Source organism: Bacillus sp. CH_70 (assembly GCF_038007045.1).
Classification (GTDB): domain Bacteria; phylum Bacillota; class Bacilli; order Bacillales; family Bacillaceae_G; genus Bacillus_A; species Bacillus_A cereus.
This window is the reverse complement of record NZ_JBBOWL010000001.1, coordinates 1,612,572-1,727,914: the sequence shown is the minus strand read 5'-3', so window position 1 is coordinate 1,727,914 and position 115,343 is coordinate 1,612,572. Positions and strand designations below refer to the sequence as shown.

The window sequence follows — 115,343 nt, the reverse complement described above, 5'->3', positions numbered from 1 at the left end:
CGATTGACTATCACTATTAAATGCATTACTTAACGCTGTTCCTAACACAAGCATAAGCACAATCGGAAATGCTAACATAAAAACTAAAGTTCTTACGTCTCTGAAATCTCTTTTAATATGCATAATTGCAATATTGAAGATGTTCAATTGATGAACCTCCCTTTACCTTTTCTTCATTTACTTTTTATTTATCTCGTAAGTTTCTTCCCGTCAATGTAAGGAATACTGTTTCTAAGTTGGGAGCCTGCTCCTCTAATGAACGAATTTCAATATCATGATTGATACAGTGTTGAATGATTTTATTTAAATTATTTAATCCCGCATCAGAATTCACTTTAATTACGTTTTCTTCAATTTGAACTGCTTTCACACCGTTTATCTCTTTTAATTTTTCTACATCTAAATTCTCTACCGATTTCACTTCAATCCAAATATCTTTCGTGTCAGTAATAATTGCTTTTAACTGTTCTTTCGTTCCTTCTGCAATTACTTTACCGTGATCTACTATCGCTATTTTCGTACAAATCTCTTCTACCTCTTCCATGTAGTGACTCGTATAAATAATTGTACTTCCCATTTCATTTAATTTACGTACTGACTGCAAAATGTAGTTTCTTGATTGTGGATCAATTCCAACTGTCGGTTCATCCATAATAATTAACTTCGGTCTATGTGCAATTGCACAAGCAATATTCAATCTCCTTTTCATACCACCAGAAAAGTTCTTCGGATAGCTTTTCTGTTTATCACTAAGTCCTACAAATTGAAGAGCTTCCTCTACCCTAGCTTTTAATTCGGCTCCTCGTAATCCGTACAATCCAGCAAAGAATTTCACATTTTCATAGGCAGTTAGCTCTTCATAAATCGCAATATCTTGCGGAACAATACCGATATTCATTTTCGCAAATCGATTATGTTTCTTTATATTTTTTCCTAGTATGCTAATTTCACCTTCATTACTTCTTAACAAACCAGCAATCATATTTATCGTTGTACTCTTACCAGCACCATTTGATCCTAAAAAGCCAAATATTTCTCCTTCTTTAATAGATAAAGACATATTATCAACTGCGATGAAATCACCAAATTTTTTCGTTAAATTTTTAATTTCTAATGTATTCATCATTTTCACCCCTATTTTGGTTTCTCTGCTTTTAGTATAAACAAAAAGAATGAACCTGCTCAGTGCAGAAGTTCATTCTTTTCACATGAGAATATTCACTTTTTTCATATGAGATGGTTCATCCTCGTACCATTCTCTTTATATTGGCAACAACATCGTTACTGAAAAACCACTTTTCCCATCTACAATAATTTTTCCGTTTACAGACGCCGTTCGCTCCTCCATCCCCATAATACCGAGACCTTTTTTAATAAGAGCTACCCCTTTTCCGTTATCCTTCACTTGTACCTTTACCATCTTGTTAAGTACATGAATATCTATAGAAATGACTGTCGCATCAGCATATTTCATTGCATTTGTTAGTGCTTCTGTAACATTCTCACCGATAATTTTCCACTGAATGGGAGAAATCATATCTAAGTTCCCTTTGTATACAAAAGGAATATTCACATCATTCTTACCGGCAAATTCCTCTATGAATAATTTCATACGATGAATGCCAATTTGCTCAGTTGGTGGCTTCATATTTTTTAATGTAATGCGAATACTTTCAATTCCATCTTTTGAAATGTGAATTGCATTTTGTAATAACTCCGCAGATTTTTCTTTATCTATTTCCATTAACCTTTTTGCTGCTTCCATTTGAATTAATGCACCCGTCATCGAGTGGCCAATTTTATCATGAATTTCTTGTGATAACCGATTTCTCTCTTCTAGCTTAAACGTGTATTCTGATTGTCTTATGTACTCTTTATTTTCATGTAAGTTTTTCGTAAGTCGTTGCATATCTTTTCGCATCTTATCATTTTGCGATTCAAGCTTTACTACACGCGATATATATCGATCTGCAATAGTTAAAACGAGAAAAGAAAATGCAACAATTAATCCATAAGTCATTCGAATACTTTCATCTGCAATTGTAATTGGGAGCATCATAATGACAAAGCGTGGCCAATTCTTTTCTATGTAATGGAATGTAATTTCGTATAAGTTCAAAGGTAAAAACAAAATAAAAAATGGATGAACCCTCCATGTAAATAACATAATTACGCCAATTGACATACAAATTAATATTTTTTTATACGTATCTTTTTTAAATATAGAAATCATTACGTTTACAGAGAGGTAAATAAGTAAAGTAAATATAACCCACGGTAAATTTACTACATTTGCGTAAATATAACTAAACACAATATATAAAAAAACAATTAATTTACTTACAGTTAGCCAAAATTCCATATCATTAATCTACTTTCCCTGTTAAGTAATAAATCGCAATTTGTGTGCGATGTTCAAGTCCAGTTTTCCCTAAAACTGACGTAATATAATTTGCAATTGTTCCTTCAGATATAAAAAGCTGTTTCGAAATTTCTTTATTTGAGAAACCTTTTGCAATTAATGCGATAATACTAAGCTCCCTTTCTGTGAAAAGGCTCTTATCAATTTTACATTCTTCCCCTTTACTTTCCATTAAATTAGACTTAATTTTATCGAGGACAACATCTTGCATAACAGTTTGACCGTTATATACTCCTTTTATCGCATCACGAATACGCTCTGGATCGTTATTTTTTAACAAATAACCTTTCGCTCCGTTTTTTACTGCATCCAAAATATATTCATCATCATCAAACGTCGTTAAAATAAGCGGTTTTGTTTTCGTCTCTTCACAAATGAATTTCGTCGCCTCTACCCCGTTCATATTTGGCATACGAACATCTAATAGAGCGATATCAACGTCGTTCTTTTTGCAATACTCCACTGCTTCTTTCCCATCATTTACTGTATCTACTACTTCAAACTCTTCGTATGTATTTAAAATAATTTTCATGCCCTCTCTAATAAAAGAGTTATCATCTGCTATCAATATTTTAATTTTCATGTTTGTTAGTATGGACCTTCCCCTACTAACATTCACATCCTTTCTACGTGTAACATTTCCCACTTGCTCATTATATACTTCTCTTTACCATTTTTTCACACCTTTTTTCATCTAGCTCTCCTACAAAAAATATATTATTCTTTTTTTATAAAATGTGTAGGGTGACTTATCATTCTTTACGTCTATATAATAGAATGCGTCAAAAAGGAGGGAGAGACCCATTGAGGAAAAACAATTAATTGAAAAAGCACAACAAGGAAGCGAACATGCTTTTCGTATCCTTGTGCAAACATATCGTCATTATATTTTCCAAGTTATCTTTTCTATTTTAAGACATGAAGAAGATGCGAAAGATGTTACACAAGAAGTATTCGTAAAAATTCACGCCTCTCTCCCTAATTATCAATTTCGCGGATTAAAAACGTGGATGGCGCGTATTGCCACCAATCACGCTATTGATTATAAGAGGAAGAAAGCTAGAGAAAACGAAGAACTCTCCTTATGTAAAGAAACTGAGGGAAATATAAAATCCTCTCATAATATTGAGGATTTATTATTGACGAAAGAGCAAAAATTACTCATCGCTCAAAAACTGAGAGAACTTCCGGAAAATTACCGTGACGTTGTTCTCGCACATTACTTAGAAGAAAAAAGCTATCAAGAAATTGCTTTACAGGAAAACATCGAAGTGAAAACAGTTGAAATGAAACTGTATCGGGCACGAAAATGGATTAAAAAACATTGGAAGGAGGAAGAGTTTCTATGATGCATTATTCAAAAGAAGATTGGCGCAATTATACATTAGATTTTATAGAAAACAATAAACGTGAATCTATGGAAGAACATCTTTACGAATGTGATCATTGTTTAACACTTTATATGGAAAGTATTGATGAACAACATGAAAACCTTCCAATGATAAATGATGATTCATTTACGAACGAAGTTATGACGCAAATTAATTTTGAAACGCTACAACCTAATGAAAATATAAAAACAAACTCACTAAAACGCACAATTATTCACTACATAATTGCGACTGCAGCTACAATTATTTTTATGGTAAGTGGTTTATTCCAATATATTTTTACAGCGACATCAAATTTCGAGAAATCTTCAAAACATAACGAGTCTTCTATCTCACAACAAATTGTAAACAAATCGGTAGATACATCAAAAAAGGACGGAGGTTTAAAGCATGAATAAAAACCCCTTTTTAGCACTTGTATTAGGGCTAATTCCTGGGCTTGGACATTTATACTTAAAAAAGCTAGGACGGTTTATTTTATATAGCGGAGGATCTTTATTTCTATTCTCCTTTGCAGTATTTTGTACCATAGTAGTAAGAGAACGTGATATTGCTTTTCTTTCTCTATTTTTACTAGCTGTTCTATGGGTAATTAACTTACTAGATTTAGTTATCACCATTATAAAACAAACGAAAAAACAAGAAGCTGGAGAATTGATAAATCCCTCTAAAGAGAGCGAACGATTTTATATCATTCTCCTATCCATCATCCCTGGACTTGGCCATTTCCAATTAGGACTTATGCAACGCGGACTTACATTTTTAGTAGCTTGCACAGGAATCGGCAGTATGATCATTTTCGTTGCACTTTTGACATCGCAAGAAAGTTTTCTTATCTTCCTTATTACGTTACCTGTTTTATGGATTTATAATTTCTTTGACGTTGTTCAGCAACTACAGAAAAAAGAACGTGGCGAGCAATTAATTGACCGTACTATTTTCGAAGATTTTGAAGAACATCGAGAGCAAGGAAAGAAAAGTAAAACATTTGCTTCTATTTTAGCGATGTTCCCTGGAGCAGGTCATATGTATTTAGGTTTACAACGCCGTGGTCTTCAGCTTATGGCAGCCTTTTTACTATCTATTTATTTACTCGACTTATTAAGACTTTCTGCGTTTTTATTTTTAGTACCAATCATTTGGTTCTATAGCTTTTTTGATGCGTTACAGCAAACAGCAAAATACGGAAAAGAACGAGTACAAGACGAACCCATTATCGATTATTTTATAAATCATCAAAGATGGATTGGTATCGGATTAATTACACTCGGTGGTTATTATTTATTAAATCAAACAGTCCTTCCTATTTTGAATGATTATTTTGTAACTATATTTAATATTCATCTTAGTGAACTATATTATCGCTATTTCCAGACATCTATCGTTGCGCTCCTTTTAATTGGTGGGGGCTTTAAATTGTTACTTGGAAATAAAGAAAACAAAGGTGGGACAAGCGAATGAGGACTTGGCGTGTTGGAACATTCTCAATGGGGCTTTCTATTATATCGTTAGGGTGCTTTTTACTATTTTCAGTCGTAAAAGGAATTCAAGTATTAGATACACTAACTGCATGGTGGCCAGTTTTACTTATCATACTTGGAGCTGAAGTTTTACTATACCTTCTATTTTCTAAGAAGGAACAATCATTTATTAAATATGATATTTTTAGTATTTTCTTTATCGGTGTTTTAGGAAGCGTCGGAATTGCTTTTTACTGTTTATTATCAACTGGATTACTAGAAGAAGTTCGTCATTCTATTAACACAACGAGGCAAACGAGTAATATTCCAGACGGACAATTTGATATACCTGAATCTATCAAAAAAATCGTAGTAGATGCGGGACATCAACCTCTAACGATAGAGGGAAATAATACAAATCAAATTCATCTTTTGGGAACTTATGAAATGACGACGAAAGCAAATGAAAAACTCAATTTAAAACGAGATGATTTCCTTTCGGTTCAAACGGCTGGAGAAACGATGTACATCACTTTAAAATCATTACCTGTTCAGCATACGTTATTTAACTCAGCACCACAGGTGAAACCAACGCTTGTTCTTCCGCAAAATAAAAATGTGGAAATTCGCGCTTCAAATAACGAGCTATCTCTTTATCCTGGCCAATTACAAAATAATTGGTTTGTACAAAACAACTCAAGTGTATCTGTTCATTTAGCTAAAGAAAGTGATGTTTCTTTAACAGCAATAACAAATCAAAAAGAAACACACGGAAACACACCTTGGGAGCAAGTAGAAGATTTAACGAAAAAAGAAAATAATTCTTCAGAAGAACATCCAGAATTAAACGAGCAAGAACATTGGTATAAAAATTCGATTAAAACTGGAAATGGGACGTACAAGTTAAATATTGAGAAAGCTTATAATTTGAATATGAGCGTTATCGAAAAATAAGAAAAACCTTCCACAATTGTGGAAGGTTTTTCTTATATAATCGCTTTAATTCCTTCTAACACTAATCCAATCATAAATCCGCAAACCGCCCCGTTCACTCGGATCCACTGCAAATCTTTACCGACATTATTTTCAATCATTTCGATTAACGTTTTATCATCTAACTTATCAAGATTTTCTTGTACAAGCTTACCGATTTTCGAATGGTTTTTTTCCACAAGTGTAACAACTTGTTTTTGTAACCAATCTTCTATTTTTTGAACAATCATCTCGTCTTCTTTTATTTTGTTCATTTGTTTTTGTAAAAATGGAATAACATATTTATCAGCAAATTCTTCATTATTTACAAAAGCAACTGCTCTTTGTTGTACTTGCTCTAGCATCTCTTTTATTTTGTCAGTAGCATTCCAATTCGCAATCCACTTTTCTTTCCAATTTTCTAATTCCTTTAATAAGGCTTCATTTTCTTTTACATTGATAATTTCTTGACGAATCTTCGCTAATATAAGTTGTCTTGTGCTATTATCAGCCTCTTGTAAGCTGTTAATATTACTAATGATAAACTTCTGCAAAATGCCGCCAATTTTATCTTCATCTACAATATTCATAAATGATTTCAAAGTAAACTGCAAGAATCCATCTACTTTTATATTTTCCATCGCCTTCATACCTAAGCTACCGAGCTGGTAACGAGCTTCATCTTGCGCTGTCCAATCTTTTACCTTCACTAATATGTAATCAAGTGTCTTTTCATCATATTCTTGCACAACTAATTGATCAACAAGCACTTGTAAAATGTTACTTGTATTAATTGTATGCAAATATGTTTTTAATTCTTTTTCAATAATAACAGCTAACTTTTCTGTATCTATTGTAACAATTGCTTTCTCTGCAATCGTTACAATCCCCTTTTTCACAGCATCAGACTGCATTTCTCTCTCAGCAATTTGCAGTACCATTTGTGCTAACTGCATCTCTTTTACTTTATTCGTAATACTTTCTTTCGTCAGCCATTCATTTTCTAGCGTATGAATGAGTCCTTTCGTTACCCGTTTACGGTTTTTAGGTAACAAAGCTGTATGCGGAATTGGTATTCCCATCGGATGACGGAATAAAGCTGTAACCGCGAACCAATCCGCAAGTCCACCAACCAATCCAGCTTCAAATCCACCTTGTATAATCTCTCCAGCTACCGTTCCTTGAAAAGGGATAGAAGCCGCAAAGCCGACACCCATAACCCCAAGCGAAATACCCGCTATATATTTAGTCTGTAATGACATCGTATACACATCCTCTTATTATGTAAAATAAAGCTTTTTTGTTGTATTTATTCAATATTAGTTATCCTTTATATATACTATAAAGAACTATTGTGAAAATAACAAAGATTTTTATGTACATAAAAAAATGAGGCTACAACTAGCCTCATTTTTCTTATACCGTTAATTCCAAACCTTTCCTATAATACTCATTCATTACATCTTTTGGAACCATACTTCCACCCGTTCCCCACACAATATGAGTACCTTTTTTCACCTTCTCTGTTACCTGTTGCTTTTGTAAATACTCACCTTCTTTGCATACTTTCACTGGCCCTATCATACCTGCTAGTGCAGAAGGCTCTAAATAAATATTCTCAGTATCAGCTAGTTCTTTTAACAATCTATATAACTCTTCATCACTTACTGTGTAATTCCCACTCAAAAATGGTTCCATCGTTTTACCGACAAATCCAGATGGCCTTCCTACCGCAAGTCCATCCGCATCTGTTACATTATCAATTCCGATATCTTGAACGGAAATTTTGTCATGAAGGCCTGTCATTAAGCCGAGTAACATACAAGGAGAATGTGTTGGCTCTGCAAAGTAACAATGAACATTATCTTTATACAATAACTTTAAACCGAATGCTACTCCGCCAGGTCCTCCTCCTACTCCGCACGGAAGATAAACAAATAAAGGATGATTTGCATCTACTACAACCTCTAACTCTTCTAATTGCTTTTGTAATCGTGATGCGGCTACTGCGTATCCTAAAAATAAATCATGCGAGTTTTCATCGTCTACAAAATAACAGCTAGGATCCGCATCCGCTTGTCTTCTTCCTTCTTCTACTGCTTTGCTATAATCATCTTCATATTCAATAACGTTTACACCTTTACTTCTTAATAAATCTTTCTTCCATTCTTTTGCGTCTGCTGACATATGAACAGTTACATTAAAACCTAGATTCGCACTCATAATCCCTATGCTAAGTCCTAAATTCCCTGTAGAACCTACTGCAATTGAATATTTCGAGAAAAACTCTCTACATGTATCACTATCTAAAACGGAATAATTATCTTCTTCTGTTACCATTCCGTGCTGCAATGCTAGTTGCTCAGCATGTTTCAACACTTCATAAATGCCGCCCCTAGCTTTAATTGATCCTGATATTGGAAGATGACTATCACATTTTAATAATAATTCTCCTAAAATAGGTTGCTCATATTTTCTCTCTAAAGCTTCTTTCATAGAAGGTATTTTCACTAAAGGTGATTCAATTATGCCGTTCGCCCCTTTCGTTTCAGGAAAAACTTTCGCAATATATGGTGCAAAACGCTTTAATCTCTCTTCCGCATCTTTTACATTCTCTTCATTAAGTGGTGAATCTTTTATTGCTGTTTCATACTTTTCTATGTTTGGATTTATCCAAAATACTTCTTCTGTTGCAATAAGCTTATTCACTAATGGATATTCTGCTTGTAATGCCCCTATTTCTTTCATTTTGTTTCCTCCTTATATCCTTGTAGCTCACCATACAATAAATTATAATTAAATTAATTTTAATATAGTTTAACACAAATAATCCAATTAAGTTAATTTTAATTTAATTTATTTAAATATAATTTAATAATTATTAAGGAGATTTTCATTATGGAAAATATAGATATTGGTAAAAAAATTGAAAAACAAAGAAAAGAAAAAGGTTTAACTAGTAAAGAACTAGCAAAGATGGCCGATATTACACCATCAATGTTAAGTCAAATTGAGCGCGGGTCCGCTAACCCTTCTATCCAAACATTAAAAGTGCTTGCTAAAGCTCTTGATGTGCCAACATTTAGCTTTTTACTTGAAGATACAAATACAGACGATTTAATTGTACGTTCCCATAAACGAAAGAAAATGATTATTGATAATTTATCATATGAAATGCTTTCACCTGATTTCACTGGAAATTTAGCAACAGCAATTATGACCGTCCCGCCTAATACAGCTTCATCAGAAAATGTGCTAGAACATAAAGGAGAAGAATTAGCATTTGTCTTAGATGGGAAAATCACATTATATTTAAATGAGGAAGAATACGTATTAGAAACTGGCGACAGTGCAAAAATACCTGCTTATTTAAAGCATAAATGGGTGAATCATTTTGAAAAAAACGCGATTGTCTTATTTTCTGTTACTCCGCCGATTTTTTAATATATCAATAAAAACAGGATGATTCTTATAAAATGAGGATTATCCTGTTTTTGTTAAATAAGAAAGTGAAATTTTTGTTAAAAACTTAACAGTTGGACCCAATCCGAACAATCCTCCTAATAACATATTTACAAGTGAAACTATCCCTCCCATTGATGCTAACGTATCATGAGTCAGATTCATCCCACCACTACCAGAGGCACTTGTAATATTCACATAAAAATAAGAAATACGAAAAAAATTAATTAATTTTTCAGAATTTTGTTGAAAAATATGGTAAAATCACTCTTATACTTCTTCTATTTTGCTATTATAGAAATAATTAAATTAGGATACTTTTATCGAATGGGGGAATATATAATGAGTGTGTTATTAAAAGGGCATGAACAGATTGTCAACGAATTAAACATTTTATATCAAGTAATGGTAGCGGAGCAATTAATTGAAGCGAAACAATTAAAAGAAAAAATAGAGAAACAGATTAATAAAATTGAAGCTGATTAAAATCTATCGCTTTACTACTCCCTACTAAACTTTAAATATAAGGTCCTAACCGATTGGACAAACATTAAGTATGATACTTTTAGTCAAATTGTTCGTTTAGACAATCCAATAACTGAAGACTTTATTACTTATTATTATCATTTTTTTAAAGCTGAACATGCTACCATTATTGGAAATTATGATGAAGCAAAAAAAGAATACGAAAAAGCTGAATCCCTTTTAAAACATGTACCAGGCGAACTAGAAGAAGCTGAATATAAATATAAATTTGCTATATTTAATCACCATACAAACAAACCACTTACAGCAATCAATTATGCAAATCAAGCTAAAGAGATTTTCTCAAAATATCCACGTTATGAAATTAAAATAGCTCTATGCGAAAACATTTTAGGCTCATGTTCTGTTTATTTAAAACAATTCGAACAAGCCGAAGAGAACTATAATTCAGCAATCAATATTTTACAAAAGCTGAAAGACGATACACTAATCTTAAAAGTTCGAAATAACTTAGGTTGGCTCTACTCTTCTCAAAATCTATCAACCCTTGCTATTAGACATCTTACAATAGTTACAAACAAATTACCTAAACACCTAAAAGCCAATTTTCTACAAGCCAAAGAACATTTTAGTTTAAATGAAAAAGAACTTGCAAACAATTGGGTTCAAAAAGGCTTAGAAATTTGTAATGAATTAAATAATCAAGAATATAAACACCATTTCACTATCTTAAAAACACAACACACTGATATTCTAGATGACTTAGAAAACGCAATCATTGCAGGCACTACATATTTTAACAGTAAAGAATTATACGATTATGTACAAGAATATTACGAATTATTAGCAGTAGAATTTCATAAAGTGAATAAAATAGAGAAATCTCAAAAATATTTTTTCAAAACTTACGAAGCAAAACAAAAATTATTAACTAAGGAGGCACTAAGATAATGAAAAAGATTAGTTTAGCTATTTTAACCTTTACATGCATACTTGCTTTTGGATTTAATAATTTTACTGAAAGTCAACAAGCAAAACAACTTCCAAAATGGGATACAGATAAACAAGAAACACATGCAGACCTATAGAAATCTAAAAACCCCTAATAAAGGGGTTTTTAGATTTCTACAATATAATGATTTAGCATATGATGAAGAAATAGGCTTATAAAAGATAGCCATACAGATACTCTCTGTACATGGCTATCTTTTATTTTTTCGGCACCAACAAAATCCCTAAACTAATAATACAAAAGCTCATTATTTGCTCTGCTGATAGACCAAACAGAACCGAATTTTGTTCACTAACAAACGAAATAATAATATGAGCAAACCCCTCAATAATTAGAAAAACACTTATATTCTTTCCATTTCCGAGCCTTTCATTTTTCATCCATAACAAGCCCATTATACAAAGAGCAAGGCTGATCTCATATACGAAAATAGGGTGATATAAAAGTTTAGATTCATATATTTTCATTCCCCATGGTAGTGTCGTTTGTGCACCTACTTCATGATGTAATAGAAAATAAAAGATAATACTCACACACAGACCAAAAGGCAATGCATCAAGTAAAATACGAAGCGAAAATTGCTCCTTTTTACTTTTCCAAACAATGTATACACTCGCAATCACGCATCCTACTACAATATGTTGCATACTTCCAATAGCTAATATTGCTTGCACTGGTGCCCCAAAAGCCCATACAGGATTTAAAATTGCTGGTGCAAACTTCCATACAAATACGATGATAAGAAAAGCATTTGTTACGGCATCCATCATTTTTTCATATGATACATTTTGATACTTCATCTTTCGTTTCATCAACACAAATCCAAATAGACTTCCAATTATAAGAGATATGGGTTGTAACCTCACGATCCACTCCATCGTCACGAAATCTCCTTTTAATTCTCAATCAATTTCTTAAATTTCTTTTCTAATTGATCTGGTGGTAATACACCTCGTACATGATCTACTATAATTCCATCTTTATTAACAAAAAATGTCGTCGGTAAGGAGAATACTTTATAATCTAGTCCAGCTACTCCGTCCATATCTAATAGAACAGGAAACTCAAACCCATAGCGATTAGCAAATGCGCTTGCTTCTTGTACTGGGTCACTAACAGTTGCATTCACCGCAAAAATTTCAACATCCTTTTTATATTTATCATACATATGAACTAAATCAGGTGCCTCCATTTCACACGGCCCACACCATGATGCCCAAAAATTAATAATATATGGTTTTCCCTTAGCATCATTTAACGACTGCAACTTTCCGTCTAATCCTTTTAATGTGATGCTAGGTGCTTTAAAACCGACTTGTGGTAATACTTCTTTCTCCTGTAACTCTGCTTGTTTCGCTTTTCTTTCCTTCTCTTCTTTCTTTGAATTATAAAAGTTAACCCCCGCCCAAACGAGTGCCCCTACTAATATAATAGCAATTATTTTCTTCACTTTTCTTCCTCCTCATTTTTAAAAACCCGTAAATCCACCGAATAGACGAATAAAGAATGCTGTAATTTTCGTCATTTGATTTGTATACAATAAAATACCCGTTACAATCATCATTCCACCGCCAATTTTCATCATGACATTGGCATATGTAACAATCCATTTTACCTTCCCAATAAAGAACGCCATCACGAAAAATGGAACCGCAAACCCAAGAGTATACGCTGTAATATAAAGAAGTGCCCCTTCAGGATTCGTCGCGCCAAGCATGAGTACAGCTGAAAATATCGGTCCAACACATGGCGTCCAACCCGCTGCATATGTCATACCGACTAAAATCGAGCGAATAAATCCAGTCGATTTACTTCTATACTGCACCTTTTTCTCTGCCATAAGCCACTTAGGCTGAAACAAGCCCGTCATAAATAGCCCCATTAAAACAATAAAAATCCCACCAATTTGTTGAATCAATTTTTGGTTAGATGAAAATGTTATTCCAACCCAACTTACCGATAAACCTAACGCGTAAAATATAACCGAAAATCCGATCATAAAAAATACTGTATGTATAATCGCTGATTTTTGCATAATCCCACGATTTTCTTTTAAATCTTGAATAGACACACCTGTAATATAAGATAAATAAGATGGATATAGCGGTAAAGAGCACGGTGATATAAATGACAATACTCCTGCCCCAGCCACAAGCCAAATTGTTAAATCTGCTGCATTCATTTTATTCCCCCTGAAACACTACAATGAGTAGTGTTTATTCTAAAAAAAAGAGGCTATATGCACTCTCCGACAATAAGTACAACCGACATACAGAATAAACCTACTGTTACATATACCGAATTCGTATGTAACGGGATAGTAAGCTTAACAACCTTTTCATTTAACACTTGCTCGATTCGTAAATTTATTGCTGTTTTTGCAAATAAAGCTGTAACACATCGATTTTCCATTGTCTTTATTTTAATTAATTTTAATAACGCGCTACCTAACTCAAGTGAGGATTCCATTTTTTGCATCGCATATTTATCAGCAGCTAGTTCCTGATACGTATGATATCGCTGTAACAACCCTTTTAATATTGGTATGTACATCATTCCTTCTGCTAATAGCGTAAAACAAAATAATTTTAGCGGATCCCAATTCTTTTGATGATATTCTTCATGGAAAATAATTGCATCCATTTCTTCATCTGAAAATGTTTGAAGCATCCCTTCTGACATGACAACTTTCGGACGAAATAGCCCAATTGTAAATGCCGCAACTTCCGTAGTCGGCAATATATATATTTGTTTTCCTTTTCGGATGAAAGGGATAAGTACTTTTTGTAATTTTTTACTATAGAAAAATTGTCGCCAAATTCTTTTGCACACGATTAATACAGTAAGTAATAATAATCCAGCGATTATTATACGAATCAGCGATAATTCTTTCATATGTTTTTCTAACTGGAACAAGCAAAATTTTGAAAGAAGGAACATCTTATTTTGAAACAGAAATGGATATGTAACGTAATACAGTAACAAGCTGAAAAAGAGGGTACTAACAATTACTGCTAACAATACGATTTTACGCATTTGCCATTTCATTTCATTAATCCTCTTTTTTTAACTGACTCAATTTGTCTTCTAACTTTTTTATTAAAGTCGGATCAGCCTGCTCTAACTCATCTAACATATGATTTACAACTAAATCTCCAAATTCCCCCATCAATTCCTGTGTCATTTTCTTCGTTTGATTGGATAAGAATTCTTCTTTCGTTTGTACAGCACGATATATGCCACTTCTTTTCACAGTCTGTTTTTCTAAGTGTAATTTCTCTACTAACCTGTTCATAACTGTCATAACAGTGTTAAAATTCACAGGTGATTCTTCACTTAATTTCTGCTGCACTTCTTTAATCGTAATACCATCGCTAGACCAAACAATCTCCATAATTTTTGCTTCAAGCGGTCCAAAGAAATGATTTAACCCGTGCTCATTTAACTTATAGTTTTGAGTAAACATTGTACAACTCCTTTCACACTACGAATTGTAGTATAAATTAAATGAAAGGTCAAACGTAAATGATATATACGAAAATTAACTACCTATAAATACATAGGCTATTCCATTCATTTTAAACCTAATTTTTCTCCAAATGTATCAAAAAGGTACTGCTCTAATATTTGTACACTAAACTTCTCATTACGCCCAAGGGCAAATAATTCCCGATCTTTCGCTACGATAGTATCTAACGGAATAACTACATTATCCACTATTTTTACAATTTCGATTATATTACTTTTCACATTCACTTCTGTTTTAAATTCAACGTTTTCTAACACTATATGTGAACGTCTTCCTGATGCAAAAAAAGTAAAATTAGGATTTTTAACAACGCCAATTTCAGTCTCTAACGCATATAAATAGTGAAAAATTACATCTCTATGTCCATCTTTTATTATTTTTTCATCCTTCTCATCGTCTAAGTATTCTTTCAGCTTCGTTGTAAATTCAAATCGAAAATCCACTTTTTTCACGCTCCTTCTTTGTATTTCATATTAAATAAATATATTGAAATAATTTTACCATATTGTAATACAACTTCCTATTAAAAGTAAAAACTGTTTTAGAAAATCGCTATTATTTCCGATACCCTTTTAAAATATAAGTATAAATTCAATATGAACGAATGCGTCATTATATCTATTTAAACATATTTTTTCCATATTTTGAAACATTAGTATGAAATATTATATATCAATGAATGGTTTCTAATGCATTGGTATATATAGTCAGTAGTTTCTTTACTATTCCGATATACTTAAGCTATATTTTCTAATTATTGATTACATTACGGAAGGAATGTAACTCTCTTCTATCGAATTTTTATATAACAAAAATGATTAGGTGGTGCTTTACTATGAAATTAGCTGTCATTGGTGGCGGTGATTTACAAGATTCAAATCACTTGCCTATTAATGAACGCCTTATAGAATTAACAAATAAACAGTACCCAAAAATATTGTTTATTCCAACGGCTAGTCATGATGATGAAAGCTATATAAAATTATTTTTAGACACGTTTGAAAAACAATTACATTGTGAAGTACAAATTTTACGTACTACAACAGATTCACCTTCTAAGTATGAAATAGACGAGATGATTCATTCAGCCGATTTAATTTATCTAGGTGGCGGGAACTATATTCACATGCTTACGCAATGGAAAGAACATAGACTCGATGAAAAATTATTATTGGCTCTGCAACAAGGAACACTTATTGCTGGTTATAGCGCTGGTGCTATGTGTTGGTTCACGTCTAGTATCCGATCAGATTATGAAGGTTCTGGTTATATAGAAAGTAACGGATGGGGGATTGTTAATAAAAGATTTTGTCCACATTATAATCAATTAAACAGAATGAACGCCTTCCATTCCTTTTTACAAAATCATCAAGGGAATATAGAAGGAATTGCACTCGAGGATAATTGCGCTTTATATATTACAGAAGAATCCTTTGAGATTATCGGTGAACCGGAAAAAGCGTGGGAGTTTTATATGAGTGATAAAACACTCATTAGACAACATTTTGATATCACTTTAAAAAGCTATTTGTAAACCTGCACTTACGAAAAAATGTCCCTAAGTCTAATAACTTAGGGACATTTTTTCTATTTAACTAACTAATCGTGTAATTCGTTTCTTTTGCCATGAAAGCTTATAATATGCATACTGTAATATTAAGCTGACAATAAATGCTGCTGGATACCCGATCCAGATGCCTTCTATTCCAAGACTTGTATGGTAAGAAAGATAATATGCTACGGGTACTTCTACAAGCCAAATTGAAACAACTCCAATAACAGTTGGCCAAAGTACTGTACCGCTCGCTCGCATTGTCGCACTAATAATTTGTGCATGACCGAAAATTAAATAACTCCATAAAGTAATCATAACTAAGCTATGAGCAATTTCAATTGTAGTTTGACTCGTTAAAAATAGTGATAAGATGTCTCTTGAGAATAAGTAAATAAGAGATATTAACACACCACCGATGACGTAGTTCATAATAATTCCAGCCTTCACAACTTTCTGCAATCGATCAAATTGATTCGCACCAATCGATTGTGCCGCAAAAATGGAAACTGTAATACCAAGGCTAACTGCTGGCATTTGTACATAACTTGCAACTTGATTCACAACGCCGTAAGCAGCTGTTGCATCCGAACCGTAACGATTTACAAATGCGATTACGGCAATCTCAGATAATGATACTAATATCATATTTATACTTGCTGGTATACCGAGCCTTAGCAATAGCTTTAATAACTCCCCATCCATTCGAAGGTATTTTCTAACCGTGCCATCTAGTTGTAATGGGTGATTTTTCTTCTTTAAATACACAAGCATGACAATAAACGTAATAACTGTAGATATAACAGATGCATAGGCCGCTCCATACACATCTAATTTCGGAGCTCCTAACCATCCAAAAATAAGAACTGGTAATAAAATCATATTTAGCGCTGTACTTACAATTAAAAAGTAAAATGGCGTTTTAGAATCTCCTGTACCTCTCATAAATGTTGTATATGCGAAATATAAAAATAATACTGGCATCGATATAAATAAAATCCGTGCATAATGTACACTTATTTCAATAATATTTTCTGGCGTTCCCATTAGACGCATAATATCCATCGCAAAAATACTGCCTATTATCGCCAACACAACTCCAATAATAAAGGTAAACGTCAACGTCGTACCAACGATAGCTTTTAAACGATCTTCGTTTTTAGCACCAAACGCCTGACCAATTAAAATAGAGCTTCCTGAACCGATACCAATTACAAATGAAACGAGCAAGAAAAATAATGGGAAGAATGCTGATATAGCCGCTAAATCATTAACTCCAAGCCATCTTCCTACTACTACCATACCAAATAATTGTCCAACTGATTGTAGTACATTACTTAATAATAACGGTACTAAAAACATCGACATCGATTTCCAAATCGGTTTACTCTCACTTTCCAACTTATGTGACTCCGCACCTTCTTTATTGTTATCTGCAGGTGGTTTCAAATTTCATTTCTCCTTTTATTAAACATCTATTTTCAATCTCTATCTCTTTTTATAGTTGTTATAATACTGTGCTTCTATTCATTTTCTTTTCGTATAATTATAACTTCACCCAATATTGACTTCCATCGGCTGTTCGATCTAAAAATCCATATTCGATTAAATATCTTCTTAATGTTACAAAATCAGGGTATACATTTTCTATCACTGTATTTACTTCTTTTTCAGTATACTTTTTATTACTATCAAACTTCTTCACTAAATGGCGCAATATAATTAATTTACGCTTTTGTTTCTTCGGAAATTTAGAGAGAGGTCCATCTAATCCTTCTGTAAAATGAGCTTTTAATACTTCATCATTTTCTTCTTCCGTAATATTGTATCGATCATCCACCATCGTTGCTGTTCTATGAATTGGCACAAATTTCGTTTGTACTTTTGATTTTTCTTCTGATAATTCCATTAGCGCTAAAAATACTTTTGCTTGCTTCATTTTCTCTCGCAGTGTAAATCGATGATTACGAATTGTTGATGTACTTCCGCCATCCATTTCTTTTACAATTTCTTTATCATTCAGTCCCATATGGAAAAACTGAACCATTTTCTTTTGTAAATCCGTTAAACCAGTAAATTTCTTATCCATATTTAACAAATAATCAAACATAGACGTATGCTCATTTTGAATATGCAATTGGACGAACTTCTCTGCTTCATACAAAATTTGGTTATCTTGATAAATAACACCTTTAATAAATGTTTCACCACAAGCTAAGCAAATGTACTCCTCTTTTTCTTCATCAAACACATACCCTTTCTTTAATTCCTCTATTGACGCATCCCAAAACTTCTCTGAAATATCACTCATACTAAACACTCCTTTAAAATGTTTACTTAAAACCAAACAAATCAACATAACGTTTATTAACACTTCACCATCTTATCACAACGCAAACAAACATTTCAATGTTTCGTTTACCCATTTTATAAACTTTTATAAAAACATCTAACAAAAGGGTTTAATACAAAGAAAAGCGAATATGTTTATACAAATTCATTTTATAGGATGTGAAATAGAACATAAATATTCTTCAAGACCCTTAGTTTACCGTTAAACAAATTGCACAGAATACATATGCGATTAGTGAATATGGAACTGGTATTCACTAATTCCAAAACTTCAGTATTCAATTTTAACTACAAAAAAGATGTTTTCGTATAAGAAAACATCCTTTACTTTTTATATATTCTATTTACAGTCTCTACTAAAACCTTACTTGCTTGTACAAATGTATGCTTTCGATTTCTATCTTCAACAAATTTATTAGCACAACTACTCATAATCATCATACAACTAATTATGACTAACGCTATCTTTCTATTCTTGTAAGTCACTTCATGCCACTCCACTATTACAAAACTTCTTTTGAATTTATCCCATCAAGAAATTTTACATGAATAATAAAACGTGTGAATATGCAATTCTGCATATTCACACGTTTTATCACAATGTTATGATTTAATTTAGTTAAAGAACAAGTATACCGAGGTGACTAACTTGAAGTTTAAAGCGAAAAAAAATCCATTCCACGTCATTTTCATTACATTATTTATAATTATTTTTTTCGTTTCGTTATTCTTCCAAAATGAAAATTCTATTTTTTTCACTCTCATGATGCTATTAAATATCGTGAACCTTTCTTCATTCTATTTCTCTCACTACAACGTAACGGAATCATCTCTTGTTGTAAAACACGGTTTCATACTTCGTACTGAAATCCCATTTAAAGACATTCGCCATATTAAGTACTCTGGCAAAAAACTTCGTTCAAAAAAATGGACTAGGCAACAATTAGAAATTAATTATAATTTATTTGACTCAGTGACCACTTTCGTACCACAAGAAGAAGAAAAATTCATTTCACTCTTAAAAGAGAACTGCCCACAGATGAAAGTAATGAATACGCCTGCTAACAAATAATATATTTTGAAGCTTGCATTATTGCAAGTAGATGAAACTTAAAAATGAACATCAAAAAAGCCAAGATTCTATACTAAAAATCTTGGCTTTTTCTATTACTCTTTTGGAGCAATCATTTTCTTTGGATCTACAATTTCATTAAATTGCTCTTCTGTTAGTAGTCCAGATTGCAACGCTGCTTCTTTTAAAGTTAATCCTTCTTTATGAGCATGCTTCGCAATTTTCGCTGCATTTTCATATCCGATATGTGGGTTTAGCGCTGTTACAAGCATTAGTGAACGATTCACATTTTCATTAATTACTTCTTCATCTGCTTCAATACCAACTGCACAATTGTCATTAAACGAAACAATTGCATCCGCTAATAAGTGAGCTGATTGTAAGAAGTTATAAGCAATAACAGGTTTAAATACATTTAACTCAAAGTTACCTTGGCTCGCAGCAAATCCGATTGTTGCATCATTCCCCATCACTTGCGCTACAACCATCGTTAATGCTTCACTTTGCGTTGGATTTACTTTACCAGGCATAATAGAGCTCCCTGGTTCATTTGCTGGAATAATAATCTCTCCAAGACCACTACGTGGACCACTTGCAAGCCAACGTACATCGTTAGCAATCTTCATTAGATCCGCAGCTAATGCTTTTAATGCACCGTGAGTATATACAACTTCATCATGGCTCGTTAATGCATGGAACTTATTTGGTGCAGAAACAAATTGTTTACCTGTAAATTGACTAATTTCCTCTGATACCATCTCACCAAATTTAGGATGAGCATTAATACCTGTTCCAACCGCAGTTCCACCAATTGCTAACTCTTTCATATATGTATTGCTCTCTGCAATCATACGCTCTGTTTTTTCAAGCATACGGTGCCATCCGCTAATTTCTTGCCCTAAAGTTAACGGCGTTGCATCTTGTAAATGTGTACGACCAATTTTTATAATATGTTCAAATGCAGTTACTTTTTCTGCTAAAGTTTCTTTTAATTTCGTAATTGCTGGTAATACGTGATTTTCTACTGCGATTACACAAGCTACATGAAGCGCCGTTGGAAATGTATCATTTGAACTTTGTGACATGTTCACATCATCATTCGGATGAATATGTACGTCAGATCCCTTCTCTTTCAAAATTTGATTCCCACGATTTGCAATTACTTCATTCACATTCATGTTTGACTGTGTACCACTACCTGTTTGCCATACGACAAGCGGAAAATGTTCATTCCATTTCCCTGCAATCACTTCATCCGCAGCTTCTACAATTGCTTCTGCTTTTTCTTCTGATAGCTTTCCTAATTTTTGATTGCTAAGCGCTGCACTCTTCTTTAAAATTGCAAATGCTTTTACAATTTCAAGCGGCATTTGCTCTGTTCCAATTGGAAAGTTTTCTTTACTACGTTGTGTTTGTGCTGCCCATAATTTATCAGCTGGAACTTTTATTTCTCCTAATGTATCTCTTTCAATTCTGTACTCCATGTTTTCATCCCCTTGAAAATATAATACCTACATCTCTTATAATAACAGACTTTCTCTTAAATGATAAGAATTCTCACTCTTATATATAGATATTCTATATTTATTTAAAAAAATTCCTCTTGACCTAAACTTAAGTTTAGGCTGTATCCTTTCCATTGTAACCTACTATAACACTACTGGAGGAATTCAATATGAAAAAATATGCTTTTATAACAGGTGCGAATAAAGGAATTGGATATGAACTTGTTCGTCAATTAGCAGAAAAAGATTACCACGTATTTTTAGGTGCTCGTAATGAACAACTTGGACAACAAGCCGTAGAATCTTTAAATGTTTCAAACGTTTCCTATATTCAAGTAGATATTTCAAATTCACAATCCATTCAAGAAGCAACAAAGAAAATTTACGAAACGACTGACCACTTACATTTATTAATTAATAACGCAGGCATAGCGCTAGACTTCAATACGCTACCTAGTGAATTAAATATTGAAAATTTACGCCAAGGATTTGAAGTTAACTTTTTTGGAACTTTCCAAATGATGCAAGCCTTTTTACCATTATTAAAGAAATCAAGCAACAGTAAAATCATAAATGTAACAACTGACATGGCCTCACTAACAATGTTTGCTAATGGTGAAACACATCCAATTAATACACTAGGATATAATTCTTCCAAAACAGCTATTAATGCTTTAACATTAGCTTTTAGTAAAGAATTTGCCACTAACGGTCCAGAAGTATTTGGAGTAACTCCTGGTTTTACAACTACGGATCTTAATGGAAATTCCCCCGGTGGCCATACAACCACTGAAAGTGCTAAAATTATTATTAAATATGCATTAAGTGAAACAAACCATAATGGTAAAATATTTAACAAAGATGGCATTATACCTTGGTAATAAAAGGATGAATGATATGTATTATACAATTGGGCAAGTCGCCAAAATGCAACACTTAACTATTTCTCAAATACGTTATTACGATAAACAAGGACTGTTTCCTTTTCTGCAAAGAAACGAAAAAGGAGATCGAGTTTTTGATGAAGAAGCACTGAAATATTTAGAGATGATTTTGTGTTTAAAAAACACTGGTATGCCAATTCAAAAAATAAAACAATTTATCGACTGGTCTATGGAAGGAGAATCTACCATCCTTCAAAGGTTAGAATTAATGAAACAACAGGAGACCAATGTCTTACAGCTCATTCAAGACACTGAAAAAAACTTAAAAAAGATACAACAAAAAATTGCTAAATATGAGAATGAAATAACTTCAGAAAATGCTATTAAAAAATAAAAAAATCACCTTCTACATATTGTAGAAGGTGATTTTTATTTTATGATGCTTGCTTTCCTTTATCTGCACCATCTACATACCAGATGAATTTGCCTGTATATCCGTAAATAACTGCTAAAATTAACGATACGAAGCTTAACCACATAAACGGAACGTATGAGAACGTTGCTACACCTAAAATACCAGCCATAAAAATACCATTATCAGACCATGGAACCATACCTGAAGTTAACGTTCCACCTACTTCTGAGTTACGTGCTAATACACGACGGTCTATTTTTAATTTATCATAGCTATCTTCCATAATTTTTGGTGTTAAAATTAGTGATACATACATCGCACAACCAAATATATTAGCTAAGAATGCCACGATTAATGTAGACAATGTTACATTACCTGCAGAATTTAATTTCTTCTCAAATTTTGATACGATTACTTTTAAAACACCTAGTTTTTCAAGTAATCCACCAAATCCTAAACCGAAAATAATAACGGCTACTGAGCCAAGCATGCCGTTAATTCCACCACGGTTTAATAACTTGTCAACAAACTCAACACCAGATTGAATTGAGAATCCGTTATAAGCTGTTCCAATCGCCTCTCCAAAGTTCATCCCTTGGAAAAGAGTTGCCCAAATTGCACCAATTAAAGCTCCCATTGCAATTGTTGGCATAGACGGTTTCTTCATCGCTAATAGAACGATAACAATGACCGCTGGAATAAGCATCCATATTTTAATATCAAATTGCTTTAATAAAGCTTCTTTTAAAAATTCTACTCGATTCAAATCTACATTATCGCCGCCATACATCCAACCAGCTACAGTAAACATAATACTAGTAATAATATAAGCCGGAACATCTAATACGAGCATAGCTCGAACGTGAGCAATAACATCTACTTTCGCCATAGAAGCTGCAAGAACTGTGCTATCAGAAAGTGGTGATAATTTGTCGCCGAAATAAGCTCCTGAAAGAACTGCACCAGCAACAAGCGGAAGTGGTAAACCAAGTCCTTCACCAATCGCCATCATAGCAATACCTGCTGTTCCCACTGTTCCCCAAGACGTTCCTGTTGCGATAGAAGTTATAGAACAAATAATTAATGTTGCTAATAGGAATATGCTAGGGTGAATAAATTCTAATCCATAATAGATTAATGTTGGTACTACCCCACCAGCAATCCATGTTCCAATTAAAGCACCTACTGCAACTAAAATCAGTATTGCTTCTAATCCGTTAGAAATCCCTTTCGTAATTGCATCTTGCAATTCTTGATAACGAAATCCTAATCTTAATCCAAGCGCAATTACTAAAAACCATGAAATAAATAGCGCTAATTGAATTGGGAGATCAAAAATCGTTTGGAAGGAAAAGACAACAGCAAGAAATAGTAATAAAAGAACTATGATTTCTAGCATCGATGGTAATCTTACACTTTTCATTTTTTTCTCTCCTTACAAGTCGATAACATGACGTATGTCGTCTTACATGTATGTAATATACAATTAGCGAAGACAAAACAAAATTTTCATATTATTTCGATTTATTTTTCCAGTATAATATATTCACAACCCTTTCTATTGTAAAAGTAGATTACGTTTTTCGCAATGAAAAATATAAAAAATGTTGTATTTTTATTTATCCCGATATTTTCGGTCAATAAGACCCTTGTATCAAAATTTAGTAAGTGCAAAGTACCTAGTTAAGAAATTAACTACTGTAAAATCCCGGATTGATATGAACGTATTAAAGCTTTATTTTATTTACAAGGAACAATCCCATACTAACTTTTTTAATATTTGCTGCAACAAAACTTTTTACAACTATCTTAACTTTTTAATTCACACCATTATTTTCTACATAAAAAATAGGGCACACATCATAAAAATGATGCATGCCCTACCTTTATTTATACATATTTTGTATTTCTTCTTTATTTTTAAGTATTTCTTCAAACTTATCACTACAACCCTTCGGAAATAACACTCCCAGTCCATATGAATGCGCAAATTGAAAATGAGGGTACTTCGCTTTTACCTCATCCCAAAACTTATATACGCCGAAATCACCACTTCTAACTTCAATATCATGAAATAATACAATACCGTTTTTCGCGACTTTCGGTAGCCATGTATTATAATCGTGAGAAACAGCTTCATACGTATGATAGCCATCAATATGCAAAAGATTTATCGTTTCATCTTGAAACCGGTCTACAGCATCATCAAAAGTAGATCGAATTAAATTTCCTATATTAAGGTAGTTATCACTCACTACTTTTTCTACTATTTGAAAAACTCCTTCTCCATATGGACCTGTATGCCCATCTCCAGCCCAAGTATCTACTGCAAAGCATTTAGTCGATAACCCTCCATCTTTTACTCCTTGACAAAAACTGAAGAAAGAAGCACCTAGATGTGTACCTAACTCAACTAAAGTTTCTGGTTTTTCAAATCGTACTAAGTCATATGCAAAATCTAAATGTCCACTCCACGCAGATTGTGACCGAATAATAGGACTAAATGTTTCAAATTCAAATGATGGTTTATGAGTAACCCAGTTCATCGCATAACTCCTTCTGCACATATTTTTAACAAACCAAATTACTCTTATCTTTATTTTTTTATCGCCTTGATTATGATTCTATTTCATGAAAATATGAAGAATTTATTCTTTTCTATTAAGGTAAAGCATCATATACATATGGGTCAGTTGGCTTATTAATTTTCTCGATTTTGTTTACTTTTACAAGTGGAAAGACTGTTCCTTTATATGTCGTTTCATCTAATAATCCTGTTATTTTCACCCATGTTTCTTCTGGAGTTTTTTCAATATTTTTCCCGGTAACAATCATCCCCCAGACTGATGCATCCGCAATACAACAAGTTATACCATATCGAGCCACTACTGCTTTATTACCCGTCACATCTTTATCCTTATATATAAACCCTAAAAATGTAATTTCTTTTCCTTTAAACCAATTAACATTTTGACCAATTACATTCATTGTTTGAACATAGTCCTTATCCTTTACTTGTAGTTTACGCTGTCCTAACATACTTTTTACTACTTGCTCTTCCGTTTTATAAGTCGTTGATAAATTTGATGTTTCTTCTGGATCAACGGATACTTCTCGCCCATCAAAATTAACCTGTTCCCCCTCTTTTTCATTCCTTTCCAGACTTCTCGCCTGTACACTTTGATTCATACCCCTTTTTCCTGCTAAACTTCCATCAATTGTTACACTTCCAAAGAGAAAAGCACTAACTATCGGAACAACAAATAAAACATATACAAAGAAACTTTTTATCCCTGATTTTGATGTTGTATGATGTTTACAACAATTACAATCATGCTGTTTCTCTCTTCCATCTCCCCAAACTTGTACAGTACCAAAAATTAAAATTACTACAAAAGCTATATACGTAAATTTGATCATTTTTGGAGCGATAAAATTATAAATATTACCTGTTACAAGTAGTTTAAATAAGAGCATTGCTAAACCAATTAAAATAATGCCACGAATATAGCGATGATATGCCTTCTGCTCCTCTTTCTCCATTCTTTCTCACCTCCTATAACATTATGATTTGCAGGATGGTATACACAGATACAATCACAATTCCCATCAAAAAGAATACAAATCTCTTTTGAAAATATGCAAATAGCATTAACGTATTTTTCATATCAAGCATAGGCCCAAACACAAGAAATGCGAGAAGTGCCTTTACCGAGAAAACATGTCCAAAAGACGCCGCTATAAAAGCATCGGCTGCAGAGCAAATTGATAAAACATAACCAAACCCCATCATAATAACGGGAGCAATTACTTCGTTATGTGCTACTGCATCCAGTACATTCCGATCAAAAAACGTTTGAAATACACTTGCTAAAAAAGCACCAATCAATAAATACTTACCAGTATCAAAAAACTCATCTACAATATGATTCATAACATCTTTCCAACTTTTTTTATTGCTTGTTTGAACTGAAACCTCTACGTCTTTTAAAACATTTCTTTCGCGATAGCAATAATACACAATTAGACCTATGAATAGAGCAACTAAAATTGTTATCCCAAAGCGTGCATATACTACGTAATCATTTTTTGGAAACGCATATACAGTAGATAAAAGAACAACTGGATTCATAATGGGTGCACTCAGTAAAATAACAATGCCTACATGAAGTGGTAACCCCTTTTGAATGAGCCTTCTTACAATTGGTATAATGACACATTCACACATTGGAAAAAGAACTCCCACAAATATTGCTGGAATCATTGCAACAATCGGAGATTTCGGCAGTACTTTTTGAATCATATCTTCCGTCACAAACACTTGAATACATGAAGAAACAACTACCCCTAATAGAATAAAGGGTATTGCTTCAAAAATGATACTTAAAAATACTGTATTCACATTCAACCATTCCTGTGGCATATTTTTGTGCAAATTTGCTAGACTTGTAAAATCTACAAAAAATAATAAAAAGAGAAACATAGCGATAAGAGCTATGCCTACTAATTCTTTTGAAACTCTATTAAAGACCAAGCTTCTCGCCTCCATTTTATTTATATGTAAACATGCGCTTGTCCAAATGCTCCATACTACAGCACAAATTTTATAGTCTATTTCTATTCTTAAATCGTAATCATTATGATTTATTCTTGCTTTTTCTTTTCCCATCGTTTAACATAAAACGTAATCATTACGATTTAAAGGAGAGATCATTTCATGAAAAAAGTACCTATCACTGTATTGAGTGGTTTTTTAGGATCCGGAAAAACTACCTTACTACATCACATTTTGACTAATAAGAATAACTTAAAAGTAGCTGTCATCGTTAATGACATGAGCGAAGTAAACATTGATGCATCTCTTATAAAAAAGGGTGGTTTTTCACGTACGGAGGAAAAACTAGTAGAAATTCAAAATGGCTGTATTTGTTGTACACTACGAGAAGATTTAATGATAGAAGTGAATCGTCTTGTTGAAAATGGTGATATTGACTATATTATTATTGAATCTTCTGGTATAAGTGAGCCTATTCCAGTTGCTCAAACATTTACTTATACAGACGAAGTTCTTAACATTGATTTAACGAAAAATTGTCGCCTCGATACGATGGTTACAGTTGTAGATGCAAATAGGTTTTGGGATGATTTTGCAGACGGAGAAAGTTTATTAGACCGAAAACAAGCAATCGATGAGAATGATACCCGGGAAGTTATTGATTTATTAATAGATCAAATTGAGTTTGCAAACGTAATTATTCTTAATAAAATAGATTTGCTAGAAAAAGAAGATGTGATAGAGCTTCATCATTTACTAAAAAAATTAAATCCTAATGCAAAAATTCTTGAAGCTTCGTTTAGCAAAGTACCATTACAAGAAATTTTAAACACAAATCTATTTAATTATGAAGAAGCTAGTCAATCGGCCGGCTGGATACAAGAATTAAATAGTGAACATCATACACCGGAAACGGAAGAATACAGTATCAATTCCTTTGTTTACCGTCGCAAATATCCTTTCCATCCCGAGCGCCTTATGAATTGGCTAGAAAAATGGCCTTTAGATGTTGTAAGAGCGAAAGGATTCTTCTGGCTCGCATCTCGTAATAATATGATAGGGCTTCTATCTCAAGCAGGTTCCTCTATTACAATTCAAGGAGCCGGTGAATGGATAGCCGCATTACCTGAAACTGAAAGAAATCAAATGATTGCAGAAGAACCAGAAGTATTAAAAAACTGGGACGAGCGATATGGAGATCGAATAACTGAGCTCGTATTTATCGGTATTGATATGAATCGTTCTGTGATTGAACAATCATTAGATGATTGTCTATTAACAGAAAAGGAAAATGGGACAAAAGTGGAATACATTTATTGATCCTATTCCGGCTTTTACTTATACTTCATAATAATTAATAAAAGGCTTCAGTAGAATGAAGCCTTTTTATTTTATAGCACTCTTATTTAATAGGTTTGCTTTAATTATAAATACAACTGTACCTAAAACAATTAATATAGCATATATGATACTAACTACATCACCTATTTTTTCTAAGCTAAGCGGTAATATTATAGTAGCAACTCCGACTATATAAGAAAATGCTCCTGAAAGCTTCGCTAATTTATTTTTATCTCCAACAAACGTTTCTTCTTGATATCCTGCTAACAAAAACAACCTCTTTTTCACATGTATTTGATACACTAAAAAAATGATAAGTAACCCAACAAATAAACAAACTAAAAATCCAGCTAACATATACTCCCCCTCCTCTACAATATTTTACTATACACAAAAAACAAATTAGAAATTTCAGTTTATTAACGAGTCATTCTGTGATATATTGCATATTGTATTCAATTTATATTTTTAGAAAGGAGAATTTTAGATCATATGGATTCAAATCGATTAAAAGGAATTATAATGGTCATAATCGGTGCTTGTTTATGGGGCTTGTCTGGTACAGCTGCACAACAACTTTTTCAATATGACAATGTTTCAACCGAATGGTTAGTTACGATCCGTTTACTTATATCTGGAATTATTTTGCTCATGATTTCCTCATTCGGAACGAGAAAAAAAGAGATATTTGGCATTTGGAAACAAAAATCTGATGCTATTAAAATGATTTTGTTTGGTCTATTCGGTATGCTTGCTGTACAGTATACGTATTTCGCTTCAATTAAAGAAGGAAATGCTGCCGTGGCAACATTATTACAATATTTAGCTCCTATATTCATCACTGTATACTTACTTTTCAAATGGAACGTTCGTCCATCAAAAATTGATTTCATTTCAATTACCCTTTCATTAGTAGGCACTTTTCTCTTACTAACAAACGGGTCTGTTCATAACTTGGCTGTTTCTACACCAGCTATTATTTGGGGTATTTTATCTGGATTATCTCTCGCTTTTTATAGTTTATATTCAAAGGAATTGTTAGAAAAATGGTCTTCCTCCGTTATCGTTGGATGGGGCATGATTATTGGGGGTATTGGTGTAACGATTGTACACTTTATTTCTACAAACGAATTCATTTTATTATCAACTATGAAATATGTAAAACTAAGTACCCTACCGCTCATCACATTTGTCGTCATTTTCGGAACACTTATTGCCTTTTATTTATACTTAGACAGCATAAGATACCTGACTCCGAAAGAAACAACATTATTTGGTTGCACAGAACCACTCGCAGCTATTATTTCTTCTGTACTTATATTGCACGTGCCATTTCAATCTTTTCAGTTATTAGGCGCTTTTTGTGTCATTGTAATGGTGCTCATCTTAAGCCAAAAGCCGGATGAAGGGAAAGAAAAATTAAAGCTTGTTCATGCAAAAAAGGAAAATATACAATGAAAGGATTGAATTCACTATGCCTGTCCCTCAAAATTATAAAAAACCAGGAAGAATTTCAGCAAAATCACTCGTTTTAAATCAACTACAGAATTGGATTATTGAAGGTGTACTGAAGCCCAATGAAAAAATTAATGATGGGGAATTGGCTGAGGCACTAGGAGTAAGCAGAACACCTGTAAGGGAAGCACTTCAAATATTAGAGCTTTCTGGATTAGTGGAAATGGTACCAGGGCAAAAAACGAAAATTGCTCCTATTAAGTTAGACGACGTATCTATCATTTATGAAACGATGGCTGGTCTTCACTCTATTATAGGAAAACAAGCTCTTCAAAACATTACAGACGCTGATATTCAACTACTTTCTGAAATAAATGATCATTTTCAGCATTCTATAGAGAAAAAAAACGCAAAACAAGCTTTAGAATTAGATATACAATTCCACAATACAATTTCTTCTATTGCTAAAAATCAATATATTGAACCCTTTCTAGAAAATATGCAACTTCACGTTTTACGTCTTGAATATTTGTTTTTCCAAAACTTTGTTCCAGCAAGTCAATCTATTGAAGAACATCACTCTATCATTCAAGCATTGCAGAAGCAGGACGAAAAACAAATGGAACAAATAATGACTCAAAACTGGCTCCGTCCCATGAAAGAAATACAAAAAATAATTTCTACGAAATAAAAAGAGAGCTGGTTACACAAAATCGTAACCAGCTCTCCTTTTACTAATCTATATAGCTACGCCTGAATATTCGCATAATCTTCCATATCTTCGTACTCTTTTTCCAATTCCTCTAAAGACAGCTCGTATAATTGTCGGTCGCGAATCTTAAACACACCTGCTCCAATTAACTCATCAATTAAATGCCTCTTACGATTTTCAACAGCAAAACGGAGTTGACTACTCATCTTTTAAAAAACTCCTTTCTACGATCATTGAAAATGATAATCTTTATCAATTACCACTTTTGATTATAAAAGATGACTCTTTATAAGTAAAGTAATTTCATGAAATATTTACCTTGCAAAGTATTTGTGGCCACATTATATATATGTATGCCGTGCGAAAAATGTTATGACACTTTTTCTTATCCTTTTTCTTTCATACTTTGCAAGTTGTCTCATCATGATTAAATTCACCATCTATTTCTACTTGAATGGTGACATGTTCTACATGAAATTTCTCCTTTAATACATACGTAGCCTCTTTTAATACACTTTGCGTTTCATTCCCTTTAATAATAAGATGACATGTTAATACTTGAAAATCTGATGTGACAGACCATATGTGCAAATCATGAACTTCTTTGACAATCGGAATATTTAATAACGTACTTTTTACCTCTTCAACATTTATGTGCTGTGGTGCACCTTCCATTAATATATGAACCGTATCACGTGTTACACGCCATCCACTAATAATGACTAAAATAGACACAAGAATACTAGCAATCGCATCTGCAGCAGTCCATCCGAAAAATTTAATAAGTAACGCAGCAATAATCGCTCCGACGGAACCCAATAGATCGCCTAGTACGTGCAGGAAAGCACTTCTTAAATTCAAATTACCTTTCACATCTCCGCCTCTCATTAATATCCAAGCTGATAAAATATTAATAAGCAGACCAAGTACAGCAATAATGAGCATCCCATTACTAGCAATCTCAACTGGCTCTTTAAAACGGCGAATTGCTTCAATAAAAATGTATACTGAAATGACAATAAGAACGACACCGTTACATAATGCCGCTAACATTTCGACTCGCTTATATCCATATGTTTTTGCAGTTGTTGCTGTTTTTTCTCCAAGCTTAAACGCAAGTAAACTTAGCGCTAACGATACCGCATCACTTAGCATATGCCCCGCGTCAGATAGTAGTGCTAAGCTATTTGTTACAAATCCACCAATAACTTCTGCAATCATAAAACTTGTTGTTAGTAGGAAGGCAATTAGTAACGCCTTTTTATTTTTTGAATGACCATGATCATGCGAATGTCCCATACTTATACTCCTTTAAGTACAATATCTGTATGTTAGTATGAAACAAACTCCCCATCTTTATCCCGAATCGACTGATTGTAAACGCCCGCTTCCTCTGTATACACACTTCGCTATTTTTTAGACAATCCCTTTTTCTCAAATAAAACAAGACTACTTCTTTTTTATTTTCATATTGTTTACTAATGAAAGAATTTTAAGGAGGTTACTTAAATGAAACGTTTATTTCTCTGTATGGAACGTGAACTTGTTGTAGTGAAAGAACAATATGATAACTATGAAACGACTTACCACTTACAAAATATGCAACCTACCTGTATCGCTGTTGATCCGTTCCACCCAAACCGTGTATATTGCGGAACATTTGGACGAGGTCTATGGTTAAGTGACGATAGCGGGGATTCATGGAGACCAATTGGAGATTCTTATCGTTACTTTGATTTCCCTAAAGAAGATGGTATTTTACACTCCTCTATCACTTCCATAACAATAAGCTCAAATGAACAAGTGAACGGATATGGGGTCGTTTATGTCGGCACAGAACCGAGCGCTTTATTTCGCTCTGAAAATGGTGGTGAAACGTGGACTGAACTTAAAAATATGAAATCATTATTATCTTCTTATACGTGGGCTTTCCCGCCTAGACCTTTTACCCATCACGTACGCTGGATTACAGTTGATCCAAACAACCCTAATACAATACACGTTTCAATCGAAGCTGGTGCTGTTATTCAAAGTAATGATAAAGGGCATACATGGATTGATAAAAAATTCGGTGCTCCTATCGATGCTCATCAATTACTTATGCACCCTGAAGCACCAAATCGTCTTTATGCATCATGTGGTGACGGATTTATGGGCGGACCTGATCGTGCTTATCTTGAAAGTTATAACAATGGAAACAGCTGGATCCCATGTAGTGAAGGACTTGAACATCATTATTTATACAGCATGGCAATTGATCCAGCTGATTGTAATACGATTCTAGTTTCTGCCGCGCCAAGTGCTGATCTGGCTCATCACCGTATCCCTTATGAATCTTATATTTATCGAAAAACGAAAGATACTCCGTTCCAGCAAGTACAACAAGGACTACCATCTGCAATCGGTACAGTCATTTCGATGTTTGCGACAAACAAGGCTGAACCACATACGTTTTACACGTTAAATAACAATGGCGTCTTTCAATCCAATGATAGCGGCGAATCGTGGGAACAACTAAATATTCCGTGGAAAGATGAATATAAAACGCAGCATCCGCATGCATTGCTCGTTACTAGTTCTTAACGAAAAAAAGACTGCCTAAATGGTTTTAGGCAGTCTCTTTTTTATTTCTTTAAATCAATGACAATATCATCTAACACAATATCTTTACTCTTCGCTTCTTTTTTCGGCACTTCTATTTTCTTCTCTTTCCCATTCACATACTCTACTCCACCATGATTTTCAGGTGTATGTACTCGCAAGTGCACGCGAGGTGTAACGATAAGCTTTGTTGCATTTTCGTTTAGTTTTTGGAAGGTGGCACTCCAATGGATATTGTAAGGATCGTTGCCACTTCCCCCATTTCCTTCACCCGAATAAATATTCCCTAAATCATCCTTAACCGTCAATTCAACATCTACACTATCCCATTCTTTCCTCGCGCCCTTAGAAACCTCTTGATTGTAATAAAGAATAAATGAAACTGGCGATATTGCGACCTTTTCCATATTTGCTTTTATACCTTCTTTTTCCGAACTCCCACCAATTGTTCTCTCTTTACTATCCACTGATTTTACAGTTAAGGCGAAATTCCAATTACCTTGTATTGATTTTTTCCTATCTGGCATCTCTATTCTCTCTATATTCCATCTAAAGTTTACTTTGTCCTTTTTATTGCTATCATGATGCGTCGTTGTTACCATACCTACATACTTTTTTTCATTAACTTTAGTCATTTTACCACTGCCTGAACTACCATGAGCGTCCATTATATCCAATCCACCTAATATGATAGGATCCTCCCCTAAGTCCTGCTCACTTTCCAGTGAATACGTTATAGATAATGTTCTGCCATCAGAAATTACATCATTAATGGTAACCTTAACTCCATTACTCTCTCTCGTCATATTCAACTCAGTCGAAAATTCTTTATAATTTTCATATAACCCTGTTCTACCATTATCTAAAAATCGGAATATATCACCTACAATTGGCAATCCCCCCGCATATGTAGGAAATCCGATACCGAGTGTTGCAACTGATAATCCTACTAAAATAGATGCAGCAGCGACACCTTTTTCCCAACTTTTCATCTTTTTCTTCGTACGTATCGATTGTTTTACATTTCGTTTTACTTTTTCCTTTTCAATTTCAGAAGCCTCAATTTCTTCTAGTTCTTTTTCATCTATATCAATATCATTTAATAGTTCATAAATGTCTTTCATATCGCACTACCTCCAAAACTAATATTCGTAGCATTTTGTTGTAGTTTCTTTTTCCCCCGGTACACTCGATTATCAATTGCTGCCCGAGTTAATCCTAACTTGTCACCTATTTCCTCTGTCTTCATACCAAGTAAATATTTCATAATGAACACCTTTTGATCTAGCGGTTCTAATTGATTAATGAGCTTCAATAATTCTTCCCTATCTTCCATAACGATTAATTCGTCTTCTGCTGATTTTTCTGTACTGATATGAAACTCATCTGAAATGATTTCTACTGTTTTAGTCGATTTCCGGTAATAATCAATTGCTTTAAACTTCGCAATCGCTGCAATCCACTTTTTAAAATCGCTCGGCTCTCCATGAAATTTATTTGCGTTATTCCAAATGGAAAGAAATATATCGTTTATACATTCCTCTATGAGTCCATCATTTTGAATTGGAAGTAGAACTTTATGCGTGATTCCCTTTATGAGTGGTAAGTATGTATCGACAACAAATTCTAACGCGTCTTCTTTTTGCCGTTGTAATCTTTTTATAAAATTTTTCTCATTTGATTTCATGTAGCGATTCCCCTTATTGTTTTGTAAAAGCTTTTACACCCTATATAACGTCTGAGAAAATTTTTTCTCTCATCTTTTTTATTTTTTGTATGTAATGGAATACTTTTCCTTAGCCATTGTCTCACATAACTATGCGTTCAAAGAAAATTTTCTCAAGTCTACAATTTGGTTCATGTAGTACACTATTTATATAGTCATTCTTTAACTTTGTGTATATTTTATTTCGTTAATTTACTATTTTAAATTAGGAGATGAGATATGTATGTGTGGAATTACAGGTTGGGTAGATTGGAAAGAAGACCTTTCAAATCAACATATTATTTTAAAAAAGATGGCAAATAGTATTCAGCATCGTGGTCCGGATGCTGAAGGATTTTGGTTTTCACCTCGCGCAGCTTTTGCACACCGCCGATTAATCGTAATAGATCCTAAAGGAGGAACGCAGCCAAAAACATTTCGTGCTGGTGATTATACGTATGCTCTTACTTATAATGGAGAAATTTATAATTTCCGTGAACTTAGAGAGCAGCTTCAAAAATGTGGGCATGCATTTGAAACCCATTCAGATACAGAAGTATTACTACATGCTTATTTAGAATGGAAAGAAGACTGCGTACGACATTTAAACGGAATTTTCGCTTTTGCCTTATGGGATGATCAGAAGCAACAATTGTTTTTAGCACGAGATCATTTAGGTGTAAAACCACTCTTTTTTACAGAAAGAAATGGCAGTATTATTTTCGGCTCTGAAATTAAAGCATTATTAGCGCATCCATCTGTCCCTGCTGAAATTGATGCGGATGGAATAAATGAAGTATTTGGATTAGGCTTATTTCGCACTCCAGGATGTGGCGTCTTTAAAAATATTCAAGAAGTACGTGCTGGACATTCTATAACATTTACACGTCATAAAAAAGTAGTTACGAAGTATTGGAATTTAGAAAGTAAGTTCCATACAGACTCTATAGAAGATACATCTTCGCATATTTTATCTATTTTACAAGATACAGTAAAAAGACAATTAATTGCCGATGTTCCTCTCGTTTGTATGTTATCAGGCGGATTAGACTCTAGCGGTATTACTGCACTTGCGGGTAAAGAATTTGCTGCTGAAAATAAAACACTTCATACGTATTCTGTTGACTTTGTAAATAGCGCAAAAGACTTCGAACTGACATTTGCTCGCACTGGTTTAGATGCCCCTTGGGTAAAACGCGTTTCTGAACATGTCGGGACAGCGCATCATGATATTATTGTGAATGCTGAAGAATTAGCAAATCAATTATTCGTTCCCCTTCATGCAAAAGATTTACCGAGTGCTGGTGAAATGGAAACTTCACTATATTTACTATTTTGCGAAATGAAAAAAGATGCGACCGTAGCTTTATCCGGCGAATCGGCTGATGAAGTATTCGGTGGATATCCTTGGTTTCATCAAGAAGAACTACTATATGTAGATAAGTTTCCTTGGCTAACAAATTGGAAAAATACATCTCCTCTTCTACTAAATGAGGTAAGTAACCAATGTAATCTAGAAGACTATATTGATACACGATTCCAAGAGGCGATACTTGAAGTACCTACTCTTGAAGGTGAAAGTAAAAAATCCGCGAAACAACGCCAAATGTTTTATTTATTTTTAACAAGATTCCTTCCTTTCTTACTTGACCGTAAGGATCGCATGAGTATGGCTGTTGGATTTGAAGTTCGTGTACCGTTTTGTGATTATAGATTAGTTGAATATTTATGGAATGTTCCTTTCAACATAAAAAGTATTGATAATATTGAAAAAGGCATTTTACGTAGAGCACTACAACCAGCTTTACCTGACGATGTACGCAATAGAAGAAAAAGCGCTTATCCAACTTCACAAGATCCACTCTACTTACAAACAATCCGTAATTTAACACTTGATATGTGTAACAATAAAAACAATCCTATTTTCTCACTTATTAACCATTCCATCTTACTTTCAATTGCTGATCAAAGTAATAAAGAGATTAACAATTTTGAGGCAAGAAGTGCCATGGAGTATATGCTACAAGTAAATGAATGGTTGAAAACATATCACATCCATATTGCTTAACAAAAAGGAGTTCAAGGATAAAAACCTTGAACTCCTTTTATATTAATTAGCACATTGTTTATTATCAGTATCAATAGACCATCCAATAATCGTGGCACAGTCTCTACCTTTCCACTGCAGTACATTTGTTAATACGGGCTCAATCTGCAAGCTATTTCCGTCGTGTAATATTTCTACTAAAGATTGATCATCATCAAACCTTCGTTTGTCACACTCTAAAATACCGTCCGTTGCCATTACAATGTGATTCATTCCTTTTTCTAATCCTCTTACACCTGACGTAAAGCAAGGTGTATTTGCTGCAAAAATATTTTTCCTACCAATATATTCGTAATTCTTCCGTTTATTTAATCGTCCTTTTCCATTTTTCGTTTTCTCAGAATGGAATAAATACGCGAAACAATCACCAACTGATAACCAATATAAAAATTCGCCTTTTCGTAAACAAATTAAGCAAGCGAGTTCCTCATCATCTTGATCACACTTTTTAATAAATAACTCATCTGTAAATAACGCTAATAGGTACATATGTGTATGATGGAAAGCTAAATGTATTGGATATGAGAATAACTCTTTTAGTTTTTCTTTTCTTTCCGAAATCGCTTCTATTATATAATCTATATTTTTTGTTTTGTGATGTGTATCAAAAATCATAACAAATTCAAATTGTAATTCAGGATCCCACCAAGCCAGCACCGCATCTCCTCGTTCATATGCATCACTCTCTTGATTTCCCCCATATACGCCGACTGAAAGAGGACCACATTTTTCAACATGTATTTCATCTACATACATCTGTTCATGACTAATCCATTTGAATGTATTCACAGCTATCATCCTCTCTCTTGCTAAATGTATACCTTTACACATAGATTACCTTATATTTCAATAAAAATAAACTTTTTCAACATTTTTTATCCAAATAAAAGGATTTTATTTCTAAAACAACGAATATATCTTACTATACGATATAAAAAAGGGGATTTATTATTATGAACAACATTAATCAACATTGGGAGAGCATTTATTATCACTTACGATACGAATACGAGGACAACCTTTCCCACCAAGCAATTCGTATTTTACAAATCGTTTCTCGTGAGAAAGATATAACAATTGGAAAAGTCGCTACTGAGCTTAGTCTTTCTCATAACACAGCGTCTGAACATATAAAACGCCTTATTCAAAAGGGTTTCATCGTTAAAGAGAGAAATAAAAAAGATGAAAGAGTGGTAAACCTTACTTTAACAATTGAAGGAATTGAAGGATTAGAAAAACATACTTTACTAGATAAAGAAAAGATAAAAATATTAGAATCACAGTTATCAAAAGAAGAACAACAATTAATTGAAAAAGCATTTTCGTTATTAGCGAAGGAGGCAAAATATGCATTTCCTCGTTAAAGTAATCGTTTCGGCACTTATTATTGGCATTATCACTGAAGTCGCTAAACATTACAGTACGATAGGTGGCTTTATTGCTGCCCTTCCTCTCGTGAGTTTACTTAGTCTATTTTGGATTTCATTCGAAGGCGGAAATAAACAAGAATTGAGTCAATTTGCTTTAGGGGTATTATATGGATTCCCCGCATCAGCACTACTATTATTTATCGTCTATATTGGTTTAAAAAATTCATTTACACTTAGTACATCTGTCCTACTTGGTATAGGTGTTTGGTGTATCGTTTTTGCTTGTCAAAAATTATTTCAAGCTTAGGAGGAATTAACATTCATAAATTTGTAGAAATAATGGGGCAAAATATAGAAGTACATATAAAAGGAATTGGTAAACAAACTGTAGTCATTCAAACCGGAATGACTTGCTCATTTTATGATTGGTTTCCTATTATAGAAAAGCTTTCAGAGCACTTTACAGTTGTTTCATACCATCGCCCAGGTTACGGAAAAAGTGATTTAGGCAATCAGCCGCGTACAATAAGGCAAGTTACAAAAGAGCTACATATGTTACTAAACAAACTAGCTATTCAAGAGCCATTTATTCTAATCGGTCATTCCTATGGAGGATTATGTGCACAACATTTTGCAATGTTACATGAAGATAAGCTGCAAGCACTTATTTTAGTTGATTCTACTTCGATGAACTTACACCGTTTAGATGAACTTCATTTACCAATTTCTGATCAAACTGATTCTGATGATGTTTGGTTTCAAAAATATAATATATATTCCAAAATGGATGTAGACACACTTTATAATGAACTAAAACCTATGCTCATCGATCAATCAAAACAGCAAATTGAATTCTCTACCTCGTCTTCATTATATAAAGCGACAGCTTCTGAACTATCGGAGTGGAAAAACTGTGCTCTCTCACTAAAAGAGCTATGTAAAACATTAGAAATACCATTAATCGTTATCGGTAGAGATCCTCAATATTCTATTACTCAATTGACTAATGGCGGCATGCCAAAAGAGGAAGCAACACAACTTGAAGCAATGTGGCAAGAACTAATTCACGAACAATTACACCTCTCAACTAACAACCAATATATTCTTGCCGAACATGCGAGTCACGGTATAGAAAATGATCGACCAGATATTATTATTGAGGCGATTCATTTCTTACAAATAAAAAAAGGAAGCAACTAAAGCTGCTTCCTTACTTATCTATTCATAATCTTCTTCATCATCGATTTCTTCGTAATATGAACTTCCATTACTTACATATATAGGGCCATTCGCAACATCAATACGTAGTACCCACGCCCATGGCACAGCTAAACGTTTATGTATCGCTCGCCAAAAGCTCATTGATTTTCTTTCGTACTCCTGGAACTCCTGAAGTAACTCTTTGTAGGAGGAACCGTCTAACTGAATATTTGCTTCTAACAAACGAGAATGGGCATAGTACTGTAACTCTAGTTCAGCAGCAATTTCCATTTCTTCTTCCGTTGCCATACCAATAATTGTTCCATCTTCTGGTGCAATTTCATATACGTTTTGAACTTCAATAAGCCCTTCTTTCTCTTTCTCAAACATGTAAACAGCCTCCTTTAACATATATTTTTTATGTTACAAAGTCATACTTCTACAATAACTTCTCTCTTTCCTCTTTTTTTGATAAACTTTTACAAAATATTTAACCGATGACCTGTTTTCTCTATTCTTTCAGCAGAAATGAAACGATTTTTATCAAAATTTAATTTATACACATCAGGCATATGAAGTGTTTTCCAAAACTCAAAATCATATTTCGAATTAAAATAATTCATGAGTAATACCATAATATTTCCATGCGTACCTATTACAATATTCTTACCTTCATATTGTTTTAATATATTTTGCATACATATTACAGCGCGCCTTTGTGCGACATCATTCGATTCTCCGCCTTCGTATGCAAAACTCCAATCTTCCCACACATTCTGCATAGCATCATTAAAATTTGATACCGGCTCTGTGCTCAATAATCTTTCACGCAAATCTTCTTCTGTTTGTATTGATAATTTATATGTATTCGCAATTCCTTGTACAGTTTGGATTGCTCTTTTATACGGGCTAGAAATCACAACCTCAATATGTTTATCTTTTAATAAGCGTGTTACATTCTCTGCATCTAAGTACCCTTTTTCAGATAAAGGTCGCTCCCGTTCTTCTTTTGTATAGGTAGAATGGGCATGGCGAACGAAATATATTGTTGTCATTTTTCAACCTCCTTTCTTATTTTCAATTTATATTCAATAACAAGATTGGAAAATCCTGTATTAAAAAAGAGCGCTTTGCATAAGCGCTCTTTTGTTTACATAATAAAATTATTTCATTATAATTTATTTCTGAATTCCTCACTTATGGCAATGTCTCGAATAAAGTAATCCATATTACTTAGAAGTTTTTCAAATGCTTTTTCACTCAAATTGTTCATCATAAAGACAATCTCAATCTTATTCCCTTTTTTATCAGTACCATAGAAACTATTTGTTAATACAAATGCAGTAGAACCACCTTTCTGTCCAGCAAATTCGAACATACCCTCTCCTACGGTTCCTTTAAATATATTCTCAATCTCACCTTGTATTTGTGGTGTAAAATAATTTCTGCTATTTATCTTTTCCAGTAAACTCATGTAATCCTTCGCATTTGCACCTATAAACCGATCTGACCAAATACGTTGAAAGTCCATATCGGCTTTTAACGATATCTCGCGTTTTGTCCATTCTTTCTCGTCTTTCATCCATTCATGTATTTGCCATACATGCTTAACATATTCATCATTAGACATATTACGTAGCTTGTCCAATGCTTTATTTTGAGGAATATGCAGTTCTTTTTCAACATAGCCCCTCATATATAATGCCCCTGTATAAGTTGGATAAAATTCATCGTGACTATTTAAGCCTAACTCTTTCAAACTTTCATTTATCCGCGCTGCTCCAAGCTTGTCCAATAAATATGATGTATTCGCATTCGAACTATAATGGATCATTCCTTTCACTACTTCTTCTAAAGAAGTTTGACCACCCTTCACTAACTCTTTAACTTTTACATCATCTAGCCATGCAGGGTGTGCACCACCATCAGTATTTTTCACATAGTATTTTTCTAATTCTTTCAATGAAATTTGCTCGTCTTTTCTTATTTTCCCTTCAGCTACTTGCTTAGCATATTCAATTGCTATAACGATTTTCGACATACTTGCTAGCGGTAGTTTTTCTTTTTCATTTATTGATGTCAATGTTTCACCATTTCTTTTAACAATTAAAGAAGTTGTTTTATCATCCTTATGTTCTTTTATGTAATTTAGCACATAATTAGAGTCTTCTTTGGAATTGACATATTCCTTCACTGAAAAGAAAGCTATACAGCCTACTATAGTAATTCCAGCTATAATTCCAACAACTTTTAATCCCCTCATGATACTCCCCCTAAAATAAACATATTATATATTATACTAAATAAATTTCCCTTTTTAAGTAATAATTAGATTATTTATACAAAAATACTTCTTTTCTTAAACAACAAAAAAACATGCCTTCATTAGAAAAGCATGTTTTGTGATATTCTTCACATTGTTTCGTTAAAAAATTATCTTTTTATTTACCATGATGTAACATTAAATCACTAAGTTCTTCTTCAATGTGATTTAATTTCGCAACGCCTTCTTTCCATTTATGAATATAACGTGAAACCCCAACGAAAAACAAAACAATAATTGTGGAAAGAATAATACCATATACGATTGCTACAGTACTCATAGTTACACTTCCTTATAATTAGTAATGTGGTTATTAGTTATATTTTTATTATAAACCTTTTTCTTTTAAAATACTTCAATTTCAACTTTTTGTAACAAAATTGATTTTTCTAATATTTCGTTCGTAAAAATGGCATATTTTTCACAAATTATACAAAACTTCACCATATGTACTATTACCATATGAGTTATATTATTAAATAGAATAAAGGGGATGATTACTATGACGACTTGGTTTATTGTAATGTTAGTTGTATTTGGAGCATTTAAAATTATCGTTTCTAGCCTTCCTAACACTGTTATTGAATCCATTATTAGCAAGTACGAAACACATCCAAAACTTGAAGAAGAGAATGTGACTATTACAATTCACGGAAATAACGTAGAAGGCGAACAGAAATCAAAAATTATTCATGATTTTAACGAAGGTTTATTTTTAGATCGCTATTATGCACCACCCCATAATGAAGGCACTCCTTTAATTATCCATGCAAAACGTGGTAAAAAAGATTTCACATTTTATATTTACAGTCATGAAGAGCATGTTGATGTTGTAAAACAATATAAAAAGAAGGTAGTTGCTTATAGTTTACGCTCTAAAAATCTTCAAAATAGTGATATGTTCGTGTCAGCTGATTTGTATAGTGATAATAAAGTTATTGAATTTTGACTAAAAAAGATAAGAGGCTTACTACATTCTATATGCAGCAAGCCTCTTTAAAGTTGTTTCAAATTATATCCATCTGCTTATGTAATGCTTAAAAAATGAATAATAAAGTTGTTTACTTCTTATTGAACTAACGCCCCCGTTAGTTTAAGTGTAACTCTTCACAATTATTTCATATTATATAGGTAAATAGAAAGATAAATTAGAATTTAGTTTATAGTTATAAAAATAAGTTATTTATATCCTTATAATTCTTCAAAAAGGAGAGTGTATGAAAAAGACTATTGTTTTTGTATTAACGATATTTATATTATTCCCAGGATTCGCAACACAAAGTTATGCGTTGTCAGATTCGAAATCTGAGGCAATACAAGCATTGCTAGATGATGCCTGTCGTACATCAGGTGTGCCTGGAATGTCAATCTCAATACTTGCTGATGGTGAAGTGTTCTACTTTTCTTCTGGGTATGCAGATCTTGAAAAGGGCCTGTCTGCAAGTGAAAATACACTCTATGAGTTGGCCTCGGTGAGTAAAGCTTTTACTGGTATGGGGATTTTGCTATTGGAAGAGCAAGGGCTGCTATCAATGACTGACCCTATCCAAAAATATTTACCTTGGTTTACGTTAAAGTATCAAGGTAAACCTGTTGATATGCAAAACCTTACACTAAATAACTTTCTTCACCATACCAGCGGCCTAACAAATATTAAACATCTTCAAAATATTCCACAAGGTAATACGCCTGATATGTTGCAAAAGACTGTGGAAACGCTGGTAGATGCAGAATTGGCGTTCTCTCCCGGTGAACAATATAACTATGGAACCGTTAATTATGACGTATTGGGTTTGGTTATTGAGATTGTATCACGACAAAGCTATGAAGACTTTATGAAGGAACAGGTATTTCTACCCTTAGGTCTTCACCAGACGTATGTTTATAAAGAAGATGCTCAAGCCACTGGACAGTTAGCACAGGGCTACCGTTCTTCCTTTTTTATAACAACTCCATTTAACGCTCCGGATTATGCTGGGAATAAACCTGCCGGCTATATCATTTCTAATACAAAAGATATGGCGCGTTGGATGGGCATACAGATGGGTATCGTGCAGGACATACCCGAAATATTTCACAGGGCCATCAAAAAATCACATAGAGGTGATATGTCTGTTTCGGCTGTCAATGATATGTATTATGCGGCAGGTTGGTCGGTAACCTCCGAACAAACGTTTATAGAACACACTGGGCGTAATCCAAATTTTAGTACCAAAGTAGCCATACTGCCAAATGAAAGAACAGCCATCTGCTTACTGAGCAACGGCGCAAATACCAATATAAACCTGGTACTACAAGTTAAAAATATATTAAACGGCAATCTAACTCAGTCATATGAGATAAGTGGCACACAGCTTTTGGACATCATTTTGTCGTCTACCACAATTATTCTTTGCCTATTAGCCGTTCTGTTATTTTTCTTAGGATTAAGAAAAAGGAAAACGAATGAGCAGCAGCCAATGACAAAATAGAGAACAATCGTAACAATTATTTTCCTAATCGCTACGATTGCCCAGTGTATAATGGTTTTTGCCTTCGATTGGTCAACGATACTTATTTGGCAAACATATAGTGTTCTTACAGCTTTAATTTCGTCAACATTATTAACAGCAAGCATTACTTGGTTTGTATATACTCACCGATTAGATGCCTCGGTCCGAAAATAAGTATAATGTTAAGTAAATAAATCCTGATTTATCGATATTCTTAATTTAAAAAACAGAAGACACCTCGGTGTCTTCTTTAATGTCATCGACACTTCTCCTAGTTAAACGCACTTGCTATTTCTTCCACTAACCTGCCTCGTTAGTAGAAGAAGGATTTTTAAACAACTATATTATTTTTTAAATGACTTTATTGTAAATTAAACAACTTTATTATCTCTGTACATAATTTAGCTTAATACTCATATATAAAAAGGAATCCATGGCATATGGATTCCTTTTTACTATTTACTGAAAAATAAGCTCTGTCTTCAAACTATCTTTCGGTAACAACCAGCCTTTTTTCTCTAAACTCGCCATTAATAATTCCCTTTGTTTTGTCGCAATACTTTCTTCATTTGTTTTAAATGACACTTCTATTACGAAGTCATCTTCTAATTTCCCAGTATTACTTAATGGCCAAATTTCAATATTTGCTTTTATGTTTTCAAACTCTCCTGTATATCGCTTCATTAATACAGGACCATAAATACGGGAATTCTTTAACATCTCTTCTCCCCAATTTGTATACAACCATTTGTTCATTTTCCCTGGTAATTTTTCTATTAACATGTTTTGAGCGGCTTGTTCATTTGGTAAATCAAGTATCCCATATCCTTTAGCACTGTAACTTTTCTTATTTGAAATGCTTAATGTTTTCTTCTCAAATCCCCAATCTATTTCCGCCTCATAACTATCCGTATTACTATCGAATCCTTCTTTTTTAGCTACTTCTAGTGCATCTTGAATTACACCATTTTGAATAGGATATCTTTTTTTATATGTTAGTTCAAAATCTTTACTAAATTCTTTCTTTCGAATTCTAGCAAACCAACCTTCATCACTTAAACTTTTATTTGCAGTATCTAAAAATTGCACTTGTATTCTTTCATATTTTGTACCAGCCTGGAAATGTTCTAGCACCTCTTGCTTCATCTCTTTGTTATAACCTAATACTTGTTCTGGCTTTAATAATAACTTCACTTCAAAACTAGGTTTCATTGGACTAGCAGTAAACCCTTCCTTAACGTTATAAAGGAAACAACAAAAGAAAATGCTTACGAATACAAATACTTTTTTCATATACCTATCCCCTTTGTATTTTAAATGACTTCTATACGTTCCATTGCAAGTGAATATACATTTTCATATCCTGCTGTACTTAGCTTTTGTTGTAATCGATCTGTATCCTCTTTCAAAGCGTGTACTAGCACCGTATGTTCTGGTAATAATGTATTTAACATCTCTTTAACGTCTCTTATACTTTGGTGAACTTTATACGGAACTCGCTTCACCCTACATGTACTCCTTACAGGTTCTTTCATAACTCTTTCTGCAAAACTCCCTTTCGCAATGTGCCCAGTAAAAATAACGGCATTCCGCTTTTCATTCCGAAGCTGTTCATAGCATAACTGTGCTCGTTTCGTTTGCATATTCGCATCACTCATTACAACTATTCCGTAACTATTTTGCATACTAATGTCATTATCCATCACTATTATGTTTCTTTTTAAACTCTCCATAATCCATTTAAATTCTTCATTATTTTTTATCCACTCTTTATATACGAACATCTCTTCAAATCCAGCCAAGATTTCTTTATCTACTATAAGCGGAAATTCTTTATATCGTTCATATAAATACAATACTATATCTTGCGCCCTACCAAGTTGTGGCAGCGGTAATAATGCTATTCCTTTATTTTGCATAACTCGTTCAATTTCTGCACATAGATCGTCTAATCTTTCATTTTGCGAAACATCATCTGTGTGATAAGCGGCATCCACAATTGCGACTTTTATATTGTGGCCCAATTTCTCAGGTAAATTAGCTCGTAGTATATTAGACTCTGCTGAATAGTCGCCTGAATAAAATACGTATGTATTACACATATCAACTAAAAACCAAACAGCTCCCAATACATGCCCACTATATCCCCATTGAAACCGCAATGTAGGAGTAATTTGTACCCATTCATTTGGATTGCTAATCTCATCAATACATACATAATTTAAATCTTTTATGTGTTGGTCGCTATAAGGTAAATCCCACCCTTGCATCACATTATAGTTTCTCCATTTTTCATAATATAACGGCAGTTGCTCCTTCGTATAACGAGTCGTCCAAATTTTTTTCTTATAGCCATACTTCGCTAATAAAGGTAAACCCATCGTATGATCTTCATGAATATGTGATAAAAATACCGCATCTAGAAATGGAACAGCTTCTCTCTCTATTTTTGGATAACTATCCTCATAAGATCGATTAATACCACAATCAAATACTATTTTCGTCTCTTTATTTTTTACAAAATAGCAGGAGCGACCGTACTCTCCTGCTCCTCCCCATACTTCTACTCTCATCATGCTACCCCTTTTCGTTTTTGCTCCATATGTTGCAGCAGTAATAAGCACATTGTTGTAAGTCCAACAGAAACAACGGCCATCGCCATGCCTATAGATACTTCACCCTGTTCAAATTGAGCAAAAATAAACGTTGCTGACGTTTCTACTGATGGAGGTAATACGAGAAGCGATGCTACTAACTCTCTTATCGAAATTGTAAATGTCATCGCCCATCCAGCAAGAATACCCGGGATAATAAGAGGCAATATTATTTTTCTAAAAATATAAATATAATTTCCAGAAAAAATACTTCCGGCCTGTATGAGAGAATCATCAATTTGTCCGAGTGATGATTTTACATATTGCACCGTGTAAGGTAAAAACAGAACAACATACGTTACGATAACCATGATTGGTGTATTGTAAATTGACAGGGGCATATATGGTGAATTCCAAAATAGAATAAGACCTACAACCATAACGATTCCTGGTACCATATTCGGTAACATACCGCACATATCAAGCCATTTTTCAGAGGTTTTTTTCCCCTTTCGAATCATAAGTGCCAAAAAGACTCCAATCATTACCGCGATAATCGCTGTTACGAGTGAAAAAAGAAAACTATTCCATAAAGCCTCTAATCCCGGAGATCCTATTGTAAACAATGCCTCATAATGGCTTGTTGTAAAGTTATTTACATGTAAACCTCCGCCTCTTAATTTTGACAAAGAAGCAATAAGTATAGAAAAGTATGGAATTCCAATTGATACTATTAATAAACCAATTACATACATCCATGCTACAACGCGCGTAAATATAGACAAAGTATATCTTTTAGATTTCACACCTTTTCCACTAACCATTGCATATGAATACTTTCGATTCAATACATTTTGCATATACCAAATAAGCATACAAGCACTAAGTAATAAAGAAGATAATGCTGTTGCACTACTAAAATCAATTGGCCAACTCGAAATAAATTTATGGATTTCTGATGTTAACACGTGGAATCCTATTCTACGTCCGAATGTAGCCGGTGTTCCAAATTCAGCAATCGTCTTTACGAAAATGAGTAAAGCACCCATTACATAACTTGATACTAATAACGGCAATATTATTTTTCTTAAACGATAGAAAAAACTTCCGCCATGAACTGCTGCAGCTTCTTCTTTACTACTCCCAATCTGAAGTAACGTGTTTTTCAACATGAAATAAAGGAATGGGAATAAATGCAGACTCATAATTAAGACCATACCTCCTAAACTAAAAAATGATGATGAAACTGTCTTTAGCATCGGAAAAAATTGTTCAAAATAGCCGTTAGGTTGCATGAACAAAATCCAGCCCATTGATCCAATATACGGCGGTGTCATAAATGGAATCATAAAAACAATATCTAACTTACTATACTTTCCTACATCTGTTTTGCTCATAATAAACGCCAATGGAAATGCAAATATTGTAGCTCCTATTACAACGAGTACACCTAGAAGCAGCGAATTCAGAAAAATCCCAGCTAATCCACCACTCTGCATCACTTCAAAAGGCTTTAAAAAGTTCCAACTGCTATTTTCATATATACTAGAAAATAAAATAAGAAAAAGGGGAATGACGATTAACATCGCCACAAGCAATAACGCTACCGTCATTCCAACTTGTCTTACTGATACGAATCGATTTACCATGGAATCACCATCTTATTGAAATACTTTCTTAAATTGTTTTCCTATTTCATCTTGCTCTTTCTCAACTGTTTTCCAATCAATATTTAATACTGGAATCTCTTCTACATTTGGTCTATTTTCAGCTTTTATATCTGTTCTACCAGGCAATAAATACGCTTTAGAAACTTGTTTTTGTACATCATCGGATAATAAATAATCAATAAACTCTTTTGCGCCTTCTACATTTTTACTATCCTTCATAATCCCCGCTGCGCGTGGACTAATAACTGTTCCGCTTTTTGGATATACGATATCAACAGGTTCACCCTTTGCTTTTGCGCTGTACGTCATATAATCAACACCCGCAATTACCATATCTTTCGCACCTGTTACAACTGGGTCTAACGCTTCCTGATTTGCTCCTGCTACTGTAACTTCATTTTTCTTAAGTTGTTCAAATAAATTCCATCCATCTTTTCCATTCTTTTTCACATATCCAGTTACAAAGTCTAGAGCTGAACCTGAAAGTGCTGGATCTGGAAGATTCACTTTTCCTTTCCATTCCCCTTTCGTTATATCGCTCCAATCTTCAGGCGCTGTCTTCACATTTTTTGTATTGTACACAATCCCTAATGCTGAAGCACTATACCCGAAATAATGTCCTTTATCATCTGACCATTCAGAACGCAGCTTATCAGCTTGTTTCGCTTCTTTATAAGCTAACGTTTGACCCTCTTTCTTTAATCCTTCCATCGCTGGTAATGATGCAAGTACGACTACATCAACGACTGGATTTTTCTTTTCAGCTTCCATTCTCGCTAAAATTTTACCAGTTGTCCCTTGAAACATTTCCACCTTTATACCAGTTTTCTTTTCAAAGTCTTTTTGAATTTTTTCTGCTAACCCTTTTGGCCCTGCACTATATACAACAATTTTCTTTTCAGTCGTATTTTTACTTTTTGCATCTGCATTGCCTGTCTTTGAACTACACCCTGTTACTACAGCCGAAAATAATAAAGTACATACAAATAAAGACTTAAGCGAACTGAATTTCTTCATATGACTCTCCCCCTATATGATGAATACATTTTTTTGGCACATATAACGATACTGGTTTACCGATGCTTAATTTACTATTGTGATAAGCTGTCCATATTCCGAGTGCCCCCATGTTTACTTTTATTTCATACCGTTCTCCTACATATGTAACGTGCTTAATTTCACCTGTATACATTTCGCACACTTCATTTTTCGTCCAGCTCACATGCTCTGGACGAACCATTTTTTTACCCTCTACAAGCCAATTCGCCTTACCAACAAATTTGGCAACAAATTCATGCGACGGTTTCACATAAATATCTTCCGGTGTTCCTTTTTGTAATACTTCTCCTTGTTTCATGACAATAATTTGGTCTGACATTGACATTGCTTCTGTTTGGTCGTGAGTGACATACAGTGCAGTTAAACCAATGGAATGAACGATATCCATAAGCTCTATTCTCATTTCTTCTCGCAAAATTGCATCGAGTGCACTTAGCGGTTCATCAAACAAAATAAAATGAGGTTTTGTTACAATTGCTCTAGCGAATGCGACACGTTGTTGCTGTCCACCAGAAAGTTCGTGTGGATACCTTTTCTCCATACCTTGCAGGCGAACTCGCTTTATCGCATCTTCTACTTTTTCTCGCAATTGATTCGTTTGCTTTGTAGCTCTTAAACCAAATGCAACATTTTCAAAAACAGTCATGTGCGGCCATAAAGCAAAATCTTGAAATACCATACCGATATTCCGTTCATGAGGAGATGTCTTTATCTTTTTTGCAGCAGAATACATGCACTGGTCTCCAAAATATATTTCTCCCTTATCCGGTTCTTCAAGCCCTGCTATCATTCTAAGTAAAGTCGTTTTTCCACACCCCGAAGGTCCTAAAAGTGTAGTGAATTCCCCTTGTTTCATTACAATCTGCAACGTCTTTAACGCCTGTATTTTTCCAAATGCCTTTTCTAATCCACTAATTGTAATATCCATTGCTTCACCTCTCTCCCCTCATTCTTAACCTGCTTTCATTCTATATGGAAGATTTATACTGAATGTTAATGTACTGTAAAGATTAAATTAAAAAACTTCTAATAAACTATTTATTTCTATAGATTTTTTCTATAGTTAAAATAAAAAAGGCGGCAATTCATAATGAATCTCTTAAAATTAGAAATTGTAGTACTTATTAAGAAATACAAAAAGCTTACAATCGTTGCAGAAAAACTTGGCGTTAAACAACCAACTATTACATTTCATATAAAAAGCTTAGAAGAAGAACTCGGTGTATCTCTATTCGAATTACGTTCTGGAAGGTATTTCTTAACAGAGGCTGGTGAGGCTTTGCATCATTATGCTTCTAAAATAGATGCACTTATGAAAGAAGCTAGACGTGTCACGCAAGAGTTTAAAGATTTTCATAAAGGTGCTATAACAATCGGCGCTAGTTATGTACCAGCGACTTATCTTTTGCCAGAAGTCGTTCATCAATTTCAATGTGAATTTCCCAATATAAAAATAACGCTACTAGTGAAAACAGCCCCTGAAATTCGAATGATGCTACAAAATCACGAAATCGATCTTGGGATAATTTCCGCTGCTCCATTTGATGAACCACTTTTAAAACAAACGAATATAATGCCCGATACACTTGTTCTTGCCTTTTCCAAAGAACATCATTTTTCAAAGAAAGACAATGTATCGTTACAAAATATCGAAAAGGAACGCATACTATTGCATCGTAATCCATCTACAACGAGAGATTTACTTACACAATGGACGTTGGCGCACAACATTACATTCCAATCTGAAATTGAATTAGACTCATTAGAAACGATGAAACAAATTTTAAAATATGGTAATGGAATTGCCTTTATTTCTAAACTTGCTATCGAGCAAGAAATACAACGAAATGAGCTATGCTATATACCAATCCCTGAATTTGAATTTCAGCGTAACATTTATACGATTCATCATGAGGACAGATGGAATTCTAAAATCATTTCTTTTTTACTACAGAGCATCACTTCATTTGCAACAAAAAATTAAAAGGCTGTCGTTATGCACGACAGCCTTTCAAACTATAAATCTATTTATTTTTCTTTGCCTCAATTTTTGCTTGCGCCTCTTCAGCCTTATCTAATGCTTCTGATACTTTCTTCTCTTTTTCTTTCACTTCATCTATACTATCGACAGCTTTAATAATTTTATCGATTCCTTCTTCTTCTACCTTTCTACGCTTTGCCACTCTTTCATTTACTTTCTCTTCCACATCTTTTGCTTTTTGAAGCATATTCTCTGCATTTGATGTTACAGCTTTTTCAAGTTCAGCATCTTTTTTCTTTTGTAACACTTCATTTGCAATGTCTTTCGCTTCTAAATACTTACCATCTTTTAATGCTGTTGCTCCGTGATCCATTTTCTCAGCAACTTCTTTATATGATTTCGCTTCATTTCCTGATTTCTCTTTTTCTGCTTTTTCGAACCACATTGTTGCATCACTATACTTTTCATCTTTCAATGATTGCATACCTGTTTCAATATATGTGTCATAATTGCTACATCCAGCCATTACGACTAATAGAAAAAGCATAACAAAACTTAATTTTTTCATGCTGTTGTCTCCTTTTCTTTGCAAGCTCACTTTACTTTAACATACATGAAAAAGAGTTTCAAAAACTAAAATACTAATTTAGTCATTTTTATAATAATAAGTCAAATTTTTATTATTTTCTTATTTTTAAGCGGACACATCTACTTGTTTTTTCGCCATATGTTGCTTTACTCCAACTAATACAACTAACAATAACCCTCCGCCTATTGTCATCATAACAATGCTAGTTGGCAACATATCTAATAGTAGTCCATATACAATCATACCAAGTGGTGCGATTGCAGTCGCAATTGTTTCAAGTAGGCCAAACACACGCCCTAGGTAGCTCGGATCTGTCGTTTTTTGCATATGTACTTGCATTGGAATGTTTACAATCATAATTGCTATACCAGTTAACATCATAAAAGCAATATAGTAAATAAAACTTGCTACTTTTGGAATGATAACTAACAACGGAAAGACTGTACATAAACTTAAACCTGCAAACAAAAACAGTCCAGTATAAATAGAACGAAACGGATTATTCACTTCTTTACGCACTGATAAAGCAATCGCTCCCATTAGCATCCCGACTGCTAACATTCCCTCTACAGTACCGAGTTGCTTTGAAGATAAATGCAATGTATGGACGATAATGTACGGAAGTGCAACTGTTAGACCACACGCAAAAAAGTTTACCCACAATGCTATTTTCATTAAACCATATATTTCACGTTGTCTTTTTACATATAAAAAACCTTCTTTTATACTCGTCAAGAAATGCTCTGTACTTTCAGCCGCTTCTTTTTTATATAAATCAAATACGATAAATAATTGCAAAATAACCGCTAAAAAGAACGTAATGCTATTTAATAGGAAAAACGATTTAATTGAAAAGAAACCATATACAACTCCGCCAATAATCGGTCCTAAAATATTTGATAAAGAAGCCGCCGTTTGATTTAAAGCACTCGCTTTTTGAATACGTCCTTCATCTACTAAACTCGGAATAGACGAAGTTAATGCAACAGAATAAAAACTTGCACAAATTGATAATAATGCTGCTGAAATATAAATAAAAAGAAGTGATGGCCCAAATATAGTAGCAAGAATAAACATACTAAGCATCGTTAAACTACTTAATAAATCAGTACCAATGACAAGCCATTTTCGATTCACACGGTCTGCTACAGCACCAGCAATTGGGCCACAGATCATCCTTGGAAGTGATCCGCAAACGAGCGTAATTGCAAAACCCATCCCTGAACCAGTAGTCTTTAATACATATAACCCCATTGCGAACGTATAAATACCTGCGCCTAATAAAGACGTCATTTTTCCAATCATCATTAAAATGATATTTCTAGTTGCAATCTTCATTCTTGAATCATGTTTTCCTATACTTATATCTCCCATTTTTGACTCTCTCCCCTTAAAAGTTAAATTGTGTTAAACTTATTATATAATCAACTTTCCAATTTTCACAACAAAAAGTTAAATACAATTAAACTTTTTAAATATAAAGGAGCAATAATATGGCAACTCTCGGTGAAAAAATTAAAGCATTACGAAAAGATAAAAAGCTTACGCAAACAGCACTGGCAGGTTCGGAACTGACAAAAAGTATGCTTAGTCAAATTGAAAATGGAAAAGCTACACCTTCTATGAAAACATTACAATATATTGCGGAAAAACTTGAATGTGAAACGAGCTTTTTATTAGAAGAAGATGAAGAAGAAATTGTGGAACTCATTCAAAAAATGGAGCCATTAATAAAATCAAATAAATGCGATGAAGTATACAAGACTTTACTACCTATCGTTCAAAAAGAACTACCCCTTACTTTAAACACAGCACGTTTATATAAACAGTTCATAACTGGAGCGGCCATTATGAACGATTATAATATTGAATATTACGTTGAAACAGCTGTTTCTATATTTGAAAAATATACTTTGTATCGTGAAAGTACTGAAACGAAACTACTGTTTTACTATATGCTCTACAAACGGAAAAAATATAAAGAATGTTTACAGTTGATTAGCAGAATTCGCGATGAATATAAAACGAAAAATTTAGAAATGGATCTTATTACACATATACAATTATACTTAAAAGAAGCAATTATTTTACTCGCATATGGTAATTATGAAAAATGTGAAAAAACCATTTTAGATGCACTTGCATTTTCAAAAAAACATCAAGTGTACTATAAAACAGATGAATTTTACCGTATTTTATCTTATCAAAAAATCATTACAACCGATAAAGAACGATATTTATATTACATAAAAAAATCGGAGCAATTTGCCATTTTTACAGAAGATACTTTATCCGCTGCAAATATAGATATATTAAAAGCTTATTACTACAATACCGTTACAAACGAATATACAATTGCATTAGAACATTTAGAACAATTCCGAGAAAAACTAAAAGATGTACCGATTTTTCAAGAAGATGGATTGTATTATCTTGAAAAAGGAAAATCTCTGTATGGTTTAAAACGTTACGAGGAAGCTTTGGAAACATTAAAACGTGCTAATATTCCAGATTATATGAGTCATCCACTTGATCAGTCATGGTTATTAACAGCTGGCTCATATCGTGCCCTGTGTCATATAGAACTTCAAGATAAACCAGCTGCTCTGAAAGAAGCAAAAGAAGCAGTTCAAACGATAGATGGTTATCCTGATTCCATCTTTTCTTCATTTATTAAAGAAACATTACAAATAATACAAAAACTTTAAGAATGTCTCTAAATGGTATATTATTCCTCTTTTTTAGCAAAGATAATAATGATGGGAGGAATATAAATGAATATACAACGTGCAATAGAGCTTTCTGTGTCAGCGGAACAAGCCAATGTCAGTTTTCAAGGCATGCCTGTTATGATTCAACACGTCGATGAAAGCAATGAAACCGCCCGCATATATGAAGTAAAAAACCCAGGACGCGAATTAACTGTTCCAGTTAATAGCTTAGAGGAAATATAAGAAATGCCACTTCTCTTTTGAAGTGGCATTTTTCTTCTTTCAGATTACTTATTATAAATTTCTTCAATCTTTTATTTTACATGAGCTGAAAAAATAAGAATTTTCTACTTCTTTTCTTTTTATGACCTGCTAAAATACAAACTATGGATTAATTATTCGTACTATACATTAAGGAGGAATAATAATGGCATCTAATTTAGAAAAAAACAAGCCTTATTATGCAGTTATATTCACTTCTAATTTATCAAATGATACAACAGACTATAATACCGTTGCCGAAGAAATGGAGAAACTTGCAAAGCAACAACCTGGATTTTTAAGTGTAGAAAGTGCACGAGGTAATTCTGGACTCGGAATAACAATTTCCTATTGGGAATCACTTGATGCGATTGAAAATTGGAAAAAGAACGCCTTACATAAAGAAGCGAAAAAAAGAGGTCGTGAGCAATGGTATGAAAACTTCCACCTGCGTATCTGCCTTGTTGAGAAAGAATTTAAGTTTCAAAGAGGCACAATATAACTATGAAGAAAAAAGTAGCTCTCGTTATTGTTCATGAAATATATGGTGTGAACGACCATATGCATCACGTTACCAACCACTTTACTTCATCTCATATAGACGTATTCTGTCCTAACCTTCTACAATCGCAACATGCATTTCATTATAGTGATGAAGAAAAAGCATATGAACATTTTGTAAATCATATTGGATTTGATTATGGAAAAAAGCAAATTGAAGAATTCATTTCTCATCTTTCTAGTAGTTATACACATATTGGACTTATCGGCTTTAGTGTTGGAGCTACCATCTCATGGCTATGTAGTAACAATCCGAAAATAGATTTTATTATCGGATGTTACGGTTCTCGTATACGCGACTATGTTCACATAAAGCCTACATGCGCTACACTACTTATATTCCCTGAAAAAGAAGCTAGTTTTTCAGTATCCTCTTTAATTCAAACATTGCAGCAACAAAAAAATCCTTTATTAGAAATAAAACAACTACACGGTGAACATGGATTTCTAAATCCGTACACTGAAAAATATAACAGGCACTCTACAAAACAAGCATACAATTTAATAGATTCATTTCTTGTAAAGTAAAACTTCAATCAATGGGGGATGTTCATCCCCCACCTAATCTCTTTTCTTACGTTGAGTTTTAAGGTGTGGGTCTTACTGCCCATGCGTGATAAAAACAATCTTATAAAGGAGACTCAAAATGACGCTGACATTACTCTTACTTATTTTCATACTCATTGCCTTTATCTCAGCGCTAACTATCATTTTTAAAACCGTAAAAAAAGGGAGATTTTTCAACCGCCCCTACTTACAATCTATTATCATTTGCATTTTATTTTTTACAAATTGGATTTTATATGTAACAACTTTTTATTCGTTACTCCCCGAGAAAGTTAGCGAGTTCATATTCCTGCCCATTTGGTTTTTCCTTTGTATTTTAGGATTTATCGCTTTTTGGCACGAATGGAGAAATAATCGTGTGTTCTCGATATGTATTGGTTTTCTTTCCTTTATTAGTTTTCTATTTGGGCTGTTGTTGTTAGTTCTTTCGGGGATGTAATAGAAGAAGGAAGAAAAGCCAACTTTCAACTTTTCTTCCTTCTATGTTTACCTTTAGCTTTCACTGTCACTGATTCACAAGGTGTATAATATATTTGAGGCGTCGCCTTATCAACAAACATCATAAATGTAATAAAACCGAGAATAAAGAAAATAAACAACGTTAACAAAATTGCTCCTATCGTTAAAAGTATCATAACACCACCCCTATATTTTTCATGTTATTACACTTTTCGCTATTATATGAGCGTAATCCTTTTTAGAAAAAGAAACGTAACAAAATAATCACAACCACTCCCGTTAATACTGTACCTAATAAACTACGAGTATATATTGCAACAAGAAATGTTGGAATTGCTGTAATAAGATAATCCCACTGCATCGTCTCATGCATAAATAAAACTTGTGCTAAAAGCGCTGCTAATATCGCAATTGGTATGTAATTTAACCATTTTAAACCCCAGTCAGGAATTTGTAGTTTGCTAAATACGAGTAGAGGTAAAATACGTGGCACGAGTGTAACAGCTCCTGCTGCTAGTAAAAGTAATAATACATCTAATCTCATTTCCATTTTTCAATCACCACTCCAATCGTCGCAGCTAGTAATGTTGCGATAATAACCGCTATACTATCTGGCATAAATAGGTGTGAAACGTATGCGATAATAATCGCTACAATTGCAACACTTAAATGAATTGCTAGCTTTGGCTTACTACTTATGAGCTGAAGTACAAATAACCCGATAAACATCGCTGGTAATGCATAATCCATCCCATATGTATGCGGGTCTGGTATCCACTCACCAAATAGCCCGCCAATAATAGTAGCAAGTATCCAATTTAAATACGCTGTTACGTTAAGCCCAATCATCCATCTTTCACCCAAATATCCTTTTTGCGCTGCATGCTGCACTGCAACGCCGAAAGTTTCATCTGTAATTTGAGAACCGATAATGACGTTTTTTAATAGAGGTAGTTTCGTAAAGTACGGTGCGAGGGCAGCACTCATTAATAAATGGCGTAAATTAACAAAAAATACAGTAAAAATAATTGCGGAAGCAGGAGCACCGGCTGCATACATACCAGCTAATATAAATTGGGCAGAACCTGCATAAATTAAAGTGGACATAAATGCAATTTCAATGATAGAAAAACCTGCTGTTTTTGCAATTACACCAGCTGCTATACCGATGCTCAAATAACCAAATACAGTTGGTAAACAATCTTTTACTCCTTGCTGAAATGTATCATCGCTCTGCAAAGCTACATGTGCCTGAGCTTTACTCATCTCTATCATCCTCCATTCCTTCTAAAGTTCGTTTTCCTGTTACGACATGAACTAAATCTATATTTTCACGCCATAACGTATCTAACTTATCAGCTCCAAATTCCTTTGTGATTTCTTCAACCATAATATCGTGCCGTACATACTCTGTCGCAACGAGAACTAGCGCTGGGTCATACGTTGTAACGGCCCATGAAGTGCTATCATTTGAGAAGTTCGCAATTAATACTTCCTCTCCATCACGAGCAATAACAGTTAAATGACCACCCATTCTCTTTTCAACAACGTGGGGCGTCATATAATTATGATGAAACGTCGCTCCTATTTTTGTTTCTGGAGCTCCAAATAAGATTGAAAATATATGTACGCCTTCCTCTTCCTTTTGATGAATGTATGGCTCAATTTCATGCACTTGATCTTCCCATACAGAAATCCATAATTCTTCCTTTGCCCTATTAATTATATTGCATATTTCTTTTAAAACACGATCATTTGAGCGAATATGCGAAATTACATCTATTTGTCGCTCTTGTTCTAAACAATTTAGTTTCTCATCTAAAAATTCAAAGGACTTTTCAAAGTCTTTTCGCATTCGATTCATTAATTCGGTAGCTGGTACTGGTACATATTTAACTGGTTCAGAAGGTACAATATGCACCGCTCCTTTATCCATTAACTTACCGAGTACCTCGTAAATCATAGAACGAGGTACTCCTGTTTGTTTACTCACTTCATAGCCTGTTACTGGGGAGTGTTTTAATAATCCAATATACGCTTTACATTCATACTGGGAAAATCCTAACTTTTGTAATTCCTTTATAATTTCATCCATCGGTAACCCCTCACAATCTAAATCGCCCTTACTTCAAAACGACGATTTTGCTTCCCTTTACTTTTTACTTTATCAATAACAAGTGTTCCTATTTCACTCGTATTTTTCACATGTGTGCCTCCACAAGCTTGTTCGTCTAAATTTTCAATTGTAACAATGCGGATTTCTTGGATAGTAGTTGGCAGGAGATTTATTGCTGTTTTAATCATTCCTACAGCATTTTCTGCTTCTTCGCGGCTCATATAGCGAGTGGAAATTTCTTTATTTTGCTCAATAAGTTTATTCACTTCCTCAACAATTTCTTCTACTTCCACGCTCGATAACTCTTGTAACTCATTAAAATCGATACGGGCTTTATCAGGATAAATTTGGTTTCCGGTGCATAGTGCTCCATACTTTTCATAAACAACAGCTCCGATAAGATGCAGTAAAGAGTGATGACGCATTAAATTATGACGTCTTTCCCAATTAATCTCTAATTTAACTGGACCTAATTTTACTTGAGCTTCATCTTTTATATAGTGAACTATTTCTCCCTGCTCCCTCTTTACTTTTTCAACTTCAAATACAGACCCATCTTGTACAATGACACCCGTATCACATTCCTGCCCTCCACCAGTTGGATAAAAAACTGTTTCTTTTAGAAATACTTTATTCCCTTCTACTTTTATCACTTCTGTTTCGCAACTCGTTTTGTATGCATCTTCTAAATATAATGCCGTTGTCATACTCTCACCTCTTTAGTAGTTATAGTTATACCTACTAATATAAAAAATAACATTCATACAGTCAACTTATATTTCAGAATTTTTAATTTTAAACAAAAAAAGCCTTTTACAATAAGGCTTTTTTCTACATACTATTATTTATTTTAACTGTAAAGTATTTAATATGTTCCCCGCCAAATGCTCCCGTAAAGTACAACCTGTATACTCTTCCCTAAATACACCCGCCTTCACAAATAAAGGAATGACTTCACTAAAGAATAGATCTAGTGACTTTGGAGGTCCTCCTGGAATAGCAATAAATCCATCTAACGCCCCTGCCTCAAACCTATCCATAATTTGCTTCGCAACGTCTTTTGGTGTACCAACCGCAACCCAATGAGCCGATCCAACAACTTCTGGTCGTTCTAGTATTTGTTCAACTGTTGGTTCATTTTTAATAATGAAGTTCCGTAATAACTCGGCATGAGTTTTACTACGTACAGTTTGATCCCGACTTGGCAGCATCTCTTCCGTAATTTTACTTTCTAGCGGAATCCCTCTCGCATCTAATCCGAGAACCATTTCAAGTAACGTATATCTCTTCTCTTTTGTGAGATGTTGATGAGCTTGCCTATGCATTTCTAACGCTTCTTCATATGTATCACCTATAAAGAAATATAATCCAGGTAATACACGTATAGCATCTTGCTTGCGGCCATGCTGTTCTGCTCTTCTTCTTAAATCTTGACGAAGTTCAATTCCTGACTCTATATCAGGCGTTGCGGCAAAAATTGCATCAGCAACAGAAGCAGCAAAATTCCGACCAGACTCTGAAGCACCGGCTTGAAATAATGGCATTTCTCCTGATATATGCTGCGGAATATTAAGTGGACCTTTTACCTTAAAGTACTCACCATTATGCTCAATAGGCTTTACCATCTCTCTAATAACATCAGGATTATCTACTTTCAATACTTCATTAGGGTGACTCCTCCAAAGTTTTCTTACTAACTCTGTACATTCTGCCGCTTTCGCGTATCGTTCCTCAGATGATGGCATCCCTTCCTCACCAAAGTTTTCAGCACCGTCAATGGATGTAACAATATTCCACCCTACTCGGCCGTTACTAATCCAGTGTAACGATTGTAATTGCCTTGCTAATATATATGGTGGATAAAACGAAGTTGAAGCAGTTGTAACGACTCCAATTTTTTCTGTCGCATAAGCAATAGCAGTAAACAGTAACGTCGGGTCTAAAATGACACTCCCTTTATTACGAGCAATTAAATCTGGGTGCGCCACTAAATAATCGGCTTTAAAAACAAAATCTAACTTAGCCTTTTCTGCCTGTAGTGCCAACTCTACTTGTTCATCAATTCCGGAATTAAACTCATTCCCATCTTCTTTCTTTCTAGAAATTAAACATAATCCAATGCAAAGTTGATTCTTTGTAGACATATATACACCATCCCCTTGTTTTTAATTCACTTAGTTAAACAAATATTGCTGTCATTATGAAAATAGATAAAATGATATTGATAATCATTATCATTTTATGATGTAACTGTAATAAAAGCAATAACAAAAAAGACTCCCACTTTTGGAAGTCCTTTATCTCAATATTTCATTCGCTTCTTTTTCATAAATTTTATCAAATGACGTCATAACGCGCTGTGATGCTTGAATCATCTTTTGATCCGTCATAAGATCGGCCATCTCTTTCGTCATATCTACATTTGAATTTTCTAGCATATGATTTTTTACTATTCCTGTTCCGTTCGGTAAATTAGCAATGTTTCCTTCTGCTAGTGTAAAGCTTTTATTTTCACGTTGTACGAGACGAGCATTCGTTTCTGCATCTACTGTTTTTGTTTGCAAACGAGCAATATTATTTTGTGTTACTTCATCATATAATGTACCGTCTGCTTGTACAGCAACCTTTGCTCCTTCCGGAATACGAATACGCTCATTATTGACATCCATAACATAAGCACCTGAAGATGTTTGTAAATAACGATCACTATTTAATGTGAAACTACCATCTCTCGTTAAAAACGTTTCATCATTTTTAGAAGTAACAAAAAATGATGCTGTGCCGGCCGCGCCGTCATCTAAAAAGAAATCTGTAGCACTATTTGTCATTTGTATGTTTCCTTGTACTAAATTCACGTGTGTTGCGGCTGGTACTACAGCGTAATCGACCGAACCTATATTTGTTACTGCCCCATCTCCGCGGCGATATGTGTCTTGTACATCAAATACTTTAGACGTCATATTTTCTGCTTTAAATCCTGTCGTTTGAGCATTTGCAACGTTATTCGAATGAACATTAATTCGCTGCATGTAGTTCATCATACCCATAGAACCTATATAAAGACCGTTCATATTCGTTTGAATAAGGCAAGCGCCTTATTCTTCACCTCTTTTCTACGATGTTTGTAACATTTGTTTCGCTAAATGTTCAGCTGTAGCGATATGTATATTTTTCCTTATGTCTTGGCCGTCTGTCATTAATACAATAGGAGCTGATGATACTGCTGGAATTTTCAACAATTCACCACTACTTGCTGTTTCATCAAATTTTGTAAACACAATACCATCTATATGAATATCTTTAAAGTTTGTAATGATTTCAATCATATCTTTACTTTTCATCGAAGCTGATAACGTTAAACAAATATAATCTGGTTCTACTTGTCCCATCGTTTCAATCATTTCTTCTACTGTTTCTGACGTACGATAATTTTTTCCGGCTGTATCAATTAAAATATAATCGACGCGCGCTTCTTCTTTAAAATACGTAAGCGCTCTTGTCATTGCAGCTTCATCACGCACAGCAATTACTTCCGATCCAATTGTCTTTACGTTATCTTGCAATTGCTGCACTGTCCCTATGCGCGAATGATCTGTCGTTATAAAACCAACTGTTTTTTTCTTACCGTGAAATTGCCATGCCATTTTCGCAAGCGTCGTCGTTTTACCAACACCAGTTGGACCGATTAATGCAATTGTTTGTACTTCTTTTTCAAAGACGTTTTCCGTATTGAAATGAGATTTCATATCTTCCAATATGTACCTAATAACTTCTTCTTCCGTAATCATCGTTGCATTTTCAAACTTTATTTTTAACTTTTCAGCATATGCATAAATGAAATATTGTTCCACATCGTTTTGTTCTAGCATCCGAATTACCTTTTGAATAATAAACGGTACAGATTCTTGACTTTCTTTCTTTGGAACTACTTCTTCTTTCTTTACCGGAACGACTTGTTTCACAACTTTTTTCTTTTTCGGTACTTCCGTTTCTTTCGTCTGTTTCACCACGACAATTCCTTTTTCAAACAGCTTTAATAGTTTTTCTTTTTTTCTTGCCCATTCTTCACTATTTCCTGTTTGCATTGCCGCGTATGACATAGAAGTCGTTACGTTTTCTAAATTGTGCAGTACTGATTGAATTCCATTCGCCTTCACAATTTGTTCTGAAGGATCATTCACAACATCCATTAACTGTTCATGAAATTGAGCTGTACCTTCATTCACTTCTTCCTGTTTTTCTTCTGGAAAAGCGACTAACATTTCATAATCCTTTTTCCAAAAAAACGGTATATTTCGTTTTACACTTTCATCGACAACGTAATAATAATCTGTACCATATTGGTCAAATAACTTTCGATACAATTCATTTTTCGAAGCTGCTTTTATTCGCATTAACGCTTCTTTCTTTTCTGTACTTTCCATTACTTCACCCCCTACTATTCAATATAGGCAATTTGATCCACAACAATTTCTGGTGCTAATTCGCTAATACAAAGTACTTGTGCTTCTACTTGATAACGTTCTAGCAGTCTTACAATTGCAAATCTAAAATCTTTTCTACGTGTTAATAACACTGGTTCTCTTCCCATTAAACGTGCTTGCTTAAAGACGCGCTGCACTTGCTCAACGACACGTGTTTCTAAATCTAAATCCCAGTTTAACAAGTAACCTTGATATGAATTATTCACAACATCCGCATCTAACTCAATTGAATCAGAGAAGAGCGCTGCATAAATTTTTCCGTCCGGATTTTTCGCATTTTCACAAATAACTTTTGAAATACATTCACGAACAAATGATGTCACACCATCAACGTGATTTTGATACACTTCTTTTCCGTCAATAATACCTTCAATAATTGTTGGTAAATCACGAATAGAAATACCTTCTTTTAGAAGTTGTTTAATAACATTTTGAACGAGTGATAAATCAATTTCTTTCTTCTTAATCTCTTCTAATAGAACGCCATTATCATTTTCAAGCGAGTTAATTAAGTCTTTTACATGTTGGCGCTGAATTAATTCATGCAGATTACGCCTTACGACAACATCTAAATGTGTAATTAATATGCTAAGTGGCTCTAACACTTGATAGCCTTTCATTTGTGCATCTTGCACCATATGCTCTAAAATCCAATATCCATCTTCGCCGAAAATTGGATCTTTCGCTGGTTCTGCATCTAAGTCAGCCATTACGTTCGGTGTTTTTAGTGCTAATAAATAACCTGATTTTAAAACACCTTCAGCCGCCTTCGCACCTTTAATACGAATAATGTAACGACCACGTGGTCTAAAGCTCGTATTATCTTTAAAGTTAATTCCAGGAACGTTAATACCAAGGTCAGTAATAATCGACTTCCGCATAAGAACAACTTTATCACGAGCTGTTTCCCCGTTAATTTTCTGCTTTACAAGTGCTGCTAAATCTAAACCGAGTTCTACAATAATCGGATATTTATCCGTAAATACTCCGAATGAATCTTCCACTTGTTGCAGTTGCTCATCTTCGCCTTGAATCATTTCTAATTCTTTTTGAAGCTCGTCTTCTTTTTCTTTCTTTATTCGATTTTTATTACGAATGCCTAAGAAGATAATCGTTCCACCAACGAGTGCGAATGGTAAAAACGGTAGCGGAGTAAAAATACCCATTGCAATAAATAAACCACCAAGTGCATATACAACGACTTCATGTGCTAATAACTCTTTAAAGATACCTTCTGTTACTGTATCCGGTGAGCCGTCAAATACACGCGTTACGATAATACCTGTTGAAATTGCAAGCATTAACGAACCGATTTGGTTTACGATTCCGTCACCGACAGTTAACTGTGTATAATGAAGAGCTGCATCTGCAAAGCTCATTCCTTGCTGCATCATTCCGACAATTAAACCGAAAATAATGTTTACGAATAAAATGACAATCCCGAAAATAACGTCCCCTTTAATGAACTTCCCGGCACCATCCATCGCTCCGTAAAACTCTGTTTCCATATTTAATTTTTTACGTTTTGTCTGTGCATCTTTTTCTGAAATAATACGCTGGTTTAAATCAGCATCGATAGACATTTGTTTCCCTGGTAAAGAATCAAGTGTAAAACGAGCTGCTACTTCAGCTGTACGAGATGCACCGTTTGCAACGATAAACTGGAATATGATTAATACTGTAAAAATAACGATACCAATTAATAAGTTTCCGCCAATTACGAACTGGCCGAACTCTTCAATAACATGACCGGCATTTCCGTCTGTCAAAATCGCTCGCGTCGTCGAAACGTTAATCGATACGCGGAAAATCCCGATTAATAACAACATCGTCGGAAATGACTTTAATTCATCCCACTCGTTAATACTTGTCGCTCGCATATAAATAAGTACTGACATACTTAGTAGAAAAACGATAATGATATCAAGTATAAATGGTGGAAGTGGAATTAAGAGCGCCACTACGAATGACGCTGCTAAAAAGATAGAAAAATAGGTTCTTGCAGAATCTATCTTAAACAAAGAGATCTCCTCCAAACGCGCTATTATACTTCAAGTTCATTCGTCTGAATTAAATAGCGCATAACTTCAATTACAGCTACGTATAAATCTTCAGGAATCGTCTCATCTTCCTCGACTTGATAATATAAAGAACGAGCAAGCGGACGGTTTTCCACCATTGGTATTTCTTGTTCACGGGCAAGTGTTCGTATATATAATGCGAGCTCATCTTCCCCTTTTGCAACGACAATAGGCGCCGCATCAACTTGTTTATTGTACCGAAGCACCACTGAAATATGCGTCGGGTTGTTCACAATAAACGTTGCACCATCCATCTTCTTCGCGATTGTCCCTTGCAAGATCGCATGCATAAAGTTTTTTCGTTTCCCCTTTACTTGCGGGTCCCCTTCATTATCTTTATGCTCTTGTTTCACTTCTTCTTTTTTCATCTTAATATCTTGTTCGTACTCCCATTTTTGATAAATGAAATCAATAATAGAAAGAACGATTAAAATAATTAAAATGGCTAAAAAGATAAATTTAATTTGGCTAATAATTTCAGTAAGTGACGCTGTCCAGTTAAATCCAATCATACTGACGATTTTCTCTAAATTCTTTTTAAAGAGAACGTACGAAACGTAACCGATTAATCCCATATAAAACAGTGATTTCAAAATATCTACTAAACTTTTACGACTAAACAATCTCGTAAAATAGTTTTTCGGATTAATACGTGACGCTTTCGGTTTAATGACTTTAGAAGAAAATAGGAAGCCGACTTGAATCATATAATTGAATAAATGAAAAGCATATACGAGTATTAATATCGGAGCCGATACTTTCAGTAATAAAATCCCCATTAAATAAAAATACTCGGTTGAATCTGTATTTTTTCCAATTTGATCAAACAGCACCGCTACGGAATTCGCAATCTCAAACCCTAGCCAATCTCCGAAAAAGTAAACGACAACTGCTAATACGAGAATGGAAAATAAATTATTTAAATCTTTACTTCGGGCAATATTCCCTTCTTCACGCGATTTTTTACGCTTCTGCGGGGTGGCCTTTTCTGTTTTATTATCCTTTGCCATGCGCGTCCCCCTACTTCGTTAAGAAAAAGTTAAATAGTTTCGTATACTCTTCAAGTAATACATCCGTCATATTTTTAAACACATAACCGAGCATCGGTACACTCATCGCAATAAACAAAATACCACATGTAATTTTAATTACGTATGCATTCATAAAAACGTTTAATTGTGGAGCATTTTTTGCAATTAAAATAAGAACAAAGTTAATGATGAATAAACTTCCCATAAGCGGCAGAGCAATTTCAACCGCTGATGTGATCGCAAATAATAACGTTGCGAGTAGACTATCTAAAAAACTAGTCGTCAACAATTTTGAAATCGCCTCTGTATATTGAAACGACTTTAAAATCGTGGCAACGAAATAGTTAATGCCGCCAAGTGAAATAAAAATAATGAGAAAAAATATATCAAAAATGGTTGATAGTAAAGTAGACTGTGAGCCCGCATTTACATCAAACAAACTTGCTTGTGATAAACCGATATCAAAGTCTAAAATATGCCCTGCCATTTTCGGAATGTTCCACAGCATCTCTACAATTTTTGAAAGTGATAAACCAATTACAATTTGCGTTGCTGCATAAGCTGCAACGTCCCAAACTGTCTTGATGTGAGAGACATCCACTTGATCGGCCACTGTAATTGAAAGAGCAAGTCCAAATGTAACCTTTGCCATCGGTGGAATGGATCGGCCTGAGAAAAACGGTAAAAAATATAAAAATGAAGTAATGCGACAAAACGCAAAAAACGTCGCCGCCCATAATTCCATATTCATTTCAGTTCACCTATCTTAGTACGAACGCAATAGCGATGGGATTTTATCAAATAAATCTAAAATAAGCATCGTTAACTCTTGGAACATCCACGGACCTAAAATGATAATAACGAGCACAATACTCGCCATTTTCGGTAAAAACGTCAGCGTTTGCTCTTGAATTTGCATCATCGCCATAATAACCGCGATAATAATAACGACAATCAGACTTACAACGGCAATCGGCATTAAAATCATAACCCCTTTATAAAAAAAGGTTTGGAAAATATCTATAATTGGTGACGTATTCATTTATATGACTCCTATCACATAGCATCAAGCGCTTCAGGCGACCGTCTTAAACATAATATCGACAATTTTTGTATATCCACCTAAATATACGAAAACGAGTATTTTAAACGGTAAACTTAAAATCATCGGCGGTACCATCATCATCCCGAGGTACATTAAAAGTGTACTAATAATCAAATCTATAAATACAAACGCTAAATAAATGAACATCCCTGTTAGTAAACCTTTTTGAATTTGCGTTAACGTAAAGGATGGTACGAGTGTAAATAAGGAAAGATCTTTCAAATCTTTCGGCAACTCTTCTCCGCGTACTTTCAGCATCATTTTCAAATCATGCTTATACGTATGCTTTGACATATATTCTTTCATAATAGGAGCTGTCGTTTCCGCAGCTTGACTTACTGTTATTTTCTCTTTCGTCATCGGATCCCACACATCGCTCTTCAGTTGCCCGAGTACAGGCTGCATCGTAAAGAGTGATAAAAATAATGCAAGTCCAACAAGCACTTGGTTTGGTGGTAAATTCATTACCCCAAGTCCTTGACGTGTAATCCCAAGAACGATCATAAAATAAGTAAAATGTGTAAATAATAGAACGATAGAAGAAGATAATGATAAAAGGGTAACGAGCGCAAATAGTTGTACACTTGAATTACTCGTAAACTCTTTTCCATTTTCGAAATTAATAAAACCGTTCGGGGCCGCATACGCTGGATTTACAAAAATAATTGAAAAAACGATAGAAAATACGAAAATAACGGCTAATAATAATAACTGTTTCTTTATTCTCATGATGGATCCTCTACTTTTTTCGTTTCAGTCTTCACCGCGTCTTCTAGTGCTTGTTGAAACTGATTTCCTGTTCCGGTTAATTGCACAGACTGTACACCGTTATTACTAATAACAGTGAACACTTGCTTTCCGTCCACTTCAAATAAAAAGGCACTCGTTTGATGATTTAAATACACGCCGTCTTTTACTTGAATATGGCCATTTTCACCCTGCTTAAAAAACTGCTGTTTGCGCGTCTTTTTTGTCATATAATATGCACCATAACCGAGCGCACCAAACAGTAAAACGACTTGAAATAAGGTCGTCATATACGACATATGACTCCTCCTCTACTCTTTATCTTGCATTTGACTTTGCGCTTTCATAAGCGCCGCCTGTTTCTTGTCAGCTTCAATTTCAGAAATGATAATACCGAATTTCTCGTCCATTACGATTGCTTCACCGATGCCGACTTTCATATTACTTAAATACACATCTACTTTATGTCCTAAGTTTTTCTCTACTTCCAGAACATCGCCAACTTTTAACTGCTTTACATCACCAAGTGTAATAGATGACTTTCCAAGCTTTACACCAAGTTCAATCGAAATATCTGAAACAGTATCAATATGTGCTTTACCTGCTTCATTCCGCTTTCCTGCAAAATCTTCTAATCCCATTAATGACACGGGAGATACTTCATGCTTCATATGGATCCTCCTACTCTACAAAACTTTTAAATAGGAGCGCCTTACGCGTTCCATCTTTTCCAATAAAACAATTAAATTTATGCTTTCCATCTACATAACCAAGTAATTCATCCGAAACTTTCGTATGAAGCGGAATAATATCGCCTTCTTCAATTTGTTCAATCTCACTCATTGTCATTTTCTGCTCACCAATTGCAACGTGAACAGGTTTGTACACTTGATTTACTTTCACTTCCACTTCAGACGTATACTTCCTACGTTTGTCCGAAGAATGTTCGACAATATTTTCAGACGTTAACTTATCCATAATTTCTTCAACAGATAAGAACGGAATCCCGATACGCACCGTCGTATTCCAGAAATCTGTTTTCATATTTACGTTAAGTAATGAAATTATATCGCTCGCTGTCGTAATCTTTAATGCATTCGGATCTGTTTCCGTCGTTACAAATTTTGGTTCAATCGCAACAACACTTTCAAATGATTGCTCTAAATTTTTACAAAGAAGCAAGAATATATTATCAAGCGTTAAAAACTCAAACGCTGTTAACGGTCTGCGCATCGTAAAGTTACGCTTACTATCTCCGCCAAGCCAACATTCATGAATATAAATAACGAATGCTAAATCAATCTCAATAACAATTTCTCCAAGCTCTGGTAAACCGAGATCAATCACGCAATATAAATAATAATCTTTCGGCATTTTCTCCACATACTCACTCGTAAATGGAACTTGCTCAACTGTTGAAGGCTCTAGTTCAATTGGAATACGCATGCGCGCTGATAACGTCTGTGACGTCTGTTTTCCAAACGTAGAAGCAATCGCTTGCAAACTACGTAAATGCTCAACACCGAACTTCTCTGGTCTATTAAAATCATACTCTTGAAATTTCTCTTGCTTTCCTGCTTCTTGTGCGAAAGCTGGCATTTCCTCGCCTTCATTTACCGCCTTCAGCAGGGCATCAATTTGCTCTTGGCTTAATTTTTCGCCACTCATGACAATCCCCTTCCCTACCTTTTCAATTCAACGATTTCAACGTACATCTTCCCATTCTTCGTCAAAATCTTTCCGGTTCCAATCTCTTCATTCTCAAGCATAAGACGCACCGTATTTTTCGTTGAATTTTCAAGACGATACAATGTACCTTTCGTAATATGAAGCAGATCTTCAATTTTCTTTTTCGTATTTCCGATTTCAAAATAAATTGTTAACGGAATATCATCTTGTAATTTCAAATCTAGCCAACTCCCATATCATGTTCACGAAAATTTCATGTTCTCTCTATATGAAACTTCTTATTTTGAAACGTCGATATTTAATATTTTTTTAATATATCCTTGCGTTTCTTTAAATGGCGGTACGCCTCCGTACTTTCTCACATTGCCAGGACCAGCATTATAAGAAGCAAGTGCCAATACTAAGTCGCCGTTATTTTTCTTTAAATAACCGCTTAACTCTTTCACGCCACCTTCAATACTTTCAGCTGGTGAAAAGGGATTCTTCACACCCATCTCCTTCACATTCGCTGGCATAAGCTGCATAAGTCCCATCGCACCTGCGTGTGACACCGTTTTCGGATTAAAATTAGACTCTACTTCAATCATTTTTTGAATTAACGTTTTTGGAATTCCATATGTACGACTTACACGATCAATAATATCCTCATACTTCCCTTCATTAGAAGAACGTATTTTTTGAATATTATACTTCTTCGTTAATTCCCACGTATCAGCAGCCTCATTTTTCGTTTCTGGGAAACGTCGTTCAAACTCTTTTTGCGCAACTTGCACTTCATCTGCTTTCTTCGTTTCAGCCTTTTCTTCAGGCTTACTCGCTTCCTCTACTTTATTAATAGTTTCTACCGGCTTATTAACAACCGCTTCTATTTTCGTAGATTGTACCGGCTGACTCATATCTTCTATGTTTGCCGGCTGCGTAGTAGCCTTCGTCTCCTTCGCAGGCTCACTCTGCAACTTCTCTTGAAAACGACTACTAACGAATGCTTGTGGACTACTTAGCTTTTGCTGAATTTGCCCTTTCTTATATGCAAGCACTTCTTTTACTATATTTCCAACTATCATAATATCACCTTTTCGGTAAACAAAGATAATCTAATATTAGAGTTTTTTTTTAAAGTTTGCAATAATCCTTTTAATAATTATGTAATAAAAAAATGAATATATTGTTAAACTGTTATTTTTTTATATTTATTAATTCGAATTTTTAGTTGACACCCGTTGTGGCAAGGATTACAATAAATCTCGAAATTGATTTTTTCGCATATTACCGTTTTTCAATTTGCAGAAAAGTCAATATAAAAAAATGGGGGTTTCTTAACATGAGAATTAATACAAACATTAACAGCATGCGTACTCAAGAGTACATGCGCCAAAACCAAGCAAAAATGAGCAACGCTATGGACCGTTTATCAAGCGGTAAACGTATCAACAACGCTTCTGACGATGCAGCAGGTCTTGCAATCGCAACTCGTATGCGTGCTCGTGAAAGCGGATTAGGTGTTGCAGCTAACAACACACAAGACGGTATGTCTTTAATCCGTACAGCTGACTCAGCAATGAACTCAGTATCTAACATCTTACTTCGTATGCGTGACCTTGCTAACCAATCTGCGAATGGTACGAATACTGATGGAAACCAAGCAGCACTAGACAAAGAATTTACTGCATTAAAAGATCAAATTGACTACATTTCTAAAAATACTGAATTCAACGATCAAAAATTACTAGATGGTTCTAAAGAATCTATCGCAATTCAAACATTAGATGATGCTGATACTGGAAAACAAATTAATATCAAATTATCAGATGTTTCTACTAACGAATTAAAACTTAATAATTTACAAATTAACGGAAAAACTGAAAAAACACTTGCTGATTTAGACCGTACAGGTGCAAATACTGCTAAAGGAAACCTAACTGGATTGGCAGACGATGCAACAGATGCCGAAACTAAAGTAGGAGAATTTAAAAAAGCATTTGAAAAAGTAAAAGATTTCATGTCAAGTGATGACGTTAAGGCTATTAACGAAAAAATTACAACTTTTGAAAACGACAAAACTGTAGACAATGCTAAAGCAATTGGAGCTGCATTCACAGCACCTGCTGCTGGTGCAAAACTTGAAACTTCAAATGCATCTAGTGCAATTGCAGCAATTGACGCTGCCCTTACAAAAGTTGCTGACAACCGTGCAACTCTAGGTGCTACATTAAACCGTCTAGACTTTAACGTAAACAACCTTAAGAGCCAATCTTCTTCTATGGCTTCAGCTGCTTCTCAAATCGAAGACGCTGACATGGCGAAAGAAATGTCTGAAATGACTAAGTTCAAAATCTTGAACGAAGCTGGTATCAGCATGCTTTCTCAAGCAAACCAAACTCCACAAATGGTTTCTAAATTATTACAATAAGCCATTTGAGTTAGTTTCTTGAATAAACCTCTCTGCTTGCGGAGAGGTTTATTTTTTCTATATAGATAGATGATTTATAAAACCTTCTTTTTTATGTGAAAGAAAGCATCTGCGGTGCATAGAAGCGGTCAGTGCTTATCTTGATCCCCTCTTATGTTAAAACACAAACAGTAAATAAGCATAAGCCCCTCTATCCTTCCATAACTGTTTATTAGATTAAAAGATACTAACTATATCAATCTATAAGGGGTGTCTATTATGCGTATTGGTACGTATGTTTTGAGTATGAATGCTAGGCAGTCATTGTATGCGAATGAGAAGCGTATGAATGTTGCGATGGAGTATTTGGCGACTGGTAAGAAGTTGAATAACTCTTCGGATAATCCCGCTAATATTGCAATTGTGACTCGTATGCGTGTGGCGATTCGTAATAATGAGGATGCGATATCAATGCTTCGTACAGCGGAATCTGCACTTCAAACTGTGACGAATATTTTGCAGCACATGCGTGATTTAGCCATTCAATCTGCGAACGGTACAAATTCAAATGAAAACCGTGATTCACTGAATACAGAGTTTCAATCTTTAACAGAAAAAATTGGCTATATTGGCGAGACGACTGAGTTTAATGATTTATCCGTATTTGACGTTCAAAACCGCCCTATTACATTAGACGATATCGGTCATACAATAAATATGACGAAACATATTCCCCCTTCCCCTACACAACATGACATCAAGATTTCAACAGAACAAGAAGCAAGAGCGGCGATTCTTAAAATTGAAGAGGCTTTACAAAATGTATTACTTCATCGTGCCGACCTTGGTACTATGATAAATCGTTTACAGTTCAATATTGAAAATTTAAATAGCCAAAGTATGGCGTTAACAGATACTGCATCTCAAGTTGAAGATGCAGATATGGCACAGGAGATGAGTGATTTTTTAAAGTTCAAATTGTTAACTGAAGTTTCCCTTAGTATGGTTTCACAAGCGAACCAAATTCCGCAAATGGTTTCTAAACTACTACAATCGTAAAAATTCATCTTCCTTCTTTGGAACGATTCCATACAAAATAAAAGGGAAATACATATAAACTATGTATCTCCCTTTTATTTTGTACCCAAATTTTATTACTGTGTTACGGTCATAACTTGTCCGCTACGATCAACCATAATTTTCATTTTACCGTCTTGTGCATTATATAGCCCTAGTTTATGTAATTCCATTTTACAATCTTGTACGAAAGTTGGTAATTTACGAATTTGATCGATATCAGAACTTGTAATGAAATGAATTAAAAGCTGCGTCATGCCTTTAATATCTTGTACAAGCTCTTCTTTCTCTCGTTTTAGCCTTTCATTTTCTAGTTGTAACGACTGCAATTCACCTTCTAGACTACGTGTATTCTTCGCTTCTCTAGAACGCCCTGCTGCCATGCTAGAAAGCTTATAAATACCTTCCATAAACTGATGTAGTTCGTCTTCTTTTCTTTCACTACACTGATTAATTGTTTCAAAGTTATCAACGATACCAGATATAACTGTTACAAGATTTTTGTCATCCTCTTTATGCTGGATTTCTTCTTTTAATTCGTACTCGTTTTCTTGTTTTCCTGCAACAATTGTCTCTTTTACTGGTATATATTTTCGCTTTCGTCCTGGTTTTTGTTTTTCGATATTTTCAAACGGTATTTCACGTTTTTTCAATTTATAATACGTATTTTGCAATTGACTTTCTGTTTTTTGAAAAAGATTTAGTTCATTTTTACTTACGTATTTTGAAATATTTAAAATGTTTAAACCGTGACGCTGACAAAATTGATACACTTCATACAGTAGCTCTAGTTCAGATTTCAGCCATGTAATTGCTGATTTTTCGTACGCTCGCATCCCGCCATTTTTTTCTATATCTATTTGAAATAATACCATTCTATTATGTAAATCAAGTAATTCTTCATACTTTACTTGGAATTCTTTTTCTATTTTTTTAAATTCCACCTCTAGTTGCACATCGTTCATTTTATTATTTGACATGTTTTGTAAAAGACCTAATACATTAATTGCTGTGTGGTGATACATAATCTGTGCCACTCCCCCTCATCCTTTCACAATTCTCATCTGACTCCCATGTCTTTTAAGAAAATAGCAATTTTTACATATCCATATTATAACAGTTCGAAATTATCTGTCAAATAATAAACATACAAAAATGTATAGAAAGTATAAAAATTTGGAAAATGTTTTTTTATTAATATGTAAAATTGCATATTAATTACATTTAATTATATTATATGGTATTTTGAATATTTTTTCACCGAAAAAATTTGCGTTACCACGAAATGTTACTAAAATAACCCTCGAAAATACGTTTGCTTATATTTTCAAATTAAAAATCTTCATTTGAAGATTTTTTCATACATACAGCGCCAAACATCTTAGAAACCTTTCATTTTTCTGCCAGGTTAGAGTATAGAATACCAAAAAGGAATTAGCCAATGCTACATATGGCTAATTCCTTCCTCTCTTTAACAGAATAGAGTTATAAACCCAGTCTTCAAATCCTCAACCGAAGTCTCGCTTCTTCTAAAACTATCTCGGCGGCTCTCTCGTCCCATTTACCTAAAAAACACTCCATATCTCTAGTCTTACATCGTATGAGTCTCTATTAGGCACTGACCGCTGCCACACATAGCTAGTTCCTCTATTCCAGCTAAAAAAGCTTTTTTCTTACAACACTAACTTATCAACTAAACCAATTAACTCTTGAATATCTGGCTTACTTACTTGAGCATTTGCTCCTACAGCTTCACCTTTATGGAATAATTCATTTGTAATTAATGAAGAGAAAATAATGACTGGTAAACGATTCATTACTTCACTATCCTTAACTACTTTTGTTAAATGATGTCCATCCATTTTTGGCATTTCAATATCCGTAATTAGCAGGTGAATATGTTCAAACATTTTTTCGCCTTGCTCTTTCGCTAATTTTTCAATTTGCGCTAACGCTTCTGCACCATTGCTGAAGAAGTTCATTTTCGTATATCCAGCTGATGATAATGTTTCTTCTAATATTTGACGAAGCATCGCTGAATCTTCTGCAATATAAATTACTTTTTCAGCCCGATCTGTTTTTTGTTCTAACCCTGCAATTGATTTATTGTCATAACCAGTGCCGCTAATTTCACATACAATTTTTTCATAATCTAATAGTAAGATGATTTTGCCATCTAGTTTTACAATACCAGATGTCGTTTCTTCTAGTCCCATAGATAATGAAGCTGGTTCATCAATTTGTTCCCACGAAATACGTTGAATACGATGCACTTCATCAACGCGGAAAATAACTTTCATTTGGTTTAATTCTGAGATGATAAATTTCGTTTGATCAAGTGGCTTTGTTGACTTTAAATTAAGAGCCATTGCCAAGTTAATAACAGGTAAAATTTCACCACGTACTTGAACAACACCTTCAACTGCATGATGAGATTCTGGCACAGTTGTAACAGGGAATGGATTAATGATTTCACGTACTTTCATTACATTAATACTAAATAGGTTTTCACCAACAGTGTACGTAACAATCTCTAATTCATTTGTTCCGCTTTCTAATAAAATACTTTGTGCTTGTGACATAAAGGTGTCGCTCCCCTTCCATTAATTCCGTATATCTAATTATTAAGCTTTATAAAAGCGAAAAAGTCAACTACCTATATAAAAAATATAGATAGTCGAACGATTCATTTTATAAAAAAACAATTAATCTTGTATAAACGAAGCAAGTGCCTCTAATAACACTTCTTGTGCTCCTACAACTTCCGTCGGCATTGCTTCCCATTTTTTCGAAAGCTCGGTCTCTACTCTTATTCTCAACTCAGAATTCATTTCTGCTAGCACATATTCTTTCGTTGCTATATCAACATCAAGTAGCGCAAGTGCATATAATTCCGGGTCATTTATTTTTTCGAATAATCGTTTTAATACCACCGGTGCTATATGTTTTAATTTTTCAATATGAATTTCCTTATCCGAAAATAGTAACTCATATTGAATAAACGTAACATTTTCTTTAATCACTTTAAAATAACAATTATTTTTTTTATCATTTACAAAATAACCGTTTGGATCTGCAATAATACTTTCTACTTTACGAATTAAATCTGGCAAACTATTCGCCGCCATTACAGTCCGCTGCTCAATCTCACTCGGCGAAATGAATGTAACGCGATACTTATTTTGCGCCATCCTCCTCACCTCTCCTTTTATAGAAATTCAGTCTAATTGTATACTACAACTATCTTAAATTAACTTAAAACTATTTTATATTACCACTTCTTACACTACCACACTACTCTAGTAACGCTACATATCTCTGGTCTTACACATCGGTCGGGACTCTATTAGGCACTAACCGCTCCAAAACATCGCCAGGTCCTCTCTCAAAACCTAAAAAGTGCTTTTAAGAACCTTTCAATAACTCTATGTTATTAAACCAAAACGCTATCTGCTGATCCGTAATATTTGGCAACATAACAAAAAACTCACGACACTTCATCTCATCCTTAAACAGTTGATACTTCCAAACGCTATCGCTACCAACACTTATGAAATAAAACTCATGGATACGGCCAATGATTGCTTGTTTTTCGCCAAATGAATACGGAGGCACTTGCTTAATTTCAAATTGATCTGGTAAATATACATGCTCTTCTCGTTCTATTTTTAATACTTGCTCGGCAAGTTCACGTTTATTTTCGAAAAAAGGCAATTGTAAAATTCGCTCTTGTCTTGTCATACGAATAAAAAACCCTTTCTACTCCATTACATTTTTTCTTTACGATATATTATCGAATTAAGTTTACAACTTCATTTAATACTTCATCTGAAACTTTAATCACTTTCGCATTTCCTTGGAATCCGCGTTGGTATAACATTAAGTCAACGAATTCTACAGATAAATCTACATTGGCACCTTCTTGTGCACCACCGCGTACTTTACCCGCACCGTTTTGACCAGATGCACCAAGAGCTAAAATACCTGTTGTATTCGTCGCTGTATAGTTACCATTACCTGTTTTCATTAGTCCGCCTTCGTTCGGGAACATCGCAACAGCTAATTGACCAGCTGATTTCATACTTCCATCAGAATATTTTACCATCACATATCCACCGTCAGCAATGAAGCAATCTTTAACCGTCGCTGCTGCTCTACCATCTACGTCTGTTACTGATAATGTTTTATCTGTTGGATGGTTTGTTAAATGACTTAAGTCTAATTTTATAGAGCCGCCATCAAATGGAATATTGGCTCCTTGCTCTTTCGGATTTGGATTTCCAACAGCATCAAATGTCATATTACCACCTGCACCTGGAACATCCTTAAACTCTGTTTCTTTTTTCGAGTCATTACGCATTTGTACTTTATATGTATAATTATGTTCGCTCGTTTGTTTAAACTCGACACGCATTGTCCATGTATTCCCCGCATTATCATATACAGGTAAATCTTGTGTAATTTGTTTTTCACCAGTTGGAATATTACCTTTAATTGTCCCTTTCGATGTTCGAATACCACCAATTGCTGTTCCCATTGGAATTTGCAACGGTCCTGGAATTCCAGATAAATCAACTTCACCAGTTGCCTCATTCGCAGGGTATGCAAATACATATTGACCTTCAGTATTCGTAATATAGTAATCTGAAGATATCCCAAACGTACCTTTACGAGTAAATTCCATATTTCCGCCTTTTGAATCACCTACAACGAAGAAACCATTACCTTCCATTGCGGCTTGTGTTTTGCCGCCTGTTAACGTAATTGTACCATCACTATAATCCGTAACTGTACCACTCATTTTCACACCATTACCAATACTTTTCGGATTTGTTCCTGCGTATTTACCGTCACCTTTTGCACCAATCGAATTGTTATATAGTAAATCATCAAACATTGCTTTTTGTTTTTTATAACCTACTGTTTGTGCATTGGCAATATTATTTGAAGTTACACTTAATGCATTTTGTGTTGCATTCATCCCTGTAATACTTGTATATAACGCTTTAATCATAACGTATGGACACTCCTTATGAATTTGTAGTTTTTACTTCTTCAGTTACTTTTTGATCGTCTTTCTTTGCGTCTTCTGGGTTCGTTTCCCCAATCGGTTTATCAGACACTCTCTCAACGAAACGAAGAGATACAACCTTATTATTAATAACGAGCTGTACATCGTTATTTTCCGCAAGGCGAACTGTTTCTACTTGACCGGTTACTTTGTTTCCGTCACCGTCAACACCTCTTACGTATTTACCTAAAAACTTCATTCCACCATCAAGTGCTGTTGAATACATCGTTGATTGCAGCTTATCTACTGCTTTCGTCATATTCTGTACTTGTTCCATAAGAGATAACTGCGCTGTCTGATTCATCATTTGATTCATATCCATCGCATTAAATGGATCTTGATGTTGGAAACTTGATAAAAACAATTTTAAGAAATCATCTTTCCCCATTACCCCAGGAGTCTTTTGCGCTCCTGCCGAAACTCCATTACTTTGTTGCACTGGCGATTGTACACCATTAACAGTTGCGTTTTTTGCTTGCGCTCCTGCTTGTAACGGAATATGATTTGTACTGGTTGTATTTAATCCAACTGTTGGCACGCTTTATTCCTCCAATAATCCCGCAAATTCTGTTGATTGTTGTTTTTCATGATTTGTATTTGCTAATTTCTGTTTTTGCCTTTGCTCTTGTTCTCGCTGTTCTTTTCGATTTTCATCTTTATCTGAATAGCTAATTTGAATATTGATTTCTTTTTCTTTTAACTTTAATCTCAATTCATCAAAAATGATTTCAACACGTTTTTTCGCATCGTGTTTCTCCATTTCTACGTGAACGTCAATTTGATCTCCATGTTTTTTCATAAACACTGTTAATGTACCAAGTTTTTCTGGATTTAACTGGAATAAAACACGTTCTTGTTTCACTACAAATTTTTGCAGCGCTTCTACTTGCGCTTCCATTTTCTTTCCTAAGTCAGGTAATGAAACTTTCTCAGCACCACTATTTGATTTCCCTATTTGTTCGGTACTCGTCGTTTTATTTAATAATTCTGCACCTGCAGAGCTCGAATCGTTTAATGCATCAACTTCTGGCAACTCTACCTTTGCATCATCGCTCTCAAGTTTCGGAAGATCTACCTCTTTAGACTCTTCTTGTTTCTTTGCAATATTACAAGTTTCTGTTTCTACAACTTTCAATGCTTGCATCGTTTGCTCTGGCATCTTCATTTTGTCTAATACCATTTGCATTGTATCTTCTAAACATATAGCATTTTTGATATTCATATTTGAAAGAAGTTCTTGTAATTGTTGTAATTCAGCTGCAGGTAATTCATTAAGTTTAATATTGCCATATTCTTTATATAGCTCTTGTATTTTTTGTATGTATTGATATAACAATTCCGGCTGCACATGTAATTGCTCAATTGCAACCATTTGCTCAGATACAGCTAATAACAACTGTTCTGTCTCTTTTTTTTCTTCTTTCTTTACATTTGGTTCTTCTTTCGTTACCGATTTTTTAGAAAGAATATAATCTTTTTTCTCTTCTGTTGGTGCTTCTTCTCGTTTCGTTTTCTCCGTTTTCGGCTGTTTTTTATTTTCCATTCTCATCGTACGATCGAATGAAGAATCTTCATTTTTCGATTGTACTTCTAGCCCTTTTTCTTTTTGCGGAGGTAAACTTTGTTGCACCGGTAATACAGACTGTATCACTACATTCACCTCATCCATTCATACACATTTTCAAATCCAGAAGCATTTTTTCTTCCAGCTTTTCTTGTGCTTTCGCAAGCTTTTTACGATTTTCTTGATACATCTCATCAATGACACGTTCTTTTTCTTTTACTTGCTCTAAAAGGCTTTCATTTTTTTGAATAAAACCTTCCGTTTTTTTAATTTTTCGATTCCATTCTTCTATTCTTTCAGGTGAAAACGTATGTGAAGAAAGCATGCCCGCCATAATACGTTGCCCAGTTTGTACGACTTTACTACGCGATTTCACAACATATAAATCATATTCTTTTTTTTGTTCTATTTTTCTTTTTTCAGCTGTTAATTCATACACTTCTTTTAAAATATGTTCTTTTTCTTGATTTATTTGCAATTTTATTGTGTCGTACTGCTGTTTATCCACCTGTTTTCATAGCCCCTTCCTATTATAACGTTCTCTTTTTCTATTATATAGTTTTTTTCCAAAAAAATCTGTGAAATATTAAAAAACAAAAAAATAAGACCTCTTAGGCAGAGGCCTTATACTATATGGTGTATCGCTTCAACGATATCATCAAATTGGAAACTATCCGATCGACCTTGCTTTAAAAATGTATTTATACCTTCTACTTTATTTTTACATTCAAAAATATAAGCATTTTCTTCATTTTCTTGAATCGTTCCTAACTTAAAATACAATTCATTTTCTTTATAAATTGATAAAATTTTCCTCATTTCATTTGCAAGTTGCCAATGATGTGGCGAAACGATTTCTTCCATAATCCTACTTACTGAATCTAATACTGAAATTGCAGGATAATGACTAAGCGTTGCAAGCTCACGCTTTAATACAATATGTCCATCTAAAATACCACGTGCTAAATCTGGTACAGGGCCATTTAAATCGTCCCCATCAACAAGCACCGTATAAATACCTGTTATAGATCCCTTTTGTGTTTTCCCGGACCGCTCTAACAGCTTCTTCATATAACTTTCCATTAACAGTGTTTTACCACCAATCGGTAACTCTTTAACAGCAATATCAACACTTCTACGGGCATCGGCGAAACGAGTAACAGAGTCCATCATAAGTAATACGTTATTGCCTTGATCACGGAAGTATTCAGCAATAGACGTTGCGAGTTTCGCGGCACGAAGTTGCATAAGGTGACTTTCATCTGACGTCGCTACAACAACGACGCTTTTTCGCATCCCTTCCTCGCCTAACTCTTTTCGAATAAAGTCTTTTACTTCCCGGCCACGTTCTCCTACTAAACTAATAACGTTTATATCAGCTTTTGCATTTTTTGCTATCATTCCAAGTAAAGTAGATTTACCAACACCTGACCCAGCAAAAATACCAATCTTTTGACCGATACCAATTGTTAGCATAGAATCAATTGATTTTATTCCTGTTTCAAATACATCGGTAATCTCTTCACGTTCAAATGCATGTATAGGCGGTGCATCTAGTTTAATTTTCTGTAATGGAATGTTTTCAGCTTCCTCATTTAACACTTCACCATTTGCACTTAACACTTTTCCGAGCAAGTGATTACCACGTGGTACAGCAACATCTTCTGAAACTAATGTCACTGAATCTCCATAACATACTTTTTCTGTCTGTTCAAATGGAAGTAGCATATTATTTTCTTTTTCAATAGCAATCACTTCACATAAGACGTTATGTTCTCCAACGAAGCAAACATCTCCAATCTTTGCTTTCGGCCCTTTTGCTACGAAAAACTGTTCTTGTACACTATGAACTTTGCCTACTTTCGTATACAGCGGTGTTTCAATGAACTTATTCCATTTTTCGTTCTCATTCATTAACAGGCGGCTCATACATTTTGCTCCTCAAATAACTTCTCTTCTTCCCATTTCTGACGAAGTTTCGCAAATATAGGTGCAAATTTAAATTCAAAGAACTCTTTCTCTTCTTCCAGAACAAATTCACCAAACTGCAGGGAGAAATCATATTTCCATTCTACTAATTGTAGTAACCAATATTCTTTCGTATTCTCCTTCTCTTCTTGAATACGTTCAAACGTTTCTGGATGTACTGTAATGATTAATTTTTCAAACGAAGTTGGCAATGTTTGCACGATGCCAGTTAAAATAGGTAACACATCAAGCGATCGTGAATCTACCGCTTGATTCACGATTTTTTCTGCTAGATGAAAAGATTGATCCCATAATAACTCTGTCCATTCATATGCTGTTTCTTGTTGTTCTTTTTGAAACTGCACACGCGCTGCTTCCATCTGTTCCATTTGTTCATGAATATGCATTTGAAATTGTTCTTTATCTTGTAATAACTGCTGCTGCTCTCGTTCTAGCATTTGCTTCTCTTGCCTTAGCTGATTCATTTCCATATGTAATGATTCTTGCTGGGCGCGAAGTTCTGCATGATCAGCTTGTAATTCTTCCTCTTCTATTTGAACTGAAGCTGGTTTTGGAAATTGTAATTCATACGTTTCTTCAGAAAAAGAAACAGAATTCTTCGGAATTCTGTTTTTAAATAAGGACATCCTCTTCACCTCTTTGAACGATAATTCTTCCTTCTTTCTCTAGCTTTTTCACTGTACCAGTGATCGTTTGCTGCGCTTTTTCAGCATCCGTCATCTTAAGCGGTCCTAAGCCATCTAATTCTTCTAGAATCATCTCTTTACGGTTTGAAGACATACATGTAAATAATTTCTCTTTAATTTCTTCTTTTGCAATTTTAAGTGCTTTCGCAAGAACACCGTTATCTGTAATTTCTTCTAATACACGGCGAAGCGCAAGATCTTCAAGACCAAGTAAGTCTTCAAAGACAAACATATTTTCTTTAATTTTCTCAGATAACTCATAATCGACTTCATCCAGCTTTTGAAAGACTGTTTTTTCAACACCACGTGAAACATTATTTAAAATGTTTACGATTGTTTTCAAGCCATCAGTTTTATTAATTGCACTGAATGCCATATTATTTAATTTCGATTTTAACAACTCGCCAATTTGATTAATTAATTCACCATCAACTTGTTCTAACTTCGCAATACCCATTACCGTCTCTACTCGTTTATGATCTGGCAATCTCTCAATTAATTGAGACGCAAGTTGCGGTTTAATATAAGAAGCGATAATTGCAATTGTTTGTGGTGACTCATCATTAAGCACTGTAAGAAGTGGTTCTAAATCTGTAAGTGAATTTAAGAATTCAAATGGATTATCTTTGTTATACCAAAGATCTTCCAATAATTTTTCCAGTTCGTCTTCTGGCATGTTTTTAAATATGCGACGAATGTATTCTTTATCTGGAGTGACTAAGTTCAATTCTTTTACATTTAGTTCATATAAGAACTCTCCTAGTACATTTTCTAACGTTTCTGGTTTGTATACACGAAACTTTGCGATTTCACGAAGTAATACTTCTTTTTCCTCAGCTGTCATATATTCAATGACTTTTGCTGCCACCCCTTCTTCTAATGTACGAATAAGGATGGCAGCTTTTTCTTTGGAGGAGATTTCATCTAACATCGTTGTTCCTCCCTTACTGTCCGTTTAACCATTTTTTAATTACTTTTGCAGTTCCTTCTACATGTTCTTTCGTAGCATCCTGCACTTGTTCATCTAACGTTGGTTCTTTCGGTTCTTCTGGTTCAGGTTTTGGCTCTGGCACTATTTTTTCTTCAGGAATTTCCAAGATACTTTCATTACTTGCAGCCACTTCCTCTTCTGCTAAGTATTCTTCATATTCCTCTTCTTCTTTCTTTCTCTTACGTCTTGCTAATAAGAACCATACTAGACCACCGATTGCTAATAAGCCAGCTGTAATTCCACCGAATAACCACCAGTTCATACCACTTTTTTCTGGCTCTTTCTCTTTTTCGGCTTTCGGCTGATCGAACTGAACAGTTACAACGTTAACTTGACCATTTATAAAGTTACCGTTCGGATCAGCTTGAAGTCCTGCCGCTGTTCCGATTGCTTCTTTAAAAGTTGTCATATCAATTCTACGTTTTACTAACGTATCATTATCTACCCATACAACAACATTTGTTTTCGTTAATTCTGGGTGTTTCTTAATTGTTTCAACTGTTTTATCTATTTCATAGTTTTCGATTTTATTACCATTTTTATTATCATAGACAACTTTACCATTTTGATTATTGTTCGTACCGTAGTTTGGCACTTCACCGTTCGCTGTAATACCAGCACCTTGCTTCGTATCTGCCCCTTCTTGCGCAGTAGAGCTTTCCTCTTGCTCTTGTTTACTACGAAGTACACCTTTATCACCATACTTTTCTGACTGACGTGTAACTTCATCGTAGTTTACAGATACTTTCGTATTCACTTTATATTCATTCGGTTTAAACATCGTCATTAATGTTGCATCAATATCTTGCTTTAATTTACCTTCAAGTTGGTGCTGCATCTCTACTTCTTTCTCGTAAGAAGAGGAACTACTAGAATGTGCTTCATCTGCTCCTTTTGAGATAACACCTTTTTTACTATCAATAACACTTACTTCTTCTGCCTTCACACCAGGAACCGCTGCACTAATCATTTGCTGTATACCTGCAACTTGATCAGCTGTTAACAATTGTCCACGTTTCACTCCAACCGTAATCGCCGCTGTTCCTTTCGCTTTTTCTTCATCAAAAATTGTCTCTTTTTCAGGCAATGTAATTTGAACATTTGCCGTTTCAACTGTCGCAAAGTTTCTTACAATATCTTGCTCCAATTGCTTCTTCGTACCGACAATTTGCTTCATTTTTTTATCTTGTTCACTTGAACCGAGAGAGCTTTCTAATAAAATTTCCTCACCGCTTTTCGAATTAAACGGTAAGCCCATCCCATTCATTTCTTTTCGAACCCATGGAGCATCATTCTTTTGCACACGAATTGAACCATCGGCCGCTAATTGGTAATCGACACCTAACTTCGATAATTCTGCTGTAATCTCTTGTTTATCTGCATCATTTAAATTTTGATATACAACAACATATTTATCTGGCAAGGTGAAGTATAAAAGTGCTCCTGTTACAATCGCTAAAAGCGCAGCACCGATTACTAACTTATGCCACGTTTTTAACGATTGGATAACATTTTTCATCTTTTCCATTTAAACACACCCGTCCACTTTCCTAAATTTGCATATTAATTAGTGACTTATAATTTTCAATAAGATTATCACGTACGAGAGCAGCCGTTTTCATTTGAGACTCAGCTTTCTTTTGCTGAATTAAAACGTCATGTGTTTCTCCTACCCCTTTAGTTAGTAAATCATATACCGCTGTTTGTGCATTGTTTTGCGTTTGATTCATATCTTCCAATAAATCAATAAACTTTTTCCCCTCAACTACAGATGTTTGAGAAGTTTTCGGTGCACCAATTGACTGAATTGCTCCAAATGGTTGTGTATGTAACATTGGTTGGATTTTCATATTACTATCTTCCCCCTTATCCTCGGCCGATTTCTAAATCTTTATCAAGCATTTTTTTATTTGCATTTAATACACTCGTATTCGCTTCATACATTTTTTGAGCAACCATTACATTCGTCATTTCAGCAGTTACATCAATATTTGGATAACGTACATATCCTTCTTCATTTGCGTGCGGATGCGTCGGATCATACACTAAATTTTCCGTTTTGTCTGCTTCAATACTTTTTATTTTCACTCCGTTAGTAGGAGACCCATCTAACATACTTGCAAAACTATTATTTGATTCTAGCACCACACTACGACGCTCATATAAATCTGCCCCCGGAGCCGCCGTCGTATTCGCATTTACAATATTGTTAGAAGTAACTTCCATCCACTTTCTCGCTGTCGTTAGCCCTGAGCCACTTGCATTAATTGCCTGAAACATCCGTTGTCTCTCCTTCTACTTTTAACGTCCGCGTGCCGCTTGGTTAATTGCATATTGTGTATTAATTGCGTTAATTGAAATACCGTATAACTGATTTGTTTTCATTAAATCTAGCATTTCTGTCGTTACATCCACACTATTCCCGTCTTTATTCGTTTGCATTGATTTTGTTTGAATCTTTGCATATGTATTTTTCGTATTTACTGTCGGCAAGTGCATTTCATTCGTTTGATATAAATCTGGATTGTTCTTTAAATCAGCCGCATTATTTTTATATAACGCACTACTTTTATTCATCTGCTCAGCAAATGTTACATCTTGTGCTTTATAGCCAGGTGTATTCGCATTTGCAATATTACTAGAAACAGTATTTCGTTTCGTCACTAAATAATTCATATAATGGCTTACATCACTCACTAAATCTGGCATATTCCACACCCTTCCTTTTCTAACGTAATGATCCACTGATAGAAGTTTCACTTCATTATTTATTTTCTTATATGCGTTTATTAAAATATTTACTATTATGTACCCTTACATATTTTATTCCATTTTTTCATTGTTGTCTTTAGAAAAATACAAAAATATAAAAAAGAATGCAAAAAAACTGTATACACATAGTAATCTATAGAAAATTTCAATATATAAACTACAAACTAAAGTCCATTTTTCTATTATTTAGATTACTATTATTTTTTCATCACAGTCATAAAATGAAACCTCAATCAGCGGATTTCTTTATGTAAACGAAGGAATAGATCCCCTTTTAAAAGGGGAATCTGCTTCCAGACGTTATTATTAATATTTACCGTAAAATGAATTAGCCTTCATTCGCCCATCATTTGTCATAATCATTTCTTCCAAAATCTTTTGCTTATCTCGAATATGCTGAGCTGCCTTAATAATGAATGGGCTTACTTCTGCTGCAACTTGCGCACGCGTTTCTTCATCCAATGTCATCATCCAGCGATTTAACATCTCACTCTTCTCAGCAAACTCTCTGTCTGACACTTGCAATTCACCGATTTCATTAAAACAGCTGACAAACGTCCGATAAATATCATTGTTCATTTTCAAGTGCTCCGCGGTAACCGTCTATTAAATCTTGTAACACTTTCACAATTGCATCAATATCTTTCGCTTCACGCGTTACTTTCATCGTTTGAATTTGAATGCTAATCCAGTCATATAAACCATATAGACTATCATATAAATCTTTCGTAATCTCAGGATTTAATTGAAGCTTTAGTTCTTCAAAAATACGTTCTAATTTTTCAAGAAGTGCGTCCCCTTCTTGTAGTTTAAAAGTATGTAAAAGTTCTTCTAAATTACGAAACTCTACAATACATCTTTCATAAATAAAAATTGTATTTTTAATCGGATTACTCGTCATAATATCATTTTGCATATAACGTTGCCATGCTTGCATACGATCACTTCCTCAACTTTCATTAATCATCACTTTTTTGTTTTGTCATTGCTTTAATTGTTTTTAGTTGGCTATCAAGCGCCGCCAATGTACTTTCTAGCTTTTGATACTTCTTCACAATTTCATCTTGCTTTTGCAAGTTTTGCGTTTCAATATCTTTAATCTTTTTATCTAAATCACTTACACGTGAATCAATGTTTTTTACTCTCTCGCCGACTACACCTTTATCACCGAATAGTTTATCAAGCGGTTCTTCCATCATTTTTCCTAAACCATTAGAACTAAAGAAAAATTGCTTCGCTGCATCTGGCTTCTCTTTTAATGCTTTCGTTAACTTTTCATCATCAACTTCCATCGTTCCATCTTGCTTTAATTGAATACCAAATGTGAATAAATAATTACCATCTTGAGAAAATGTTACGACATTGTTCATCGCTTGACGTACACTTTGCATAATAGCTTGACCTTGGAAAGCTCCACCTTTTCCAGCAAAGATATCTACTGTAGAAACAGCTTTGTTATAATCAGCTACCATTTTTTTAATAACATTCGATGCATCTGTTACGTTTGAGTCATTTACTGTAAATTTCAGATCTATACCTTTTGTTTTTGGATCTGTTGTTGTACCAGCATCTGGCGCTCCTTCTACTTTCGGCTCAGTTACCTTTAATAATTCAATTTTCACACCTGGAAGAGCTTCAATTGTATTCGTAGAACTTTCATCTGTAATACCATTAATACTATATTTAGCATTTTGTGCTTTATTGATTGTATTGAGCGCTTTGCCCTCCGCGTTAGCTAAACCAATATCTTGAAATAGCGTAGATGTGTTCGCCTCAAACTTAATCTGTCCATCTGTTCCCTCTTTTTTTGAGGTCATGAAAATTTTATTTCCAAGTGTATAAGCTGATACGCCATAATCTCCATCATTAATCTTATTAATTAAATCTTTATATGTCATATCTGTTGTTACTTTTAATTCTTTACCCCCTAATTTTAATGTTTCATCTTTAGGAAGCTTTGCATTTATATCTTTAATTTCGTTAGAAGCTATTTGATGACGTTGCGCGAGCTGTGTAATTGTCATATTAAAAGTTCCTGCAATTGCACCACCATCAGCTTTTACATTAATATAACCATCTTGTGATGTTGTTACTTTTTTCTCATTCCCTTTAAAAGCCGCTAAGTTTTTAAAAGTTTGTGTGAAAGAGCCAAATTCTGATTTCAAACTTGTATATAATAATTTATCATTTGTAAGGTCGTTCTTTTCTTTCGTATACGGTGTCTTTTTCATATCTAACGCATTCATTTCTAATTCAACGAAGTGAGAAGTATCGATCATATTATTTCCAAGATTCCAAATCTGTTGTCTACCACCAATGCCTGTCATCGTTCCTGCCATATTTATCACTCCTTATTGTTTACATATAATCTAAAATACTCGTTTTACTCATCGTACTAACCGCTTTAAGCGTCGCTTCATACGTTGCATTTATATATGCCAAGTCAGAAATTGCGACCGCTAAATCAACATCCTCAATTTCTTTACGGTTTTCTTGAAGCGCTAAATTTTGCTCACTTAAAATTGTTTTAAATGTCTCCATCGTGTTCATTGTTGAACCAACTTCAGTTGTACGGTTAATGATGCCATCTAAGTTTTTCTTATTTTCTCCTAATAACGGTTGTAACGCTTTTTGGTCACCTTTTTGCATCGCTTCGCTCATCTGTTTTAACGTTTTTATAACCGGTGATAATAATGCTTCTCCGTTACGAAATGCCTTTAATTCATAACCATCATTTAATTGCCAGTTCACATCATTTTTTCCGCCCTGGTACGTACCATCTTCTGTAAATGGTGACTTTTCTGCACTATCACCACCGAAAATATAACGACCTTGCTCTTTCGTATTCGCTAAATATACAACTTGTTTTAAAATTTGATCAATCTCTGCACCAATGGCTTTCAATTCTTTTTCACCATTTGGCTCATTTAATGCCTGTACCGTTAATTGATCTGCTCTCGTTAAAGATTTAAAAATACCTTGTAAAGTATTTTCAGTTTGTGTTAATACATTTTTTGAGTCAGCTAAATCTTTCTGCATTTGTTCAATATTCGCCAATGAATGTTGAATCGCAAATGATTTACTCGCTGCTAGTGGATCTTCACTCATAAGAAGATTTTTCTTCCCTGAAGTTACTTGGTTTCTATGGTATTGTTGTTGCACATTCAAATCCATTAACTGATTCTTTGCCCAGTTTGCATTTTGAAATGTAGATACTCTCATTTCTATCTCCTCCTTATATATTTCCAATCAATTATTATCACTTATCGAATAATCGAAAATAGACTATCAAACACTTCATTCATTGTAGTAATAGCTTTAGAGTTTGCGACGAAATATTTTTGGAAGGCCATTAAATTTACCATTTCCTCTTCCATATTTACACCTTCAACGCTCATTTTTTCTTGTTGAATACCTTCTAGTAAGTCGCCATGAATTTTTTGATAACCATTTACTGCACTTTTATCAGATGCAACACGAACTATAAATTGATCTAATGCTTGTTTATAAGAAAGACCTTCTTTATAATCGTCCTCTGTAACTGCTGCTAGTTTATTTGCTGTTTCAGCAGATATTTTCATTTTCGAAATATCTTTTTGGAATTCTGGATTTAACTTCATATCTTTCGCATGATCTCCAACGAAGAAATCTTTTCCCATCACTGTATTCACTTGATTTTTCATCGAACTCATTAAGTCTTCAAGATTTTTTTTATAATCAACTATCTTCGCTTTCGTGTCAATCGCTGATTTTATCGCTCCGCTAGTTACATTGATTTCTGAACCGTAAATCTCAACTGACATTGGGTCTTTTTCTTTATTTAATTGAAGTGGATATGTATCTTGTCCATTTACTGTTAAAATACCATTCATTCTAACACTCGCGATATTAGGATTCATAGATTCATAAGATACTTCGATGTTTGCATACTTAGACATCTCTGTAACGATGCGATCTCGTTCGTCTAAAAGTTGATTCGGCACTTGTGTACCCGCTTGTCCAATTTTATGATTCGCTTCTGCTAAACTAGCAGCAAGACGATTAAATTCATTAACATGCGCTTCAATATCTTCTGCTGTCTGTGCTTCCACTGTATCTAAGTTTTTCGCAAGACGATTCACTTGACTTGTGAACTTCCCAGTTTCAGAAATTAATGTATCGTAGTAGTTTGGTTGCTCTGGATTTTTTGCTACTTCACGAAAGGCATTAAAGAAACCGTCCATTAAACTAGATAATGAATTCTTTCCTGTCGTTCCAACCATAGACTCTACACGTGATAAAGTCGAATTCATGTAGTTATAGTAAGAGAGCTGAGATAATTGATCATTAAACTGCTTCGTTTTTACCTCATCAGTAATACGGTCAACACCTAGCGTTTGTACACCGTAACCAATTCTCTGTTCTGGCGTATGACCATTACTTGCTCCAACAGATCCGTAATTCACCATTTGACGAACATACCCCGGTGTATGAATGTTAGACAAGTTTTGTTTCGTTGTTTGTAACCCCATTTGAGCCGCTAACATACCCGATAGCGGTGTATTATAATCAGATAATCTCATAAAGCTTCACTTCTCCTTTACAATAGTTCGTTCATAAAGATTTGCGAATTATTGTTTCGCTCTAAGTTATATTCAGAAACAGAATCCACAATACTTTCTGTAGTTTTTAATAGTACGTTTAAGTAATATTGATTTTTCAAAAGAATCATTTTTACATTCTCTTCTAATTCAGTTACGTTTTTTTGTAATTCTTCCATTTTTTCAATTTCTTCTTGAGAAAAATACGAAAATAACGCACTTACACGAAACGATTCAACTCCTTGTTCTTTACAGAACTGAACAACCATTTCTTCAAATGAGCTTGATAACCCTTTTAAACCATCAATGTACTGCAATTGCTCTACTTGCAACTTTTGAACTGCATTTACATTTTTATTTTTTAAATTCTCATATATTTGCTCTCCAAGCGCTTGAATATTTTCATACGCTTTTTGAATAATAACGAGTTTTTCATATAATTGTATGTACATATAGCTTCCTTCCTTTTACAAGACTAAATTCACAATTAAACCATGGATTTCTCCAATTTGATTTAACATTTCTAAATGTCCTGTTTTCGTATTAATTAAATTCATCACATCTTCTAATTCATTCAATCCCATTTCTGCCTGTTTCACAATCGTCATTTTCTGTGAATATCCGTAACGTGGGTGACGAGACATGACATCTTTATACTGCAATACATTATCAACGTAAAAATTCAAAAATGATTTTACTGTATTTTTGTATTCCATTACATTATCAAGCGTTAATTCCATTTCAATTTTCTCTTTAATTTCTCCAATATTATCGACAAACGCTTCCATTTGTTCTAGTAATTTATCTTTTTTCGGATCTGCATGCAAATTATCCAAAAATGCAAGTCCTGTCCTGACATTTGCTTCTTTCGGCATTTGAGTAGCAGGCGGTATATGCGATAAAATTGGATTATGCGAGATAGAACGTAGCATATATATCACCTATTTATTTTTTTATTTCTTCCTAAACTTAATCGTAAAATCCAGTTATTTATAATTATACTCTGAACAGTAATATTTTGCAGTTATTTTTTATAAAAGATATGTTACAATTTAGCATGAGGTGGCACAATTCTATGAATATTTTCCTTTGTGGTTCAAATCAATTAACAGCATTAGATCAAGAAGAAATTAAAAAATTTTTAACTGACTATGCTCACAAACATAAAATTTACATATTATGTTATAAATCTATTGAAAATGAGGTTCTTCGTTTTTTCGTTGAGAATGAAAGACTCGCTCAAAATTTATGCCTTTACACGCTGCAACCATTGCAAGCAATTACAGATGAATTCCAAGAAGTCGTTGATTACTTAAAAAAACACGGAGCCGAATATGTTGCTTTTGATCATCCTTCTGACTCCATTTACCGATCAGATTATATGTTTTTTGTTAAACAAATTATTGAAGACACTGATTTAGTTCTCTGTTTTTATAATGGGGACAAACATACATCTGTCATCCCTGTCGATGTTGCAAAAGAAGCAGGTATTGATGCTGTCATTTATGATTTACCAGGATTACATGAAAAGCAAATGAAAAAAAGCTTTGAACAAAAAATTCGTATGATGTAAAGGGGGAGGCACAATATCATTATTGTGCCCATTGTAAATATGATAATTGAACAAGATTATGATCATTTTATCGCGAGTTTTAAACAACAATTCAATATGGACATCGCTTCATATAAACAAGATAGAATGCGCCGTAGAATCGATGCTTTCATTTCGAGAAAAGGCTTCGAAAACTACACTAATTTTTTAAACAAATTACGCGCTGATCAAAATTTATTTTTAAATTTTATTGACTATATTACAATTAACGTTTCAGAGTTTTTTAGAAATAAAGAACGATGGCAAACTTTAGAGTCGAAAGCACTACCAAAATTACTCGAACAAAATAGCGGAAAATTAAAGGTATGGAGTGCCGCTTGCGCTGCTGGTGAAGAACCGTACACACTCTCTTTAATTTTATCAAAGCATCTAGCTCCATTTCGTTTTGAAATTCAAGCAACAGATCTTGATTTTCATATTTTAGAAACCGCAAAACGCGGTCAATATACAGAACGTTCTCTGAAGGAATTACCTAATGATTTGAAAGAACGTCATTTCACAAAAGAGAATGATATATATTTATTGCATCAAAACATTAAACAAAACGTTACGTTCAAACAGCACGACCTTTTAATGCAGTCGTTCGATACAAATTATGATTTGATTATTTGTCGTAACGTAATGATTTATTTTACAGAAGAAGCAAGAGTAAAACTTTATGAAAAATTTAGTCGTTCTTTACGAAAAGGCGGTGTACTATTTGTTGGTAGTACGGAACAAATTTTAACACCCGAACGTTACAATCTTCAGCGATTTGATACATTCTTCTACGAAAAAATATAAAAGAGGTCGTCACAATGGAGTGACGACCTTTTTACATAACTCGAATTAAAATAATACCGACAATCCATATAAAGAGAAAAAGAAACGTCATAGACCATTTATGTTCTTGCATCGTATGTTTCAACGCCTGTGACAATTGTGTCATGTTCATTTCCGCAAGCGCTCTCCATACACTTACATCCCGATCTTTAGCAATACGGTCTGTAACGCTAATTAAAATTGTTTCGTTAGACAGTTTCGTTATATAAGCAGTAATAACCGTTACCATCAAATTTATATTTCCTTCTGAAGAATCACTTTCCACTCTAGAGATAAGTGCACTCACATCTAGTAACGGAATATGTACTTTTCTACCAAATGATAGTTGTACTTCAGCGAAATCATATGTTCCATCTAACAAAGGAAGTTCTTTTATATGCGCCTGCTTAACAAGCCCTTGTAGGCTTCTAATTACTTGTTCAAATATTTTTTCTGTTTGCTTACCTTCTCCAGATAACGTGTGTAACTTTTTAAAAAGTTGTAACACTGTATCCATCTCTTTAGAAAGCATTTCCTTCATAATCTTTCCATCACTTAAACTTGCAAGTAAAATACCTATTTCATTATTTTTCGAAATAATTTTAGACTGTCCAGTAAACACTAAATTGCTACGCTTTCGTTCTTTCTGGATTTCATGCTCCGAAATAGCTGCAGGCTGTTTTAATGGTTGTAACGCCTTATCTTCAATTGTCGTACGTTTAATCTCCATTTAAGCGCCTCCACTACTATGAAATAATTAGCCCCATTCTTTATTACTCTTTAAAACTAAAAACAGTACGAATAAACCTGACATGATAGTAAACACATCAGAAGCTTGCACTCCCTGTTCACCTTTTTCTTCTTTCTTGACTTTCGGTTCTTCTTTTTGTTCTTTCTTTTTAGAGGCAACTTGTTTGTTATTTTTCTCTTTTTGGTTCTTCCCGTTATGTACTTCCTTGTTGTCTTCGAACGGCTCTTTTATAACGTAAGTAAATTCCTCTTTCTCTTTCAACGGTTCTTTTATAAACTTATTTACTATCTCATCTTGCTTCGGAATTTGAACAACTGGCAAATTTTCTTCTGGAAGCGGGTTTTTGACTTTCGAATCTTCTTGTTTCTCATTTTCTTTCTTATCTTCTAATTCATTTTCTAGTTTATTATCTAATTTATCTTCTTTCTCTTTCTCTTCTATCTTTTTATCATCTTCGTTTTTTGGTGCCAAAACAGAAATGATATATTCACTTTTCTCAACAAGTTTATTACCTGCTGCATCTATTATCTCTACAAGTAATTCATATGGACCAGCCGGCAATGCTTCTGTTATTTCAAATACTTTTTGCCAATCCATATCATGCTTGTTGTAGTCTAATAAAAACGAAAGCTCTTTATTTTCTTTCCCTTTTAATGTAACGCGCACTTCTTTTACAACCGATTCTATATCTGACGCTTTTACTCGTAGATGTATAGAATCTCCCTGTTTTCGTTCAACTAAGTTCTCTTTTACTTCATCAATAGTAACTTTCTGTAACTTTGGCAATTCTTTATCTATAGTTGGCGTTTCATTTTTAATCCGAATGAGCGGGACTTTCACTTCATTTTTTACGAGCTCTTCTTTCTCATTCTCTTTGTAACTTTGAACGAGCTGAAGATTCCAATCACCTTGCAAATCAAAATCCCCTGCTTTATAGTTAGCAACCCAGCTCTTCGTTTCTTCATCATACTCAAAAGATAACATTCTTTCTTGCGCATATTGCTCGCCATTTTTTTGTAACTGCAATATACCTTTCATACTTTGAATGTTTTTCCCATTTGGTTCTACAGCAATCCGCACTTCTTCGCCAACTTTAAGCTCCGGCTTATTTATCGTAATAATTCCCTGTTCCGTTTCTATCTTTCTTTCACTCAATTGTTTATTTGCTACTTCTTGTTGTTCTGCTTCTTTTTGTTTCTCTTCTTTTTGTTTCTCTTCATCTTGTTTCGTTTCCACTTGCTCTGGCGGTTCTTGAGATTCCTTATTTTCTTCTTGTACATTCACTTCATTTATTTTTTGATCTGGCTCAATTTGTTCCTCAGCCTGACTTTGCAAGGGGAAGAACAAGCACACATGTATGCATAGCCAACTCATTAGAAAAAACTTTACGTTTTTCATCTACTAGTTCAAACTCCTATTTCAATGCCTTATAGTGATTTCGTCACTTTTACTCCGAAAAATCCATCTACATTTACAAGTTCACCATACGCCACTAATACATCATTTACATAAATACGAATCGGTTCATCAATATCCTCATCTAGTACAACTGCTTCATTTTCTTGTAAACTTAATATATCTTGAATTGTTTTCACTGTACTTCCAAATACAAATTTCACGTTCATTTCTACATTTTGTAGAATGGACGTGTCCATATATACTGGTTCCATTTGTTTTACTTCTTTAAATTCAATTGGTTGCACAACTGGTTCTACAATTTTTTCTTCTTCAATTTCTTCTGTTGCAATCTCTTCTTCTTCCACCATCGGATACAGAAGTCGCCTTACCATTTCTTTCGCTTCAGAAATCGGCAAAATTTGATACATTTTCGATTGAAGCAGATCGCCAATTTCAAGATTGAACGTAATTTGAACGAGTTCGTCCACTTCCATTGACTCTCCCAAATACTCCATTTCTTCTTTTAACGTTACAAATTTAACATTTGGCGGCGTCATGTCCATTTTTTCTTGGAACATTTCTGACATCGCCGTAGCAGCGTGACCCATCATTTGGTTCATAATTTCTTTAATACCGCTCAGTTCTAATTCAGTAAGCTCTTTTTCCGGATCAACTTCCCCTGTTCCCATCATCATTAAATCTACCATTGTTAAGGCGACATCTTTCGTAAATACGAATACATTCTCATTCTTTAGCCCTTCAACAAAGTCAACATTTAAAATAACAAATGGCACTGGTACTCCATCATAATGACGAACATTGATTGCTTCCACATTTGGTGTACTAATTGTAACTGGCTGATTTAAAAGCGTTGACAATACTGTTGAAGCGGAACCAATTGAAATATTTGCAATTTCACCAAGCACATCTTTCTCTTCTTGTGTTAAATGCTCTTTTTCAACTTCTTCTACAATCTCAGTTTCCACTACTTCTGCTGGCTCGTCTTTTTCTTCTACTCCACCAGATAATTGCATTAATTTATTTACCATTTGTTTCGCATGCTCAACTGAAACAATTTGTACAAGTTTAGAGTTTACAAGATTATCTATCTTTAAATCAAACGACACTTTAACAATCGTATGATTCCCATCGATTTCAGAGATTTTCTCCATTTCTTCTGATAACTTTACAACATTAATCGTCGGCGGAGACATATCTACTGTATCTTGGAAGAATTCCGACATAGATGTAGCTGCGAATCCCATCATTTGATTCATCGCTTCTTGTACAGCACTTAGTTCTAATTCACCAAGTTCTTTTCCATCCTCCACTTCACCTGTTCCCATCATCATTAAATCAGCAATGGACAATGCAACATCTTGTTTAAGAACAAGAAGGTTTTCCATATCTAATCCTTTTGTAAAATGAATGTTTAATACAACATGTGGAACTTCGACATCTCTTGAATCATATAAATCTACCAACTCTATGCGAGGAGCAGTAATGCTTACTTGCCTATTTAAAATCGTTGATAATACAGTCGAAGCTGAACCAAATGATATATTTGCAATTTCGCCAAGAATATCGCATTCTTGAGGCGTTAAATGCTCATTTTCTTTTTCTAGCACAATCGTGCTCGTATCCCCTTTTGTGTGTTGCTCAGGCATTTTCCCTGCCTCCTCATTTCTGTTTTTCTATCAAATAATATAAACTCTCATTTGATTTTAGCAAACTTATTATATAAAACGTTAATATGTATGTATTCCCATTATTAGATTGGTAACGATTAGCCAAAAAGCTCCCCAATTGTATACAAGTGGGGAGCTTTCCTTCATTCCTATTATAAACCTTCTGGGTTTAAAATGAGGACCACTCGTCCATCACCGAGAATCGTCGCACCAGAGAAATAGTTAGAACTCTCTGCAAAGAAGTCACCTAATGACTTTAAGACTATTTCTCTTTGACCGATAATTGTGTTTACAATAAGTCCATAGCTGCGATGTGTATTACGAACAATTAACACAGGAACCATTTGACCATCATATGACGCAAACGCCTCATCTACTGTTTTTTCACCAAATACAGTACTTAAATGTTTCACTTCAATAATTTGATTACGATAATTTAACACATCTTTCCCTTGTAAGGATTGGATGTCTTCTCTCTTAATTCGAATTGCTTCAACGATATTTCCAAGAGGTAAAGCATAGCGCTTATCATTCGTTTGAACAAGCATAGATTGAATAATAGACAACGTTAACGGAAGTTCAATTCTAAATGTACTTCCCTTTCCTTCCTCAGAATCAATGATTAAATGTCCACCTAAACTATGAATCGTATGTTTTACAACATCTAATCCGACACCGCGTCCAGAAAGATCTGATACAACTTCAGCTGTACTAAATCCTGGTTGGAAAATAAGATCAAACACTTCACGATCTGTTAATCTATTTGCATCTGCTTCAGTTACAACGCCATTTTTTATCGCTTTTTCTAATACTTTCCCTTTATTAATACCGTTTCCATCATCCGTAATTTGAATAACGACATGATTTCCACTATGAAAGGCTTCTAATTTAATAGTGCCTGTCTCATTTTTACCTGCATCACGTCGTTTTTCAACAGTTTCAACACCATGATCGATTGCATTTCGAATTAAATGAACGAGCGGATCACCGATTTCATCAATAACAATTTTATCTACTTCAGTATCTTCACCTGTAATTTGTAAATCGATTTTTTTCCCTAAATCTTTCGCTAACATACGTACCATACGTGGGAAACGATTGAACACAGTTTCAATCGGCACCATACGCATATTTAATAGTACGTTTTGAATATCTTTTGAAATATCGCCTAATCGATTTAAATGTTCAATTAACTCCTTGTTTTGAATCGTTTGAGCCAATTCATCAATGCGCCCACGTTCAATTACACTTTCTTCAAACATATTCATTAATCTTTCGATTTTCTCTAATTGAACACGAATTGAACGATTCTCCACTTTAGCATTTTTCGTTTTTGTAGTACTTTTAGCTGGCATAGCACTTGTAGGTTGATTCGTTGCCACTATCGGTGATTCTACCTGCGTAGCCACAGCTGGTTGTAGCATTTCTTCTACTTGCACAACTTCTTGTGTAACAACTTTTTTAGAAGCTACTTCCCTCGATATAGGTTCTCCTTGCTTTACTTCCACTTTCTCAATTTCAGAAACATGAAGTACTACTTGTTTCAATTCTTCTATACTACAATCAGTATCCATAAATACTGTAAATTCAAATCCGAAAGCATCTGCTTCAATTTCTTCAATACTCGGAGCTGTTTTTTGTATATTCCCTACATTCTGCAATGCTTCAATACACATAATGGCACGTACTGCTTTTAAAATTGCTTGCTGTTCAACTGTTATATGCACTTCATGTGAAACTGCATCATCGTTGTCTATATGATTTTGCTCTACATGTTCCGTAGGAGTTTCTACATTTCCGTTCAATAATGCTTCTAATTTCTGTTTAGTTGAGACTACATCAATATTGCCCATTCCACCTTGTTGCACATCTGCAACCATCTTCTCCAAATTATCAATGCACTCAAAAATCACATCAATAATATCCGCATTTACAACTATATTTCCATGACGAATTTCATCTAACACATTTTCCATCTTATGCGTTAAATCAGCCATCTCTGTAAATTCCATACTCGCAGACATACCTTTGAATGTATGAGCGGAGCGGAATATTTCTCCTACAACATCCATATCAGCAGGATTTTGCTCTAACACTAGCACATTTTCATTTAGCGACTGTAAATGTTCTTCTGACTCTTCGAAAAATATATTTAATAGATCTGTTTGCATTTTTATCCCCTACCTGTCTAACAAACATTTCATTTATGTATAACAATTTAGTGTTTTATAATGAGAAAAAAGGGGGCCACACGTCGATCCGCTATCACTGTTTTGATTCCTTGTGGCACCCCTTCTATATTAACTATTTGCTACTTTTGTTAAAGCTTCAATTACACGATCCGCTTGGAATGGCTTTACAATAAAGTCTTTTGCCCCGCCCTTAATTGCATCTAATACCATACCTTGTTGTCCCATTGCAGAACAAATAACAACCTTTGCACTTGAATCAATTTTAATAATTTCTTTTAATGCTTCAAGCCCGTCCATTTCTGGCATAGTAATATCTAATGTTACAATATCAGGTTGAAGTTCTTTATATTTTTGAATTGCTTCTACCCCATTCTCTGCTTCGCCGATAACTTCAAATTCAGCATTACTTTTTAATAAGTTTTTAATCATCGTTCGCATAAACATCGCATCGTCTACTACTAAAATTTTATGTGCCATTCTTTTTAATTCTCTCCTTCTATGTATAAATATATCTTAATATTTCACCTTATCATTCTCACTCATTATACAAAATAAAATGATAAAATTTAATATTTTTTTAAAAGAATTTTCGTATTTTTATTATTTTATTATTAAAATAATAATATACTACTCTTTTATATAAATAACAACGCGACGGTTTTTTTCCCAGTTTTGCGGTGAATCATTTGGTACAATTGGCTTTGTGTCTGCATATCCTACCGCAGCTAGCCTTTTATCATCCACATTATACACTTCAATTAAATGGTGAATCATATTTGCCGCTCGTGCTGAAGATAACTCCCAATTAGAAGGGAATTTCTCGTTATGAATAGGTCTACTATCTGTATGCCCCTCTACAACAATTGGGTTAGGTACGGATTGGAAAAATCCAACTAATTGACTTATTATCCCTTTCGCTTCGGGCTTAACGTTCGCATCGCCTGTATCAAATATTAAATTATCTACTATAACGACGCTTACCCCTGTATCCTCTCGATATACATTCACTTGACTAATACCGTTATTATCTACATACGCTTTCAACTTCTTATATAATTCATCCATTCTCTTTTTTGAGATCATTTTTTCATCATTTTTTTCATGTGAAATATCTGGTATTGTATTTTCCATTACTTTTGCATCTACTTGCCCCGTATCACTAAACTTTTCAAGCATCTTTGACAATTTTACTGCATCTTGCTTTGATGTAGCAACTAGTAATACGAAGAAAGTTAATAATAACATCGTTAAATCTGTAAAAGTCGTCATCCAACGAGGCGATCCCTTTTGCGGTCTTTTACTCATCATACCACTCCTTGAAATATTAGGCTGCTCCTTTTACCTTTTTTACCTTTGTTTCGTATACGTATGTATCCAGTTTCAACTTTAATTTAGAAGGGATTTGTCCGCGATACAATTCTGAAATTGCTTCTATTACAAACTTCTTCTCTGTATATAAATCTTCAATACCACGGTATACTTTTTCCGACAGAGGGATTGCAATCATATTCGCAAGTACAGACCCATATAATGTCGTTAACATCGCAACTGCCATCCCTGTACCAATTTGCGATGTATCTTGTAAGTTTTGGAGCATAATGATAAGACCGATTAACGTACCAATCATTCCCCAAGCTGGAGCAAAATCACCAATTTTATCTAATAATGCCGCTCCTTTTCTTAACTCATACACTTCCGTTTCAATATCTTTCAATAACACTTCTTTTAATTCATCTTCATCGTAACCGCTTAACATTAATCGAATTCCTTTTTGAATAAAAGGATTGTCTACTTGCTCTCCATCAACCTCTAAAGAAAGCAAACCGTTCTTTTTAGACTTTTTTGAAAAATCAACAAACAAATCCGTTAACTGTTCTAAATCTTCTTCTCTTCTATGTAAAACAGTGAAAATACTTTTCGTATATTTTTTTATTTCTCCAAATCGATATGCCACAACAATTGTCGCTGTTGTTCCCCCTATGACAATTAAAATAGATGAAATATCTAAAAAGTTTTTGAAAGCTTTTATTCCACCGCCGCCAAGCATAATCGCCGCTATCACTATGATGAAACCTACTATAATGCCCACTGGGCTAGAAATATCAAACTTCCTTTTTCTTCTTTGTGGTCTAGCTAATACTTGATTTTTTTCTCCCATATTTCTGCCCTTTCCTTTCCATTTTCATATAACATTTTTTTATTTTAATAATACGTTTTCACATATAACATGTATTATACGCTTATCATCTGTTTATCGCAATATACTCATGAAATTGACACATTTCATTTCTATATTAGAATTATGGTATAAAAACATAAGGAGGCTCACGATGGAACACAACATTTTACAAGTCATTGCATTAGCAGAAAAACTAAAATATGAAATGCGACATAGCTGGCTTTCCAACGGACGTCAAGAAAGTGTTGCCGAACATACATGGCGTATGTCTCTAATGGCCATTTTAGTTGAACCTTATTTGGATCAAAAAGTAAATATTGAGAAATTACTTAAAATGGTTATTATTCACGACCTAGTCGAAGCCGAAGCTGGTGATATCCCTGCATTTGATACGATGAATAGTCACGAATTACAGCTACAAAAACAAAAAAATGAACTAGAAGCTATTTTAAATATTAAACAAACGTTAAAAGGTTCTCTCGGTGAGGAATTATATGACTTATGGATGGAGTTTGAAGCAAAAGAAACGTACGAAGCAAAAGTTGCTAATGCACTCGATAAACTTGAGGTGAAAATCCAGCATAACGAAGCTGATATTGATACGTGGCTACCAATTGAACATAAAATGACATTCCAAGTAGCAAAGCATACAAACTTTGATTCTTTCCTATCTAAATTACAAAAAATTATTGAACAAGATGGAGAAAAGAAGTTAATTGCTGCCGGCATTGATGTTGAGGCATGCAAGCAATAATGAAATAAGACACTCAACAAGAGTGTCTTATTTCATTATTGTTGATATAGCCTGCTTATAAATAAGCTGTTGTTTTCCATCCACTAAAATTAAAACTGTAAATTTATCTACTCCAACAACTTCTCCTACTATTCTAACGCCACTCTTTAAGAAAATTGTAACTGTACCTTTTTCTTCTTTTATTTGTTTATACAATTCTTCCTGTAAATGTTCCAATTACTGTCCTCTCCTTTCTGTGAAACATCTTAATATAAAAAACTATAAATTTTTTATTTATGCACTTTGTCTTTTATATTCATAAACTTATTAATTAGTATATCTAAATCACGACTAAATAACAAAACTTTATCATGATCCAATCCGTGTCTCGCAACAAGTTGAATTAATTCTTTCTTTTTGTTTTCTATTTTATTTTGTAATTGTCCCATCTCCATCTCTATACTAAAACTCCCTTTTCCCATAATATTACTTGTAAAATTATAGTACATATTCTCTCATAAAAAAATAAAAAAATGGTTTTTTTTACAATTTTTTATTTTTCTATGCCTAAATTACGAATCATGTAAAGGTTTATTTACAAATCACTAACATACAATCCTAATGAATCTACAGGCATTTGTCTAATTATAAATGAGACTGGCTCGTTTTCTATACAAAAAACATACTGTATATAGTAGTCCATGAACCATATAGATTAACTTACTAAAAAGGAGGAAAACATATGAGTTATGGTGGAAGTTGCGCTGGTTTCGGCGGTGGATTTGCTTTGCTTATCGTACTATTCATCCTTCTAATCATCATCGGATGTAGCTGTTGGGGTGGCGGCGGATACGGATATTAATATATCCTATCCTTGACAAATGAACTAAAAACTATAGAAAAACAGCTCATATTTGAGCTGTTTTTTTCATACTTTCGTATGAATTTATATCCCTCTTATTTGCGATTTCAACTAGCAACATATTGTTTACTATGGAATAAGAAACATTTTTACTAAGGGGGATTACAATGATTAGAGGTCTTTACGAAGCACATTTACCTGTCCGCAACTTAAAAGTATCAATACCTTTTTATGAATCACTAGGGCTAAAATTATATAAACGAGGAGATAATATTGCTTTCTTTTGGATTAAAGAAAATGAGAGTTGGCTCGGCCTTTGGGAAGGCACAGAATACAAAGTGAATTATCACCCCTCTTTACGACATATCGCCTTTCAAGTAAGTTTACATGATTTAGAAAATGCGATTCATTGGCTAAATCAAAAAGGAATTTCAGCACGAAAAGACTTTGGAATGGAACCAATTGAACCGATTGTTTTTCCGGAATTAGCACATGCAGCCGTATACTTTAACGACCCTGATGGAAATAGTTTAGAATTGATTGCACAATTACCTGTTGGACTTCCTACAGCGGAAAAAGTGTATTTAAGTAAGTGGAAAGAACAAATTCAAACATCGTCATTACATAAGGAGTAATCTATTTATGTCGGTTTCTTATTCCACACTTCTTAAAACAAATAAAAACTTCAATAAACTATTTTATGGGCAAACATTAAGTGTACTTGGAGATTGGTTCCATACGGTAGCTTTATTAACATTTGTCTACAGCATAACGGAATCGCCGATTATGATCGCACTTACTTTTATAAGTAAAAGTTTACCACAGCTTCTTCTTAGTCCATTCATAGGCGGAATTGTAGATCGTTTCTCTAAAAAGAATATTTTGATTTTTACCGATATTACACGGGGAATTCTAGTCCTTACATACTTACTCGCAGGCTATAAAATTGAGATTATTTTCATTGCTAATATATGTTTATCTGTACTTGCTTGTTTATTTGAACCGGCTAAACAAGCAACCTTAAAAAATATCGTACACCAAAATCATTTCGTAACTGCTAACTCTCTTTCTAGTACAATTAATGGTTTTATGTCTATTATGGGGGCTTCTTTGGGCGGAGTAATTGCACAATCTTTACATATTGAGTTCGCTTTTTTAGTAAATAGCCTATCATACTTTCTTTCAGCCTATTTTATTTATAATATGAGTATTCCTGCTCATGATACTTGTAACAAGAACAAAGCATTTTTCACTGATATAAAAGGTGGTTATACATACATATTACAAACAAAAATCATTTTAACATTAATTCTTGTCGGCATTTCATGGGGGATTATTGGAGGCGCTTATCAACTACTTCTAACGATCTATGCCGAAAAAATTTTCCATACGAACATTGGGATTTTATATACGGTTCAAGGGGCTGGGCTTATGATAGGAAGCCTTCTCGTTAATCTTTATATATCCCATAATAAAGAAAAAATGAAAAAAGTATTCGGTTGGGCCTACTTATTACAAGGAATTTTCTTTCTCGGATTCATTCTATCCGATCAACTTATTATCGGTATCATTACTTTATTCTGTATGCGTATAGCAGGAGGAATCATCGTTCCACTTGATACGACATTACTTCAAACTTACACACACGAAAATATGATAGGTAAAGTTTTTTCATTCCATTATTCTATTTACGGATCTCTTATTCAGTTATCGATGTTTTTTACAGGAGGGCTGTTAGAAATTCTTTCTCCTCAAATGATTGGCAGTTTATTAGCTACATGCTGTATTTTGGTAAGTTTTATATGGCTGTTCTTGTTTTATCGCGGGGATCTCAGTGAATAATTTAATGATAATCAATAAATTTTGATCCTATTCATTATTTGTTTCCCAATAATAAAATTGTTTAAAAATGTAAGTCGGATTTTTTAGTTAAAGAGCCTTATATGGCAACACTATTTGAGAAAAAACTAGATATTTATGTTAAAATATAAACAAGTTTGTGAAATATTGCACTTAAATAATAGACTTTAACTAGTTAAACTGAATTAAATAGGAGGGCTGTTTTGGGTATCACATTCATTTTCGTATGTATTATATTAGTGGCTTCTATTCTGCAAGCAAGTACAGGTTTTGGCTTTTCCATAATGGCAACCCCTTTCTTACTTATGTTATTTCTACCACAAGAAGCTATACAAATAAACATTATTTTATCTTTAATTATCTCCATTTCACTCATTTGGAAAATAAGAATGGACGTTGATTTTGTTCTACTGAAAAGGTTTATTTTTGGGAGTATAGTTGGTGTTCCTTTTGGCATTTTAATCTTCATTTCCGTTAACATAAACATTTTTAAATTAGCAGTTAGCATCCTACTCTTACTATTAACATTATTGCTAATATGCAACGTTAAGGTTAGATCAACACAATCTAGAGATTTCATAGTTGGCGGATTATCTGGCCTTTTAACGACCAGTATCGGTATGCCAGGTCCTCCCCTATTACTTTATTTTACAGGAACTAATACTGAAAAAAAGAAGTTAAGAGCAACTACATTAGCTTTTTATCTGTTTATATATTTCATTAGTCTAGTAACCCAAATACTCTTTACTGGCACAAACAAAACCATTTGGGAATCAAGTTTTTATGCCATTCCAATTGTCTTTTTAGGTTTGTTTATAGGACAAATTATTTTTAAATGGATTAATCAACGGATTTTCAAAATATTTACGTACATTCTTTTAAGTTGTACAGGGGGGTATCTTCTTATTGAAAGTTTGAACTTGTTATAGAAGGTGCTTTAAATCGTACAATAACAGATATGTTCAAACGAAATTATTGCTCTATTTTCCGGCGGGGTATTCCATATCAAAACTTAAATGACCTTATTGGCAGTTTACAATTAGCAATCATCGTTCTTTCATAAGACCAATATTTCAAATCAAAATACTAAATAAAGTGTAACTTTAATCAGTGGGGGTTTTGTTCATCCCCACCTAACTTCTTTACTTCCCCTGAATTTTGAGATGGGGTTCTTACTGCCCGGAAAATAGCGTGATAAAACGATAAAAAGCGGCTATTATGCCGCTTTTTACATTAAATATTTTATAAAACAAAGACCTGCACTTACTATCACAAATATATTAAAAAATAAGAAAAACCCTTTTTCAAAATCTGTATACTTTTCTACTTTTACTCCGCGCTTTTTTAACTCCATAACTATCATTGCAACTTCACGTGCATACTTAATACTTCCAAATTGTATATGAGTGTTATTATATTTAATCTCAAAGACATTTTTCATTTTTTTATGTTGCGAAATGGATTGTATATCCTCTATTGGCATGCTATGTTCATGTGTCTTTTTAAAATAGCAATCTAATCCTTTCATAATCACTCTTTTATTTGTTAAAACGAGATAATAATAGAAAGTAGCTCCTACGTAATATATATTTGGTATGACTTTATTATTTGTCATATACCCTTCGTCTACTAACAGTTCCTTCTTAATTTCTTCATCAACTTGTAATTCACTTCGAATTGACTCTTCTAACATTTGTAAAGTTAATTTTTTTAGTAACTCTCCATTTCTTACATAATACTTATCTATATTGATAGACTCATTTGCTTCTTTCTCTAAACGTGTAATTTCTTCCTCTGAATATTGGAGCTCATTTAACATCGATAATAATCTTTTATCCATATTACACACTCCCTTTCCACAGTTTTTGAAGTTTTTTCTTCCCACGAGAAATTCGATTGTATATATAATCTGCCGTTACTTTTAATTCTTTTGCAATATCGTCAATGGAATATCCATCAATATACCTCTTTAAAAAGATATATCGATCTTTCTTATTTAAATCTTGAACAATTTCCATAATCTCTTCTTCTTGTTCTATTTCATACCTATCATGGACACTTGTATCTATTTCTACGTCCTTATCGATTTTATTCTCTTTATATACTTTCTTTTTATATTCCAATGCCTTCAATTTAGTAATACCAATCATCCAAGATTTTAAGTTTCCCTTTTCTGTATCAAATTGGTCGATATTAAACCAAATAACAGTAAATACATCGTTATAACAATCATCCACATATTGTTTTTCAGTAGGGGTACTTAATGATTTATGAATAATGTACAAAATTAATTTTCCATATTGATCAATCACTTCTTTCAAAGCATCTTGATCATGTTTTTTCATAGCTATAATTAAATCCTCTTCAGAATCGAAAATCATATGCATCTTCCTTCCTCAGTTCCCCTTTAGCAGCTGCCTTTACTTACTATTGGTATTTCATTCTCATTTTCTATCACTTTTGTAAAAATTTATTAACTTTTATTTCTATATATATGATAACAAACGAAATACCTAAGATCAGAAAGAATAGACAACTTTCTGATCTTAGGTATTTCTCCTTTCAAAAAAGGCAAACCCGCATCACAGGTTTGCCTCTTTACTCACTTCTTATTTAATCCTTTTTCACTTAAAAACTCTTTCATATGCATTCTTTTTTCTTTAGACATAAACGAACTCATGGATTCCGTCCATGTTACTTTTTTTTGATTTGATGATCTTTCTTTGTAATACGCGCTCATCGTTTCATCATATTCGTTTAATAATTCATCATATTTTTGTTCATCATATCCATTTTCATGAAGAACCGCTGCTACCGGTAAGCGTGGTTTAACTCCATGTTCTTCATCTGGTACACCGACTGTCATTCCGAATACAGGATATACTTTATCTGGTAAATGAAGCAATTCGCTCACTTCTCTCGGATTATTACGAATACCACCAATATAACAAATACCGTATCCTAATGACTCTGCTGCTAACGCTAAGTTTTGCGCAAAAAGTGAAGCATCTACCGTCGCAACGATAAAGTCTTCCACCCCTTCATGCTTTATCTCTGTACCATGTTTTTCACATGCAATTTCAAGTCGTTTTAAATCTGCACAACAAACAAAGAATGCTGCGCAGTCTTTCACATGGCGATTTCCGGATAGCTCTGCTAATTTAGCCTTTAATTCCTGATTTGTTACATATATGACAGAATACGCCTGTACAAAATGTGATGAAGCCGCATGCTGTGCAGCGTGCACCATTTTTTCTACTACATCTTTCGGAATTGATTCTTCTTTATATTTACGAACTGAAACGTGTTGCTCTATCTTATGTATTATCTCATTCATGAAAATCACTCCTTTTTCTCTTCATAATGAAAAATTAACACATCTTTTTCAATATTCACAACTTATAAGCACAAAAAGAGCAATTCTTTTTTGAATTGCTCTTTTTTTAAAACGTCTATGAATACGGTAAATGAAATTACAATTGTCTTATTACGCCGTTTTCAACACTTTAATACCTTTTACGATATTCCAAATGAAGTAGTAAATTCCTACAAGAATGAACACTGCATATGTGATAATCATTCCAATTCCAGCACCGTCAGATTGATTAAAACCTAAACTGTACATGCCTGATACTGCTAGTCCTCCAAATAAGATTGCGTATGGGAAAACATGTGACCAAAATGCTTTTTTCGCGTGATACTTCACTTCATCTTCTGCAACAAAGTACACGATAATCGGTAGTAAAAATGGTGCAAAAAAGATACTAAAGTAACATAACGAAGATAAAATATTATTTCCTTTCATCCGATTCACCTCTAAATAGTTTTTGTTACTTTCATTATGTCAGGAAATCATTCTAGAAACTATCGCTTTACCTTTCACTAACGTGACATATTTGTAAGATTTTTCTCAAATTAAATCCCGTCTGAAGTTTCAGACGGGATCACTTTCACTATATTCGATTCATAAACCAATACTGTGTAATGGCTAAATATTCTCGTACATTCGATGGAATGATGATTGGTTTCGGTGTTTTTGCCGGAAGACCTTCTAATTGTAAACCTTGTTTGGCAGCTATTTTTTTCGCTCTAAACATATGAAAATCGTTTGTTACGATCATACCTTTTTTCATATCGGCTGGAATTAACGGTTTTGAGAATGTAATATTCTCATCTGTACTCGTAGATTTGTCCTCCATTATAATACGGTCTTCTGTGATGTTTTGTTTTATTAGTCCTTGTTTCATTGCTAATGCTTCTGAAATGTCTTCACCTTTTCCTTGTCCTCCAGATACGATAGCGATTGTTTTCTCATGTGATTTTAAATATTCAGCTGCTTTATCAATACGATATTGCAATGAATAAGATGGTTTCGTTCCATTTACTTTCGATCCTAGTACAATTATGTACTCAGCATCGTCACTTGCATTCATATGTCCATGCTTATAAATGTGATATTGTAAAAACCCCGCATATACGGCGCAAATCATTATAACAACTAAAATGCACTTTATTATTTTCTTCTTTCTCATACTCATATACTCCTATTTTCTTTTACTTCCTTCATGATAATATCCATTTATTTGTTTGTATACAGACAAATTCCAATAAACCCTAAATTATCCTCTGAAAGGTAATATTTATATTACTTTCGGGAATAGTAAGTACAACTTTACACGAAGGAGTGTCTCTATTGCTTCTCTTTTTATGTAACGTGTCGTTCTTTTTCATCTTATTTTTACTATCGCTTAAGTTACTCGGTAAATCCGCGTTAGCACAACTAACTCCTCATGATTTTGGGGCTATAATCTTTTTATCTTATTTAGCTTTCCAGGCCATACCCGTCTCTGGTGCTTTACAAGCATTTCTCGGTATGGTTGTTATTACATGTTTACATTTACTCCTTACAAAATTAAGCCTATTCAACAAACTAAATCGTTTTATTCTCGGACACCCTATCATTTTAATTAAACATGGTGATATTATTTTTGAGAACTTACAAAAAAGTAGATATCCCATTGCCGAACTACTTTCTAATCTTCGCGTTGCAGGATATCCGAGTGTTCATGAAATTGAATACGCCATTTTAGAAGCGAACGGAGCTATTAGTATTTTACCAAAAAGAGAACTTGTACCATTAACTCCAAAAGATTTAAACATAGATGTTAAGTATGCTGGATTACCAATTGCACTTATCGTCGATTCACAAATTCAATACGATAACTTAAAGTTAATCCATAAAGATGAAAAATGGTTATATAAAGAATTAAAAGAAAAAGGAATTACAAATATTAAAAACGTTGCTTTCGCTTCTGTTCAAGAAACGGATGGATCTTTTGCGATTAGTTTAAAGGAATAAAAAAATCCCCTTAATTGCTTAAGGGGATTTTCTTCATCATATCGCTTCTTTCTCTCCTGCCATATTTAATGGAACAGGATGTTTCATACGATTCATCGTAAATACGATAATTGCTGTCATTACTTCAGCAACTGGCATAACGAGCCAAATTCCGTTTATCCCAAATAATTTCGGCATAATCCATAACAATGGAATGATAAATAGTAATCCTCGGCTCATTATAATAAGTACTGATTTCTTCGTTTGTCGCACTGATTGGAAGTACTCTCCATACACAATGTTATAGCCTAAAAATACGTATTGAATAAAGAATAAGCTAATACCCGTTAATGTTAACTCCAATAATTCTGGAGATTGAACATCAAATAAACCAATGATATATTTCCCGAAGAATAATCCGACAATTATCGCAACGCCTCCGAGGACAACTGCAATTTTCACAGCAAACTTCAATCCTTCACGAAGTCTCTCTGATAAATTTGCCCCGTAATGGAAACTAGCAATTGGTTGCAATGCTGCTCCAACACCGAAGAATAATAGTAATGTCATTGCATGAATACTATTCACCATCGCATAGGAAGCTACTCCTACTTCTCCTGCATATTGAACAAATGCGATATTAAAACCAATCGTTACGATTGCAACTGTGCTTTCTGCTGTAAAACTTGGGAAACCAATCACCATAATTTGTTTGACAGTATCCCATTCAAAATGGAATTTCGTCCATTTTAAAATGCTACTTTTTCTAAAGAAATGAGTTAATAATACAAGGAAACCAATCGCTGCTGAAAGAATAGTCGCTGAAGCAGCACCTGTTACGCCCCATCCAAAGATAAAAATAAAGATATAGTCAAACAGTATATTTAATACAGCTGTTACAACAAGACCAGCCATTGCTAAATTAGGATTTCCATCATTTCGTATAAATGTACTTAAAATATTTTCTAAAACGTATATCATTCCAAATGTTAGTAATACGTGTAAATAGTCTAACGCATATGGTAAAATCACTTCATTTGCACCAAATAAGTACGCTAAATCTTCTATTCTCCATAAACAAATAGCCGCTAAAACACCTACGATAACAACTGCTACCGTCATGGATTGAGTAAAAATAGACCTTGCTCTTTCTCGTTTATTTTCACCTAATGCAATGGAATATAACGTTGCCCCGCCCATCCCGATCCATAATGAAATAGAGAAGAAAATCGAAAACGCTGGAATAGCCACGTTTACTCCTGCTAAACCGTTCGCCCCAACTCCTCTACTAATCATAATCGCGTCAATTACAATATTCACTGACATTAATACCATTCCTAGAACGGCTGGTATTAAATAAGAAATAAATAAACTTTTAACTGGTTTTTCTCTTAATTTTTCTGTTGCTTCCATACTATTATGCTCCTTTTTCAACGCTCTGTTCACAGTTTAAACCTTCAAGTAACTTGAAGGTCAAGAGAGAATTAAAAAAATAGGAAATTTAATTATCGGAATTGATGCAGGTTTGTAATTAATAGAAGTCCTACACTCTATTTTTTCATTACTGGAATTTGAATTTCTGTTACTTGCTCCTCTGGATTTTCTGTTACAGACCAATCAATTAATCCAATCTCAATCGAATCTCCACTTATTTCGTATCCTTCTTGATCAATGTATTCCATTAATTTCTTATATGTTTCACCTGTTTCTTCATATGATCCATGATGATAAGCGCACGCAAACATACCAGCTTTAATTGAATCTGAACTATATACTTGATAAGGCATATAATCCAAAAGAATAAATACGCTGCTATATGCTTGAAACTCCTTTTGCATGAATGCTTTTTTGGAAATTGTCACACCTATATCTCCTGAAAATAGACTATCATCCATTTGCTTCATATTTTTTTGAAGCGAATGGATATAATAATCAAACATATCATCTGTCGTATTCGGCGCCACTGCAATCGCTGTTATTTTTCTTTTTGGTATTTTTTTAATAAGTATTCGATCGGTTTCCGCTTTCGTCGCCTTCTTTATTAAATGAATTCTATGTTCCATTTTTGCTAAGGCATATTCAATTTCTCTTTGTTTCTTCAGCATCATTTCTTGTTGTTTTTCCAGTAAATTGAGTGCGTATGTTGGATTTCTTTCATCAATATATTTCTTAATTTCCTTTAACGGAATATTTAACTGGCGTAAAAATTTAATCGTATCTAACAGTGAAAATTGATCGATTGTATAATAACGATAATTCGTTTGAGGATCAACAATGGACGGATGAAAAATTCCTTTTTCATCATAATACCTCAATGTAGATTCTGCGATATTATGCATTTTTGCCATTTCTCCAATTGTAAAGCGTTTATTTAATAACATGTTTCCTTCTCCAATTCATTAAAAATATTGCCTTATTTCTTCTTATTATATAGACATTCCCTTCATACCTAAATCAAATTCCATCATGAAAATCTGCTATTTTTTCATTGATTTTTAATAAATTTTATTATATATTAATTACAGGTTCAAATTACAAGTTCAAAAGAACTTGTAATCAGACCCTTTTGTTTAATGGGTTTTACATATTTTCATTAGGCAAATTCCGAGAAATCGTATGATAAAATTAAAAATGACGAGGAGAGGATCAGATGGAATTCGAATTTTTCTTTCAAATTGCACTTATTTTATTAAGTACAAAGCTTGCTGGTGATCTTAGTGTTAGATTAGGTCAACCTTCTGTACTAGGTAAATTAATTGTCGGTATCGTTATCGGTCCAGCTGTATTAGGTTGGATTGAAAATTCAGAGCTTCTAACTCAATTAAGTAATGTCGGGGTTATTCTTTTAATGTTTATGGCTGGACTTGAAACAGACTTAGAAGAATTAAACGCAAATCGTAATTCTTCTTTAGCAGTTGCACTCGGAGGTATCATTCTTCCATTCGTAGGTGGTTACGTTTCCGGTCTTGTGATGGGAATGGAACAAGGAAACGCCGTATTCTTAGGATTACTTCTATGTGCGACAAGTGTTAGTATTTCCGTACAAACACTTCGTGATTTAGGTAAAATGAAAACACGTGAAAGTACGACGATGCTTGGAGCCGCTGTGTTTGATGACATTCTTGTTGTTATTTTATTAGCATTTGCAATGAGCTTCTTAGGTACTGATGATGTTAACTTAACAATGGTTATCTTGAAGAAAGTAGTATTCTTCGCTTCTATTATTTTAATCGGATGGAAAGGTGTTCCTGCGATTATGCGCTGGTTATCACCACTGCGCGTATCTGAGTCTATCGTGAGCGCGGCTCTTATCATCTGTTTCTCATTCGCATATTTCGGCGAATTATTAGGAATTGCTGGTATTATCGGTGCTTTCGCTGCTGGTATTGCAATTTCTCAAACAAACTACAAACATGAAGTAGAAAAGAAAGTAGAACCAATTGCTTACGCTATGTTCGTTCCCGTATTCTTCGTTAGTATCGGTATGAATATTACATTTGACGGTATCGGCAATCAAATTTGGTTCATCTTAGCATTAACTGTTATCGCTGTATTAACGAAATTAATCGGCTGTGGATTCGGTGCTCGAATGACTGGATTTGACGCTAAGTCTTCTGCAATTATCGGTGCTGGAATGGTTTCTCGTGGTGAAGTTGCACTTATCATCGCAGGAACAGGACTTTCTTCAGGTCTATTGGCACAAGATTACTTTACAGCAATCGTTATTGTCGTTATTTTAACTACAATGATTACACCACCAATGTTAAAATACACTTTTGGTGCAAAAGATAAAGCAATGAAAGCAAGTAAATAAATTTACTATAATAAAAGGAGATTGCTATTTTATAAGATAGCAATCTCCTTTTTGTTTTATCTTTAAACAATCCCGTTCTTTTTTAACCATTTTTCAAAAATAATTCGTGCTTCATCATCATCAATATCATTCCCAAATGAATACACCATAATGCCATAATCATCTATATATTTACCTAGCTTCATTCCCTCCACTTTCTTATAAAAATCGTCTGCCTCATAGTGCGGAATATAAGCATCCCAAACTGGTTCATTTATTCTTTTGTACGCCGTCACTTCTAAATCATATCCGTCTTCATAATATCCGATGTGATAATGTTTGTTAGGATCATATTTCTCCATTAAAAGTCCCCTCCTACTAAACAAGAGCGAGCCTTATATTACAGCTCGCTCCTCTCTCTATTTATTAAATACGCTCCATCGCTGTCTTCAACGTTCCAACAACGAAAGCAATCTCTTCACTTGAAATAACAAGAGGCGGCGCTAATGTTAAAACGTTATTATATCCTGCTGTTGTCATACCGTTTCGTCCTATAATTAAGCCCTTTTCTTTACAAGCATTTACAACACTTGCTATTTTATCATTATCAATTGGCTCTTTCGTCTCTTTATCATTTACTAATTCAATCCCAACTAATAGACCTTTTCCTCTAATATTCCCAACAAGTGGATGTTCCCCAATTTCATCTTTTAGTTGCTCTAATAAAAGGGAACCCATTTGTGCAGATCGCTCAATTAAATTTTCATTTTCCATAATCTCTAAATTTTTAAGTGCTAATGCACAAGCTGCTGGATTCCCACCAAATGTATTAATATGGCGGAAAAATTCATATTCTCCTTTACCTTTAAAAGCCTCATATATTTCTTTTTTCACAGCTGTTGCAGATAATGGTAAATATGCGCTCGTAATACCTTTT

General features: G+C 34.0%; 131 protein-coding genes and 4 pseudogenes (2 of these 135 cut by a window edge). 38 read left to right on the top strand and 97 right to left on the bottom strand.

Features of this window, described 5'->3' with window-relative positions; genetic code table 11:
* The 4 genes from N2V79_RS08975 to N2V79_RS08960 all read right to left on the bottom strand — a co-directional run.
* Positions 1-147: the beginning of an ABC transporter permease gene (locus tag N2V79_RS08975; RefSeq protein WP_061660329.1), read on the bottom strand. It extends 963 nt beyond the left edge of the window; 147 of the gene's 1,110 nt are visible here — the first part of the coding sequence; it begins with the start codon at positions 145-147; its stop codon lies beyond the left edge, outside the window.
* A gap of 37 nt (positions 148-184) precedes the next feature.
* Positions 185-1,123 carry an ABC transporter ATP-binding protein gene (locus N2V79_RS08970; protein ID WP_001093818.1) on the bottom strand — a complete coding sequence of 313 codons (939 nt, stop codon included), beginning with the start codon at positions 1,121-1,123 and terminating at the stop codon, positions 185-187.
* A gap of 138 nt (positions 1,124-1,261) precedes the next feature.
* Positions 1,262-2,362, bottom strand: coding sequence for a sensor histidine kinase (locus tag N2V79_RS08965; RefSeq protein ID WP_340719785.1), 1,101 nt, complete (start codon positions 2,360-2,362; stop codon positions 1,262-1,264).
* 4 nt (positions 2,363-2,366) lie between these two features.
* On the bottom strand, positions 2,367-3,005 hold the full coding sequence (locus N2V79_RS08960) for a response regulator transcription factor (protein WP_029441951.1): 639 nt from the start codon (positions 3,003-3,005) through the stop codon (positions 2,367-2,369).
* A 283-nt stretch (positions 3,006-3,288) separates the two neighbouring features.
* Here N2V79_RS08960 and N2V79_RS08955 point away from each other — a divergent pair, with 283 nt between their 5' ends.
* The 4 genes from N2V79_RS08955 to exsE are packed head-to-tail and all read left to right on the top strand — an operon-like array spanning position 3,289 to position 6,227.
* A complete protein-coding gene (locus tag N2V79_RS08955) occupies positions 3,289-3,771 on the top strand; it encodes an RNA polymerase sigma factor (RefSeq protein WP_232339738.1) in 483 nt (160 codons plus the stop codon).
* Complete coding sequence (locus N2V79_RS08950) at positions 3,768-4,211, top strand: hypothetical protein (RefSeq protein ID WP_000972341.1); 444 nt, start codon at positions 3,768-3,770, stop codon at positions 4,209-4,211. The genes N2V79_RS08955 and N2V79_RS08950 overlap by 4 nt, the downstream gene beginning before the upstream one ends.
* A complete protein-coding gene (locus tag N2V79_RS08945) occupies positions 4,204-5,274 on the top strand; it encodes a hypothetical protein (protein ID WP_069355377.1) in 1,071 nt (356 codons plus the stop codon). The genes N2V79_RS08950 and N2V79_RS08945 overlap by 8 nt, the downstream gene beginning before the upstream one ends.
* Positions 5,271-6,227, top strand: a complete 957-nt coding sequence (gene exsE, locus N2V79_RS08940) for an exosporium protein ExsE (RefSeq protein WP_016082118.1) — start codon at positions 5,271-5,273, stop codon at positions 6,225-6,227. Before N2V79_RS08945 ends, exsE begins: the two co-directional genes overlap by 4 nt.
* Before the next feature lie 32 nt (positions 6,228-6,259).
* On the opposite strand, the gene N2V79_RS08935 is transcribed toward exsE, so the two are convergent.
* On the bottom strand, positions 6,260-7,507 hold the full coding sequence (locus N2V79_RS08935; protein WP_340719784.1) for a DUF445 domain-containing protein: 1,248 nt from the start codon (positions 7,505-7,507) through the stop codon (positions 6,260-6,262).
* A 154-nt stretch (positions 7,508-7,661) separates the two neighbouring features.
* On the bottom strand, positions 7,662-8,993 hold the full coding sequence (locus N2V79_RS08930) for a D-serine ammonia-lyase (protein WP_106822459.1): 1,332 nt from the start codon (positions 8,991-8,993) through the stop codon (positions 7,662-7,664).
* A 150-nt stretch (positions 8,994-9,143) separates the two neighbouring features.
* Between N2V79_RS08930 and N2V79_RS08925 the strand changes: the two genes are divergently transcribed.
* Positions 9,144-9,689 carry a helix-turn-helix domain-containing protein gene (locus N2V79_RS08925; protein ID WP_098975786.1) on the top strand — a complete coding sequence of 182 codons (546 nt, stop codon included), beginning with the start codon at positions 9,144-9,146 and terminating at the stop codon, positions 9,687-9,689.
* A 39-nt stretch (positions 9,690-9,728) separates the two neighbouring features.
* On the opposite strand, the gene N2V79_RS08920 is transcribed toward N2V79_RS08925, so the two are convergent.
* A complete protein-coding gene (locus tag N2V79_RS08920; protein ID WP_061660324.1) occupies positions 9,729-9,905 on the bottom strand; it encodes a hypothetical protein in 177 nt (58 codons plus the stop codon).
* 144 nt (positions 9,906-10,049) lie between these two features.
* Here N2V79_RS08920 and N2V79_RS08915 point away from each other — a divergent pair.
* Together N2V79_RS08915 and N2V79_RS08910 are read left to right on the top strand one after the other, a co-directional pair.
* Positions 10,050-11,144: pseudogene (locus tag N2V79_RS08915) on the top strand (response regulator aspartate phosphatase).
* Positions 11,144-11,281, top strand: a complete 138-nt coding sequence (locus N2V79_RS08910; protein WP_000724012.1) for a hypothetical protein — start codon at positions 11,144-11,146, stop codon at positions 11,279-11,281. The pseudogene N2V79_RS08915 and the gene N2V79_RS08910 overlap by 1 nt, the downstream one beginning before the upstream one ends.
* Before the next feature lie 121 nt (positions 11,282-11,402).
* Here N2V79_RS08910 and N2V79_RS08905 read toward each other — a convergent pair whose 3' ends face one another.
* The 6 genes from N2V79_RS08905 to N2V79_RS08880 all read right to left on the bottom strand — a co-directional run bounded on the left by N2V79_RS08905 (position 11,403) and on the right by N2V79_RS08880 (position 15,177).
* Positions 11,403-12,083: a prolipoprotein diacylglyceryl transferase family protein gene (locus N2V79_RS08905; RefSeq protein ID WP_340719783.1), complete on the bottom strand. Its 681-nt coding sequence runs from the start codon at positions 12,081-12,083 to the stop codon at positions 11,403-11,405.
* A gap of 17 nt (positions 12,084-12,100) precedes the next feature.
* The gene (locus N2V79_RS08900) at positions 12,101-12,655 is read right to left on the bottom strand and encodes a TlpA family protein disulfide reductase (RefSeq protein WP_000719879.1); all 555 of its coding nucleotides are present in this window, start codon (positions 12,653-12,655) and stop codon (positions 12,101-12,103) included.
* Between the two features lie 18 nt (positions 12,656-12,673).
* Entirely contained in the window at positions 12,674-13,387 is a 714-nt protein-coding gene (gene ccdA, locus N2V79_RS08895; protein WP_340719782.1) for a cytochrome c-type biogenesis protein CcdA, read from the bottom strand.
* Between the two features lie 53 nt (positions 13,388-13,440).
* Positions 13,441-14,253, bottom strand: a complete 813-nt coding sequence (locus N2V79_RS08890) for a M56 family metallopeptidase (protein ID WP_065228601.1) — start codon at positions 14,251-14,253, stop codon at positions 13,441-13,443.
* A 4-nt stretch (positions 14,254-14,257) separates the two neighbouring features.
* On the bottom strand, positions 14,258-14,671 hold the full coding sequence (locus N2V79_RS08885) for a BlaI/MecI/CopY family transcriptional regulator (protein ID WP_000495052.1): 414 nt from the start codon (positions 14,669-14,671) through the stop codon (positions 14,258-14,260).
* Positions 14,672-14,778: 107 nt separating this feature from the next.
* Positions 14,779-15,177 carry a DUF3942 family protein gene (locus N2V79_RS08880; protein ID WP_000347529.1) on the bottom strand — a complete coding sequence of 133 codons (399 nt, stop codon included), beginning with the start codon at positions 15,175-15,177 and terminating at the stop codon, positions 14,779-14,781.
* Positions 15,178-15,569: 392 nt separating this feature from the next.
* Between N2V79_RS08880 and N2V79_RS08875 the strand changes: the two genes are divergently transcribed.
* Entirely contained in the window at positions 15,570-16,268 is a 699-nt protein-coding gene (locus tag N2V79_RS08875) for a peptidase E (RefSeq protein WP_000762116.1), read from the top strand.
* Between the two features lie 57 nt (positions 16,269-16,325).
* Here the strand turns inward: N2V79_RS08875 and N2V79_RS08870 are convergent, their stop codons facing one another.
* The 3 genes from N2V79_RS08870 to N2V79_RS08860 form a co-directional block, all read right to left on the bottom strand.
* On the bottom strand, positions 16,326-17,735 hold the full coding sequence (locus N2V79_RS08870; RefSeq protein ID WP_000804127.1) for an MATE family efflux transporter: 1,410 nt from the start codon (positions 17,733-17,735) through the stop codon (positions 16,326-16,328).
* Between the two features lie 97 nt (positions 17,736-17,832).
* Entirely contained in the window at positions 17,833-18,597 is a 765-nt protein-coding gene (locus tag N2V79_RS08865; RefSeq protein WP_001280271.1) for a DUF2087 domain-containing protein, read from the bottom strand.
* A 365-nt stretch (positions 18,598-18,962) separates the two neighbouring features.
* Positions 18,963-19,124, bottom strand: coding sequence for a hypothetical protein (locus N2V79_RS08860; protein ID WP_000221432.1), 162 nt, complete (start codon positions 19,122-19,124; stop codon positions 18,963-18,965).
* Between the two features lie 163 nt (positions 19,125-19,287).
* Here N2V79_RS08860 and N2V79_RS08855 point away from each other — a divergent pair, with 163 nt between their 5' ends.
* Positions 19,288-19,710, top strand: coding sequence for a PH domain-containing protein (locus N2V79_RS08855; protein WP_000669072.1), 423 nt, complete (start codon positions 19,288-19,290; stop codon positions 19,708-19,710).
* 95 nt (positions 19,711-19,805) lie between these two features.
* Here the strand turns inward: N2V79_RS08855 and fumC are convergent, their stop codons facing one another.
* On the bottom strand, positions 19,806-21,194 hold the full coding sequence (fumC, locus tag N2V79_RS08850; RefSeq protein ID WP_053564799.1) for a class II fumarate hydratase: 1,389 nt from the start codon (positions 21,192-21,194) through the stop codon (positions 19,806-19,808).
* A gap of 191 nt (positions 21,195-21,385) precedes the next feature.
* Here fumC and N2V79_RS08845 point away from each other — a divergent pair, with 191 nt between their 5' ends.
* Positions 21,386-22,096: an SDR family NAD(P)-dependent oxidoreductase gene (locus N2V79_RS08845; RefSeq protein WP_340719781.1), complete on the top strand. Its 711-nt coding sequence runs from the start codon at positions 21,386-21,388 to the stop codon at positions 22,094-22,096.
* 16 nt (positions 22,097-22,112) lie between these two features.
* The gene (locus tag N2V79_RS08840; protein WP_002153132.1) at positions 22,113-22,493 is read left to right on the top strand and encodes a MerR family transcriptional regulator; all 381 of its coding nucleotides are present in this window, start codon (positions 22,113-22,115) and stop codon (positions 22,491-22,493) included.
* 40 nt (positions 22,494-22,533) lie between these two features.
* Here N2V79_RS08840 and nhaC read toward each other — a convergent pair whose 3' ends face one another.
* The 4 genes from nhaC to N2V79_RS08820 form a co-directional block, all read right to left on the bottom strand.
* The gene (gene nhaC / locus N2V79_RS08835) at positions 22,534-23,937 is read right to left on the bottom strand and encodes a Na+/H+ antiporter NhaC (RefSeq protein WP_069355368.1); all 1,404 of its coding nucleotides are present in this window, start codon (positions 23,935-23,937) and stop codon (positions 22,534-22,536) included.
* Between the two features lie 463 nt (positions 23,938-24,400).
* A complete protein-coding gene (locus tag N2V79_RS08830; protein WP_001104670.1) occupies positions 24,401-25,060 on the bottom strand; it encodes a class I SAM-dependent methyltransferase in 660 nt (219 codons plus the stop codon).
* Positions 25,061-25,175: 115 nt separating this feature from the next.
* Positions 25,176-26,057, bottom strand: coding sequence for a TIGR03943 family putative permease subunit (locus N2V79_RS08825; protein WP_053564801.1), 882 nt, complete (start codon positions 26,055-26,057; stop codon positions 25,176-25,178).
* Positions 26,058-26,070: 13 nt separating this feature from the next.
* Positions 26,071-27,063 carry a permease gene (locus tag N2V79_RS08820; protein WP_180233376.1) on the bottom strand — a complete coding sequence of 331 codons (993 nt, stop codon included), beginning with the start codon at positions 27,061-27,063 and terminating at the stop codon, positions 26,071-26,073.
* A gap of 168 nt (positions 27,064-27,231) precedes the next feature.
* On the opposite strand from N2V79_RS08820, the pseudogene N2V79_RS08815 reads away from it, so the two are divergent.
* A pseudogene (locus N2V79_RS08815) lies at positions 27,232-28,420 on the top strand (GTP-binding protein).
* A 35-nt stretch (positions 28,421-28,455) separates the two neighbouring features.
* On the opposite strand, the gene N2V79_RS08810 reads toward N2V79_RS08815, so the two are convergent.
* Positions 28,456-28,767 carry a DUF3784 domain-containing protein gene (locus N2V79_RS08810; protein WP_053564804.1) on the bottom strand — a complete coding sequence of 104 codons (312 nt, stop codon included), beginning with the start codon at positions 28,765-28,767 and terminating at the stop codon, positions 28,456-28,458.
* Between the two features lie 135 nt (positions 28,768-28,902).
* Here N2V79_RS08810 and N2V79_RS08805 point away from each other — a divergent pair, with 135 nt between their 5' ends.
* Both N2V79_RS08805 and N2V79_RS08800 read left to right on the top strand, forming a co-directional pair.
* The gene (locus N2V79_RS08805; protein ID WP_053564805.1) at positions 28,903-29,868 is read left to right on the top strand and encodes a DMT family transporter; all 966 of its coding nucleotides are present in this window, start codon (positions 28,903-28,905) and stop codon (positions 29,866-29,868) included.
* A gap of 16 nt (positions 29,869-29,884) precedes the next feature.
* Positions 29,885-30,556 (top strand): GntR family transcriptional regulator, encoded by a 672-nt coding sequence (locus tag N2V79_RS08800; RefSeq protein ID WP_002023787.1) that lies wholly within the window; start codon positions 29,885-29,887, stop codon positions 30,554-30,556.
* Between the two features lie 56 nt (positions 30,557-30,612).
* On the opposite strand, the gene fbpA is transcribed toward N2V79_RS08800, so the two are convergent.
* Together fbpA and N2V79_RS08790 are read right to left on the bottom strand one after the other, a co-directional pair.
* Positions 30,613-30,783 carry a Fur-regulated basic protein FbpA gene (fbpA, locus tag N2V79_RS08795; RefSeq protein WP_000098302.1) on the bottom strand — a complete coding sequence of 57 codons (171 nt, stop codon included), beginning with the start codon at positions 30,781-30,783 and terminating at the stop codon, positions 30,613-30,615.
* Positions 30,784-30,976: 193 nt separating this feature from the next.
* Positions 30,977-31,876, bottom strand: coding sequence for a cation diffusion facilitator family transporter (locus tag N2V79_RS08790; RefSeq protein ID WP_069355366.1), 900 nt, complete (start codon positions 31,874-31,876; stop codon positions 30,977-30,979).
* A gap of 210 nt (positions 31,877-32,086) precedes the next feature.
* On the opposite strand from N2V79_RS08790, the gene N2V79_RS08785 reads away from it, so the two are divergent.
* Positions 32,087-33,160, top strand: a complete 1,074-nt coding sequence (locus N2V79_RS08785; protein WP_078401033.1) for a WD40/YVTN/BNR-like repeat-containing protein — start codon at positions 32,087-32,089, stop codon at positions 33,158-33,160.
* A gap of 41 nt (positions 33,161-33,201) precedes the next feature.
* Here N2V79_RS08785 and N2V79_RS08780 read toward each other — a convergent pair whose 3' ends face one another.
* Complete coding sequence (locus N2V79_RS08780; RefSeq protein WP_078401034.1) at positions 33,202-34,302, bottom strand: DUF4179 domain-containing protein; 1,101 nt, start codon at positions 34,300-34,302, stop codon at positions 33,202-33,204.
* Entirely contained in the window at positions 34,299-34,865 is a 567-nt protein-coding gene (locus N2V79_RS08775; RefSeq protein ID WP_000840007.1) for a sigma-70 family RNA polymerase sigma factor, read from the bottom strand. The genes N2V79_RS08780 and N2V79_RS08775 overlap by 4 nt, the downstream gene beginning before the upstream one ends.
* A 262-nt stretch (positions 34,866-35,127) precedes the next feature.
* On the opposite strand from N2V79_RS08775, the gene asnB reads away from it, so the two are divergent.
* The gene (gene asnB / locus N2V79_RS08770; RefSeq protein WP_078401035.1) at positions 35,128-36,951 is read left to right on the top strand and encodes an asparagine synthase (glutamine-hydrolyzing); all 1,824 of its coding nucleotides are present in this window, start codon (positions 35,128-35,130) and stop codon (positions 36,949-36,951) included.
* 42 nt (positions 36,952-36,993) lie between these two features.
* On the opposite strand, the gene N2V79_RS08765 is transcribed toward asnB, so the two are convergent.
* The gene (locus N2V79_RS08765) at positions 36,994-37,821 is read right to left on the bottom strand and encodes a protein phosphatase 2C domain-containing protein (protein WP_002040904.1); all 828 of its coding nucleotides are present in this window, start codon (positions 37,819-37,821) and stop codon (positions 36,994-36,996) included.
* 122 nt (positions 37,822-37,943) lie between these two features.
* On the opposite strand from N2V79_RS08765, the gene N2V79_RS08760 reads away from it, so the two are divergent.
* Genes N2V79_RS08760 through N2V79_RS08750 form a run of 3 tightly spaced genes read left to right on the top strand, consistent with a single transcriptional unit; the run spans position 37,944 to position 39,560 of the window.
* A complete protein-coding gene (locus N2V79_RS08760; protein WP_001059782.1) occupies positions 37,944-38,354 on the top strand; it encodes a MarR family winged helix-turn-helix transcriptional regulator in 411 nt (136 codons plus the stop codon).
* Positions 38,338-38,667 carry a DUF3147 family protein gene (locus N2V79_RS08755; protein WP_000545616.1) on the top strand — a complete coding sequence of 110 codons (330 nt, stop codon included), beginning with the start codon at positions 38,338-38,340 and terminating at the stop codon, positions 38,665-38,667. Before N2V79_RS08760 ends, N2V79_RS08755 begins: the two co-directional genes overlap by 17 nt.
* Positions 38,628-39,560 carry an alpha/beta fold hydrolase gene (locus N2V79_RS08750; RefSeq protein WP_069355362.1) on the top strand — a complete coding sequence of 311 codons (933 nt, stop codon included), beginning with the start codon at positions 38,628-38,630 and terminating at the stop codon, positions 39,558-39,560. The genes N2V79_RS08755 and N2V79_RS08750 overlap by 40 nt, the downstream gene beginning before the upstream one ends.
* Before the next feature lie 18 nt (positions 39,561-39,578).
* Here N2V79_RS08750 and N2V79_RS08745 read toward each other — a convergent pair whose 3' ends face one another.
* The 5 genes from N2V79_RS08745 to N2V79_RS08725 form a co-directional block, all read right to left on the bottom strand.
* Positions 39,579-39,950: a hypothetical protein gene (locus N2V79_RS08745; RefSeq protein WP_000461779.1), complete on the bottom strand. Its 372-nt coding sequence runs from the start codon at positions 39,948-39,950 to the stop codon at positions 39,579-39,581.
* 89 nt (positions 39,951-40,039) lie between these two features.
* Positions 40,040-40,615 (bottom strand): histidine phosphatase family protein, encoded by a 576-nt coding sequence (locus N2V79_RS08740; protein WP_095691113.1) that lies wholly within the window; start codon positions 40,613-40,615, stop codon positions 40,040-40,042.
* A 116-nt stretch (positions 40,616-40,731) separates the two neighbouring features.
* Positions 40,732-41,823, bottom strand: a complete 1,092-nt coding sequence (locus N2V79_RS08735) for a serine hydrolase (RefSeq protein WP_340719780.1) — start codon at positions 41,821-41,823, stop codon at positions 40,732-40,734.
* Positions 41,824-42,001: 178 nt separating this feature from the next.
* On the bottom strand, positions 42,002-42,163 hold the full coding sequence (locus N2V79_RS08730; protein WP_000108701.1) for a hypothetical protein: 162 nt from the start codon (positions 42,161-42,163) through the stop codon (positions 42,002-42,004).
* Positions 42,164-42,228: 65 nt separating this feature from the next.
* Complete coding sequence (locus N2V79_RS08725; protein WP_002011946.1) at positions 42,229-42,345, bottom strand: hypothetical protein; 117 nt, start codon at positions 42,343-42,345, stop codon at positions 42,229-42,231.
* Between the two features lie 40 nt (positions 42,346-42,385).
* On the opposite strand from N2V79_RS08725, the gene N2V79_RS08720 reads away from it, so the two are divergent.
* Both N2V79_RS08720 and N2V79_RS08715 read left to right on the top strand, forming a co-directional pair.
* Positions 42,386-42,832, top strand: a complete 447-nt coding sequence (locus tag N2V79_RS08720; protein WP_000214587.1) for a YfmQ family protein — start codon at positions 42,386-42,388, stop codon at positions 42,830-42,832.
* Between the two features lie 268 nt (positions 42,833-43,100).
* Positions 43,101-44,549: pseudogene (locus N2V79_RS08715) on the top strand (serine hydrolase domain-containing protein).
* Positions 44,550-44,834: 285 nt separating this feature from the next.
* Here N2V79_RS08715 and N2V79_RS08710 read toward each other — a convergent pair.
* From N2V79_RS08710 to N2V79_RS08690, 5 genes are read right to left on the bottom strand one after another with little or no spacing between them, the layout of a single operon-like run.
* A complete protein-coding gene (locus N2V79_RS08710) occupies positions 44,835-45,668 on the bottom strand; it encodes a hypothetical protein (protein WP_000755327.1) in 834 nt (277 codons plus the stop codon).
* Between the two features lie 20 nt (positions 45,669-45,688).
* The gene (locus N2V79_RS08705) at positions 45,689-46,951 is read right to left on the bottom strand and encodes an MBL fold metallo-hydrolase (protein ID WP_167316514.1); all 1,263 of its coding nucleotides are present in this window, start codon (positions 46,949-46,951) and stop codon (positions 45,689-45,691) included.
* Positions 46,948-48,618: an ABC transporter permease gene (locus N2V79_RS08700; RefSeq protein WP_340719779.1), complete on the bottom strand. Its 1,671-nt coding sequence runs from the start codon at positions 48,616-48,618 to the stop codon at positions 46,948-46,950. The genes N2V79_RS08705 and N2V79_RS08700 overlap by 4 nt, the downstream gene beginning before the upstream one ends.
* 12 nt (positions 48,619-48,630) lie before the next feature.
* Positions 48,631-49,656 (bottom strand): ABC transporter substrate-binding protein, encoded by a 1,026-nt coding sequence (locus N2V79_RS08695; protein ID WP_000714686.1) that lies wholly within the window; start codon positions 49,654-49,656, stop codon positions 48,631-48,633.
* Entirely contained in the window at positions 49,634-50,626 is a 993-nt protein-coding gene (locus N2V79_RS08690; protein WP_078994771.1) for an ABC transporter ATP-binding protein, read from the bottom strand. The genes N2V79_RS08695 and N2V79_RS08690 overlap by 23 nt, the downstream gene beginning before the upstream one ends.
* Positions 50,627-50,788: 162 nt before the next feature.
* On the opposite strand from N2V79_RS08690, the gene N2V79_RS08685 reads away from it, so the two are divergent.
* The gene (locus N2V79_RS08685) at positions 50,789-51,682 is read left to right on the top strand and encodes a LysR family transcriptional regulator (protein WP_043936912.1); all 894 of its coding nucleotides are present in this window, start codon (positions 50,789-50,791) and stop codon (positions 51,680-51,682) included.
* A gap of 40 nt (positions 51,683-51,722) precedes the next feature.
* Here the strand turns inward: N2V79_RS08685 and N2V79_RS08680 are convergent, their stop codons facing one another.
* On the bottom strand, positions 51,723-52,247 hold the full coding sequence (locus tag N2V79_RS08680) for a DUF4398 domain-containing protein (RefSeq protein ID WP_000736436.1): 525 nt from the start codon (positions 52,245-52,247) through the stop codon (positions 51,723-51,725).
* 126 nt (positions 52,248-52,373) lie between these two features.
* Positions 52,374-53,642, bottom strand: a complete 1,269-nt coding sequence (locus N2V79_RS08675; RefSeq protein ID WP_071714478.1) for an MFS transporter — start codon at positions 53,640-53,642, stop codon at positions 52,374-52,376.
* Positions 53,643-53,761: 119 nt separating this feature from the next.
* Between N2V79_RS08675 and N2V79_RS08670 the strand changes: the two genes are divergently transcribed.
* From N2V79_RS08670 to N2V79_RS08650, 5 genes are all read left to right on the top strand, one after another.
* On the top strand, positions 53,762-54,976 hold the full coding sequence (locus N2V79_RS08670) for a helix-turn-helix domain-containing protein (protein ID WP_071714479.1): 1,215 nt from the start codon (positions 53,762-53,764) through the stop codon (positions 54,974-54,976).
* Positions 54,977-55,042: 66 nt separating this feature from the next.
* Positions 55,043-55,222 carry an H-type small acid-soluble spore protein gene (locus N2V79_RS08665; RefSeq protein ID WP_001025734.1) on the top strand — a complete coding sequence of 60 codons (180 nt, stop codon included), beginning with the start codon at positions 55,043-55,045 and terminating at the stop codon, positions 55,220-55,222.
* A 184-nt stretch (positions 55,223-55,406) separates the two neighbouring features.
* On the top strand, positions 55,407-55,742 hold the full coding sequence (locus tag N2V79_RS08660; RefSeq protein WP_097924283.1) for an antibiotic biosynthesis monooxygenase family protein: 336 nt from the start codon (positions 55,407-55,409) through the stop codon (positions 55,740-55,742).
* Positions 55,743-55,744: 2 nt separating this feature from the next.
* Complete coding sequence (locus N2V79_RS08655; RefSeq protein ID WP_340719778.1) at positions 55,745-56,329, top strand: dienelactone hydrolase family protein; 585 nt, start codon at positions 55,745-55,747, stop codon at positions 56,327-56,329.
* A gap of 118 nt (positions 56,330-56,447) precedes the next feature.
* On the top strand, positions 56,448-56,807 hold the full coding sequence (locus N2V79_RS08650) for a hypothetical protein (RefSeq protein WP_080681727.1): 360 nt from the start codon (positions 56,448-56,450) through the stop codon (positions 56,805-56,807).
* Between the two features lie 25 nt (positions 56,808-56,832).
* On the opposite strand, the gene N2V79_RS08645 is transcribed toward N2V79_RS08650, so the two are convergent.
* The 18 genes and pseudogenes from N2V79_RS08645 to N2V79_RS08560 all read right to left on the bottom strand — a co-directional run.
* The gene (locus N2V79_RS08645) at positions 56,833-57,003 is read right to left on the bottom strand and encodes a DUF3951 domain-containing protein (protein WP_000602245.1); all 171 of its coding nucleotides are present in this window, start codon (positions 57,001-57,003) and stop codon (positions 56,833-56,835) included.
* Positions 57,004-57,065: 62 nt separating this feature from the next.
* Entirely contained in the window at positions 57,066-57,377 is a 312-nt protein-coding gene (locus tag N2V79_RS08640) for an AzlD domain-containing protein (protein ID WP_023521614.1), read from the bottom strand.
* Positions 57,368-58,093, bottom strand: coding sequence for an AzlC family ABC transporter permease (locus tag N2V79_RS08635; RefSeq protein ID WP_000030489.1), 726 nt, complete (start codon positions 58,091-58,093; stop codon positions 57,368-57,370). The genes N2V79_RS08640 and N2V79_RS08635 overlap by 10 nt, the downstream gene beginning before the upstream one ends.
* Positions 58,086-58,922, bottom strand: coding sequence for a TrmB family transcriptional regulator (locus N2V79_RS08630; RefSeq protein ID WP_016513054.1), 837 nt, complete (start codon positions 58,920-58,922; stop codon positions 58,086-58,088). The genes N2V79_RS08635 and N2V79_RS08630 overlap by 8 nt, the downstream gene beginning before the upstream one ends.
* 17 nt (positions 58,923-58,939) lie before the next feature.
* Complete coding sequence (locus N2V79_RS08625; RefSeq protein ID WP_000205375.1) at positions 58,940-59,650, bottom strand: alanyl-tRNA editing protein; 711 nt, start codon at positions 59,648-59,650, stop codon at positions 58,940-58,942.
* Positions 59,651-59,788: 138 nt separating this feature from the next.
* Positions 59,789-61,087, bottom strand: coding sequence for an NtaA/DmoA family FMN-dependent monooxygenase (locus N2V79_RS08620; RefSeq protein ID WP_098834543.1), 1,299 nt, complete (start codon positions 61,085-61,087; stop codon positions 59,789-59,791).
* Between the two features lie 153 nt (positions 61,088-61,240).
* The gene (locus N2V79_RS08615; RefSeq protein ID WP_078401710.1) at positions 61,241-62,014 is read right to left on the bottom strand and encodes a flagellar basal-body rod protein FlgG; all 774 of its coding nucleotides are present in this window, start codon (positions 62,012-62,014) and stop codon (positions 61,241-61,243) included.
* Positions 62,015-62,056: 42 nt separating this feature from the next.
* Positions 62,057-63,367, bottom strand: a complete 1,311-nt coding sequence (gene flhF, locus N2V79_RS08610) for a flagellar biosynthesis protein FlhF (RefSeq protein ID WP_097961848.1) — start codon at positions 63,365-63,367, stop codon at positions 62,057-62,059.
* 14 nt (positions 63,368-63,381) lie between these two features.
* A complete protein-coding gene (gene flhA / locus N2V79_RS08605; protein WP_340719777.1) occupies positions 63,382-65,448 on the bottom strand; it encodes a flagellar biosynthesis protein FlhA in 2,067 nt (688 codons plus the stop codon).
* Positions 65,449-65,471: 23 nt separating this feature from the next.
* Positions 65,472-66,518: a flagellar type III secretion system protein FlhB gene (gene flhB, locus N2V79_RS08600; protein WP_340719776.1), complete on the bottom strand. Its 1,047-nt coding sequence runs from the start codon at positions 66,516-66,518 to the stop codon at positions 65,472-65,474.
* 10 nt (positions 66,519-66,528) lie between these two features.
* Complete coding sequence (locus N2V79_RS08595; protein WP_340719775.1) at positions 66,529-67,290, bottom strand: flagellar biosynthetic protein FliR; 762 nt, start codon at positions 67,288-67,290, stop codon at positions 66,529-66,531.
* A 15-nt stretch (positions 67,291-67,305) separates the two neighbouring features.
* Entirely contained in the window at positions 67,306-67,581 is a 276-nt protein-coding gene (locus N2V79_RS08590) for a flagellar biosynthetic protein FliQ (protein WP_001098080.1), read from the bottom strand.
* Between the two features lie 33 nt (positions 67,582-67,614).
* Positions 67,615-68,373 carry a flagellar type III secretion system pore protein FliP gene (locus N2V79_RS08585; protein WP_065228575.1) on the bottom strand — a complete coding sequence of 253 codons (759 nt, stop codon included), beginning with the start codon at positions 68,371-68,373 and terminating at the stop codon, positions 67,615-67,617.
* A complete protein-coding gene (locus N2V79_RS08580) occupies positions 68,370-68,690 on the bottom strand; it encodes a hypothetical protein (protein WP_000121178.1) in 321 nt (106 codons plus the stop codon). The genes N2V79_RS08585 and N2V79_RS08580 overlap by 4 nt, the downstream gene beginning before the upstream one ends.
* Positions 68,691-68,702: 12 nt before the next feature.
* Positions 68,703-69,062 carry a flagellar motor switch protein FliN gene (gene fliN, locus N2V79_RS08575; RefSeq protein WP_000680010.1) on the bottom strand — a complete coding sequence of 120 codons (360 nt, stop codon included), beginning with the start codon at positions 69,060-69,062 and terminating at the stop codon, positions 68,703-68,705.
* A 10-nt stretch (positions 69,063-69,072) separates the two neighbouring features.
* A complete protein-coding gene (fliM, locus tag N2V79_RS08570) occupies positions 69,073-70,059 on the bottom strand; it encodes a flagellar motor switch protein FliM (protein WP_000012361.1) in 987 nt (328 codons plus the stop codon).
* Positions 70,060-70,073: 14 nt separating this feature from the next.
* Positions 70,074-70,298 (bottom strand): flagellar motor switch protein FliN, encoded by a 225-nt coding sequence (locus N2V79_RS08565; RefSeq protein WP_000775712.1) that lies wholly within the window; start codon positions 70,296-70,298, stop codon positions 70,074-70,076.
* Between the two features lie 81 nt (positions 70,299-70,379).
* Positions 70,380-70,976: pseudogene (locus N2V79_RS08560) on the bottom strand (lytic transglycosylase domain-containing protein); the annotation flags it as partial.
* A gap of 425 nt (positions 70,977-71,401) precedes the next feature.
* Between N2V79_RS08560 and N2V79_RS08555 the strand changes: the two are divergent.
* Both N2V79_RS08555 and N2V79_RS08550 read left to right on the top strand, forming a co-directional pair.
* Entirely contained in the window at positions 71,402-72,490 is a 1,089-nt protein-coding gene (locus N2V79_RS08555; RefSeq protein WP_098447243.1) for a flagellin N-terminal helical domain-containing protein, read from the top strand.
* A gap of 258 nt (positions 72,491-72,748) precedes the next feature.
* Positions 72,749-73,528 (top strand): flagellin N-terminal helical domain-containing protein, encoded by a 780-nt coding sequence (locus tag N2V79_RS08550; RefSeq protein WP_340719774.1) that lies wholly within the window; start codon positions 72,749-72,751, stop codon positions 73,526-73,528.
* Between the two features lie 95 nt (positions 73,529-73,623).
* Here the strand turns inward: N2V79_RS08550 and N2V79_RS08545 are convergent, their stop codons facing one another.
* The 22 genes from N2V79_RS08545 to N2V79_RS08440 all read right to left on the bottom strand — a co-directional run bounded on the left by N2V79_RS08545 (position 73,624) and on the right by N2V79_RS08440 (position 92,131).
* Entirely contained in the window at positions 73,624-74,571 is a 948-nt protein-coding gene (locus N2V79_RS08545; RefSeq protein WP_065228572.1) for a DNA-binding domain-containing protein, read from the bottom strand.
* Positions 74,572-75,219: 648 nt separating this feature from the next.
* Positions 75,220-76,128 carry a chemotaxis protein gene (locus N2V79_RS08540; protein WP_000075943.1) on the bottom strand — a complete coding sequence of 303 codons (909 nt, stop codon included), beginning with the start codon at positions 76,126-76,128 and terminating at the stop codon, positions 75,220-75,222.
* 123 nt (positions 76,129-76,251) lie between these two features.
* Positions 76,252-76,737 (bottom strand): hypothetical protein, encoded by a 486-nt coding sequence (locus tag N2V79_RS08535; protein ID WP_063546972.1) that lies wholly within the window; start codon positions 76,735-76,737, stop codon positions 76,252-76,254.
* A gap of 214 nt (positions 76,738-76,951) precedes the next feature.
* Entirely contained in the window at positions 76,952-77,287 is a 336-nt protein-coding gene (locus N2V79_RS08530; protein ID WP_000198166.1) for a DUF3964 family protein, read from the bottom strand.
* 49 nt (positions 77,288-77,336) lie between these two features.
* On the bottom strand, positions 77,337-78,560 hold the full coding sequence (locus N2V79_RS08525; protein WP_000588320.1) for a flagellar hook protein FlgE: 1,224 nt from the start codon (positions 78,558-78,560) through the stop codon (positions 77,337-77,339).
* Positions 78,561-78,576: 16 nt separating this feature from the next.
* Positions 78,577-79,155, bottom strand: coding sequence for a flagellar hook assembly protein FlgD (locus N2V79_RS08520; RefSeq protein ID WP_016082176.1), 579 nt, complete (start codon positions 79,153-79,155; stop codon positions 78,577-78,579).
* A 3-nt stretch (positions 79,156-79,158) separates the two neighbouring features.
* Positions 79,159-80,268 (bottom strand): flagellar hook-length control protein FliK, encoded by a 1,110-nt coding sequence (locus tag N2V79_RS08515; RefSeq protein ID WP_053564839.1) that lies wholly within the window; start codon positions 80,266-80,268, stop codon positions 79,159-79,161.
* A gap of 10 nt (positions 80,269-80,278) precedes the next feature.
* On the bottom strand, positions 80,279-80,689 hold the full coding sequence (locus N2V79_RS08510; RefSeq protein ID WP_053564840.1) for a hypothetical protein: 411 nt from the start codon (positions 80,687-80,689) through the stop codon (positions 80,279-80,281).
* 116 nt (positions 80,690-80,805) lie between these two features.
* Positions 80,806-82,110 (bottom strand): flagellar protein export ATPase FliI, encoded by a 1,305-nt coding sequence (gene fliI, locus N2V79_RS08505; RefSeq protein ID WP_327886790.1) that lies wholly within the window; start codon positions 82,108-82,110, stop codon positions 80,806-80,808.
* Positions 82,107-82,796, bottom strand: coding sequence for a FliH/SctL family protein (locus N2V79_RS08500; protein ID WP_000051688.1), 690 nt, complete (start codon positions 82,794-82,796; stop codon positions 82,107-82,109). Before N2V79_RS08500 ends, fliI begins: the two co-directional genes overlap by 4 nt.
* Entirely contained in the window at positions 82,783-83,787 is a 1,005-nt protein-coding gene (gene fliG / locus N2V79_RS08495; protein WP_000883364.1) for a flagellar motor switch protein FliG, read from the bottom strand. Before fliG ends, N2V79_RS08500 begins: the two co-directional genes overlap by 14 nt.
* A 13-nt stretch (positions 83,788-83,800) precedes the next feature.
* The gene (locus N2V79_RS08490) at positions 83,801-85,375 is read right to left on the bottom strand and encodes a flagellar M-ring protein FliF C-terminal domain-containing protein (RefSeq protein ID WP_053564842.1); all 1,575 of its coding nucleotides are present in this window, start codon (positions 85,373-85,375) and stop codon (positions 83,801-83,803) included.
* A 22-nt stretch (positions 85,376-85,397) separates the two neighbouring features.
* Positions 85,398-85,697: a flagellar hook-basal body complex protein FliE gene (gene fliE / locus N2V79_RS08485; protein WP_000701672.1), complete on the bottom strand. Its 300-nt coding sequence runs from the start codon at positions 85,695-85,697 to the stop codon at positions 85,398-85,400.
* Between the two features lie 16 nt (positions 85,698-85,713).
* Positions 85,714-86,127, bottom strand: coding sequence for a flagellar basal body rod protein FlgC (gene flgC, locus N2V79_RS08480; protein WP_065482994.1), 414 nt, complete (start codon positions 86,125-86,127; stop codon positions 85,714-85,716).
* Positions 86,128-86,148: 21 nt separating this feature from the next.
* Positions 86,149-86,607, bottom strand: coding sequence for a flagellar basal body rod protein FlgB (flgB, locus tag N2V79_RS08475; RefSeq protein ID WP_445661887.1), 459 nt, complete (start codon positions 86,605-86,607; stop codon positions 86,149-86,151).
* 318 nt (positions 86,608-86,925) lie between these two features.
* Entirely contained in the window at positions 86,926-87,198 is a 273-nt protein-coding gene (locus tag N2V79_RS08470; RefSeq protein WP_001058088.1) for a hypothetical protein, read from the bottom strand.
* Positions 87,188-87,556 (bottom strand): flagellar export chaperone FliS, encoded by a 369-nt coding sequence (locus N2V79_RS08465; RefSeq protein ID WP_001149516.1) that lies wholly within the window; start codon positions 87,554-87,556, stop codon positions 87,188-87,190. Before N2V79_RS08465 ends, N2V79_RS08470 begins: the two co-directional genes overlap by 11 nt.
* Before the next feature lie 22 nt (positions 87,557-87,578).
* Positions 87,579-88,958: a flagellar hook-associated protein 2 gene (locus tag N2V79_RS08460; protein ID WP_340719772.1), complete on the bottom strand. Its 1,380-nt coding sequence runs from the start codon at positions 88,956-88,958 to the stop codon at positions 87,579-87,581.
* 19 nt (positions 88,959-88,977) lie between these two features.
* Positions 88,978-89,841, bottom strand: coding sequence for a flagellar hook-associated protein 3 (locus tag N2V79_RS08455; protein ID WP_001266403.1), 864 nt, complete (start codon positions 89,839-89,841; stop codon positions 88,978-88,980).
* A 41-nt stretch (positions 89,842-89,882) separates the two neighbouring features.
* Entirely contained in the window at positions 89,883-91,181 is a 1,299-nt protein-coding gene (flgK, locus tag N2V79_RS08450) for a flagellar hook-associated protein FlgK (RefSeq protein ID WP_016082184.1), read from the bottom strand.
* Between the two features lie 17 nt (positions 91,182-91,198).
* Complete coding sequence (locus N2V79_RS08445) at positions 91,199-91,651, bottom strand: hypothetical protein (RefSeq protein WP_000275878.1); 453 nt, start codon at positions 91,649-91,651, stop codon at positions 91,199-91,201.
* A 15-nt stretch (positions 91,652-91,666) separates the two neighbouring features.
* Complete coding sequence (locus tag N2V79_RS08440; RefSeq protein ID WP_340719771.1) at positions 91,667-92,131, bottom strand: YaaR family protein; 465 nt, start codon at positions 92,129-92,131, stop codon at positions 91,667-91,669.
* Positions 92,132-92,274: 143 nt separating this feature from the next.
* On the opposite strand from N2V79_RS08440, the gene N2V79_RS08435 reads away from it, so the two are divergent.
* Positions 92,275-92,772: a flagellar motor switch protein FliG gene (locus tag N2V79_RS08435; protein ID WP_001020110.1), complete on the top strand. Its 498-nt coding sequence runs from the start codon at positions 92,275-92,277 to the stop codon at positions 92,770-92,772.
* A 39-nt stretch (positions 92,773-92,811) separates the two neighbouring features.
* The gene (cheR, locus tag N2V79_RS08430) at positions 92,812-93,594 is read left to right on the top strand and encodes a protein-glutamate O-methyltransferase CheR (protein WP_140155647.1); all 783 of its coding nucleotides are present in this window, start codon (positions 92,812-92,814) and stop codon (positions 93,592-93,594) included.
* A 31-nt stretch (positions 93,595-93,625) separates the two neighbouring features.
* Here the strand turns inward: cheR and N2V79_RS08425 are convergent, their stop codons facing one another.
* From N2V79_RS08425 to N2V79_RS08395, 7 genes are all read right to left on the bottom strand, one after another.
* A complete protein-coding gene (locus N2V79_RS08425) occupies positions 93,626-94,342 on the bottom strand; it encodes a hypothetical protein (RefSeq protein ID WP_069355334.1) in 717 nt (238 codons plus the stop codon).
* 27 nt (positions 94,343-94,369) lie between these two features.
* Entirely contained in the window at positions 94,370-95,761 is a 1,392-nt protein-coding gene (locus tag N2V79_RS08420) for a transglycosylase (protein WP_340719770.1), read from the bottom strand.
* 29 nt (positions 95,762-95,790) lie between these two features.
* Positions 95,791-97,428, bottom strand: a complete 1,638-nt coding sequence (locus N2V79_RS08415) for a flagellar motor switch protein (RefSeq protein WP_001115016.1) — start codon at positions 97,426-97,428, stop codon at positions 95,791-95,793.
* A 173-nt stretch (positions 97,429-97,601) separates the two neighbouring features.
* Positions 97,602-99,620: a chemotaxis protein CheA gene (locus N2V79_RS08410; RefSeq protein ID WP_069355332.1), complete on the bottom strand. Its 2,019-nt coding sequence runs from the start codon at positions 99,618-99,620 to the stop codon at positions 97,602-97,604.
* Positions 99,621-99,749: 129 nt separating this feature from the next.
* The gene (locus N2V79_RS08405) at positions 99,750-100,118 is read right to left on the bottom strand and encodes a response regulator (RefSeq protein WP_000940568.1); all 369 of its coding nucleotides are present in this window, start codon (positions 100,116-100,118) and stop codon (positions 99,750-99,752) included.
* A 150-nt stretch (positions 100,119-100,268) separates the two neighbouring features.
* On the bottom strand, positions 100,269-100,946 hold the full coding sequence (locus N2V79_RS08400) for an OmpA family protein (RefSeq protein ID WP_053564849.1): 678 nt from the start codon (positions 100,944-100,946) through the stop codon (positions 100,269-100,271).
* Positions 100,947-100,965: 19 nt separating this feature from the next.
* Positions 100,966-101,799, bottom strand: a complete 834-nt coding sequence (locus N2V79_RS08395; protein WP_000504186.1) for a flagellar motor protein MotP — start codon at positions 101,797-101,799, stop codon at positions 100,966-100,968.
* A gap of 172 nt (positions 101,800-101,971) precedes the next feature.
* Here N2V79_RS08395 and N2V79_RS08390 point away from each other — a divergent pair, with 172 nt between their 5' ends.
* Positions 101,972-102,574, top strand: coding sequence for an HD domain-containing protein (locus tag N2V79_RS08390; RefSeq protein ID WP_000400762.1), 603 nt, complete (start codon positions 101,972-101,974; stop codon positions 102,572-102,574).
* A 27-nt stretch (positions 102,575-102,601) separates the two neighbouring features.
* Here the strand turns inward: N2V79_RS08390 and hfq are convergent, their stop codons facing one another.
* On the bottom strand, positions 102,602-102,790 hold the full coding sequence (gene hfq, locus N2V79_RS08385) for an RNA chaperone Hfq (protein WP_000400665.1): 189 nt from the start codon (positions 102,788-102,790) through the stop codon (positions 102,602-102,604).
* A 53-nt stretch (positions 102,791-102,843) separates the two neighbouring features.
* On the bottom strand, positions 102,844-103,062 hold the full coding sequence (locus tag N2V79_RS08380; protein WP_000291691.1) for an aspartyl-phosphate phosphatase Spo0E family protein: 219 nt from the start codon (positions 103,060-103,062) through the stop codon (positions 102,844-102,846).
* 233 nt (positions 103,063-103,295) lie between these two features.
* Here N2V79_RS08380 and N2V79_RS08375 point away from each other — a divergent pair, with 233 nt between their 5' ends.
* The 4 genes from N2V79_RS08375 to N2V79_RS08360 all read left to right on the top strand — a co-directional run bounded on the left by N2V79_RS08375 (position 103,296) and on the right by N2V79_RS08360 (position 106,204).
* Complete coding sequence (locus N2V79_RS08375; RefSeq protein WP_000120179.1) at positions 103,296-103,415, top strand: YjcZ family sporulation protein; 120 nt, start codon at positions 103,296-103,298, stop codon at positions 103,413-103,415.
* A gap of 167 nt (positions 103,416-103,582) precedes the next feature.
* Positions 103,583-104,050: a VOC family protein gene (locus N2V79_RS08370; RefSeq protein ID WP_053564850.1), complete on the top strand. Its 468-nt coding sequence runs from the start codon at positions 103,583-103,585 to the stop codon at positions 104,048-104,050.
* A 7-nt stretch (positions 104,051-104,057) separates the two neighbouring features.
* Positions 104,058-105,257, top strand: coding sequence for an MFS transporter (locus tag N2V79_RS08365; protein ID WP_069355331.1), 1,200 nt, complete (start codon positions 104,058-104,060; stop codon positions 105,255-105,257).
* A gap of 221 nt (positions 105,258-105,478) precedes the next feature.
* Positions 105,479-106,204: a sulfite exporter TauE/SafE family protein gene (locus N2V79_RS08360; protein WP_016082197.1), complete on the top strand. Its 726-nt coding sequence runs from the start codon at positions 105,479-105,481 to the stop codon at positions 106,202-106,204.
* Between the two features lie 299 nt (positions 106,205-106,503).
* Here the strand turns inward: N2V79_RS08360 and N2V79_RS08355 are convergent, their stop codons facing one another.
* The 5 genes from N2V79_RS08355 to N2V79_RS08335 form a co-directional block, all read right to left on the bottom strand.
* Complete coding sequence (locus N2V79_RS08355) at positions 106,504-107,115, bottom strand: PH domain-containing protein (protein WP_016082198.1); 612 nt, start codon at positions 107,113-107,115, stop codon at positions 106,504-106,506.
* A 1-nt stretch (position 107,116) separates the two neighbouring features.
* The gene (locus N2V79_RS08350) at positions 107,117-107,662 is read right to left on the bottom strand and encodes a sigma-70 family RNA polymerase sigma factor (protein WP_003274080.1); all 546 of its coding nucleotides are present in this window, start codon (positions 107,660-107,662) and stop codon (positions 107,117-107,119) included.
* A gap of 215 nt (positions 107,663-107,877) precedes the next feature.
* Positions 107,878-108,612 carry an oxygen-insensitive NADPH nitroreductase gene (gene nfsA, locus N2V79_RS08345; RefSeq protein ID WP_001002380.1) on the bottom strand — a complete coding sequence of 245 codons (735 nt, stop codon included), beginning with the start codon at positions 108,610-108,612 and terminating at the stop codon, positions 107,878-107,880.
* Positions 108,613-108,762: 150 nt separating this feature from the next.
* Positions 108,763-109,080 (bottom strand): DUF4870 domain-containing protein, encoded by a 318-nt coding sequence (locus N2V79_RS08340; protein WP_053564853.1) that lies wholly within the window; start codon positions 109,078-109,080, stop codon positions 108,763-108,765.
* A gap of 148 nt (positions 109,081-109,228) precedes the next feature.
* Positions 109,229-109,807 carry a YdcF family protein gene (locus N2V79_RS08335; protein ID WP_053564854.1) on the bottom strand — a complete coding sequence of 193 codons (579 nt, stop codon included), beginning with the start codon at positions 109,805-109,807 and terminating at the stop codon, positions 109,229-109,231.
* A gap of 161 nt (positions 109,808-109,968) precedes the next feature.
* Here N2V79_RS08335 and N2V79_RS08330 point away from each other — a divergent pair, with 161 nt between their 5' ends.
* On the top strand, positions 109,969-110,634 hold the full coding sequence (locus N2V79_RS08330) for a DUF421 domain-containing protein (protein WP_000923922.1): 666 nt from the start codon (positions 109,969-109,971) through the stop codon (positions 110,632-110,634).
* Positions 110,635-110,670: 36 nt separating this feature from the next.
* On the opposite strand, the gene N2V79_RS08325 is transcribed toward N2V79_RS08330, so the two are convergent.
* Both N2V79_RS08325 and N2V79_RS08320 read right to left on the bottom strand, forming a co-directional pair.
* Positions 110,671-112,026 carry an MATE family efflux transporter gene (locus N2V79_RS08325; RefSeq protein WP_053564855.1) on the bottom strand — a complete coding sequence of 452 codons (1,356 nt, stop codon included), beginning with the start codon at positions 112,024-112,026 and terminating at the stop codon, positions 110,671-110,673.
* Positions 112,027-112,163: 137 nt separating this feature from the next.
* Positions 112,164-112,994, bottom strand: coding sequence for a MerR family transcriptional regulator (locus N2V79_RS08320; protein WP_053564856.1), 831 nt, complete (start codon positions 112,992-112,994; stop codon positions 112,164-112,166).
* 269 nt (positions 112,995-113,263) lie between these two features.
* On the opposite strand from N2V79_RS08320, the gene N2V79_RS08315 reads away from it, so the two are divergent.
* Positions 113,264-114,427 carry a cation:proton antiporter gene (locus N2V79_RS08315; protein WP_000393901.1) on the top strand — a complete coding sequence of 388 codons (1,164 nt, stop codon included), beginning with the start codon at positions 113,264-113,266 and terminating at the stop codon, positions 114,425-114,427.
* A 62-nt stretch (positions 114,428-114,489) separates the two neighbouring features.
* Here N2V79_RS08315 and N2V79_RS08310 read toward each other — a convergent pair whose 3' ends face one another.
* Positions 114,490-114,768: a DUF3986 family protein gene (locus N2V79_RS08310; protein ID WP_000417068.1), complete on the bottom strand. Its 279-nt coding sequence runs from the start codon at positions 114,766-114,768 to the stop codon at positions 114,490-114,492.
* Positions 114,769-114,832: 64 nt separating this feature from the next.
* Positions 114,833-115,343 carry the 3' end of an aspartate aminotransferase family protein gene (locus N2V79_RS08305; protein ID WP_000850962.1) on the bottom strand. Its footprint extends 839 nt past the window's final position, so 511 of the gene's 1,350 nt are visible here — the last part of the coding sequence; its start codon lies off the right edge, out of view; the stop codon is at positions 114,833-114,835.

Bases quoted from the DNA above. Each gene is read 5' to 3' on its own strand.
- N2V79_RS08500 (WP_000051688.1), bottom strand. From the start codon at position 82,796: ATGTCCTTATTTAAAAACAGAATTCCGAAGAATTCTGTTTCTTTTTCT.
- N2V79_RS08820 (WP_180233376.1), bottom strand. From the start codon at position 27,063: ATGGAGGCGAGAAGCTTGGTCTTTAATAGAGTTTCAAAAGAATTAGTA.
- nfsA (WP_001002380.1), bottom strand. From the start codon at position 108,612: ATGAATGAGATAATACATAAGATAGAGCAACACGTTTCAGTTCGTAAA.
- N2V79_RS08720 (WP_000214587.1), top strand. From the start codon at position 42,386: ATGACGACTTGGTTTATTGTAATGTTAGTTGTATTTGGAGCATTTAAA.
- N2V79_RS08375 (WP_000120179.1), top strand. From the start codon at position 103,296: ATGAGTTATGGTGGAAGTTGCGCTGGTTTCGGCGGTGGATTTGCTTTG.
- N2V79_RS08555 (WP_098447243.1), top strand. From the start codon at position 71,402: ATGAGAATTAATACAAACATTAACAGCATGCGTACTCAAGAGTACATG.
- N2V79_RS08525 (WP_000588320.1), bottom strand. From the start codon at position 78,560: ATGATTAAAGCGTTATATACAAGTATTACAGGGATGAATGCAACACAA.
- N2V79_RS08465 (WP_001149516.1), bottom strand. From the start codon at position 87,556: ATGCAAGCATGGCAACGTTATATGCAAAATGATATTATGACGAGTAAT.
- N2V79_RS08960 (WP_029441951.1), bottom strand. From the start codon at position 3,005: ATGAAAATTAAAATATTGATAGCAGATGATAACTCTTTTATTAGAGAG.
- N2V79_RS08325 (WP_053564855.1), bottom strand. From the start codon at position 112,026: ATGGAAGCAACAGAAAAATTAAGAGAAAAACCAGTTAAAAGTTTATTT.
- flhB (WP_340719776.1), bottom strand. From the start codon at position 66,518: ATGGCAAAGGATAATAAAACAGAAAAGGCCACCCCGCAGAAGCGTAAA.
- cheR (WP_140155647.1), top strand. From the start codon at position 92,812: ATGATAATTGAACAAGATTATGATCATTTTATCGCGAGTTTTAAACAA.
- N2V79_RS08630 (WP_016513054.1), bottom strand. From the start codon at position 58,922: ATGGATGAAATTATAAAGGAATTACAAAAGTTAGGATTTTCCCAGTAT.
- N2V79_RS08580 (WP_000121178.1), bottom strand. From the start codon at position 68,690: ATGTCGTATATGACGACCTTATTTCAAGTCGTTTTACTGTTTGGTGCG.
- N2V79_RS08490 (WP_053564842.1), bottom strand. From the start codon at position 85,375: ATGGAAAAGATGAAAAATGTTATCCAATCGTTAAAAACGTGGCATAAG.
- flgC (WP_065482994.1), bottom strand. From the start codon at position 86,127: ATGTTTCAGGCAATTAATGCAAGTGGCTCAGGGCTAACGACAGCGAGA.
- N2V79_RS08825 (WP_053564801.1), bottom strand. From the start codon at position 26,057: ATGGAGAAAGAGGAGCAGAAGGCATATCATCGCTATATTCGTGGCATT.
- N2V79_RS08425 (WP_069355334.1), bottom strand. From the start codon at position 94,342: ATGGAGATTAAACGTACGACAATTGAAGATAAGGCGTTACAACCATTA.
- N2V79_RS08410 (WP_069355332.1), bottom strand. From the start codon at position 99,620: ATGCAAACAGATCTATTAAATATATTTTTCGAAGAGTCAGAAGAACAT.
- N2V79_RS08705 (WP_167316514.1), bottom strand. From the start codon at position 46,951: ATGATGAGAGTAGAAGTATGGGGAGGAGCAGGAGAGTACGGTCGCTCC.
- N2V79_RS08310 (WP_000417068.1), bottom strand. From the start codon at position 114,768: ATGGAGAAATATGATCCTAACAAACATTATCACATCGGATATTATGAA.
- fliN (WP_000680010.1), bottom strand. From the start codon at position 69,062: ATGAAGCATGAAGTATCTCCCGTGTCATTAATGGGATTAGAAGATTTT.
- N2V79_RS08710 (WP_000755327.1), bottom strand. From the start codon at position 45,668: ATGAAAAAAGTATTTGTATTCGTAAGCATTTTCTTTTGTTGTTTCCTT.
- fliG (WP_000883364.1), bottom strand. From the start codon at position 83,787: ATGTTAGATGAAATCTCCTCCAAAGAAAAAGCTGCCATCCTTATTCGT.
- N2V79_RS08420 (WP_340719770.1), bottom strand. From the start codon at position 95,761: ATGAAAAACGTAAAGTTTTTTCTAATGAGTTGGCTATGCATACATGTG.
- N2V79_RS08550 (WP_340719774.1), top strand. From the start codon at position 72,749: ATGCGTATTGGTACGTATGTTTTGAGTATGAATGCTAGGCAGTCATTG.
- N2V79_RS08370 (WP_053564850.1), top strand. From the start codon at position 103,583: ATGATTAGAGGTCTTTACGAAGCACATTTACCTGTCCGCAACTTAAAA.
- flhF (WP_097961848.1), bottom strand. From the start codon at position 63,367: ATGGAAAGTACAGAAAAGAAAGAAGCGTTAATGCGAATAAAAGCAGCT.
- N2V79_RS08595 (WP_340719775.1), bottom strand. From the start codon at position 67,290: ATGAATATGGAATTATGGGCGGCGACGTTTTTTGCGTTTTGTCGCATT.
- N2V79_RS08745 (WP_000461779.1), bottom strand. From the start codon at position 39,950: ATGTTTGAGAAAGAGAAAGAAGGGCTTATTGAAGTTCAAAACGTATAT.
- N2V79_RS08680 (WP_000736436.1), bottom strand. From the start codon at position 52,247: ATGAAAAAATTAAGTTTTGTTATGCTTTTTCTATTAGTCGTAATGGCT.
- N2V79_RS08670 (WP_071714479.1), top strand. From the start codon at position 53,762: ATGGCAACTCTCGGTGAAAAAATTAAAGCATTACGAAAAGATAAAAAG.
- N2V79_RS08755 (WP_000545616.1), top strand. From the start codon at position 38,338: ATGCATTTCCTCGTTAAAGTAATCGTTTCGGCACTTATTATTGGCATT.
- N2V79_RS08640 (WP_023521614.1), bottom strand. From the start codon at position 57,377: ATGGAAATGAGATTAGATGTATTATTACTTTTACTAGCAGCAGGAGCT.
- N2V79_RS08355 (WP_016082198.1), bottom strand. From the start codon at position 107,115: ATGGATAAAAGATTATTATCGATGTTAAATGAGCTCCAATATTCAGAG.
- N2V79_RS08365 (WP_069355331.1), top strand. From the start codon at position 104,058: ATGTCGGTTTCTTATTCCACACTTCTTAAAACAAATAAAAACTTCAAT.
- N2V79_RS08700 (WP_340719779.1), bottom strand. From the start codon at position 48,618: ATGGTAAATCGATTCGTATCAGTAAGACAAGTTGGAATGACGGTAGCG.
- N2V79_RS08405 (WP_000940568.1), bottom strand. From the start codon at position 100,118: ATGGCACATAAAATTTTAGTAGTAGACGATGCGATGTTTATGCGAACG.
- N2V79_RS08675 (WP_071714478.1), bottom strand. From the start codon at position 53,642: ATGGGAGATATAAGTATAGGAAAACATGATTCAAGAATGAAGATTGCA.
- N2V79_RS08460 (WP_340719772.1), bottom strand. From the start codon at position 88,958: ATGGCAGGAACGATGACAGGCATTGGTGGTAGACAACAGATTTGGAAT.
- N2V79_RS08775 (WP_000840007.1), bottom strand. From the start codon at position 34,865: ATGAAATCAAATGAGAAAAATTTTATAAAAAGATTACAACGGCAAAAA.
- exsE (WP_016082118.1), top strand. From the start codon at position 5,271: ATGAGGACTTGGCGTGTTGGAACATTCTCAATGGGGCTTTCTATTATA.
- N2V79_RS08760 (WP_001059782.1), top strand. From the start codon at position 37,944: ATGAACAACATTAATCAACATTGGGAGAGCATTTATTATCACTTACGA.
- N2V79_RS08400 (WP_053564849.1), bottom strand. From the start codon at position 100,946: ATGAGTAAAAGACCGCAAAAGGGATCGCCTCGTTGGATGACGACTTTT.
- N2V79_RS08585 (WP_065228575.1), bottom strand. From the start codon at position 68,373: ATGAGAATAAAGAAACAGTTATTATTATTAGCCGTTATTTTCGTATTT.
- N2V79_RS08470 (WP_001058088.1), bottom strand. From the start codon at position 87,198: ATGAACAATGATATTTATCGGACGTTTGTCAGCTGTTTTAATGAAATC.
- N2V79_RS08545 (WP_065228572.1), bottom strand. From the start codon at position 74,571: ATGTATCACCACACAGCAATTAATGTATTAGGTCTTTTACAAAACATG.
- N2V79_RS08905 (WP_340719783.1), bottom strand. From the start codon at position 12,083: ATGGAGTGGATCGTGAGGTTACAACCCATATCTCTTATAATTGGAAGT.
- N2V79_RS08445 (WP_000275878.1), bottom strand. From the start codon at position 91,651: ATGTACATACAATTATATGAAAAACTCGTTATTATTCAAAAAGCGTAT.
- N2V79_RS08695 (WP_000714686.1), bottom strand. From the start codon at position 49,656: ATGAAGAAATTCAGTTCGCTTAAGTCTTTATTTGTATGTACTTTATTA.
- N2V79_RS08645 (WP_000602245.1), bottom strand. From the start codon at position 57,003: ATGATACTTTTAACGATAGGAGCAATTTTGTTAACGTTGTTTATTTTC.
- N2V79_RS08805 (WP_053564805.1), top strand. From the start codon at position 28,903: ATGGATTCAAATCGATTAAAAGGAATTATAATGGTCATAATCGGTGCT.
- N2V79_RS08620 (WP_098834543.1), bottom strand. From the start codon at position 61,087: ATGTCTACAAAGAATCAACTTTGCATTGGATTATGTTTAATTTCTAGA.
- N2V79_RS08935 (WP_340719784.1), bottom strand. From the start codon at position 7,507: ATGTCATTACAGACTAAATATATAGCGGGTATTTCGCTTGGGGTTATG.
- N2V79_RS08875 (WP_000762116.1), top strand. From the start codon at position 15,570: ATGAAATTAGCTGTCATTGGTGGCGGTGATTTACAAGATTCAAATCAC.
- N2V79_RS08655 (WP_340719778.1), top strand. From the start codon at position 55,745: ATGAAGAAAAAAGTAGCTCTCGTTATTGTTCATGAAATATATGGTGTG.
- N2V79_RS08615 (WP_078401710.1), bottom strand. From the start codon at position 62,014: ATGAACGGTCTTTATATAGGTTCTATGGGTATGATGAACTACATGCAG.
- fbpA (WP_000098302.1), bottom strand. From the start codon at position 30,783: ATGAGTAGTCAACTCCGTTTTGCTGTTGAAAATCGTAAGAGGCATTTA.
- N2V79_RS08540 (WP_000075943.1), bottom strand. From the start codon at position 76,128: ATGTCACAAGCACAAAGTATTTTATTAGAAAGCGGAACAAATGAATTA.
- N2V79_RS08340 (WP_053564853.1), bottom strand. From the start codon at position 109,080: ATGAAAGGAAATAATATTTTATCTTCGTTATGTTACTTTAGTATCTTT.
- N2V79_RS08415 (WP_001115016.1), bottom strand. From the start codon at position 97,428: ATGCCTGAGCAACACACAAAAGGGGATACGAGCACGATTGTGCTAGAA.
- N2V79_RS08840 (WP_002153132.1), top strand. From the start codon at position 22,113: ATGTATTATACAATTGGGCAAGTCGCCAAAATGCAACACTTAACTATT.
- N2V79_RS08735 (WP_340719780.1), bottom strand. From the start codon at position 41,823: ATGAGGGGATTAAAAGTTGTTGGAATTATAGCTGGAATTACTATAGTA.
- N2V79_RS08950 (WP_000972341.1), top strand. From the start codon at position 3,768: ATGATGCATTATTCAAAAGAAGATTGGCGCAATTATACATTAGATTTT.
- flgK (WP_016082184.1), bottom strand. From the start codon at position 91,181: ATGAGATTATCTGATTATAATACACCGCTATCGGGTATGTTAGCGGCT.
- fumC (WP_053564799.1), bottom strand. From the start codon at position 21,194: ATGGAGTACAGAATTGAAAGAGATACATTAGGAGAAATAAAAGTTCCA.
- N2V79_RS08535 (WP_063546972.1), bottom strand. From the start codon at position 76,737: ATGGCGCAAAATAAGTATCGCGTTACATTCATTTCGCCGAGTGAGATT.
- N2V79_RS08455 (WP_001266403.1), bottom strand. From the start codon at position 89,841: ATGAGAGTATCTACATTTCAAAATGCAAACTGGGCAAAGAATCAGTTA.
- N2V79_RS08530 (WP_000198166.1), bottom strand. From the start codon at position 77,287: ATGACAAGACAAGAGCGAATTTTACAATTGCCTTTTTTCGAAAATAAA.
- N2V79_RS08785 (WP_078401033.1), top strand. From the start codon at position 32,087: ATGAAACGTTTATTTCTCTGTATGGAACGTGAACTTGTTGTAGTGAAA.
- N2V79_RS08390 (WP_000400762.1), top strand. From the start codon at position 101,972: ATGGAACACAACATTTTACAAGTCATTGCATTAGCAGAAAAACTAAAA.
- N2V79_RS08380 (WP_000291691.1), bottom strand. From the start codon at position 103,062: ATGTACTATAATTTTACAAGTAATATTATGGGAAAAGGGAGTTTTAGT.
- N2V79_RS08690 (WP_078994771.1), bottom strand. From the start codon at position 50,626: ATGGATATTACAATTAGTGGATTAGAAAAGGCATTTGGAAAAATACAG.
- N2V79_RS08890 (WP_065228601.1), bottom strand. From the start codon at position 14,253: ATGAAATGGCAAATGCGTAAAATCGTATTGTTAGCAGTAATTGTTAGT.
- N2V79_RS08925 (WP_098975786.1), top strand. From the start codon at position 9,144: ATGGAAAATATAGATATTGGTAAAAAAATTGAAAAACAAAGAAAAGAA.
- N2V79_RS08730 (WP_000108701.1), bottom strand. From the start codon at position 42,163: ATGAGTACTGTAGCAATCGTATATGGTATTATTCTTTCCACAATTATT.
- N2V79_RS08885 (WP_000495052.1), bottom strand. From the start codon at position 14,671: ATGTTTACTCAAAACTATAAGTTAAATGAGCACGGGTTAAATCATTTC.
- N2V79_RS08970 (WP_001093818.1), bottom strand. From the start codon at position 1,123: ATGAATACATTAGAAATTAAAAATTTAACGAAAAAATTTGGTGATTTC.
- N2V79_RS08440 (WP_340719771.1), bottom strand. From the start codon at position 92,131: ATGCTACGTTCTATCTCGCATAATCCAATTTTATCGCATATACCGCCT.
- N2V79_RS08945 (WP_069355377.1), top strand. From the start codon at position 4,204: ATGAATAAAAACCCCTTTTTAGCACTTGTATTAGGGCTAATTCCTGGG.
- N2V79_RS08800 (WP_002023787.1), top strand. From the start codon at position 29,885: ATGCCTGTCCCTCAAAATTATAAAAAACCAGGAAGAATTTCAGCAAAA.
- N2V79_RS08810 (WP_053564804.1), bottom strand. From the start codon at position 28,767: ATGTTAGCTGGATTTTTAGTTTGTTTATTTGTTGGGTTACTTATCATT.
- N2V79_RS08845 (WP_340719781.1), top strand. From the start codon at position 21,386: ATGAAAAAATATGCTTTTATAACAGGTGCGAATAAAGGAATTGGATAT.
- N2V79_RS08740 (WP_095691113.1), bottom strand. From the start codon at position 40,615: ATGACAACAATATATTTCGTTCGCCATGCCCATTCTACCTATACAAAA.
- N2V79_RS08395 (WP_000504186.1), bottom strand. From the start codon at position 101,799: ATGGGAGAAAAAAATCAAGTATTAGCTAGACCACAAAGAAGAAAAAGG.
- N2V79_RS08660 (WP_097924283.1), top strand. From the start codon at position 55,407: ATGGCATCTAATTTAGAAAAAAACAAGCCTTATTATGCAGTTATATTC.
- N2V79_RS08830 (WP_001104670.1), bottom strand. From the start codon at position 25,060: ATGAACTGGGTTACTCATAAACCATCATTTGAATTTGAAACATTTAGT.
- N2V79_RS08320 (WP_053564856.1), bottom strand. From the start codon at position 112,994: ATGTTATTAAATAAACGCTTTACAATTGGAGAAATGGCAAAAATGCAT.
- fliE (WP_000701672.1), bottom strand. From the start codon at position 85,697: ATGAAAATCCAACCAATGTTACATACACAACCATTTGGAGCAATTCAG.
- nhaC (WP_069355368.1), bottom strand. From the start codon at position 23,937: ATGAAAAGTGTAAGATTACCATCGATGCTAGAAATCATAGTTCTTTTA.
- N2V79_RS08315 (WP_000393901.1), top strand. From the start codon at position 113,264: ATGGAATTCGAATTTTTCTTTCAAATTGCACTTATTTTATTAAGTACA.
- ccdA (WP_340719782.1), bottom strand. From the start codon at position 13,387: ATGAATGCAGCAGATTTAACAATTTGGCTTGTGGCTGGGGCAGGAGTA.
- N2V79_RS08665 (WP_001025734.1), top strand. From the start codon at position 55,043: ATGAATATACAACGTGCAATAGAGCTTTCTGTGTCAGCGGAACAAGCC.
- fliM (WP_000012361.1), bottom strand. From the start codon at position 70,059: ATGAGTGGCGAAAAATTAAGCCAAGAGCAAATTGATGCCCTGCTGAAG.
- fliI (WP_327886790.1), bottom strand. From the start codon at position 82,110: ATGAGCCGCCTGTTAATGAATGAGAACGAAAAATGGAATAAGTTCATT.
- N2V79_RS08635 (WP_000030489.1), bottom strand. From the start codon at position 58,093: ATGAGTAAAGCTCAGGCACATGTAGCTTTGCAGAGCGATGATACATTT.
- N2V79_RS08335 (WP_053564854.1), bottom strand. From the start codon at position 109,807: ATGAGAAAGAAGAAAATAATAAAGTGCATTTTAGTTGTTATAATGATT.
- N2V79_RS08590 (WP_001098080.1), bottom strand. From the start codon at position 67,581: ATGAATACGTCACCAATTATAGATATTTTCCAAACCTTTTTTTATAAA.
- asnB (WP_078401035.1), top strand. From the start codon at position 35,128: ATGTGTGGAATTACAGGTTGGGTAGATTGGAAAGAAGACCTTTCAAAT.
- N2V79_RS08650 (WP_080681727.1), top strand. From the start codon at position 56,448: ATGACGCTGACATTACTCTTACTTATTTTCATACTCATTGCCTTTATC.
- N2V79_RS08865 (WP_001280271.1), bottom strand. From the start codon at position 18,597: ATGAGTGATATTTCAGAGAAGTTTTGGGATGCGTCAATAGAGGAATTA.
- N2V79_RS08930 (WP_106822459.1), bottom strand. From the start codon at position 8,993: ATGAAAGAAATAGGGGCATTACAAGCAGAATATCCATTAGTGAATAAG.
- N2V79_RS08910 (WP_000724012.1), top strand. From the start codon at position 11,144: ATGAAAAAGATTAGTTTAGCTATTTTAACCTTTACATGCATACTTGCT.
- N2V79_RS08780 (WP_078401034.1), bottom strand. From the start codon at position 34,302: ATGAAAGACATTTATGAACTATTAAATGATATTGATATAGATGAAAAA.
- N2V79_RS08350 (WP_003274080.1), bottom strand. From the start codon at position 107,662: ATGCATATGATTTTCGATTCTGAAGAGGATTTAATTATAGCTATGAAA.
- N2V79_RS08685 (WP_043936912.1), top strand. From the start codon at position 50,789: ATGAATCTCTTAAAATTAGAAATTGTAGTACTTATTAAGAAATACAAA.
- N2V79_RS08765 (WP_002040904.1), bottom strand. From the start codon at position 37,821: ATGTGTAAAGGTATACATTTAGCAAGAGAGAGGATGATAGCTGTGAAT.
- N2V79_RS08725 (WP_002011946.1), bottom strand. From the start codon at position 42,345: ATGGTAATAGTACATATGGTGAAGTTTTGTATAATTTGTGAAAAATAT.
- N2V79_RS08435 (WP_001020110.1), top strand. From the start codon at position 92,275: ATGAATATTTTCCTTTGTGGTTCAAATCAATTAACAGCATTAGATCAA.
- N2V79_RS08625 (WP_000205375.1), bottom strand. From the start codon at position 59,650: ATGACAACGGCATTATATTTAGAAGATGCATACAAAACGAGTTGCGAA.
- N2V79_RS08790 (WP_069355366.1), bottom strand. From the start codon at position 31,876: ATGGGACATTCGCATGATCATGGTCATTCAAAAAATAAAAAGGCGTTA.
- N2V79_RS08965 (WP_340719785.1), bottom strand. From the start codon at position 2,362: ATGGAATTTTGGCTAACTGTAAGTAAATTAATTGTTTTTTTATATATT.